Raw genomic sequence first — 115,343 nt, forward strand, 5'->3', positions numbered from 1 at the left:
ATATTTAGCTTAAGCTTTGAACTTAATATTTAATTTAATATTTAAGATTAAGTTATGACTTGATATTTTAAGATTAAGTTGTAGATTAATTGTTGGATTGATATTTTAATTAATATTTAACTTAATGACTCAATATTTTAAGCTCAATATTTAATTTAACATTTTAGCTTAACATAAGGGGCAAATTATGACAACAAACTATTACATCAGTTGTAATGCGTCCAATATTTAGCTTAACTTATGACTTGATGTTTTTAGATTAAGTTTTTAGATTAATATTTAGCTTAAGCTTTGAACTTAATATTTAATTTAATATTTAAGATTAAGTTATGACTTGATATTTTAAGATTAAGTTGTAGATTAATTGTTGGATTGATATTTTAATTAATATTTAACTTAATGACTCAATATTTTAAGCTCAATATTTAATTTAACATTTTAGCTTAACATAAGGGGCAAATTATGACAACAAACTATTACATCAGTTGTAATGCGTCCAATATTTAGCTTAACTTATGACTTGATGTTTTTAGATTAAGTTTTTAGATTAATATTTAGCTTAAGCTTAATATTTAATTTAATATTTTAGATTAAATTATGACTTGATATTTTAAGATTAAGTTGTAGATTAATTGTTGGATTGATATTTTAATTAATATTTAACTTTTAACTTGATATTTTAAGATTAATATTTAACTTTTAACTTGATATTTTAAGATTAGCTTATGACTTAATATTTAATTTAACATTTGAACTTAACATAAGGGAGGCACAATGCTAGAGATAATCACCCTGCAAACCTTTGAGGGTATGGCGATATATTGGTATATCATACTCTTTATCGCAGCGACTTTTGGAGGGCTTGTAGGCTCACTCTCTGGTGGAGCAGGTATGATTACTATGCCCCTTTTATTGCTAAGTGGCATAAACCCTCTATATGCCCTTGCGACAAACAAACTACAAGCTTGTGTAGGCTCTTTCACAGGAGCAGCACATTATTATTCACAAGGCTTGGTTGATATGCGACAAACTAGAGTGCGTATTATCATATCAGTGATAGGTGCGAGTATAGGAGCAATTAGTGTGCAATTTGTGAGAGTAGAGATTCTCTCCAAAATCCTGCCTTTTGTGATGATAGCCATAGGCTTGTATTTCTTACTCTCTCCTAGTATTAGCGACAAAGATAGGGCAAAAAGCCCCAAGCAATGGCTTCTCTTAATCGCTTGTGCTGGGGCTAGCTTTTATGGTGGGCTTTTGGGTGTAGGCATAGGCACGATTATATTATCCTTGCTTGTAGGCATAGGCGGCTATGGCTTAAGCAGGGCTTTGGGAGACTCTCGCTGGATAGTCTTTAGTATCAATGTTGCTTCTACTTTGCTTTTTATCATCGGGGGTAATGTGCTGTGGTTATTAGGGATAACTATGTGTGTGGGGCAAGCGATAGGTGCGAGGTTTGGTGCAAAACTAGCGATAAAGCACGGCGCAAAGATTATTAAACCCATTGTGATATGCCTTTGTTTTATCATTTCTGCACAACTTATTTTTAAAGAATTTTTTTAGGAGCTTTAAGCTTTTTTATAAAAGCCTTCTTATTGCTTAAAATCAAATCTCTACAACTTGTCATTAAAGACTTTTAAATCTATTTTTATGAGAGCTTCCTCATTGCTTAGACTTATTGCTTGAAATTAAATCCATATTCATATTGTTTTTTAAAATACTTTTGCTGAAATTTTAAACTACTAATCTCTTTAATAAAACTAAAAGCATACTTAAAAGCTACCAAAATAACAATGCCAAGCACATGCTCATAAATGCAATCAAGGCTCTTAATTTGAATTTAGATAAGATAGCTTAGATTTAAATAAGATGATTTCAAACAAAGAGCAGTCTCCTCCTAAAATGATAAGGCTTATTACCGCTCATAGCAACACTCCAGCATTCCCAAAACTAATTGGGATAATAGCCTACACAAAATATAGCAAGAGAAAAATAAAGAAAACAAGGGGTTCTGCTTAAATACCCAACTCTTAAAAGAGATTCTAAGCTATCTTATGAGTGTGTGAGATTTAAGCCTTGAGAGGATTAAGCAAAGTATCAAAACACTTGCTTGTACAAAGAGGATATAATACCAAGCAAAATTAAGGCTAAAGGCAGTGATAAACATCACAACAAGATTAACCAAGGGAGAAGTGAGCAAATACGCAAAGTTAATGCTTAGTGGGATTTTGTTTTTGATAAGTGTAGCAAAAAGAGAAATACTGCATAAATAAAAAGGCGTAATAGAACCTAAACATTGCCTTAAGATAACTTAAAAACACTCTACATCTTAAGGTATTTTTATAAAATAGATGAAAATCTAAGGTAGCCCCAGCAAACACATTTAAAAATAAAAACAGCTAAAGCTCTATAAAATAGACCAAAAAGTCTGCAAAACTTTGTTATGTGAAAACTGCATAAACATCCTTTCATATAAAAATTTTAGATACAACCCTACAAAACCAAGTAGCAAGAGATTTAATTAACTCACTTTATGAAATAAAAGTATAGCTCTATAATGTATATTTATAAAATGAGGAAGTATTAAGTAAATCCTATAAAAGAAATTCGTATTATGCCTACAACGCTTATTAAATGCTATTCAACACTACTAAACACTAAATGCAATCATCGTAAAAATGGAGTGGGGCTTAGATGAAAATCCCATAAAGTTAGTGTGTTTGCAAAAGTAGGGGCAGTAAACGTAAGAAATACTTAAGTGAAAACCATAATGATTGTATGCTTGTATTTATTTCTTTTAGTATAGCTTAATTAGCTTCATCATCAGCTAAAGCTCCAAAAAATAAAGTGCTTTTTAGTCAATCTCTCATCTAATTCTTAACTCTTCATTCTTTATCATTCTAAGCCTTTATTCCTCCTCTTTGCTCTTTATTATTCTTGTTTTTTGTAATGATTTGATAGTTTCTCTTGACTGATACTAAAGTATCAAATTGTATAATTTCACTTTGTATCATTTAAATTTATCTTAAAGCTAAGGAAGTAGCAATGGCTTACACGATTATAGAAGTAGCAAAACAAACCAATATTTCGCCATATACCTTGAGATTCTGGGCGAAAAAGGGACTTTTTCCTCTTGTATAAAAGGACAAAAATGGTATGAAATATTTTAGCAAGAAAGGCATAGAATGGGTGATTTGGGTTGATTGTCTAAGGCATACAAGAATGAGTATCAAAGATATAAAGATACCATTCACTCATCAATGAGGGTATTTCTAGCACAAAGGAGAGGCAAGATATGCTCATTAAGCAAAAGCAGGCTCTGAACCAGCAAATAGATACTATCAATCAAGCAATGGCAAAGCTTGAGAAGAAAATCTCAATCTATGATGAGATGATACAAACAAGGAGAGATATGCTTAATCCTTTGAGTAAAGATTATATCCACCCTAAAAATATCAAGAAATAGGAGCTATGGGAATTTGATATACTAAATTATGGAGATAGAGGGTGCTTTATAGCAAAGTATGATTTAAGGAAGCTTTTTATTGCCTATATGTTTTGTGATAATTAGCGTCTTTATGCTTTGATTTCCTTGTGCTTAGATTTCTGCACTTTAATTTATTTATACTTCAATTTCCTTATATTTAGATTTCTTTATGCTTTTAGTTTTTATCTAAGTGCGTTTCTAGCAAATCTCACAAAACATTATGATGGACACAAAAACAGACTTTTAAAATCTTAGTTTTTAATCTTAATTTTAGACGTTTTTAATATGTATTCTATTAAGTGTGGGAGTGGAAGCTATAAATTTGAGATAGCATTTAATGCTTGCAAAAGTTATCCATTTCAAGCTTAAGTCCATAATAAGCCAACACATTCCTACTCTACATCTAGAAAAATCGCCTATCTTTAAGGATTTTTAGATATGCAGAGGTAAAATTTAATCATCTCTAAAGATTCTTCTAGATCGCACACACAAAGCATTCGCTCTTTTTTTGTATGAAGGGATAAAAATGCAAGAATCCTCACATGACTTTCATCATTGATTACTCCTGTGATTTTTAAGAAAGATTTTAAGATTATCCATAAACTATACTTTAGTTTTTGAAATTATAGCACCAATCTCTTTGACTGACATTGTTAAGATATATCTTTAGGGTAGTCATCACTCTTTCTTTTGCTTTTATAGGGAATATCCCATACATCGCTTAAAGGCACTCCTTTTACATTTGCCAATCATTGCTTATTATTAATGGTGTTTTATGATATTTTTGCGCATTTGATATGTCTTTCTTGTTTAAAATGAAAAAGAGATTAAATGCAAGGAATTCAATACAAAATGGATTCTTTGCAATGGATACAATGAAGGAGATTTAATTCAAGAAGATTCAAGTAAAAATTCAACACAAAAAAGAGTTTTTTGCTTATCGCATTCTTTTATTATATCTCTAATCTTTTGCCATATTTTAGAGTGCTTTTTTAAAGATTAATTAAGGGGCTTATCTTAATAAATTATTATTTAATCCCTCTACAAATTTTAATATCCCTTTTAACACCCCCCCCCTAACAATAAGAAATTAATCTGCAACTTAAAGCCCTTATCTTAATAGATTCACATTACCCTCTCCTCCCATTTTTCTCATTATCACCATTTTATAGCCCAACGCTTTTAGCTGCATCGCTATTTGGGGCATAACGCTCACCTACAAGCTTAATGGTTGAGAGCTCTTGATTGATAGCTTTCATTTCATCTTTGCTAAAGTGCAAAGATAAAGCACCTAGATTCTCTATCAAATGTGGCATTTTAGTCGTCTCTGGGATAGGGATAGTAAAAGACTTGTAAGAGAGTATCCACGCTAAAGCTACCTGTGCTATCGTGGCAGGCTTACCCTCAATCTTTTTGCTTTGTGCGATAGAAGCGATAAATCTAATGATACTCTGATTAGCCTCAAGTGCCTCTGGCGTATATCTAGGGAAGTTACTACGCATATCAAGGGTGGGGTGAAAAGTAGTGTTTTTATTCATTTTCCCTGTGAGAAAGCCCCTATCAAGCGGACTATAAGCCACAAAAGCAATGCCCTCTTTCTTGCAAGTATCAAAAATACCATTTTCTTCTGGCTCACGAAACGCCATAGAATATTGGCTTTGAACCGCACTCACAGGACAGACTTTATGAGCTTTTGCAAGTGTTTTAGCACTTGGTTCACTAAGCCCCCACGCCCTAATCTTGCCCTGCTTTATAAGCCCACCCATCAAGTCTGCGACTTCCTCGATAGGCGTGTCTATATCCACTCTGTGTTGGGTGTAAATATCGATATAATCGCTTTGCAATCGCTTTAATGACGCATCGATTGCCCTTAGTATTGATTTAGGTTTAGAATCTTGCATTTGCTTACCAAAAGGGTAGTAAAGCCCAAATTTCGTGCCTAAAATAACCTGCTTTCTATAAGGCTTGAGGGCTTCTCCTAATAATATCTCATTGGTATAGGGTCCATAGATTTCAGCAGTATCAAAGAAATTTATCCCCAAATCAATGGCTTTAGCTATAAGATTTATCATATCTTTCTTATCCCTTGCTGGTCCGTGATTAGCACTCATTCCCATACAGCCCAAGCCCATCGCAGAAACATAGATACCACTTGCACCAAGCTTGCGAGCGGGGAGCTTGGTGGTATTTTTTGTAGTGCTTGTGGGTTGTTTAGGATTATTTGTCTTTATGTTATTAGCTTTTAAATCATTAGCTCTTAGATTATTAGTTAGCAATGGGCTTACTCCAAACGCAGACAAAGCCCCCGCTATCGCACTAGAAGTTTTAATAAATTCTCTCCTTTGCATAATATCCCCTTTTTTGTATTTTTTATTTTTATAGGTTTTTCTTGTGATATGCTTCCTTTGGTATATTTTATTTTTTACATATCTTTTCTTTCTCATTTTTTGTGTTTTTCCCTTATAGAATATTTTGTATAAGACTCACACACTAATTAAAGTCCTACTTACTTCAGGGCTTTAACTAAAAGAATACCTATTTAGATTCTATTTTAGATTCTAAAAGTTTCATTTTAAAATAGGAATTATAAAACTTGATAGTTAGTATTTGTCAAGACTTACAATCTTTTACATATCAGGCTTTACTTTTTTAACAAAATCTTCATATTCTTCATCGCTTAGTTTTTCAAGCCAAGTTACATTTTGTCCATCTTTTTCACCTGTAAGTGCGATATGAGCCCCACTTTGATTCACACCTGCTCCGTGCCAATGCTTAACTTCAGGGGGACAAGTTATGACATCACCTTTTTTAGCAATTTGTGTTATACCATTTTCTGTGCCTGTATAAATAACCCCTTGAGTTACTATGAGTGTTTGTCCTGCTGGATGTTTGTGCCAAGCACTTCTAGCCTTTGGGCTAAATTCTACCAACGCTCCACTAAATGGACGATAAGAATCACTTTTAAAAAGCATTTTAACTTTTACATTACCACTAAAATATTTAGAATCTCCCTTAAACTCTCCTAAACTTCCTTCCTTAATAACCTCTTGAGCTAATAAGGAACTTGCCATAGTTGCTAGCAATGTAGCAGTTTTAAACAATCTTTTTGACATTTTTATCTCCTTTATTTTTAAATAAAAATATATTATAAGTGATAACACTTAGTCTAAGTCAAGATAAAAAATACTAAATTTAACTTAAATATAAGTTTAATAGCTATATAAACCAAATTTTATTTGCTAAACAATTTAAGGATAAAAATGCCTACTAAAAATATTGATGCCACAAAAGAAAACTTAATATCTAGTGATTATGGAATCTTTGGTGATTATTTATATTATCAAAAAGAATGCGAATTATATGCCTATAATTTATCACAGGCAAAAGAGACTTTTAATTTTATAGAAAAAAACAAAAAAAATCTTTTCTTTGTAGGATATATTTATTATGAATTTTATCAATATATTAATAATGCAGCATTAACCAGCAATGAACCTTATTTATTCTTTGCAGGCTTTAAGAAGAAAAAGCCCATTCCAAAAACTACAACTAAACATATACGATTTTATCCAATATTCACAAAAAAGCTTGATAAAAAACTCTATTATAAAAATTTTAAATCCATTAAAAAAGCTATTGCTAAAGGAAAAAGCTATCAAGCAAATTTAACTCAAAAAATTAAATTCCAAACAAATGTTAGCTCTTTTAGACTTTTCCATTTGCTATCCAATAACCAAAATACAAAATTTAAAGCATTTTTACATAATAGATACATTGAAATCCTTTCTTTTTCACCAGAATTGTTTTTTAAAACATACGCTACAAAAGATGGTATAAAAATTACTACACAGCCTATGAAAGGCACTATTAAGAGAGATAAAAATTTAAAAAAAGACAAAAAAAATAAAATTTTTTTAAAAAAAGATAGTAAAAATTTAAGTGAAAATGTAATGATTGTAGATTTATTAAGGAATGATTTATCTCGTATCATTAAACCTCATACATTAAAGACTTCAAAATTATTTAGTATAAAAACATATCCTACATTGCATCAAATGGTTTCTAATGTGAGTGGAATCTTAAAGGAAAAAACTAATTTAATGGATATTTTTATAGCCCTATTCCCTTGTGGCTCTATTACAGGTGTGCCTAAAAAAGAAACTATCAATCTATTATCCATTTTAGAACAAAAAAAGCGTGAAATATATTGTGGAGCAATAGGTGTGATAGATTCTAATAAAAGTATTTTTAGTGTTGGCATTAGGACATTGTGGCGTAAATGTAGTGAAAAATCTTTTAATTATGGGGTTGGAAGTGGGTTAATTTGGGATTCTAACCTAAGAGATGAATTTAGAGAGCTTAAATTAAAAGCAAAGTTTTTAGAATCCAGCAAAATAGAATTATTTGAAACAATGTTTATAAGAGATTTTAAGATTTTATTTTTTAAAGAACATTTAGAGCGTTTGTTAATAAGCGCAAAGAAACTAGGATTTAAAACTAAAAGGGTTAAAAAAGATTTTGAGGGTTTTTTAAATATTAATAGAAACTATGCTGAATTTATAGGAATGAACTTAGAATCTTTAAATAAAAAACTTTTTAGAGAAAAACATAGCTTTTTTGATAATCTAAAATTAAAACACAAAGAGGGCATAGCAAAGCTCATTTTGCATAAAAATGGGGATTATAATTTTTGTTTTACTAAAATTAAACCAATAAAAAATAAGGTTTTAGAGCTTTCATCAAAGCCACTTATAACTGATGATTTAGTATTCCATAAAAGCACAAATAGAGGGGTTTATAAAAAAGAGAGTAAAAAATGGCAAGATAGTTTATGCTATGATATAGCATTTTTTAATGAAAGAGAAGAATTATGTGAGGGTTCAAGGAGTAATTTAATCTTACAATATGGACAAAAGTTTTATACACCACATATTAATTGTGCCATGTTAAATGGAATTTATAGACAATTTTTATTAAATATAAATTTAATTGAAGAAAAAATACTTTTTAGAGATGATTTAAAAAATGCAGATAAAATTTTTACAATTAACTCTGTGCGTGGTTTGCAAGAAGTAAAATTAAAGAAAGCAAAAATCAAAGTAAATAAAATTAAAGAAACTTAAAAAAATAGCATAAAATGAAAATACTAGTAATAGACCATTATGATTCATTTACATATACAATAATCTTATATCTTAAAGAACTTGGGTTAGATGTAGAGGCAATTAAAAGTGATAGCTTTAATGATGCAAAAGATATTGAGAAATATAATTTTACTCATCTTTTGTTATCTCCGGGTCCTAACTCTCCTAGAGACTTTCCTCAAACCCTTAAAGCTTTAGATTTTTTTAAAAAAAATAAAAAAATTTTAGGAATCTGTTTAGGACATCAATGTATTGCTTATTATTTTGGAGGACAAATCTCAAAATTAAAATACCCAAAACATGGCAAAACAACTAGACTATATTTTAAGAAAAATATATTATTTAGAGGTCTAAAACAAGGATTTAAAGTAGGATTATATAACTCGCTATTTGTCTCAAAAATGCCAAAAAAATGTAAAGTTATAGCAAAAAGCAAAGAGGGTATTATAATGGCTTTAAAACATAAAAAATATAATATATATGGCATTCAATTTCACCCAGAATCTATACTTAGTCAATATGGTAAAAAAATTTTACAAAACTTCATAGAAACTTGATTTTATGATTATATAAAAAATTGATTATAAACTGATTACTTAAAATAAAATATCGATTGATATTTTGATATAATCTCAATTTATTTTTCTATATTTCAACTTTCAATTTTCAACAAAGCTTTAAGGATAAAAAATGAATGGTAGATTAAATATTGGAATGAAACTTATTGTTTCTATTGGAATTACAATTATTATTGGAATGATAATTCTTGTTTTTATTATTTCAAATAAAGTTAAAACGAATATGGAGGAAAGCTCCAAAAATATTATTTTAAATGCGGGTAAAATGTATGCCAATTCTATGGAGGGGATATTAAATGAGTCTGTTGTCCTTACTAAAGGAGTTGCATTAACATTAAACGGAATGTATCAAGATGATAGTGAACATAATATAAATGTAAGAAATATTTATAATATTCTTTCTAATGTACTTGATAGTGCTGGATATGCAGCTTATACTTTCATATATTTATTAGACACTCCAGCATCTTTAACTCAAAGCATTAATCCAATTTATCTATCCTCAAATAAAAAGTTTGGAATGATACTTTATGATAAAAATAGCAATAAGCAAGGCGGTATAGGTGTATTACAGTTTAGCGATAATCTTATTAAGCTTCCTGTTATACAAGATATCATTAAAAATGCAAAATTTACAGAAAAAGACAAGGTATATTTTGGTCCTCCTAGTAAATTAAATTATGGAGATGGAGAATTTTTAGGTGTTAATATGGCTATGCCTATTTTTAATAATAAAAAACAATTAGTTGGAATTGTAGGCTACACTATTGATTTTCTTGAAATATCTAAACAAATAACAGACCCTAAACTTAGTATGTTTAAAGGAGATATAAGATCTTTATTGACAGATAAAGGAACTATCACTATCCATGAAAATCCATCATTAATACTTCAAAATATACTAAAAGTTAATGATAAACCGGGTAATGAAAAAACTCTACATGCCATTGAAGGTCATGAAAGTGGGATTTTTGACTATGTAGCAACAAATGGAAAAGATAGCTATGCAAATATCACATCTTTTCAAACTCTAGGTGGAGAAAGCCATTGGGCTATACTTGTAACAGCACCAAAAGATTCTGTCTTAGCACCACTTCATTCTCTACAAATTACTATTATCATCTTATGTATAGCATTTTTGATTATTGTATTATCAATAGTTTATTACTTTATAAAAGTAATTGTTGCTTCTAGGCTTCCTTTGGTGTTAAATACTATTATTTCTTTCTTTAGATTCTTAAATCACGAAGATGTTAAAGTTAAACCCTTAATAATAAGAGCCAATGATGAATTAGGACAAATGGGTATGGCAATTAATGCTAATATTGAAAAAACAAAACAATCTCTAGCTCAAGATTCTCTAGTTGTTAAACAAGTTGTAGAGGTTGTTAAACAAGTTGAAAGTGGAAGCTTTACCTCAAGAATTTCAGAAAATCCAATTAATCCACAGCTTATTGAACTAAGGGATGTTTTAAATAAAATGCTTGAGGTTTTACAAAATAAAATAGGCAGCAATATGAATGAAATAAATAGAGTTTTTAATGCTTATAGAGACCTTGATTTTACGACAGAAATTCCAAATGCCAAAGGTGAAATAGAACTAACGTCTAACATTTTAGGACAAGAAATTAAAACTATGCTTTTAGCCTCTTCTAAATTTGCTAAAAAATTATATGAACAAAGTAATATACTACAAGAATATATGCAGAAGCTTTCAGAAAAAGCTAATAGCCAATCTTCTTCATTAGAAAATACCTCTTTAGCAGTGAATAGCATTGCAAACTCAATGCAAGATATAACAGATAGGACAATAGAGGTAACTAAACAAGCCGAAGACATAAAAAATGTTATTGGAATTATTAGAGATATTGCAGATCAAACCAATCTCTTAGCACTCAATGCTGCTATTGAAGCGGCAAGAGCAGGAGAGCATGGAAGAGGATTTGCGGTAGTGGCAGATGAAGTTAGAAAACTAGCAGAGAGAACTCAAAAATCATTAGGAGAAATTGAAGCAAATGCTAATTTATTAGTTCAAAGTGTCAATGATATATCAGAATCTATAAAAGAACAAACAAAAAATGTTTCACAAATCAATGAATCTGTGGGACAATTAGATGATGATACAAATGAAAATGCGAATATTGCTAAAGAAACTAATGATATTACAAAAATAGTTAATAACATTGCTAATGAAATATTAGAAGATGTAAATAAGAAAAAATTTTAATAAAACAAAAAGATGAAGGCAATAAAACCCTTATCTTTTAACAAAATAATATATAATTACAATACAAAAAATAAGGAGAAAATATGTTATCAAATGAAGTCATAGATTTATTAAATGATCAAGTTGCAAAGGAAATGTTTGCAGCAAATTTATATTTAAGTATGAGTGGATGGTGCTTTAAAAATAGATTTGATGGTGCTGGAGAATTTTTATCTCAACACGCAGAAGAGGAAAGTGGGCACGCAAAAAAACTAATAACTTATTTAAATGAAACGGATTCTCAAGTTATGATCCAAAGTATTGAAAAACCAGAGAGCAATTTTAGTAGCCTTTTAGATGTATTTGAAAAGACTTATAAACACGAAATTTCTGTAACACAATCAATAAATAACCTTGTAGATTTTACATTTAATAAAAAAGATTACTCTACATTTAATTTCTTGCAATGGTATGTATCTGAACAGCATGAAGAAGAATCCCTTTTTAGAGGAATTGTTGATAAGATTAAGCTAATAGGAGACCAAAGCCACGGACTTTACCTAGCAGATCAATACATCAAAACATTAATTAATAAATAATTTTATCTTTTGGGTTTTAAAAAACCCAAAAGATAAGTTTTACTTTCTTAAAATATGCAGATATTCTAATGTAGAATCTTGCTTTTGAATTCTTTTAGAATCGGCTTTGAAACGCTGGTATTTTTGTGTAACAAAAGAATATTTCCCATATTTACTAAATATATTTTCAATCTGCTCTAAACTCAACAACCCCTCATCATTATAGCTTAAAAATATCCATTCAAAATTTGCATTTTGGATAAGAGATTCTAAACTTTTGGCAACTTCATTTTTCTTACAATAAGTGCTTTTTGTATATGCTCGTAAGCCTGTTTTACCTTTGGGTATAAAATCATCATAGAGGGCAATGGTATTAAGTAAATGATAGTTTGCTCCATATTCTCTATTATTATAAGGAGGGTCAAGATAGAGAATATTACCTTTAATTTTTTTAATGAGTATATTAGAATCTTCATTAAAAACTTGATTGGAATGCGTGTTGCAATCAAAAAATGCAGGAGTAAGAATAAGCTTTTTTTGGGCTGATTTTTTAAGATGCTTTAAAAATGCTCCATAGACTGAAGCAGTATTTGCTACCTTATCAGCAGATTCTAAGAGTGATGCAAGAAGATGAAAATAAGCTTGTGGTGAGATTTTATTTTCTCTTTTCCATTGTTCTATTTTTTGGCGAATTGAATCAATTTTTGCCCCGTTATAATCACTAAAATATTGTCTTTTATAGAGATTAGATTTTAAATTATGATTAGAATCTAAAAATCGCTCTACTCCCATACAATAATTCTGATAGATTTTGCCCTCAATTGGAGGTGTTAATTTGTCATCTTGCAATTCTTTAAATAGAGATTCTATCCCTTTAATTTTTCTGTGATTAGCAATATAATTTTGATTTAACACAAAACTATAATATTCTTTGTCATTAGAAATAATTTGTTTTGTTGTGTTTTTAAAGAGCTTCCCTACAACCCCACTTCCTGCAAAAATATCACAAAACACACTCTCTTTCAAAGGTTTTGCCCTAGCATCTTTCAAAGTAGATTCTATATTGGCTTGCAAAAAAGAGGAGAGTTTGAACTTTGAACCAATATAATTCATCAAAATATTTTATTAAAGTTTATGGAATTATTTTGAATTTTAAATTCTACATATATTAATGGCAAAATATTATTTTCTTTATTAAATATTTGCACTTGTTTATAAAAGTCTTGATAGAAAATAGAATCTTTATCAATTTCTCTACAAATTACCATTGGTTGAATGTCTGATGGACGATTTGGAATATAATATTGTTCTAACCAATCAATATATCGTTGAATTTGTTTTAAAATATCAGCATAAACGCATGTTGATTTTAACTCTATGGGGATAATTTTTCTTGGATTTCCACCAATGGATAGCATAATATCAATGCGTTGCATTCCAACACCACAACTTACCTCATTTCCCAACCATTCAATCATCTGATTTTGCAAGATTCCAAATAAATGAGTTTGATAAACAAATTGCAAAATATAAGCTTGTAAATGTGATTCAAATTGATTATTATTTGAATGTTTATAAATTAATCTAGGTAAAATATTTAATTGTTCCTGCCTACCACTATAAATATAATTAGTAAAAATAGGAATAATTTTTTGACTTTTTAAATTAAAGCTAAAATTATCTCCATTGATATTTTGTTTAGAATTTTTATCTCTGATTAGTGCAATGAGCCTTTCGCTCTCATAAATAGTAATCATCGTGTTACCACGATTGCCTTTTAATTTACGATAAATAAGACTCCATAGCATTTGATTAGGAGAATGTATCGCTTTAATTTCATCTAATGCTTCCCATTCGCTAACGCCATTACTATAAACTATTTCTGGCTCAATTAAACATCTAAAAATAAGAGACTTGTTAAGTTCTTGTTTAAGATATTGTTGTTCATCATTATTATCAAAGAAAAATTTATCTTTTACCCTAAACACACCAAAAAATTTTCCCTCTTTAATTTCCAATTTAAGATTCTGTTGCAAGTAAAAAATAATTAAATCTCCAATTTTAACCCTAAAAATCCGCAATCATACCCAAAATAGTATTTTCTGGTTTTAGTCGTGTTACTTTGTTGTTATTAAAATCAACATTCACTTCTTTCATACCTGTTCCAACAAACATATACTCTAAGTGATATTTAAAGATTATAGCATCTACAATAAATACATGTGTCGTCATATTATCTTATTTAAGCCTTTTATCTTAATCTCCTATTTATAATAAAACTATATTTTTAATTTCTATTAAGCTAGTAAATTTAAACCTCCCTACTATCTAAATATTCTTCATAGCTTCCTCTAAAATCAATCATCTTAGCACCATCTTCACTATAAACTAGCTCTATTATTCTATTTGCATAAGCATCAATTAATTCTCTATCGTGGCTAACGCACAAAACATTACCTTTAAAATTATACAAAGCCTCACCAAGTGCAATAATAGCCTCTAAATCAAGGTGATTTGTAGGTTCATCTAAAATTAAGAAGTTCCCACCCTCTAGCATTAATTTTGATAGATACATTCTATGTTTTTCTCCACCGCTTAGATTATCTAAACTTTTTTCTTGCTCCTCTCCACTAAAAAGCATTCTTCCTAGTGCATTTCTAATCTCTGTGCTATCAATCTTTTTATCAAAACCTCTTAACCACTCATAAAGAGTTATATCTCCTTTTATTTCATCTGCAATATTTTGAGGAAAATAACCCTTGAAAATAGTAGCTCCTAGCTTAACGCTACCACTATCTGGGGATATTGTCTCTGTGATGATATTACAAAGCGTGCTTTTACCAACACCATTTGCACCAATAAGTGCAATTTTATCACCGGGTAAAATCTTTAAGCTTATATTCTTAAAAATAAGTTTATCAGCATATTTTTTGCTTAAATTCTCACAATCTAACACTTCATTCCCAATATCTCTTTTTGCTTTAAAAACTATGCTAGGGTCTCTTCTGCTTGAAACTTTGATTTGTTCTATATTTAATTTTTCAAGCTGTTTTTGTCTTGATGTAGCCTGTTTTGCCTTAGATGCGTTAGCTGAAAATCTCCTAATAAATTTTTCTAATTCCTCTTTTTCTTTTAGCTTTTTATTTCGTTCTAATTCTTGCTGTTTTGCAATAATGTTTGAAGCAATATACCAACTATCATAATTTCCACTAAACTCTCTAATAGTGCAAAAGTCTAAATCTAAAATATGAGTGCAAACTTCATTTAAAAAATGCCTATCGTGGCTAATTATAACCATTGTTCCCTCATAATGTTTTAAATTATCTTCAAGCCAAGAAATTGATTTTAAATCAAGATTGTTTGTAGGTTCATCTAAGAATAAAATATCTGGCTTTGGAAATAATACTTGAGCTAGAAGAATTTTAAATTTATCGCCACCTGTAATTGTTTTCATTAAATTATTATGCAATGAGCTATCAAACCCTAGCTCTTCTAAAATCTTTGTAATATTTGTATCATATTCATACATAGGATCTTCTTCAGCACATATTATTTCTAAATTTGCTAGCTCATCATTTATACTCTCATCACTAAGATCAGCATTTTCATAAAGATAATTTTTCCTTTTTACTGCCTCATACAACCTAGCATTACCTGATAAAACAGCATCAAAAAGGCTTAAATCCTCATAGGCATATTGGTCTTGCTTTAAGATTCCAATCTTTAATCCATTTTCAACTACAATTTCGCCGCTACTAGCTTCTAATTCTTTGCTTAAAATCTTTAAAAATGTAGATTTTCCTGCACCGTTTGCACCAATAAGCCCATATCGCTTATTTCTATCTAATTTTAAATTAATATTTTCAAAAAGCTTTTTTGTTGGGTAAGTCATCGTTAAATTGATAGTTTGCAGCAAATTATACTCCTTTTTGCATACTTCGTTTTTGGAATAAAAGTAGTAATAATATTGTAATTACGCCAATACTAATGGTAAGTCCAAATGATTTTAGTGCCAAAATGTTACTAAATGAAAGAAAACCAAACCCAGCAATAGTAGTTAGTGCTGAAAATATTATTGCATGAAGTGTGCGGATATTTTCTCCTTCTTTTTGAACATATATTCCATAATCAATGCTTGAAACAACCACAATTAATAAAGAAAATAAGTGCATAATATTTACTTTTGTAGTTAGAAAATATAAAAATATTATCCCAAGAGGTGCAATAGTATATGAAAAGCTAATTAAAGAGCGGGTAATTAATAACACAATTACAATCATTACAATAATCACTATGCTTAGAACTACTAGCATTGGTTTATAGATTCCATTTGTTATTTCATCGCTCAATTCTTTCACACTGCGAACATCAACAAAATCAAAATTTTTTATAGAATCTACGCTATCTAGGCTAATTTTGGCATAAAATACACCATTTTTTTCTACAATATTAAGATTTCTAATATCAGATTTTATTTGTGCTACTTTTGCAATCTCTATTGCTTTAGTGCTTAAATCTTCTTTAGAATTACCTTTTAATAAAACTTGTTTGCTATCTCCTAACTCTTGCTTGAAAAACTCTTGGTCTGCTATACGCTTCTTATTGTTATAATCTAGTTTTTCTAAATTATAATCTAAATTCATATTTCCTATACTTATTAAAAGAAAAACTACTGATAAAATCAAAATAAGATTATTACCAATCAATGGTTTTCTTAATTTTCTAATATTTTTGTAAAACATAGGTCTTTTAAAGCCTATTATTTGGTATATAAAACCAAATGAAATATAAGATACCAACAAACAAACCATTGCATAAACTGAAAGTTGCGATAAAAGTGGAAATGGAATAAAAAGACAAATAAAAAAACCTATAAATGTAGTAATAAACCCATAAAACACAGATTTATTGAATTTAAAACGATGCATATACATTCTAAAAAAATGATGATGTAGCATATAATCAATAGCTAAATTACCTATTGCCACACCAAAATTAAGAGACATAATATTTACATTATCATAAAATGTAGTAATTACCGAGATTCCAAGTAAATTAGCTGAAATAATAGTAACTATTGTATTTAGAGATAAAAAATGGATTCGTAAAATAAATACATATAAAATAATCAAAAATATAACAGAGCATATCATTATTAAATTAACATCACTAAAGATTGCATTACTATTTTCAACCCTTAAAATATCTGCAGAAAAATACCTTATATCAGGAATTTTATCTACCACTTTAATAAAATCATTATAAAAATCCTCTACACTTACATTTTTTGAAAAAAACAACATGTAAATATTATCTTTTAACTTAACCAAACTATTAACATTTGGTAAAGATTCTAGCTCTTTAACAGAATCCTTGGTATAAAGTAGTAGCTGATTTTGAGCTTCTAGCTCTAGATGAATATCTATTAAATCCCTCTGTTCAACCTTAGGAAATAAATCAAGCACATTTGTGCTTAGCTTCTTACTATCAAATGTTAAAAAAAAGATTCCAACACAAACTAAAAGAATTAAAAAATTGCTATACCTAATTAATATCTGTTTCATAAATATTTATTCACACAGGCTTCCACTTCAAGTGGATTTGATTTTGAAATAAATTCATTAGCATTTAAAGACATTGCCATTTCTTCATTACTACTTCCACTCATTGAAGAATTTACAACAATAGGAATATGCGATGTTTTTGGATTTGCCTTCACTTGCTTTATAACTTCAAAACCTGAAGTTTCTGGCATTTCTAAGTCTGTAATAATCATACCAATATTAGAAATATCCACTTCGCTACTAAATAAATAATCTAGTAATTTTTTGCCATTAATAAAATCATTATGTTCTACACCAAGCTTATCTAAAATAAGTTGCATTGTTTTTAATACCACAGGGCTATCATCTGCCATTAAAATTATTTTTCTAGAGCTTATTTTTTTGATCTTCTTTAACTCTTCTTCTTTTTCTTCATCAATCCAAGGGAAAACATCTACAAGCATTTTTTCAATATCAACTATTTGCACTAACTGCTCATCAAAATATCTTGTTCTTCCAACTAGTTTATTATTATTAGAGCTTCCAACAATACCAGAGCTTTGTTCTATTTCTGTCCATTTTTTATTTAAGATTCTATCTGCCTCGTAGATTCTAACACCAATAGTCCATCTACTAAAATCACAAATCATAACAATATCACCATTATATAAATTATTGTTTTTAATAATATGAGAAGATAAATCCTTGTCTTTATTTCTAGTATCATAATAAAACCATTTCTTCATATCAATTAAAGGAATTGTTAAATCTCTAATTGTTATTAACCCCTCAAGTAAAGAGCTTCTATCATAATTTATTTTGGTAATTTCACCATCATATTTTATAACCTCACGAATCTTAAATACATTAGTAGCATACAAATCACCATCTTTATCCAATCTAAAGCATAATAGCTGAAGTTCATTATTCTTATGTAAGCTTGTTATTTGGTCTATTTTTGCTAAGTTTTCCATATTTCAATCACTTTTTATAATTTAAGATTTTAGAATATGTAATTATACAATACAAACATAAATTTACCAAAAATACAGTATAATCAAACATAACATAAATTGATTTTTTACTAAGGCAAAATGGTATGTTATAAGGAATCATTGTAATTTTATTAATCATGTTAATTATTTTAGTGGGCTTGTTTATTAAAATAAAAATGCAAAATAACTTATTTTTGCAAAAATCCTAAATTTTTAAAAATAATATAGAAGAATTACAGAATCTAAAATATAAATTTTGAAAATATCAAAAAAGCTTGATGCTAAAACTAAAAAATATAACTTATAATTATAGATAAAGAAAGTAATTTTGAAACTGATTTCAAAGAAGACATATCCTTAAAAGAACAAATGCTAGAGAGAAAACCATGTTAACTAAAAATTCATTATTTTGGCTTAATGCTTTAATATTAATTTCTATTGCAATTAATCTAAGAATGCCTATAACTTCACTAGGACCAATTATTGAAGATATAAAATCACATTATGCTATTAGTTCATCATTAGCTGGGTTTTTAACCTCAATACCAATTATATTATTTGGTAGTATATCTTTTATAGTTGGGTATTTTTCTAGCAAAAAAGCAATGCTAATAGCATTATGTTTAATTACTATTGGTATATTAACAAGAAGTTATTTAGGACTAATTGGGTTATTTGCAGGAATGGCGTTACTTGGAAGTGGAATATCCATAGCAAATGTGCTTTTACCTAGCTTTGTAAAAGAAAAATTTCCAAGAAAAACAACCTCTATGATGAGCCTATATTCTTTGACACTAAACATATCATCAATACTTGGAATATGGATTGCACTACCATTAGTAAAAATATTTGGGCTAAAAAATGCTATGGCACTTTGTGTGATTTTTGGTATAATTGCACTAATTTTATATACTCCACAAATTAAAAATCACAGAATCCTTAGGGGAAAAAATAAAGTAAAAACAAATAAAAATCTTTTTCTATCTAGTAGTGCTTGGAAAATAACTATTTTTATGGGGCTTCAAAGCTTTATGGCATATAGCACATTTGCGTGGTATGCAAGCATTATTGCCTCTAAGGGATACTCTCAAGAATATGGTTCTAATATATTGCTTTTATCTCAATTTGTTGCCACTCCTGTATCACTTTTTGGTCCTCTTATTTTTGGATATTTAAGAGAAAAGTATAGAGTTTTTTATATGGCATTTTTATGTATACTATATATACTTGGCTATGGAATATTACTAATAGGAAATAATGAAATAATACTTTATATTAGTGCTATTGCACTTGGAATTCCAATGGGAGGGGTATTTGGAATAGCACTTTTATTTATCACAATTAAGGCACAAACCACACCAATAGCAGCTAAGTTATCATCAATGGCTCAAGGATTTGGCTATCTTATAGCATCTAGCGGACCATTTATTATTGGATTCTGTAATGATTATTTTGGTGAATTTAATGAGGCTATAATTATTATTCTATTTGTTGCTATTATATTAAATATATTTGGGATTCTAGCCTATAAATGCAGTGTTATAAAAGATTAAAAATCATTAATTTTTTAATCTTTACCTTATAATCTAAAGCTATTTTTTTATAAATAAATTGATAAAATCAAAGTTTAAATTTAACTCAATGAGGGTTGCTTATGATAAAAAATAAAATTAAAAAAGTAGTTTTGGCTTATAGTGGTGGGCTTGATACAAGTGTTATTTTAAAATGGCTTGGAGATAGATATAAATGTGAAGTAATTACCTTTACAGCAGATATTGGGCAAGGTGAGGAAGTAGCTCCCGCTAAAGAAAAGGCATTAAAGCTTGGTATAAAAGAAAAAAATATTTTTATCAAAGATTTAAAAGAAGAGTTTATAAAAGACTTTGTATTTCCTATGTTTAGAGCAAATACAATTTATGAGGGCGAATATCTACTTGGCACTAGTATAGCTAGACCATTAATTGCAAAGCATTTAATTGAAATAGCATGCCAAATGGGGGCTGATGCAATATCACACGGAGCCACAGGCAAAGGGAATGATCAAGTGCGATTTGAGTTAGGTGCTTATGCACTAAATCCAAATATAAAGATTATTGCACCTTGGAGAGAGTGGGATTTAAATAGCAGGGAAAAGCTCCTAAAATACGCAGAATCTAATGGAATTTCAATTGAGAGAAAGAAAAATGAATCGCCCTATTCAATGGACGCAAATTTACTACATATAAGTTATGAAGGAAAGATATTAGAAGATCCCAATGTAGCTCCAAATGAAGATATGTGGAGATGGACTAAATCTCCAATAGACGCTCCAAATGAGCCAGAAATTATTACAATAGAATTTAAAAATGGTGATGGAATTGCAATCAACAATAATCCTCTTAGCCCTGCAAATTTTTGGGCAAAATTAAATGAATTGGGTAGCAAGAATGGAATTGGTAGGCTTGATTTAGTAGAAAATAGATATGTTGGTATGAAATCTCGTGGCTGTTATGAAACGCCCGGGGGGACAATATACCTAAAAGCACATCGTGCAATAGAATCTCTAACACTAGATAGAGAAGAAGCACATTTAAAAGATGAGATAATGCCAAAATATGCAAGTCTAATATATAATGGATATTGGTTTAGTAATGAAAGAGAAGCTCTCCAAGCACTTATAGATAAAACGCAAGAAAAAGTAAATGGAATAGTGAAATTACAATTATATAAAGGAAATGTAATAATATTAGGAAGAGAATCTAAAAATTCATTATTTAATGTAGCTTATTCTACATTTGAAGAAGATTCCGTATATAATCAAAATGACGCAGAGGGTTTTATAAAACTAAATGCCTTAAGATTTATAATTGCAGGAAAAGCCAAAAAATAAAATTAATACTAAAAGCTATTAATTATCTACACTCCGTAGTATAACCACATAGCAATCTCCTGCAGCCTCTATACTATGATAGACATTTTCAAAAACAAGCTTAGAATCACTTGGCTTGTCTTTGCAACTTTGAGAGAGAAAGTTTCCATAAGGAGACTTAAGATGCCTTAGAGGGGCATAACTCCAATACCAAGTAGGTGCATTCATCATTATAGGCGGAATGAGCCTCCCAATGCCTCCATATTTCCCTACAAAATGATTAGTAGGCTTAGCTAAGCCAATAGAACCCTCTAGGATAATACTAGCCTTTTTATCCTTTGGGATAATATTTATTAAATCTCGCAATAAGAGTTCAGAGCGAAACATAATGTATTCATTTTGCTTTGTGATAGCATTACCATAAGCAGTGGCAAAGGCTATGAGAGAATAGCTCATAATCACAACTATAATGCAGGATAGATAATGTAAAATGCGAATTTTTAGGGCTTTAAAACTCTCTAAAAGCGAGACACTAGCTATGCAAATAGTCCCTACAAAAACGCCAAAGCCAATAAATGCACGAGGCTCAAATAAGGGCTTTTGTAAAACAAAGTAGATTCCATAAGAGAGGCAAAACCCAAGTGATACAAAAATCACGCAGGCAAAGAATGAGAGGATTTTGTTGCGTCTAGATTTTATTACAAAAGAGCCTATAAAAAATATATCAACAACAAAGGAGAGCTGAAAATAGGGCAGTTTCTTTAAATCATTAAATAATGATACTACATATCTTTTAATATTCTCAAACCCCCCCCCCATAAACAAATCTCTTAGTGTAAGCATAGAATCTGATACATAATTATCCACAGGAATAACAATAAATTTCTTATAAATCACGCTTGCAAGCACAAAGCTTAAGCCAGCATTGAGTAAGAATTTTAAGCTCTGCTTTAGGTCTCTATCCTCTAAAAAATACAGGCTAATTGCAAAATATAGTGATAAAACAATATAGATTCCATTGCTTGCTTGATAAGTCATATACATTAAAAGTAGGCAAATAATGCTAGAGATAAAAAATAAAATTCCCCTCTCTTTAAACAAAAATGGCACTATCGCAAGGAATAGGGACATTCCCATTCCAAGAGAGTCATATTTATAAGATAGATTCTCTAAGAAATGAGGGCTTAACCCTAGTGGAATAGCAGCTAAAATGCCAAGAGTATCAAACCTCTTGCGTATGATATAAAGCAGTATCATTGCGCTCAAAGATATAAAGCAGACACTAAAAATCTGTGTTAGTGGCGACAAATCCGTTGTAGTTTTAAAGACACTTGCTATTTTATTGAGTATTATAGTCATTAAAAAGCGACTAAAATGATCCCAGCTTGTATTACTAATGCTAGAGTTCCAATCATCTATGTAGTAGATATTACCACGAAAGAGAGCAAATAAGGCTATTATATAGATTCCAACGCTAATAAAAAAGAATTTTTTGAAATTTTCTTGCTTAAAAAAGCTATGTAGCACCTCATAAAAGCTAGAATTAATAAATTTTTGATACATTTACCCTCCCTTAAAATCTATATGAAAAATTTAGTTTATAGATATTTTTATTATGAAAATTATTAGAATCTAAAGCCAAACTAATAGATAGATTATACTCTAATTTCTCTGTAATAAAATATCCAAATATATATCCTATAATAGCCCCTGCTAAGACTTGTGCGATAGTATGCTTTTCTGCTATCACCCTTGAAGCTCCAACAAAGGTAGCAAGAATGCTAATAGGAACTCCTACATTAGAACCATATCTCTTCTGTGCGAATCCTGCTGCCACAAAAGCTGATGATGTATGTCCCGAGGGGAAGCCATCATATGCTCCATTATTTGGACGGCGAGAGATTGATGCAGAGTTTTGGTGCTTTTTTGAGATAGCAACAAAGCTATATTTAATAGCAAAAGTTGTAGCAAGAGTGCCACTTGTAGAAATAGCCAAATATCCCAAACCAATATAATCCTCTCTAGCTAGTGAATACACACCAACAAATGCAGGAAGAAACTGAAAAATATCTCCATAAAGCTCAATGGAGTTTTTGAAACTCATCGCATATACATTAATACTAAATATATTAAACAATAATATATTTAGTATATATTTTTTAACCAAATCTATTACCTCAACAATTATATATTAATTTTTTGTCTTTAACTACTCTACTCTAACTAAAATGCCACTTTGCAAAATATTAATTTTATTTTGTATATCTCTTGCAAAAGATATTTTTTCATCATAACTTAGACTTTTATTTTGCCTTATTAAAATTAATTTTTTCTTGTAAAAATTCATTATAAAAATACGCATTTGTTCTTTAAAATCATTCATACTTAAAGATGGTATATCATTATTTATATTAATTCCAATTAATTCATTATGTTTTAAATCCCCTCTTAATAAAGCTAAATATGCTTCTTTTTTATTACTAAAAATACTAGGGTTTAAATATTCTAAGCTTAACTCAAATAGAGAGCTATCATCTAACATAGACTTTATTAAAACCTCTTCTACTATCTCTTTAGAAACTTTGTTTTGTTTTATAACTTTAGGAATATCTTTAATATTTATATCCAGCAGATATGGAGATATTTGAAATGTATTTGAAATAAAACCTCTATATTCATCTCTTAGTAAAGGAGAGAGATTTTTAAAAAATACTAAAACCTCATTTAATGCTTTTTCTTTTTGCAAAGGTATTAATAAATTATATTTATTTGAAATATGTTTAATGATAAATTCAATAAAGGGAATTGGCTTATTTAATAGCTTTAATAAATATGAAATATTACCCTCTTTTACAATATCAGCTGGGTCTTTGCCATCATCAAATATCACCACACCACCATTTTTATTAGCAAGCAAAATTGATGCTCTAAATGCTGCTTCAATTCCTGCTTTATCGCCATCATAGCATAATAAAATATCAATATCTCCTTTGCTAAGAAGTGGTAAGTGCTCTTTTGTAAGGGCTGTGCCAAGTGTTGCAACGCTATTAGAAAAACCTCCTTGAAATAACATAATAACATCAATATAACCTTCTGTTATAATTACTTTCTTTTCTTTAAAAATAGATTCCTTTGCAAGATTATAACCATACAGAAGTTGAGATTTATTAAAAACTTTGCTTTGCTGTGAATTTATATATTTTGCAATATTACCATTTAAGATTCTCCCACCAAAGCCTACTACTTTACCACTTGGTGAATGTATGGGAAACATTATCCTTGAATTAAACTTAGCATAATATCCATTAGTGTTTTTGCCAATTATTCCATACTCAAGGAGTTTATCAAAAGGCATATTTTCCTTAAATAAAAACTCTATAAACTCCTTATTTTCTCCACTATATCCAATGCTAAATTTTTCTACTGAAGAACTATCTATCCCCCTTTGTGAGAGATAGTCTAAAATATCCTTATTTAAATTTCTTTGATAATATTTCATAATCTTTTCTAATAAGTCACTGATATTAAAATCTAACTTTTTTTTAGTATAAGTTAATGTAAAGTTATACATATAAGCTAGCTTTTCTACTGCTTCATAGAATTCTATATGTTCTTTTTCCATTATGAAACTAATACTATCACCACCAATACCACAACCATAACATTTAAAGTAACCTTTTTGTGGACTTACAACAAAACTAGGTGTTTTTTCGTTATGAAATGGGCAACAAGCAGTATAATTTACTCCTGCCCTCCTTAATTCAATATAGCTACTAATAACCTCATATATATCAACAATTTGTTTTAGTCTATCTATGGAATCTTTTTCAATCAATATATTGCTCTAATTATTTTTTATAGTTTTAATAAAGCTTTCATAAATCCTATCTAGCTCTTTTAATTTCTCTTTTTGACTTTCTTCTTCTTTATAGTTTTTATTAAGTTTATACTCCAAAATTTCTATCTTTTTTAATAAATAGTTAAACATCTGTGCATCAATATCAGGGAGCTTATTTATTGCAGAAGAATCTTGGATTCTACCCTTTTGTATGACTTTAGCAGGTATCCCAACGGCAGTAGAATTTGCTGGCACATCTTTAATTACCACAGAATTTGCTCCAACTTTTGCATTCTCGCCAATAGTAATATTTCCTAATATTTTAGCTCCTGCTCCTATGACAACTCCGCTTAAAATAGTTGGATGACGCTTTACTTTATCTAAACTAACTCCTCCTAATGTAACACCTTGATAAATAGTAATATTATCTTCTAAAATTGCTGTCTCACCAATAACTACACCAATTCCGTGATCTATAAAAATACCCCTTCCAATACTACAAGCTGGATGAATATCAATATTTGTTATAAATTGTGTAAATCCCATAATAATTCTAGCTAGAATCCTAAAATTTTTCTTATAAAGCTTATTTGCAATTCTATAATGCACTATTGCAATTAATCCTGGGTAGTTAAAAAAAAGCTCTACATTAGAATTTATAGCTGGGTCTTTTTTTCTAATAGTTTTAAAATCTTCTTTAATTAAAGTAAATAAACTCATTTTATAGACTTTCCTGATATAGTTATAGTTCGTAAATATCCATTTTCACTAAGCATAATATAAAGTTGCCCTAAAACTTCTTTTTTGTATTCATCACTCAAATTTTCTACATCATCTATCCTTTGTTTTAGACGCCTTTCAATATCTTTTGTATCATAGTCTAGATCATCTAAAACATCTAATATATTTTGTGCTTCAAGTAGATTTTCTACTAAATAACCACAATCTTCATCATCATCTAATATAATACTAAATTCTGTTGGATGAGTAAATAAATTATGCTTCATTCCAAGAACTTCTTGATATGCACCAACAAGAAAGAAACCAAGAAAATATTCTTCATTTTTTATATCTATATCGTGTAAAAAAAGTGGTGTATTTTTATTAAAACTTATTTCCCCATCACTATCACAAGTTATATCCCAAAGTGAAGCACTCCTTGTTGGACGAGTATTTAATTTATCAAGAGGCATAACAGGAAAATTCTGTCCTAACCCCCAATAATCTGGCATACTTTGAAAAAAACTACAATTTAATAAATATCGCTCTTGAATTTGTTCTTGAATTTGTAGAATCTCATTATGATTTTTATGCTTTAGAATTCTAATTACTTTTTTTATTATTAAATGAACTAAAATCTCTGTATTACTTCTATCTTGCAAATCAATATAACCAAGATCAAAAAGAGTAAGCAAAGATTCCATATGGTCTAAACTATCGTGCAAGTATTCCATAGCATGCCGTTCATCAATGCTATTATATAAATCAAGTAATTCTTCTATTAATTTTGGATTTTTATCTTTTAATCTTAAAGCTCGTTCATCATACTCTTGTGAAAATAATTCTAATACAGGAGCAACTAATACAGCATGAGAGGCAGCCACAAACCTTCCACTCTCAATAAAAATATCTGGTTCTTTTTCTTTTTTATTCTTAGCAATTTCTTTTAAGCTAAATACAACATCTCCGCTAAATTCATCTAATGTATAATTACGATTATTATACCCTTGGTGCTGTGTATATTCTACTGCTAGACCTCCACCTATATTTACAATATTTAGATTCTCGCAACCCATTTTACGAAGCTCTGCATAAATATTTCCTGCCTCCCTTAGAGCTTTTTTAAGTGGTGAAATATCACTTATTTGGCTTCCTATATGGAAGTGTATCATACTAAATTGAGATATTAAATTAGACTTTTTTAATAGTTTTACAGCTTCAAGTAATTCTGTTGAAGTTAATCCAAACTTAGAATTTATCCCACCACTCTTTGCCCAAACTCCACTACCCATAGAATGAAGACGAATTCTAAGCCCAATATTTGGATATGGTGATCCCATATCTTTTGCTACTTCAATTATTGTTTGAAGTTCATTTAAACCCTCTATTGTAAGTGTTATATTATGTCCCATATTTGATGCAATAAATCCTAAATTTATCATCTCTTTATCTTTAAAACCATTAACAGTTATAGGAGAATTTATATTTGTATAAGCCATTGCAATTATTAATTCTGCCTTACTCCCTGCCTCTAACCCATAATCTCTATCCATAGATGCTTCAACTAATGGCAAAATAAAATTTGGGAATTGATTTACTTTTAGAGGAAAAACTGCTTTAAAATTACCTTTATATTTATATTGCTTGATTGATGTATTAAAAGAATTAAATAATTTATCAATTTGCTTTTGTATTAAGTGTGGGAATCTTATAAGTAAAGGTCCTTTATATCCACTTTCTCTAACCTTACTTACTACATCAATTAAGGCTATTTTTCTATTTGCACCAATTTTTACTTTGCCATCTTCTATAACAAAATCATCTTTTGACCAAAACTTTATTCCATAATCAAACACAAAAATCCTCTTTAAATTTATATTTATAGAATGCTTTATTATAACACTATATGATAGAATCTATAATAATTTTAAAATTAAAAAGGTAATAAGTGATAATTTTTGAAAATCAAACAAATATAATAATCAATAATGATGTTTTAATTTTTTTAGAAAAAATTAAAAATAGTATTTGCAAAAACGATGTAGAACTAATAATTGTAGATAATAACAAAATAAAAGAACTAAACAAAACCTATCTAAATAAAGACTATGCTACTGATGTTTTATCTTTTCCTCTAAACTATAAAGACATTAAATTAGATTCTTCTGAGATGATTTTAGGAAGCATTGTAATTTCTATCGATAAAGCAATAGAAATACAAGATAAATTTAAACACCCATTAAAATATGAATTAGCAATATTATTTACACATGCACTCTTACACTTATTAGGCTATGATCATGAAACCGATAATGGAGAACATAGGCAAAAAGAATCTTTGATTCTAAAAAAATTTGGCATTAAAAATAGTTTAATTGATAGGAGCTTAATATAAATATTTAAATTGATTGTTTTTTAGCTTAAATGTTATTATTCTTTACTTCCTTCTGCAATCAAAACACCCTCAATAATACTATCAATATCACCATCAAGTATAGAATCTACATTACTATAAGCAATATTACTTCTTAAGTCTTTTACTTGTTGATATGGAGCAAGGACATAAGAACGGATTTGATGCCCCCAGCCAATTTCACTTTTTTCATCTATAATATTATTTTGTTTTTTTAATTCTAAATCATAAAGACGTGATTTTAACATTTTAAAAGCTGTGGCTTTATTTTTATGCTGACTTCTATCATTTTGACATTGCACTACAATTCCTGTTGGAATATGAGTAATACGAATTGCAGATTCTGTTTTATTTATATGCTGTCCTCCTGCACCACTAGCTCGATAAGTATCAATGCGAATATCTTTATCCTCAATTACAATATCAATATCATCATCAATTTCTGGAGTTACTTGGACACTTGCAAAACTCGTATGTCGCTTTGCATTAGCATCAAAAGGGGAAATTCTAACAAGTCTATGAATACCATTTTCACTCTTAGCATATCCATAGGCATTCTCACCCTTAATTATAAATGCAACCCCTTTTATTCCTGCCTCTTCTCCATCTTGGTAATCTAAAAGCTCTATTTTAAAACCTCTTCTCTCACACCATCTAAGATACATTCTATATAAAATACTTCCCCAATCTTGAGATTCTGTCCCTCCTGCTCCGGGCTGAATTGTAACTATTGCATTTAAAGAATCATTTTTATCGCTTAACATAACTTCAATTTCTATTTTTTTAATACTATTTTCTAGATCTTCTGCTTCACTAAAAAGACTTTCTAAAATCTCATTATCTTCTTCACTTATTGCTAGATTATATAGCTCATCTGCATCATTTATAGCTTTATTTGCTTGTTTGTAAATTTCTAAAATTCTATTTATTTTGCTTTTTTTCTTACCAATATTTGCTATTTTTTTAGTATCCATCCAAAAAGATTCATCTTTTTCTAAATCTATAATAGAATCTAGCTCTTTTTGAAGCTCGTCAATTTTAATTATTTTTGCAATATTTTGAGCCTTTATTTTTAGATTTTTTAATAATTCGCCATATTCATAAGAATCCAAAATTTGCCTTTATTGTGTAATTTAAGTGCAAAATTATACTATAAAAATATTTTATATATAAATAGGAAATAGAGTAAGTATAAAAAAGATATAATTAATATTTCTAATCTAAATCTAAGAAAATGCGATATAAAAATATTGTTTTTTAATTAACTTTAGTTAGAATCCGCAAATTATTTCACAAAAAGGACAATAATGTTTAGAATAATTTTATCTTTATCTTTTGTTATGATTTTTGCATTTGCTCAAAACTGCGATTTTAGTAACAAAAACCAAGAAGAATGTGAAATAGATATTGATAATCCTCCTATACTATTACATAAATTTGTAGATGATAAAAATAATATTTATATGGAATATACCGCTTGTATATACAATGGTAATGCACAAATTGATGATGAAGAATATTCTGTAATAGATTGCTCTATTATTGAGAATAAAAAAGGATATTTAACTGAAGGAATAGTTTTAAATAATGATTCTAATTTAATTAAAACAAAGCTAGTAAATATAAAACAAAATAATATATTATTAAGAGCGGCTGGCGATGTTATAATAGATAGTGGTATTAGGTTTAATTCAAAAAAACCTAAAAATATTATTTTAGAGATAATTGAGGGGACAAACAATAAAAGCAATTTAATACTTCAAAGAGGTTCTTTATTAAATGTATCAGCTATTATTATGCCTAAAGGAAAATCAAATATTAATTTAAACACTTTTTATGGCGGAATTTATGAAAAAGATTTCATAGATACAATTAATAAAGATGAAGCCATACAAAGGGGGGATATGGAGACTGCTTTAAATGTAGATAATGTATTTTCTATCTCATCTGATGGAGAAGTTACGCCATATAGTGATAATTTAATTTGTGGACCAGAAGTTAATCCACTTGATATAGACAATAAAAAATATTTTTTAAAAAGATTATTTAAAGTTAAAAATACTTCCAAAGATAAGCCAAGTGATACAAATTCAATTTGCAATGTAGATGAAGGAAATTGCTTTGATAATTTAATAGCATTTAGTAATAAAAAAATTGATGAAAAAAGCTATAAAATAGCAATTGCAAGGCAAAACTTAATTCCAAATTATGATATTTTTATTGAGGGTGGGAAAATTAGCTCAAATGATAATAGAAACTTAAAAGAAATATTTCCTGATGCAAAAATAAGTGAACAAAATTATGGAAAATGTAATATTCCAACAACAATTGCATTTAGTGATGAAATAAAAGAAAAATATCTAGCAAAAAATACTAAAACGCAAGAAAATAAAGAAGAACAAAGTCTTTCATTATTAGCTAGTAATGAAAATTCTAAAGAAGATACAATAAAAGATAAAGAATCTGAAGATAATGTTTCTAAGGATTTAGATTCTAATATAGATAAAGATTCTACTAATTCTACTTTAAAAGATGAAATTAAAAATGATGCTAAAGAAAATGATAATTTAAATAATGAACCGCAAAAATCTACAAAAGAAGAAATTACAAAAGATAATACAGAATCTAAAGATGTAAAAGCAGATGATAAAAATTTAGAAAATACAAAACAAATTACAACAAATGATAATTTAAATAAAAATGATGATTTTTTAATAGTAGAAAAAGATGCTTATGATAAATTTAATAAAGAATGTTATGGTGATTTAAAATGTTTATATGATAGTTTATTGCCTTATGATAAAGTCATTTGGACAAAAAAATCATCAAGTAAAAGAATCTATACTATATATATGATAAACCTAAGTAATAATGATTTAAAACTTAATTGTGAAATAAAAGACTATTATGGTAAAAATATAAAAAAATCATATTTTCTTAATACAAATAATATTGTAGGTAAGATTGATATTAGATTCCCAAAATCTAGTAATAAATCACAAATTATTTGTAAAACTGATAATAATACAAAGGTAACAAATACCATTAATGTAACTCCTGCAAAATTTGATATTAAATATAATTTTATAGATGATGAAATAGGAATGTCTCCTAGCATAAAAGCAGGTGATGTAAAGATAGAATTTAAACAATCAAATGCACTTACAATGGAAGGAGATATTGATCATGGTTTTGATGGTGATTTAATTGCAACAAAAGACAATGTTTCATTTATACAAAAAAATAGATGTAGTAATATAAACGATAATGTGTTTATCACAAAAGATATAAATTTAAACTTCAAAAATGGAAAATTACAAAATGAATATATTGAATTGGTAGCAAATACAATAGCACTTGGTAATTTAAATATAGAATTTAATATTAAAGATAATGATAAATTTTGTAAAAATGATGAATTAAGTATAGAGCCACAATGCACTAATATTAAAGTATCTAAAGATTTAAATATAATCCCTGCAAATTTTAGAATAAAAACTGATATTTTATCAGATAATAAAATATCATATTATGGTCAAATTGAAGATAGACTTACATTTAAATATAATCCGATGTTAAATATACAAATTGAAGCATTGAATAATAAAAATGAAGTAATAGATATTAATAAAAATTGTAATTATGGCTCAATACAATTAAGTCTAAAAAATGATAAATTAATAGAATTTAAAAGAAGTGCTAGTGATAGGCTAGATTCAAAAATTAATCTTTATTTAAATGATTTTGATAATGATAAAAATTCAAATATAAAAGTATATTTTGGAATAAATAAAATAGTTGATGAATATAAAAATACTAGAGATATAAAACAAAATGATGTAATTGAACCTCAAGAAATCCTACTTACTGATTTAAAATTCAATTTAAAATTTAAAAATAATGAAAAAACTTATAATTACGATAATTTAGAAATATATGATAGATTAGATAATAAATCCAAACCCATTGGTGTAATTATTGCAAGAGGTAAAATAAAAACAAATGATATAAAAGGAACTACAAATAATCCTGCTTCATTAATACTTAAGTATGCTATTTATTGTAAAACTTGTGATAAAAAAATATTAAGTAAATATTTACAAGCAGAACCAGAAATTCTCTCTCAAAATTGGTATATTAATACAAAGCACCCAAAAGAGTTATATTTACCAAATGAATTTATAAAATTTATATCTGAAGATAAAAAAAATAACTTAATAATTGATAACTCATTAAGAGCATTAGAAGGAAGACAACAAATTAATTTTAGCAATAAAAATATTGGAATCTATCCTGTAAATATAGCACAAAGAGTATCTGAGTTTGCACCATATTTAAATTATAATGAAAACTTTAAAAATATTTATTTGCAAAATTCATTTAATGTAATGATTAATCAAGCAGATAATAAAGAAGAAAATAATAAAATAATTAAAGAAGAAAAACCAAAACAACAAACTCCAAAAGCTAAAAAACCAAGCAACCCAAAAAAAACAAATAGTCCTTCTATAAAACTAGATATAGAATCTTAAAAGATTCTATATCTAAGCTTTTTTAGTTAGTAACTTAAAATTGTTATTTAAATATTTTATATTTATAATAAGTGATATTACTAATTATTCTAAATTCATTTATTATTTATATCAAAGCATTAGTTAAAGAATCTAAAAAGAATTCATTAAAATTATAAAGATTATAAATTTAGGGTAATTAACATTTAAATAAAGATTATTTATATAAATTAATATAAAAAAATAGGAGGAACTAAAATCTTTTAATATTCTATATAAAAAATTAAAAACTAATTTCTAATCTAATAGAGCCATAGCTATGTAAATCATTTTGTGTTTTAAATGCTTTGCTACTTCTAGTATATAAATAACTTAAAGAAATATATTTATAACCAATCATTAAGCCTAATTCATATTCATATAAAAATCTATTTAATTTTAAATTACTCTTTACCCCACCAAATGTATTTCCTTCTATAAAAATATTACGACCAACTATTGAACCATTTATTCCAACTAAAGCATATATTTTTAATCCATCTTCTACTATTATTTGTGAGATTTTAGACTTATACTTTTGAATTCCAAAATCATTTTTAATACCATATCCAATCCTCATTCTAGCACCTGCACTTATAGCAGTATAAGAATTTCCAAGAAAAATATTTGCTTGAGGTAAAATATCAAAGAAATCTTCAATAAAAGTCCATCTATAAATTAAACCATAATTAAGATTTAATAAAAATTCATTTTTAATTTGATAATCCCAACCAAGAGAAGATCTATTATTAGTAATTTTATGAATTCCATTCTGTATTTGCTTCCCCAATGCCCAAGGTCCAACAAACCCAATATCTAAACTAATTTGTTCCATAAGATTTCTAGTTCTATTTATTACTCCAAATGTTACAAAAAATGCAGCTCCATAAAGTGCATCATTTTTTGGAGGAGGAATAGTATATTTTGAGGCGGGTGTATAAATTTCTTGATTTAAAGTTATATTAAACCTAGAGTAATTATTATCATAAAGATAAGAAAGAAGTGCTATTTTATTTAAAAAAATATTTTCATATTCACTACTAACATAACTAATATAATGCCCTGCTGTATAGTATTTATCAGATTTTATAAATGGTTCAAAATAAGCATCATTTTCAGTTAAAATACTAATTATTTGATTTTCATTTTTTTTAAAATTATCAAATTGATTAGATAATAAAAAACAAGGTATTACAAGAAAGTATATTTTAATTTTCAATTCTAATCCTTTAAAATTTTTATATGATTAAAGTGAGTAATTGCAATAGCTATTGCATCAGTTATATCAAGTGGTTTAATTTCTTTAGTAATACCTAAAAGTTTTTTTACCATAAATGCAACTTGATTCTTATCTGCCTTACCATTTCCTGTTATAGATTTTTTTATTTGAAGTGGGGTATATTCATAAAAATTACCTATTTCTTGTATAATTTTAAAGCTAATTGCACCTCTAAATTGTGCTAATTTTATAACACTTTTTGGATTATAAGCAAAGAAAATATCTTCAATTGCAACAGAATCTATAATAAAATTTTTTAATATTAAATTTATTCCTTCATTAAATTCTGCTATTTGATATTGTAATTTAGTCTCTTTTATTTTTATTAATCCTGCCTCAAGCAAAAATAATTTATTTTTTTCACCTTTAATTATTGCATAACCACAATTTTTAGTTCCAGGGTCAATTCCTAATATATTCATAATTAGCCTTATAAATTCAACTAAAAATCACTATAATTTCACAATAATTTCACAATAATTTCAAGTGTAAATCAAAGCTAAAATGGGGTGATTTTATGATATGGAATGATATATTACAAGATTTAAAAAAAGACTTAAGTCAAAATGAATATGAAAAATATATAAAAAATATTAGATTTAATGAAAAAAATTCAGATTCAAATCTAAAAGTTTTAGAAGTAAATAATATATTTTTATTAAATTGGATAAAAAGAAATTATATTAATAAAATTGCATCATTATTTGAAATACATACAGAAATAAAACCAGAAATAAAAATAATTTTAAAAGAACAAAATGAAAAAAGCTCTAAAGATACAAAATATAATTTTAAAATTATTCCAAATGTTTATAAAAGCTCTATTTTAAATCCTTCTTTTACATTCGAAAGCTTTGTAATTGGTGAATCTAATAAATTTTCTTTTAATCTTTCTAAAGAAGTAGCTAAGAATCAAGCAAAAAGTTATAATCCCTTATTTATCAGTGGTGATACGGGACTAGGAAAAACACATTTATTAAATGCCATAGGAAATTACAATATAAATAATAAAAATGTAATTCTAATTACAAGCGAGGAATTTTTAAATGATTATATAACTCATTTAAATAATAAAAGTATGGATAGATTCCGAAATAAATATAGAAATTGCGATTATTTATTAATCGATGATATACAATTTTTTAGTGGAAAGCACACTATACAAGAAGAATTTTTTCATACTTTTAATATATTAAAAGATAATAATAAACAAATAGTTCTAACCTCAGATAAACCAATAAAGGACTTAATAGGAATAGAAGAAAGACTAAAATCAAGATTTGAATCAGGAATAATATCTAAAATTAATCCTCCAGAGCTTGAAACAAAAATTGAGATAATCAAAAAAAAATGCGAGCTTGATTTAATACAATTAAATGATGAAATAATAGAATTTATAGCATTAAATATTAATAATAATATTAGAACAATTGAAGGAATCCTAACTACAATAAATTCATTTTCATCAATTATGAATCAAGAAATAACAATTGATTTAGTAAAAAATACAATTAAAAACTTTAAAAAAAATAATAATGAAAAAATAAACCTAGAAGATATAATAGATTCTGTATCAAAAGTTATGAATATAAAACAATCTGAAATAAAAAGTAAAAAAAGAACAAAAAATATATTATTTGCTAGAAAAATAGTCATATTTTTAGGAAGAAAATTAACTACAAATTCTATGCCTGAATTAGCTAAAATATTAAGTATGAAAGACCACAGCACTATAAGTAAAGCTATGAAAAAAATACAAGAAGAAGTAGAAATTAATAATGAACTTAAAATTAAAATTGAAGAAGTAGAAATTAAAATAAAAGATTTAAAAAATAATAATTAATTAAAGACTTTTATGTGAAAATACCAATATGATTTTTATGATATAAATTTATTCATACTAAGGTATTTTAAAAATATTTCACATATTTCACAATACATACTATTAATAATAATTTTATATTACAGGAGAAAAAATGAAAATAACGATAAATAAAAGCAACATAGAAAATATAATTAGTAATTTTCAATCATTTTTAGAAAAAAGAGATAAAAGCCAAATAACATCTCATATATTAATACAAACAAAAGATGATAATATAATATTAAAAGCAACAGATTATGAAATAGGAATAAAAGCAAAGATTCAAAATGAGAGTATAGAAAATGATGAAATAATAACAGTAGATGGAAAAAAATTCTTAGATTCTTTAAAAAATTTGAAAGATGATAAAATAACTTTACAAAGTAAAGATGATAAATTAGAAATTAAACAGGGGAAATCAACTATAAAACTTCCTAGTTTCGTAGCTGATAATTTCCCAGAATTCCCACAAAATTATGAAAAATCAAAAATAAATATAGATTCAAAAAACTTAATAGAATCTCTTAAAAAATTACTTCCTGTAATAGAAATAAATAATCCAAGAGCAGAATATAGAAATGCATTAATTGATATAAAAGAATATAAATTTAATTTTGTTGCAACAGATACAAAAAGACTTGAGGTTATAAGCTTTAATAATCAATCAGTTGATAAAATAAATTTTATGTTTCCAAAAAAAGCAATATCAGAGATTCAAAAATTCTTTAATGAAGATTCGAATATATATTTTAATGAAAATACAATAATAATTGAAAATGAAAAATATACATTCTGGACTAGAATCCCAAATGGAAATTTTATAGATTATGAAAGAGTAATTCCAAAAGAAATAAAATACAAAATCCAAATAAATAAAGAACAAATGATAGAATCTCTTAAAATAATAAATTCTATTTCAAATCAAGTAAAAATAATATTTAGTAAAAATAAAATAAATTTTGAATCTATAAGTGAAGAAGATTCAAATGCTAATACAGAAATTGAACTTAATGAAGAATTAAATAAAGAATTTATAAATTCAATAAATGAAGATATAATGATTTGTGTAAATTCAAAACATATTTTAGATTTTATTGTAAATATTGATACTCAAAATTTTGAATTTGGTATAAATGAAAAGAAAAATTCAGCTTGTATTTTGAAAAGTGATAATTTTATTTTAACAATGATGCCAATATTAATATAAAAGGCAAAATTTTATGAATAATGCATATAGTTCTAAGAATATAAAAGTTCTAAAAGGTCTTGAAGCGGTAAGAAAAAGACCAGGAATGTATATAGGTGATACTAATATTAATGGACTTCATCATATGGTTTATGAAGTTGTAGATAATTCTATTGATGAAGCAATGGCAGGATTTTGCTCTAATATAAATATAACTTTAAGTGAATATGGAAGTGTAATAGTAGAAGATAATGGTAGAGGAATTCCTGTGGATATTCACGAGGGTGAAAATATACCTGCTGCAACAGTTGTTTTAACAGTTCTCCATGCTGGTGGTAAATTTGATAAAGATACATATAAAGTTTCTGGGGGGCTTCACGGAGTTGGTGTTAGTGTTGTAAATGCACTAAGTAAAAAATTAATTATGACAATTTATAAAAATGGTAATATTTATCAACAAGAGTTTAAAAAAGGAATACCACAAACAGATTTAATAATAATTGGTAATACTAAGAAAAATGGAACTACAATTGAGTTTATTCCTGATGATGAAATTATGGAAATTACAAAATTTGATAGTGAAATTTTAAGAAATCGTTTTAAAGAAATGGCATATCTAAACAAAAATATTGAAATAAATTTTATTGATAAGATTACTAATACAAATGAAAAATTTCATTTTGAAGGGGGGCTTAAACAATTTGTAGAAGATATTAATAAAAATGAACTAATATCACAAATAATTAGTTTTAGTGATAAAGATGGTGAAGTTGAAATTGATATTGCATTAGCATATAATAATTCATATAATGAAAAATTACTTAGTTTTGTGAATAATATTAGAACAGTTGAGGGTGGAACACACGAAAGTGGTTTTAGAATGGGTCTTAGTCGTGCAATTATAAACTATATTGAAAATAATATAAATAGTAGAGAAAAAGATTCTAAAATTCAAGGTGATGATATTAGAGAAGGACTTGTTGCTATTGTTTCTACTAGAGTTATGGACCCACAATTTGAAGGACAAACTAAAGGAAAATTAGGAAATTCATTTGTTAGAAATATTGTCAATAGATTAACTTATGAAAAAATTTCAAAATTTTTTGAAGAGAATCCAAATGATGCAAAAGCAATAATACAAAAAGCACTTTTAGCAGCAAAAGGAAGAGAAGCAGCTAAGAGAGCAAGAGAACTAACTAGAAAAGAAACAAATAGTTTTGGGACACTTCCGGGAAAATTAGCTGATTGTCAAAGTAAAGATCCAAGCATATCTGAAATATTTTTAGTTGAGGGAGATTCTGCTGGTGGTAGTGCAAAAACAGGTAGAGATAGAACATATCAAGCAATACTTCCATTAAGAGGAAAAATTTTAAATGTTGAAAAAAGTAATATTAATAAGATTCTCAAAACTGATGAAATTATAAATATGATTACTGCATTTGGTTGTGGTATCGATGATGAATTTAATTTAGAAAAATTGCGTTATCATAAAATTATTTTAATGACAGATGCAGATGTTGATGGAAGTCATATTCAAACTTTACTTCTTACATTTTTTTATAAATATCTTAGACCATTAATTGATAATGGACATATTTATATTGCACAACCTCCATTATATTTATTTAAAAAGGGTAAAAAAGAAATATATTTAAAAGATGAAAAACATTTAAGTTCATTTTTAATTGAAAATGGTATTGAAAATTTTAGTTTTGATGGTATAGGAAATATTGAATTAATTGATATATTAAAAAATATTTCAAATTATAGAGCTTTACTTAAAAAATTAGAAAAAATATATTTTTCCAATAATATTATTAGATATTTTATTGAAAATGAGAATCTAAAAGATTTAAGTATAGAAAATCTTTGTGAAAATGTAGAATCTTATTTAATACAAAGTAATTGCAATATTTTGAATAAATTTGTTAATGAAAATTATATTATGTTATATGTTCAGACAAAATCAGGACTTCAAGAATTAAAAATTAATTATGATTTATTTAATGATAATTATTTTATTGATGCACAAAAAATTTATAATAAGATAAAAGATAGAGAATTAAGTTTTCTTCAAAATAAAGATTTAATAGAATTTTTAGAAGAGATAGAAAATAGTGCTAAAAAAGGTGCTTCAATACAAAGATATAAAGGTTTAGGTGAGATGAATCCAAATCAACTTTGGGAAACTACAATGACTAAAGAAAATCGCACATTAATAAGAGTAAAAATAGGTGATGAATTTTTAAGTGATGAAAAAATTAGGCTCTTTATGGGAAGTGAAGTTGAACCAAGAAGAGATTTCATACAAAAACACGCAAAAGAAGTTAAGAATCTAGATATTTAAAAAAATGAATTTAAAATATGTCAATGGTGGGATAATGAAAAATAATCAAAATAATTATTTTGATGAATATTTTACAAAACCAGAGATTGCAGTATATTTTTTTAATAAAACAAAAGAAATCATCTCTCAATATGAAAATTTAGAGAAATTCACTTGGCTTGAACCTAGTGTTGGAGATGGTTGTTTTTATAAGCTTTTGCCTCACAATAAAATTGGTATAGATATTCATAAAACTACTTTTGATACTTTACAGATGAATTATCTTCATTATCAATTACCTAAAAAACCTTTAGTTATAATAGGTAATCCACCTTTTGGACATCGTGGAGTTTTAGCTTTAGAATTTATCAATCACTCGCAAAATGCCGACTTTGTTGCTTTTATCTTACCTATATTTTTTCAGAGTTTAGGTAAAGGTTCTATTCGATATAGGGTAAAAAAATTTCATTTATTATATGAAGAAAACCTTCCTCACAATGCTTTTTATTTAAGTAATGGTAAGGAAAAAGATGTAAAAACTTGCTTTCAAATTTGGAGTAAGAAATATAAAAACACAAAGGAAGAATTTAGCTGGTATAAACAAAAGGAAAAACAAGAGCCATTTCATAATATCTTAAAGGTTGTAACGGTTTCTTTAGCAAAAAATAGAGAATGTGGCAAAGAATGGATTTTTGATAAAAAAGCAAATTTCTATCTCTCTAGCACATTTTTTAAAGAAAATGCTGTTGTAAAAGATTTTTCACAGGTTAAATATAAAAGTGGAGTGGCTATTATTTATAATAAAAATGCACCTAAAAGAAAATTAGATAAACTTTTTTTGAATGCTAATTGGAATAAATATAGTTCTTTGGCTACAAATGGTTGTAGGCATATAGGTAAATCACATATATTTCAGCTTTTGCAAGATGAAGGTTTTTGCAATGCTTAAAGAGCTTTTATTAAGGATTATAGAGGAAAAACATCAAGAATTACAACAATATAAACAATTTGGAATTTTTGATAAGATTAAAGACTTTGAGGGAAATGCCATAGGACAGATTGGGGAAAAATTTATAAAAGAGCTTTTTAAAGAAAGCGGTATTTCTTTAGATAATATTGATAAAGAAATAATCCACGATGAATTTGATATTTTATCAAATGGTAAAAAGATAGAAATAAAAACAGCAAGAAAGGGACTTAAAAACAATACTTTTCAATTTAGTGGTATTAATCCAAAATATAATTATGAACATCATTTTATTGGGTTTAACTTATGATGATATATATTATTATATTATAGATAAAAGACAAGACTATATCTATGACCATAAACTTAGAAAAGAATTTATAAAAATTAATAACAAACCAAAGCAACTTGTTGCAATGAATCCTGGTAATTCTGTGAATTTAAAACTTACTTTGAATCTAAAAGAATTAAAAAATGGTGAAACATTAATAGATGAATTAAAATGTTTATTTTAAAAACACGCAAAAGAAGTTAAGAATCTAGATATTTAGATTTTTAATTTTACTTACCATATAAAATTTATATTTCATTTTAAATCCTTAAATACGATATTTTAAAATTTTTTTAATATAGATTTAAATAAAAAAATAAAAGATAGACCAACAATATATTTTACATAAAGTATAGATGGATTAAAAACACAATGCGACAAATCTAATGATGAAATGACCTTGCTTATAAAATAGGAAGAATTAATGTGATTAATTGTAATTTAGATTATGTAGGGATTAATTTTGAAATTTTAACAAAGGCAAATCCTGATATTATTTTTGTTAGAGAAATTGCATTTTATAAAGAATTATTAAATTTTCCATCAAAAAAATGAAAGAATATAAATGAAATTAAAAACAAAAGAATATATAATACTCCTACTTAGTGGCTTATTTGTAAGCCACCTAGCATTATATATATTATAGAAATTCCTTATTCATTTTCTAAAATTTATAGTAATTTATTAAGTCCATTGGAAGCAGAAAAAATAGCAAAAGAATTTTTTAATACATTTTTATTTCCTATAAGTAACGAGTCATATAAAAGAATTAAAGAGTAATTATTAAATATAAAAGTAAATAATAATGGATACAAAAACACTTAAAGAAATATGGGAGAGAAAGGCACAGACATTTCCTAGACTTAGGAATGATTGTAGTGATAGTATAGAAATTTTAGAATTTTTTAAAGAAAATGGTGTTATTTTTAATAATAAGAGTATTATTGATATAGGTTGTGGAAATGGACGCTTTAGCTTTAATCTTGCAAAATTTGCAAAAAAAGTTACTGCTATAGATATTTCAAGCTTAATGCTTAAAAATCTAATAGAGGATTCTAAAATCTTAAATTTAAATAATATTACTTGTATTCAAAGCTCTTGGGAAGATTTTGAGATAAAAGAAAACTTTGATATAGCCTTTGCTTCAATGACTCCAGCATTAAATAATAAAGAGGGTTTTATAAAGGCACTTTCTATTTGTAATGAATATTTTTGTTATATTGGTTGGGGAAGATTTAGAAAATGTGAATTTTTAGAAGAAATTATGAAATTACATAATATAAAATTAGAGCTTCCTGTTGGACTTCCAAATGTATTAATTTGGTTAAATGAATTAGGATATAGTAATATTAAAGTTTGTTATAAAAATAGTGATTTTATATATAAAGAAGATAAAGCAAAAACATTTGATAATATAAAATGGCATATAAATGCACATAATACAATAGCAAATGATGAATTAATTAATTTACATATTCAAAAATATTCAGTTAATGGAGAGATTAGCTATAAACATAGTAGGGAAATTGGAATAGCTTTAATAAAAAAATAATGCAAAATAAGATTTTAATTTTAACTCTATTATTTTATTAATTGCTATTTTTATAGCACTTTGTGTTGGTGAGATAAAGGTTAATTTTTTAGATGTATTAAATTATTCTATACTAATAATAGTATAGAATCCTCTCTAATTAATGATATTATATTCCCGTGAGTTATTACAGCAGTAATTATTTAAGTTTCTTTAGCATTAAGTGTATAATTATATCAAGGGATAATTGGAAATCTATTAGTTTCACCTAGTATTTTAGGGGTTTTAAATGGAGCTAGTTTTGGAGTAGCACTAAGTTTATTAAAATCATAGCTGACCTTTATAATACTTTGCTAAATATAATTTATTGGCTTATGGGTTCTCTTACTAATATTATTTTTACATTGATTATTCTTTGTATTAAATTTGTATTTAGCATAGTTTTATATTTAATTTTATCCTTTTGTATTGATATTTTAAATTTAGATAGTGATTCTGCTAAAAGTCTAAGTAAAAAATCTCTCACTTAATATTAATAAATATCATTCTAAAAAAGGGTATGTAAGAGGTATAGGATATACTGAAATTGAATTTATTATTAGTAAAAAAGGGGAATTAAAAGATTTAGTAATTCTTAATACAAGCGGAAATAAAAAATTAGATTATTTAAGTATAAATACTATTAATAGAGCATCAAAGTCCTTTCCAAAGCCTAAAAAAAGATAGATATCTAAAAATTACTTTAGCTTATAGAAATTAATTATTTTCATAATATTTTTCTAAAATATTTATTAATTCAGTAGCATTACCACGAGTTACATTGCTAAATTGCGTTCTATTAAAAGTAGTTTGCCTTTTTGCAAGGGCTATGGTATTTTTTGTGATTTGTTCTTTTAATTCATCAAGTGATAATTTATTTTCTAAATATAATAAAGTTTCTTTTATGCCAATGGCTCTAAAGGTTAAACTATTTTTAAAATTTTTTTTAAGAAAATTTACTTCATCTATAATGCCATTTTTAAGCATACTATCAACTCTTATTTTAATATCACTTTTTAGAGTCTCTTTTGGCTTAATTAACTCAAAAATATTAATTTTAGTCTGTAATTTTTCTTTTTTGTTTTGTTTAAAAAATTCACTAGGAGATTTGTTTGTTAAAAAGTATATTTCTAGGGCTTTTTTAATTCTATATTTATCATTAGGATTTATTTTTGAGGCATAATTAGAATCTATTTTTGATAATAATTTATGCGCTTCTTGTTTATTTCTAACGATAGAATCTAACTTTAAATCTATTAAATTTGGACTTTTTGGCATAGGAGATAGACCATCCATAATTGATTTTAGATAAAAGCTACTTCCTCCAACTATTAATAATCTATCTTGTGGGGTTTGTTTTAATAAATCAAAAAATAATTTTGCACTACATTTTTCATCAGGATTTAATAAATCTATACCATAATGTTTGATTTGTTTTAAATCATCTTTAGAGGGTTTTGCAGAAGCTATATCAATATATTTATAGATACTTAAGCTATCAATTGAAAAAATATTTAATTTAAATTTTTTTGCTAAATAAATTCCAAGTGAGCTTTTTCCACTTCCACTAGCACCAATAATTGCATTCAAGAAATTCTATGCGCCTTTTTATTAGCTTTGTGAATAGCATCTATAAAAGCACTTCTAATAGCTCTATTTTCTAAAATTTTTAATGCTTCTGCTGTTGTTCCTCCAGGGCTAGTAGTATCTAATTTAATTTGATTTGCTTCACTATTTTCAAATAATTTTGCAAATCCACTAAAAAGCCCACGAACAATCTCTTTTGAAGTATCTAGGTTTATTCCCTCTCTAACACCTGCATCAATCATTGCTTCTGCTACTATTGCAAGATACGCAGTTCCACTACCAGATATTGCTCCTGCCGGATTTATTAAAGATTCTTTATCTACAAAGATACATTTGCCAAGCATACTAAAAATTTCACTAGCTTTTTTATAAGAATCTAAATGTTTTGCATATATTACATTAACACCAGCACCAACAAATGAAGCAATATTTGGCATAACGCGGAAATACTCATTTGCTTGTATTAAACTTTTTATTTTTTCTATTGAGATTCCAGCCATTATGCTATAAAGATTATTTGCTTTATTCTTATATATAAAACTATCAAGTGCATATGGCTTGATTGCTAAAATTACATCTTTACCTTCTAAATCGATAGTATTATTTGCTAAATCATTGTTATTTTCTGAATTAGAATTATGATTTGCTTGATATATGATAGCATTAGAGAGATTATTATCTTTTATAAAAGATTTTAGCTTATATTCATTTCTACCAGCAACCTCAATTGAAAATTTATCATTTAATCCACAGGCTATTGCTTTTGCCATTTTTCCATAGCCTATAATCGTAATTTTTTTCATAATTCATTTCCTTTTATAAAATTTGATATAGGTTCTGCAATATTGTATTGAGGATATTTTGTAATATCTAAGACAACTTGAGCCATAGTATGGTTGTCAAAATTAAATACAAGTGGTGCTATAAAATTTATAGTAGAATCTTTAATTTCTTTATAAACTACCATAATATTTGCAATTAAGATATTTTTACTTTTTTCATTTATATCTAATAAGACTTGAATAGCAGTTGGAATCTCAAAGCTATATTCACATAAAACAAATGGATTTACAAGTGTGAATGCAGGTGAGCTTGAAGAAGAATTTGTTAATTTCATAAAAATATCATCTATCTTTTCTAGTTTCATTTTTGTGATATTTTCAAAGCCTAATATTGGAGATTTTACTTCAAATTCCATTATCTTCATTCCTTATTATTGTAATTTAATATTTTACTTTAAATTATTCTGTATGACAATGATTCAAGCAAATGTTCTTTTTTAATATTTTCAGATTTATTTAAATCTGCTATGCTTCTTGCTACTTTTAATATCTTTTGTCTTCCACGAAAACTTAATCCATATCTTTGCACTGCTAATTCTAAAAGATTTAGATTTTCTTCATTTAAAGCACAAAATTTTTCAATTTCACTATCATTTAATTTTCCATTTAATTTACCTTGATTTCTACTTTTTTGCATACTAAAAGCATCTAAAACCTGTTTAAATAATTCAATTGAGCTAATCCTCTCTTCACTTCTATTTTCTTCCATTTTTATAAAAATATCAATTCTATCTCTTAGTGGTTCAGATAGTTTATTTCTATATTTTCTAATTTCTATTTCATTACATCTACATTCTTTAGAACTACTATATAAGTTTCCGCAAGGACAGGGATTCATAGCTCCAACAAATAAAATACAAGTAGGATAAGTTACCTTAATATTTACACGAGATATGCTTAATTCATTGTTTTCTAAAGGTTCCCTTAAAGATTCTAATATACTTTTATGAAAATTCAATAATTCATCAAAAAATAATATCCCATTATGGCTTAGTGATATTTCACCGGGTTTTGCATCACTTTGAAAAACAGAGCCTAGGATTGCAGATTTTGAACTACTTTGATGAGGATTTCTAAAAGGTCTTAATGCACAATACTCACCATCATTATTGTTTAGTGCATTTATACTAGCACATTCACACATTTCTTCAAATGAAATAGGGGGCATAATGTAGCGCATTCTTTTTGCAATCATACTTTTCCCACAGCCCGGACTTCCTTCAAAAACTATATTATGCATTCCAGCAACTGCGATTAATGCTGCTCTTTTAGCAAAGCTCTGTCCTTTAATATCATAAAAATCAAACAAAAAATTTTCTTCATAATAATATTTTTTAGAATTTATTTCTATACTTTTAAAGCTAAAATCATAGCATTTTGCCATATTTGTAGGATTTTTTAATATTTCTATTGCCTCAAGTAAATTAGAGGCATAATAAATCTGTAAATTTGGAATATTTGAATATAATTTCTCTCCTTCCTTTGGCAATAATACATTACTTTTTTTATGAGTTTTTGAGATTTCTAATAATAGTGGATATATAGAGTTTGTATCTTTTATATATCCATCAAGCCCTAATTCGCCAAATACAAACCAATTTGTTAAATCTAACTCTTGTTTTTGCAGGGCTATTAAAAGTGCTATGGGCAAATCAAAATGACTTCCATTTTTAGATAAGTCTGATGGGGATAGGTTAATTGTTATTTTAAAATTTAGAGATTGAAAATTATTATTTGCTAATGCTCCACTAATTCTCTGCTTAGCTTCTTGTATAGAGTTTCCTGCAAGACCTGTTATTACAAAGCTAGGTAGTCCTTTTGAAAAACTAGATTCTACTTGAATTATTTTTGCACCTATGCCAAATCTAGTGGCACAAAGTAGCTTTTTTACCATTGTTTATCCATTACAAAAAGTTCATTTTTTCTTTTTGTATTCTTTTTCAAATTTTTTTCGCTTTAAAATAGATAGTTTATCTATGAATAATATTCCATTTAAGTGATCTATTTCGTGTTGTAGTGCAACAGCTAGATAATCTTTTGCTTCAATTATCTTTTCTTTTCCTTCTCTATCTTGAAACTGAAGTTTAATATAACTAAATCTTTTTACATATTCATAATAATTAGGAATGCTAAGACAACCCTCTTGAAATAATATCTCTCCGCTAGATTCTATTATATTTGGATTTATTATTTCAAGTAAATCTTCTTTGTATTGAATCCTATCTTCTCTAGGAATATTTACTATTAGCATTCTTTGAAGCTTTCCTATTTGCACACCAGCCAAACCAACACCACCCTTATCCATCATAGTTTCATACATGTTATCTAAAGTTTCTTTTAGCACAGATCCAAATTCTATAACTTCTTTGGAAGTTTCTCTTAGTCTTGAATCTGGATATATTACAATTTCTTCAACCATTTTATCTTCTTTTATGTTTGATTCTCATCTATATCATCTTTATAAATTATATAATTGGTATTGCTTCGTTGAGCATTTCTTAGTGCATTTATTGCAAAATTTAAGCTCTCTTCAGCACTTCTATCTGACTTTAATTTTGAAATTCCTATATTTAAATCAAGATTTATCTCTTTGTTTCCTAGAATCACATTAGTATTTCTTAATAGTTCTATTAATCTCTCACTTGCTTTCTTTGCAGCAAAAACATCAGAGTGTTTTAGAAGCATAGCAAATATCCCATTGCCAATATAGCCTATAATATCACTTCTTCTAGAAGTTTTAAGTAATAATTTTGCAATAGTTTTCATTATTATTAAAGCAGTTGTTTGGTCATTTTTAATATATCTAGTTACTATTAATGGAATGGTCATCATAATAATTGTAGAAGTATGATTAAATTTTTCTACCATTTTTTTCTCATCTTGGACTAAATTTATGAAGTATCTTTTATTGTATGTATCAAACTTTGAATCATACATTGTGTTTGTATTAATATTTTCTAAAATTTTATTACATTTTTGGTATAAAATTTTTAGTTGATTTATTTGTGAATCTATTTGCATTTGTAAAGAGTTTGTCTCTTGTATAAATTTAGTAGAAATTACATTGTTATTGAGCTCGTTTAGACATTTTTTTTCTATATCATTTACAAGCATTAGATTCTTATAAATTGATGATGTGCATTTTAATATATCTCTCGTATTTGCAAATGCTATATGGATAGTTTTTTCAAAGTTTATATTTCTTTCATCATTTCTTGTGTCAGTTTCCATTAGACTATAAATTTTCTTTTGAAATTCAATATTTTTATTATCTAGCATTTGTTCAAAATATGCTTGATAATTAAGTGGTAGTAGAGGCATATTTTTACTTTTTAGAGCACTAATAACTTCTTTTGAGAAGCTATCTAAATTATCACCTTGTTCTAAATTTGTATCAGATTCATCTAAATTTAAATTATCCTCTACATCATCAGTAACATTTGGTATATCATTTAATATATTATCTATATTAGTTTCATTTTCATCTTTTTGAAGTCTTATCATATTTATTTTAAACTCTTATCTAATATATCATCTATTAATCCATATTCTTTGGCTTCTTTTGCACTCATAAAATAATCTCTATCGGTATCTATTGAAATTTTTTTAATACTTTGTTGGGTATTTTTTGCCATTATTTCATTTAGCTTTTGTTTTGTATATAGGATTTCTTTTGCTTGGATTTCAATATCACTTGCTTGTCCTTTTGCACCACCTAAAGGTTGATGAATCATAATTCTAGCATTTGGGAGGGCATATCTTTTGCCTTTTGTTCCACTGCTTAACAAAAATGCACCCATAGATGCTGCTTGCCCTATACACATAGTAGCAATATCTGGTTTTATATAATTCATAGTATCATATATACTAAGTCCGCTTGTTACAACTCCACCTGGAGAATTAATATAAATATAAATATCTTTTTGCGGATCTTCAGCCTCTAGGAATAGTAATTGTGCAATAATAGAGGAAGCTATGCTATCATCTATCTCACCGCTTAGGATTATAACTCTATCTTTTAGTAGTCTTGAATAAATATCATAACTTCGTTCTCCTCGACTCGTTTTTTCTATCACGTAGGGAATGTAGTTCAAACTTACTCCTTATTTTGTAGTTTAGATTCTAGTAAATTATTTAGCACTTTATTTTCTAATATAGTCATTTTTAAAGCAGGAATTACATTATTCTTTTCATAATTTTCTAGTAATTCTTTTGGGTTTGCACCTATCATCATTGCTTCATAATAAAGCATTTGATAAACTTCGTTATCACTAACTGAAATATTATTTTTCTTAGATAAAAAATCTACTATAAAAGTCAATTTCACACTTTTTTGTGCCTCTTCTCTAAATGTTTCTCTTTTTTCTTTAGCTTTGTTTTTATCTTGTTGTAATTCTTTTAGCTCTTCTTCTTTTATTTTTTGAATATTATTTCTAAAGATTATATCCATTTCTTGTTCAATTATATTTTCTGGTATATCAAAGTCTATACTAGATAAAAGATTTTCTACTAATTTTGGTTTATTTTCATTTATTAGTTTGTTTTTTTCTTCATTTTCTAGTTGTATTTTTGCAAATTCTTCCAAATCTTTTAAAGTTGCATTATCATTTTGAATTAGTATTTTTTTTGCAAGTTCATCATCAATTTTTGCAATCTCTCTTTTTTTTACTGCATTTAACTTAACTTTAAATACCACATCTTTACCTGCCAAATGTGCTGTATAATTTTCTGGAAATTTTAGCTCTATATCCTTGCTTTGGTCTTTTTTCATACCAATTAACTTATCTTCAAAACCCTCAATAAAGCTTTTTGAACCAATTTCTAAATCATATCCTTTGGCTTTTCCTCCATCAAAGGCTTCTCCATTTATAAAACCTTCAAAATCAATATTTGCAATATCTCCATTCTCTAAAGTTTTTTCTACCTCTATTAATTTTCCGTTTGATTTTGCAAATTCTTCCATTTTATTATTTATAGAATCTTTACTTATAGATTCTAGCTTTATATCTGGAATAAACTTAGATATATCCTCAATATCCAGTTTTGGGAGTATTCCAAGCTTAACTTCAAAATCTATATTATCATTTATTATTTCATATTTTAGAAATATAGGACTGCCAATGACATTTTTTAATTCTATATTTAGTTTTTTTAAGTGGTCATTTATCTTTTCATTTAGAGCTTCTTGCTGGGAATCTTGTGTAATTTTGTCTTTATATCTGCTTTCAATTACACTTAATGGAACTTTACCTTTTCTAAATCCATCAATCTTGATATTTTTGCTAATATTTTGAGCTATTTTTGCTCTTTTTTTATTGATTAAATCAGAATTTACTTTATCTTTTATGAGGACATTTGCAGTATTTATTAATTCAGCACCCATTTTTTTTCCTTAACTTAAGCTTTAAGGTGATATTTTATCAAAACATATAATTATAAGCAATTATATTTATAATTTCAAAAATAATTTTAATATTTAGGATTCTTGATGTCTTTGGAAAATATAAAAAGTAAATTAAATAGTAAAATGGAGCTTTCACCTCACTTTGGAGAAATCATTAAAATTTATGAAAACACAATAAAAGCCACAGGATTAAGAACCTCCATAGGAGATATAGTTAGTATAAGAGGAGTTGATAATAACATATCAGGCATTGTTAGTGCTATTGAAGTAGATTCTTTTTCAATTATTCCTTTTACTTCTACACAAGGATATAAGATTGGTGATAAGGTTTTTGTTAGTCAAAATGGATTAAAGATAGGAGTTAGTAATGAATTATTAGGAAGAATAGTAGATCCATTTGCAAATCCTATTGATAACTTAGGTGAGATTAAAAAAGATAGTTTTATTCCAATTATAAATACGCCCATAAAGGCTATGAATAGAGGTTTGATTGATGAGGTTTTTAGTGTTGGAATAAAAAGCATAGATGGACTTCTTACCTGTGGAAAAGGGCAAAAAATGGGAATCTTTGCAGGAAGTGGCGTTGGAAAATCTACGCTAATGGGTATGATTGTAAGAGGTAGTAATGCTGATGTAAAAGTTATAGCACTAATTGGAGAGAGAGGAAGAGAAGTGCCAGAATTTGTAGCAAAGAACTTAAGAGGTGATTTAAAAAATACCATAATAGTTGTTGCAACTAGTGACGATTCTGCACTTATGAGGAAATATGGAGCCTTTTCTGCAATGGCAATAGCAGAGTATTTTAAAAATCAAGGTAAAGATGTTTTATTTATAATGGATTCTATTACTCGTTTTGCAATGGCACAAAGGGAAATTGGACTTTCTTTAGGAGAACCCCCCACTTCAAAAGGTTATCCACCATCAGTTTTAAGCTTACTTCCGCAATTAATGGAGAGATCTGGTAAAGAGGAAAATAAAGGTTCTATTACAGCATTTTTTACAATTTTAGTTGAAGGCGATGATTTAAATGACCCTATAGCAGACCAAAGCAGAAGTATATTAGATGGACATATTGTATTAAGTAGGGAACTAAGTGAGTTTGGAATCTACCCACCAATAAATATTCTATCTTCTGCATCAAGGGTTATGAATGATATTGTTGATAAAAAACATAGAGAAAATATCATTAAATTTCGCAAGACTTATTCACTTTTAAAAGAAAATGAAATTTTAATTCGCATTGGTTCATATCAAAAAGGTAGTGATAAAGAATTAGACTTTGCTATAAACAAAAAAGATAAATTAGAGGCATTTTTAGAGCAGGATTCTGAGAGTATTTTGAGTTTTGAAGATATTTACAATAAATTAGATGAAATTTTTAAATAATTTTTAGAATTTAACTAAAATCATTTCTTTGTTTTCTTTTATAAATCTTATTTTTTTATCTTTTATTAGTCTTGTTGTAGCTATTTTGAATGATTTTTTGCTAATTTTAAGAAGTTTATAAATATCTTCACTAGAAGAATTGAAATTTAATTTTAGAAAAGAATTGCTAAAAATATAATCTAGTATATTTTTTTCTATTATTTTGAAATCATTCTTTAAGCCTAAATCAGCTTTGCCATCGTTTCTTATTTTTTTGATGATAGCTTCTATTTCCTCTCCTATATTAACTTCTTTATTTATATCATTATTGTGAATTATTCCAAAATACTTGTTGTTTATTACACAATTAATTCCTATATTAGTTTTCATAAATGGTAAAATCTTTACTTTTTTTAATTTAGAATTTAGGTTTAATTTTAGTAAATAATCTTGCAAATTTTGCTTTGCAATTAACCTTCCTTGTTTGTCCAAAGTTATTTTTATAACTACTTTTTGTCCTACTTTAAATCTAGTAGGGTTTTTGCTTGGCATAAATAAATCTTTTGGAATCCCTAAGTCAAGATAAATTCCATTGCTTGATATGCTTTTTACTTCAAGTGTTAAAATATCTCCCAAAAGTCCCTTTGGCATCGTAGTAATTGCAACTAACCTATCATTGCTATCAGTGTAGATAAAAACCCAAACTAAAGAATCTAGTTTAATATTATCATTTAAATATTTATTTGGAAGCAAAACTTCATTTTTTGTTTCATCAATCAAATATGCACCATTTTTGCTAAATCTAGCAACCTTTAAAAATTGCATTTCTCCTGTTTTTATAATACATCTCCTAAATATTTTATGATTTTATTTACATCATTTATTTTCACTCCAAAAAGTTCAAAATATGTTATAAGAAATGCTGCTAATGGGGTTAAAATAAATATTAAAATACATTTTTCTACGCTACCTCCTGTTTTAAAACGAAGTAACTTTGGTAATATAACAACTTTTTTATTTGAGATTGGGAAAAAATAATGTGGAATACCGCTAATTGTGAGCATATCTCCCAATTGATGCAAGATTATTCCATAACTAAATGCAAACAAGCACAGACTTGTTGTGTAATTATTAGATATTATGCCAATTATTATAAAAATTAAAGGAAATATTAAAAAATGTGTAAATCCTCTATGTGAAAAGCTTAAACTTACTATTTTTGAGATAATAGGAAGTTTTTTCCCAATGAAACTTTTTGGTTCATCAATATCAGGAAATATAGAGCCTAGTAGAATTAGTGGAAGCAATATATTTGTGTATAAGTCTTTTGGTATTTCTAAATATTTTGTTAGTGGAAATATTGCGGTTGCACCAATTAATCCAATTGATAAATGACTTTTAGCTAACATTGTTTAAAAACATCTAATTTTTATGTATTTTATATTTTCACTTTTAAAATTATCAATACTTTTTTCAAGTATATATTTTTCTCCTATATTAAGTTTTAAGTCTTTTAAAACTAATTTATATTCAGGATTAAATGGATAATGTTTATTGATATAAATATTAAGTTCGCATTCATTAATTCTCCTTTTACCTTTGTTTATTAATTCAGCATTTATAAAATAGCTATCTATATATACTAATTTTTTAGAATCAATATTTTTAAATTCTACTTTATTTATATAATTATCAATAAATGTAATGTTAATAAAAGGTAACATTATAAATATTAAAAATGCAAGGATAAATATTAAGATTCTAAATTTATTTTTAATAGCTAGTCCAAGTAAAAATACAATTATAAATATTATAAATAAGCTACCATCTATCAAAATGTCATAAATACTTATTTGCGGCAGCTCCAATACTATATCCTTTATTTCACTACTTTTGTTCTGCTATTTTTTTCGTCTATTCCGCTTGTTCCAAATCGTCTTTTTAATTCATTCATAACTTTATCAGGCGATATATTTTTATAGCTTAATCCAACTAAAATATGATAAATTACATCTGCACATTCATAGATAATATCATTTTCTACATTATCTTTCATTGCAAATGTAAGCTCTCCTGCTTCTTCAATAATTTTTTTACAAATAGAGTTTTGTCCTTTTTGATACAATAATGAGGTATAAGAATTACTGCTCTTAGATAATTTTCTTTCTTGTAGTGTGTGATATAATCTATCAATGATGTTATAGGGAATTTCTACATTATTTGCTAAACTAGAATCTATATTTAAATTTTCTAAATTTATTTTTTTAAAAAAGCAAGAATACTCTCCCATATGGCAGGCTACACCCTTTTGTTCTACTACAAATAATATACAATCACTATCACAATCAATATATATTTCTTTTAGATTCTGTATATTTCCGCTCTCTTCACCCTTTTTCCAAATACGATTTTTAGACCTAGAAAAGTAATGTGCTATACCACTTTTTAGAGTATAAGTAAGAGAATCTTTGCTTGTATAGGCAAGCATTAATACTTTTAAATCATTACTGCTTTGAACAATAGTTGGAATTAACGAGGATTTATCCCAATTAAGGGAGTTTAGTATAGAATCTATATTCATTTCAAACAATCTAACTAAATTTTTGTAGCTATTATTTTTATATTAATCATTGTTGTCCTGCAATGGAACTTCTTTGTTTGTTTTTAGAATCTACCCATATATTTGGCACGGCACCACCAGGTGTTAAGAAAATCTGTGCATCTTTATTTTCTTTTAGAGCATCATTAAATTTACCTTGAGTTTCAATTTGTCTTAAATCTAGTAGTTTATTTGATAGACTATCACTAATTAATCGGTTTGCTTGGCTTTGTGCTTTTGCTTCAATTGCTATTGCATCAGCTGCACCTTGAGCTTTTGTTCTATTTACATCAGCCTCTCCTTTTGCAAGTGTTACTGCTTTTTCAGCCTCCATTTTTGCTTGTTCCACTTCATATCTTTTTCTCTCTGCTTCTTGTCTTGCTACTTGGACTTTTTCTATTTGCTCTTTAATATTTTGAGGTAAAACTATTTCTCTAAGTTGAACAGAGCTTAACGAAACTGGTTGATTTTTGAATTTTGATATTTCTGTTTCTATATTTGTGCTAATTAAATTTGCTATATCATTTCTTTTTATTGGTAATTCTTCTGCAGGATAGCGACCTACAACACCACGCACTACATCTCTTACAACAGGATTGATTATTTTTTGTTCCCACGATAATCCATATTCAGCTATTGTTTGAGGTGCAGTAGCAGAATTTAGTTGATATTGAACTGTTAGTTCTATTGACACAGTCAATCCTCTGCTATCCATAACACTTATTGCATCATTCCTAAAAATCCCTTGATTTTTTCCTACAATACCCATATCTTCAGTTCTTGAGAAGTTAATCGTTCTAACTCTTGTATCTACTATTATTATATTTTGTATGCCTGGAATAAAAAAATGCAATCCAGCTTGTAATGGGGTAAAGTCATATTTACCAGCTGTTGATTTTATGCCAACTTCACCAGAATTTATTATAACAAATGGCTTTGCAATGATAAAGATAAACACTAAAACTACTGCAATGATAACCCCAGTGAGTGTTTTATTTTCAGGCATATTGAATTTTATGTTTGGTTTTAGTGGCGATTTTTTTGGATTATTTTCATTATTATTAGAATCTTTGTTAGAATTTTTTCTTTTTAAATGCTCATTTAAATCAATTGGCATTAATTCTCCTTTAGTCTATGTAAGTTAAATAATTATTATATTTTTTGTTATTTCCTAGAACAATTTCAAAGAAAGAATCTTGTAATTTTTTAGTGATTTCACCTCTAGAACCATTTCCTATTTTTATAAAATCTAACTCTTTTATAGGGGTGATTTCAGCGGCTGTTCCAGTAAAAAATGCTTCATCTGCTATATAAATTTCATCTCTAGTTATTCTTCTTTGATAAATTTCTATATTTAAATCTTTAGCAATTTTTATAACAGTGTCTTGTGTTATAGATTCTAATGAATTATCGTGCGGAGGCGTGATTAGTTTGCCATTCCTAACTATAAATATACACTCTCCACTTCCTTCTGCTACAAATCCACTATCATCAAGCAATAATGCCTCATCAAATCCACATTCCATAGCTTCGTATTTTGCCATTTGTGAATTTAGATAATTCGCAGATGCTTTTGCTTTTCCCATCAATGATTTTGCAGAATTTCTTATAAATGAGCTAGTTTTTACTCTAATACCATTTTGAATGCCATCTTCTCCAAGGTATGCACCCCAATTCCACGCTGCAATCATCATATTTACGGGAGACTTTTTGTGATATAAGCCCATTACTCCATATCCTAGATATATTAATGGACGAATATAAACATTACTTTTAAAGCAGTCTAAATTTTTTTTAATAAGATCTATATGTGCTTGATTTATTTCATCAAAATCATAAGGACAATTCAGATGGAGAATTTTTGCTGAATTTAGCAATCTTTTTGTATGGTCTTGTAGCCTAAAAATTGCAAATCCATTATTAGTTTTATAAGCTCTAGTTCCTTCAAATGCAGCGTTACCATAATGAAGGCTGTGGGTCAGTAAATGTGTTGTTGCATTTTTCCAATCTATAAAATTACCATCTTTCCAAATATACTTTGCTTCTTCCATATCTTTTTAATACTCCCTATTTAAAATGATTTGAATTCTATCCAAATTTTATCTTAATTGCCTATAATTTCTCTCAAACCTTTTGAATTTGGTTGTGATAAGAAACCTTCATTTTCAAGTTGTTCTATTATGCTAGCAGCTTTATTAAACCCCACCCCTAAACTTCTTTGCAAATAGCTTATAGAAGTTTTTTGTGTTTGAAGTATTATTTCTTTTGCCCTTTGCATATAATCACCATCTGAGCTTATTTGTGTGGGTTGTGTAAAATTCTCCTTTTGTTCTAATGAAAAGAATTCATCGTATTCTACTTTTTGTTGAGTTTTTATAAATTCTACTATTTTTTCAATTTCTTTTTCATCATTATATGGTGCGTGTAATCTAACTATGGAATTAGTTTTAGAAAATAACATATCTCCTTTTCCAAGTAATGCTTCTGCTCCTGTTTCATCTAATATAACCTTAGAATCTATTTTGGAGCCAACTCTATAACTTATCTTTGAGGGGAGGTTTCCTTTGATTAAACCTGTTACAACATTTACAGTTGGTCTTTGTGTGGCAATTATTAGGTGGATTCCAGATGCTCTAGCCTTTCCTGCTAAGGAGATTAAGTATTGTTCTGCCTCTCTTCCTCCCATTATCATTAAGTCTGCAAACTCATCAATAATAATTACTATATATGGCAATTTATCAAGCCCATTTTCTAAGGCTAATTCATTATATCCAGTAATTGTTTTCACCTTTGCTTTATCCATCATTTCATATCGTCTATTCATTTCTTCTACAGCTTTGCTTAGAGCAATAATTGCTTTTTTAGGGTCTGTTATTATTGGTGTTAATAAATGAGGAATATCTTTATATAAACCAAATTCTAGAAATTTTGGATCAATCATTATAAATCTTAAATCTTTTGGCGTGTTTTTATAAAGAAGTGATAATATCATCGCATTTAACCCCACGCTCTTTCCACTTCCTGTTGTCCCTGCAATTAATAGGTGAGGTAGTATGGATAAATCCTCTATAACAGGATTTCCTATAACATCCTTTCCTAATGCTATTGCTAGGTTTGCTCTCGAATTTTTAAATTCATTGCTTTCAAAAATTTCTCTTAAATATATAGTTTGGATTCTATTGTTTGGAATTTCAATTCCAACTACATCTTTTCCTGGAATTGGAGCTTGGATTCTAATGCTAGTAGCTTTTAGTGCCATTGATAAATCATCTTGTAAATTTTGGATTCTAGAGACTTTTACATTTGCTGCAGGACGAAATTCAAATGTTGTAACAACAGGTCCGCTATAAGTTTTTACAATATCGCCCTCTATTTTGAAAACCCTAAGTTTGTTAAAAAGATTATGAACTTTTACATCAATTTCACTATCATCAATATCTACTTTTTGTGTTAGAGGAGCATTTAGTAGCTCTATTGGTGGTAATTGAAACTCTTTATTAAAGTTTTCTTGTATTTTATCAGAGCTTTCTGTAATTGTTAAACTTGGGCTAACATTTCCAATTTCATAAGAATTATTCACATTATCTTTATAGGACTTTGATAACACTTGTTGCATAGAATCTAGGTTTTCAGTAATTGAATTATAATTCTTATTATATTGATTTTGATTTTCTATTTCATTAAAAGTTTGCTGTTTTTGTGTATCATAAATATTATCTATATCGCTATTTTTCTTTTTTATTTGTTTAATCCTTTCTTCTAGTTTTTTTTGTGCAATAGCTAGAGATTTATTCATTTCATTTAATACTTCTTCATCAAGAGTATCATCAATAATATTATTATTTCCTATGATATGTTGATATAAAAGGGATTCAGCTCTTTCTTTTGGTATATTAATTTCATAATCATCAATTTTATCTACAATTTCTACTTTATGTTCTATTTCATTAATATCAAATTGATTATCTGTATATATTCCTACAACTTCATTGCTAATTTTTTGGGTTGCAAGCTCGTTTATAAAATCAGTAGTTTTATTCATACTTTCTTGTATTTGATTTTGTAATGTTTGTGTTGTTTTAGTAGGGGTTATTATTTTTGGAATTACTTGTCTTATTTCTTCTATTGGTTTATTTTGTGTATTTATTGGATTTATTTCTTCTATATTTTTGTTGATTGAGTTTGGTAATTCTGCCCTTTTTATATCAACTATTTTTTTATTTGGTTGTGTGATATTTGGCTTACTATCTTTTAAGTCATAAAAATTTCTAGTTTGCGGATTTTTTGTTACTTGTATATAATCAAGTCCAACATTTATGTCTTTGGAGACATTTAGAGTTTTTAGTGCTTCTTTAGATTCTATTAATTTAGTTTCATCTTTGTTAATTCTAGAGCGAATCTCATCTGCTTGTTCTTTAAACTCAAGCTCAATTAATTCATCATCACTTAATTTTTGCATTTGTTTTGTTTTTTCTTCAGCTTCTTTTAGACGCTTTATAAGAGGGCTATTTATTCCTATTGGCTTTTTTTTTGGTAAATTGTTTTGTATATTATTTTCTGGTATATCTATTTTTTTTTCATTGTTTGTATTCTTAATAAGTTTAATTTTATAATTATCCATAAGAATTTTACACCTAAAAAGAGAATTTTTATCCACAATTATACCATATTGAAAATTTATAGATTTTAAAAACAAATTATTAAAGGTATTCAAAATATGATAAAATTAGAGTTCTATTAAAATTAAAATTGTGGGTTTTAATATGGAAGAAATAGATTTGCAAGATTTTCTAAAGGGAAAGTCTCCACAAAACAATATAACCAAAACAACTATAATTAAATCAAATAATGAAGAGTATGCTATATTTGTCAATAATGAATCTGATTTATTAAATTTAATAGTTCCTCATAGACAAAATATGGATTCTGTAAAAGATCAGTAATGCACGGAAGAATAGTTCAATATTCACATGCAACAGGAATTGGTATAATAATAAATGCACATAAAAAATTATTTGACTTTAAGGTGTTTAATTGGCATGACAAAACAAGAATCCCAGAAATAAATTTATTAGTTGAGTTTAGAGTAGATGATGAAAATAATAATAATGTAATTTATGTAAGAAGCTCTAAATATCAAGAATTTGATAAAGATAGCATTATAAGGGAGAGAGATTTTTGGAAAACTGTAACAGATGAAGAGTTAGAAAAGTTAGAACAAAATGTATTTGAGGATTTAATTGCTAAGACCTGTAAAGAAACTGATTATTTAATAGTAAATAACATAAAAACTAGTATTTCTATTGATAAATTTATTCAATATCATTTTGAGAGCGAGACTAAAATAATTAAACATTCTTTAAAACTACCTGTTGATGGTTATGAACTACTTGATTATAGAATTGTTACTAGATTTTTAACTAGAACATTAGATTCTTTAGTATATACAGAAAAAAGAATAACAAAGGATACATTTTCTTCATATTTACAAATTTATAGCAAACTTCAATACCTAATTACGCCATTTTATAAATCACAGCAGGAAACAAAAAAAGTTTTTAATGAAGTATTTTTATCACAACAGCTATATTTTGTCTCTGCAAAGAGGAAGTTAGTCAATGTAAAAGATGACTTACTTAAAGTGGATAATAAGATTAGAACTTTAAAAAGTCAAATTTATCATATAAATATTAAACTCTCAGCCCCACAAGGTAAAAATGAACAAGAGATAAGAGATAAGCTAGATAAAATAAATAATCAATATAAAGAAATGTGTGAAACACAAATTCATTTAAATAAATTAAAGGAGCGTATCGAAAAAATGTTAGCCTTATTTATCCAAACTTATGAAAAAGATTTTTTTATTAAGTTTGATAAAGCAAGGGAACAGATATTTGAGCATATTAAGAATGCACTAAATACTGTTATAACTTCGCTTGACAATAAAATGTGGCAGCTTGGTATGGCAAGTGAACCAATAAAAAATCATTTTTTTAAACTTCAGTCAAGCTATCCATTTTGTATATTAGCCTTTATTCAGCAATATATAAAAACACTTGATGTAAATAAATTAAGTGATAATGATAGATTGCTAAATATTTATATTACTCGTTATAAAGAAAGAAATACAAAAAAAGTTTTAATTGTATCAAGTAAAGATAGATTAAAAAGCCACCTAAAAATCCAATTGTTAAGTATGTATAAAGATTTTATAGTAACCTCCATTGATAAAAAAATGGAATATGAAATTGTAGTAACAAATCAAAAGTTTGATTATATTATCATTGATATGGAGCTTAATAATGATCCAATAGAGATGGTAAGCTTTGGCAAAAACAATAAATATAATAAATTTTCTAAATTTATATTGTATCAGACTATGTAGAGCTTTTAATATCAGTAATTAGTAATTGTAAATTTTTAAATTTATCTCTTTGAATAAAATATTCTATGTTGATATTTTTATTTAAGAAATTCTTTTTATTGTTAAATATTATTGAGTTAATAACACAAGCTTTATTTTTAAATTTTAAAACTTGATGATTATTTCCAACTATCATAGAATCTATTACTTTTAAATTATTACTTTTAAATTTAAGCATTTCATTGCCATTTCCATAGGGCTCATAAGATTCTAAAAGCTCTAAAAGCTCCATACTAATATCATCTATATCAATTTCTAATTCACTATCTTTGCTAGTGTTAGAATCTAAAATAATATTTTCATCTAATATTTTTATAAAACTATATAGATTTTTTAACTCTAAGCTTAATCCAACTGCCCCACTATGCCCACCAAAATTCAGCAAAAGATTTGAACATTTCTGAACTGAGGCTATTAAATTTATACCACCTTTTTGGCGCCCAGAGCCTTTTAATATACCATCCTTTAGGCTAAAACAAAAAGAGCTTATATTAAATTCATCTGTTAACTTTGCAGCTACAATGCCTAAAACTCCTTCATTCCAGCCCTCACCATATGATACTACTATATTTTTGCATTTTATAAAACTATTTTTAGCACTTAAAAAAACATCATTTTGAATAGTTTTTCTTTCATTATTTATATTAATTAAGTTTAAAAATAACTCTTTTGATTTTTTTTTATTTGTTTCTTTTAAAAAATCAAGAGCAAGTTTTGCGTCCTTTAATCTTCCTGCACTATTCAAAATAGGAGTTATATAAAAGCCTATTTTTTGAGAATCTATTTTTCCAAATTGTTCTTTTAGTGTGTCAAATGGAGTTGATTTTGAGTTATTTATTCTAATAATTCCCATTTTATAAATACTTCTATTTAGCGATACAAGTGGCATTACATCAGAAATTATTGCAAGGGTTATAAAAGGGCTAAACTCTCTCATGTCTAAATCTAGTCCCATTTCTTTTTTTATCCCTCCACAAAGAATCCAAGTTACAACCGCACCACAGACTTCTTTTTGTAAAAACTCACACTCTTTTTGATTTGGATTTATGATTACATCTGCATTTGGCAGAATCTCTTGTTCATCTTTAATTATCGGTTTATGGTGGTCTGTAATTATCAGAATCTTGTTTTTTTCTTTGCAGTAAGTGGCTGCTTCAAAAGCACTTATGCCATTATCAAGTGTTATGTAAATGTCTGCATTTAATAAATCTATTATATTTTTGTTTATACCATATCCATCACTAAATCTATTTGGGATTTTTAAAGTGTAGTTTTGGAAGCCAATTTTTTTTAAAAATAAGTCAAATATACAAGTTGAGCTAACTCCATCTACATCATAGTCTCCTACAATGGCTAATTTTTTATTATTTTTTATGCCATTTGCTATTATTTTGCTTGCTTGTTGGACTCCAAGCATACTATAAGGCATAGGAAAATCTTTAGAATTTATTTCATTTAGATTTCTGTCTTCAAATATTTTCCTAACTTTTTTTAAAATACTCATTTTGTTTTTTTGCTTGTTTGATAAACTCTAGGATTATTGGATTTGGATTTTGTAATTTTGATGTAAATTCTGGGTGAAATTGCACTCCTACAAACCAAGGGTGGTTTTTTAGTTCTATTGTTTCAATAAGTGAATTAGATTCTCCACTAATTATCATACCATTTTCTTCTAAAAGCCCTCTATAATTTATATTTGCTTCATATCTATGGCGATGTCTTTCTTTTATAGGGGTAGTTTTATAGGCATTAAAAATTTTAGTATTTTTTTTAAGATTGCAGATATATTCTCCTAGCCTCATTGTTCCGCCCATAGGAGAGTTGTGAGTTCTAAATTGTTGCTTACCTTGATTGTCTATAAAGTCTTCTATTAAATAAATTACAGGATTTTTTGTATCTTTGCTAAATTCTGTGCTATTTGCATCTTTTATTTCAAGCACATTTCGTGCAAATTCAATTATAGCTAACTGCATTCCAAGACAGATGCCAAGAAATGGAATATTATTTTCTCTAGCATATTTTGTGGCAAGTATCTTTCCCTCAACTCCTCTTTTCCCAAATCCACCAGGTATTAAAATTCCATCTATATCATTTAATTCGTTATCTATATTGTTAGAATCTAACAAAGAGCTATCAATCCATTTAATATTTATCTTTGTGTCCGTATGTGCTCCGCTGTGAGTTAAAGCTTCAATCAACGACTTGTAAGATTCTTTCAAATTTAAATATTTTCCTACAAATGCAATTTTTACACTACTGTTTGGAGAAATAATCTTTTTTACCAATAAATCCCATTCTTGCATTTTTGGTATTATTGGGGGCATATTAAAGTATCTTGCAATAGGAGTTAAAATGTTTTCTCTAGCTAGATTTATAGGCACTTTATAAATACTATCAGAATCTTCTACTACAATTACGCAATCATCATCTACATCGCAACTTAATGATAGTTTTTGTTTTAGTTCTTTAGGGGGTGTTTTTTCGCATCTTGCTAGAATTATTTGTGGGCTTATGCCTATGCGACGAAGTTCTTGAACTGAATGTTGGGTAGGTTTTGTTTTAAGCTCACCAGCTGCCTTTACTAGAGGAATCAATGTAACATGAATGCTAATTACCCTAGATGTCCCAAGTTCATGTTTTAATTGCCTCATTGCTTCTAAATAGGGCATTCCTTCTATATCACCAATAGTTCCTCCTAGTTCAACTATTAAAAAATCACTATTCCCCCCAGCTTCTTTTATGCGATGTTTTATTTCATCTACTATATGTGGAACTATTTGTATAGTTTTACCAAGATAAAAACCAGCTCTTTCTTTTTCAATAACAGAAAGATATATTTGTCCAGTAGTAAAATTATGTTTTGATGAAAGATTTATATCTAAAAATCTCTCATAATGTCCTAAATCAAGATCAGTTTCAGCTCCATCATAAGTAACAAAAACTTCTCCGTGTTCTAATGGGCTCATTGTGCCGGGATCTACATTAATATAGGGATCTATTTTTAGGATAGATACTTTATAGTTTGCGTGTTTTATTAAAGTTGCAATAGATGAGGAAGATATACCTTTACCAAGAGAGCTTAAAACTCCCCCGGTTACAAAAATATATTTTGATTGCATTACTTGTTTTTATTTTTTTTATACTCTAAAATTATCATATAAGCTTCATCTTTTAATTTTAGCTTCTTTTTTTTCATTGTTTCTAACTCAAATTCTCCTACATATTCTCCACCACCACTTTCAACCTCTTTTATTTTATCATCTAAGTCATTATGTTCTTCAAAGATTTTTGCAAAATGTGGGTTTTTAGCTTTTAATTCATTAATTTCTTCTCTGTATTCGTGTAGCATAAATTTCTCCTAAATTAAAATTTTGAAATTATACTTTTATGTAGCAAATTTAGTGCTTAAAGATAATACACAAATAAATAATTTATTAAATTTACTACATTTTTGGTTTATTTATATTAGTATCAACTAGCCAAAAATATCCTACATTATTATTTTTATTGTATAGTTCTACATCAACAACTATATATCCATACTCTTGACGCACTTTTTTTACTTTTCCTACCGGAATTCCCTCAAAAAAGATTCCATCAAGCCCATTTGTATAAATTTCATCTCCCTCTTTAATTTCATTCCACGCATTTATATATTCTACTACTATATCTCCACTTATATCAGTTTTTAATATGCCAATAGATTTATTTTCTCCTATATAAACCCCATAACTAGCCTTTGGATCTCCATTTAAGATCCCAATTAAGTAATCTCCTTTAAATAATGCTATACCTGCTGTAAAGCCATTCTTAATAAGTCCAAAAATCATATCTTGGCTTTTATCCTCAAAGCTATTATTTTTTAGCCAAACTTGAGAGTATTTACCCATATTCATATAAGAATAGGCTTCTACTAGAAAAATATTTGAAATATTTGGTTTTTGGTTTATATCTAGTAGTGTTTTTATTTTGTCTAGTTCATATTTTAGGTTTGATATTAAAATATCATTTTTTTCTTTTTCTTTTTCTATTTCTTTTAGTCTGCTTATTTCATTTGCTTGATTTGTATATTTATCAATAGTTTTAGTTATGTAGTTTTTTATATCAAAAATATTGATTCTTACTGCATTTCCAATCGTATTTGCATAATAAAATATGCCTTTTTGTAATTCTAAAGCAAATAACGCAAATACTACTATTATTAGTATCCAAAGTATTTTATTTTGCTTGTTTAGAATTATCCATTTAGGCTTATTCCTCATATACTAATTGCTCTAGTATTTCATCTTCATCTATAACTTTTCCTGTTCCCTTTGCAACAGATAGTAGTGGCTCATCTGCCACATATACAGGTAATTTTACTATATCTGATAAGTATTTATCAATACCTCTTATTAAAGCTCCACCACCTGTTAGAACTACGCCATTTTCTACAATATCACCTGATAGGTCTGGTGGCATAACTTCTAACACGCTTTTTAATACATCAACAATATCTCTTAAAGGCTCTTTAATGGCTTCTCTTACATCTTCACTTGTAAGTTCAATGGTGTTTAAAAGTCCGCTTACTTGGTCTCTTCCTTTTACTTGCATAGTTAATATTTCTTCTAATGGATAAGCACAGCCTATTTTTAACTTTATTTCTTCCCCCGTTCTTTCACCAATTAATAGATTGTATTTTTTTCTTACATAATCAACAATAGATTCATCCATTTTATCACCTGCTACACGGATAGATTTGCTAATTACAAGTCCTCCTAATGATACAACACCTATCTCTGTTGTTCCACCTCCAATATCAACAACAAGGCTTCCTTGAGGGTCTTTAATGGGAAGACCAGCTCCAATAGCTGCTGCCATTGGTTCTTCAATTAAAAATACTTCTCTAGCACCTGCACTTGTGGCAGATTCCTTAACAGCTTTTCTTTCTACACCTGTTAATCCATAAGGAACACATACTACGATTCTAGGACGAATTAATTTCTTTCTATTGTGAGTTTTTTCTATAAAATATCTAATCATCCTTTCAGTCATATCAAAATCTGCTATAACACCATTTCTCATAGGTCTTATAGCCTCTATACCATCAGGAGTTTTCCCCATCATCTCTTTTGCTTCTCTGCCAACTGCTAAAACCTTGCTTCTACCATATTTATTGCTCTGCACTGCTACAATGCTTGGTTCATTTATTACTATTCCTTGTCCTTTTACTAAAACAACCGTATTTGCAGTTCCTAAATCTATTGCAATATCTTGTGAAAACATACCAATAATACTATCTAAAATCATAACTTTCCTTTCATATAATTTTTTTCTTATTTTTCTTTTTTATTAGCATAGGAGCAGATTTACCCTCTACAAAATCGCTTGTAACAACTAGCTTTGAATTTACATAATCTTTTATATCAAACATTAAATCAACCATTAAACCTTCCATAATGGCTCTTAAAGCTCTAGCTCCAGTTTTTCTATCTATGGCTTTTTGTGCTATTAATTTTAACGCTTTTTCTTCAAATTCTAATTCTACATTATCTAGTCTAAATATTTTTTGGTATTGCTTTATTAGAGAATTTTTTGGTTTTAATAAAATATTTAACATTGCATCTTGATTGATTTCATCTAGTGTGGCTATTATATGAAGTCTTCCTATTAATTCAGGAATTATTCCATAATTCATTAAGTCAGAAGAATCCACTAAATGAAGATAGTTTTTTTTATCATCAATCTCCTTTTTTTTGCTATTAAATCCAAGTGTATTTCTTCCAAGTCTTCTTTTAATAATATCACTTAATCCATCAAATGCACCTCCGCAGATAAATAAAATATCCTGTGTGTCAATTTGGATAAATTCTTGATGTGGGTGCTTTCTACCTCCTTGCGGTGAAATATTTACAATACTCCCTTCTATTATCTTTAGCAGTGCCTGTTGAACTCCCTCACCAGAAACATCTCTTGTTATGGAGCGATTTTCAGAAACTCTTGCTATTTTATCTATCTCATCAATAAATATTATTCCTTTTTGTGTGCGATTTATATCACAATCTGCAGCTTGATAAAGCCTAGTAATAATATTTTCTACATCTTCTCCAACATATCCTGCTTGAGTTAAGCTAGTTGCATCAGATATGGCGATAGGAACATCTAAGAATCTAGCAAAAGTTTGTGCCATAAGAGTTTTACCACTTCCTGTTGGTCCTAGAAGGAGTATGTTTGACTTTGCAATTTCTACATCATCATTATCATCTAATATATCTTTTTGTGAGATTCTTTTATAGTGGTTATAAACAGCAACAGATAATAATTTTTTAGCATTATCTTGCCCTATTACATAGTCATCAAGAGCTGCTTTTAAATCCTTTGGAGATATATTATTAAAGTTGGTTATGCTATCTTCATTTTGAACATCAAAAATGTCATTATTCATAAAAATATTTTCTATTTCCTTATTGGAATAACAATTTTGGCATATAAAATATCCTTTTTTTATATATATTGGATTAGATTTAGAATCCTGACAATGGCATATAAAACATTCTTTTTTACTCATTAATTTCACCTCTCTTGTATGGGATTCCACGTTTAGAATTTATTATAAAATGGCATATTCTTTTTATATTATCAGATTTTGAATTATCTAATATTTCTTGCGCTAATTCTTTAATTGGTGCTTTGCCAGAAAGTAGTATTTTGTAAATATGGCTTATTTCATCAATTTCTTCTCTTTTATATAATTTTCTTAATCTATGTCTATTTAAACCTCTTATTATAGCTCTATTTCCTTCAGCAATGCAATATGGAGGAATATCTTGTGATAATGCAGAAGCTCCAGCCAACATAACTCCATCGCCAATTTTCACAAACTGATGCACCGCACTTAATCCACCAATATTTACATTATTACCAATTTGTATATGTCCGCCTAGTGTGGCACAATTTGCTAATATGCAGTTATTTCCAATTATACAGTCATGAGCTATATGGACGTATGCCATAAAAAGATTGTTATCACCTATTGTTGTTGCACCGTTTTCACCAGTGCCAGGACTAAACATAGTAAATTCTCTAATTAGATTATTTTTACCAATTATCAGCTTAGTTTTTTCCCCTATATATTTTAAATCTTGAGGTTGATTTCCAAGTGCTGCATAAGAGAATATAGTAGTATTATCTCCTATGCTTGTATATCCATTTATGGTTACATTATTATAAATTTTGCAGTTTTTCCCAATTTTGACATTTTCACCTATTACACAAAATTCTCCAATATCTGTTCCTTTTCCTATATCATTTGTTTTGATTATTGATGTAGTCATTAATCGCCTAACATTGCTTTTAATTCAGCTTCTGCAACTAATTTATCATCAACAAAAGACTTTCCTTGCAGAACCCAAACCTTTCCTTTATGTTTTAAAACCTCTAGCTTGTATACTAATTTATCGCCGGGTTTAACCATAGAACGGAATTTTGCTTTATCTATACTCATAAAATATACTAATTTATTGTCCATATTTGTTGCATCTTCACCAAATGAACTTTTATAAGCTAGAATTCCACCCGTTTGTGCCATACCTTCTATAATCATTACTCCGGGGTAAATTGGTTTTGTTGGGAAATGTCCTAAAAATATTTGCTCATTTATAGTTATATTCTTATAACCCTCTACTGATTTATTTAGCTCTAGTGAAGTAATCCTATCAACTAGTAAAATAGGATATCTATGTGGCAATATCTTTGAAATCTCTTCTATATCTATCATAAAATTACCTGTAAAATGGATTTTTAAAGCACCTATTTTACTATCATTATTTATAATTAAAGCTTAATAAGTTCAAAAATGTCTATATTTTGAAATACAGAATCTATATTTAGCAAAACATTATTTTCTATTTTTTCATTTAAAACTATAAATGGTTTTATACTCTCTTTTCCTAAAATTTTCATTCTAAAATTTAATTCATCATCATATTTTGGTGGATTGTATAGCATTTGCGTTGTATTTTGATAATTTGTTAAGAAAATTTTATTAATAGATTCTATATCAATAAAATTAGCATTATCGTTAAAACCAATTAGAATCTTAGTATTATCATAAGAGACTTTATGCCATTTGATTTCTTTTATCTTTAATTTTTTTACTGCTTTTGAATGTGTAAAAATATAAGATGGAATGATTGCGTTATTATGACTTATTTTTGAGTTCAGATTTCTATATGTAGTAATTGAATTTTTTTGTAATATAAACTCTTTTTTATTTTTTTCTAGCTCCCAAAGTTGTAAAAAAATATCTATTGTATATTTTGGACTTCCATATAAAGCTCTATTCCCAATTTCACTAAATAATTCTAGTGTGATAGCATTTTTTCTCTCTCTTTGTTTTTTTAGGGCAAATTGACAACCACAATAATTTTGTCTATAAAGATTAGAATCTTTTACCATTTTACTTTGCTTTTGTGTTCCCCCATTACTCCTTGTGTCAAGTTTGATAAATTCTAAGCTATACTTATTTGCAATTTTTTCACCTAGTGCAAATAATTCATTTTGAGATTTCATAGGGCTTGTTAAAAGCGTAGTGCTTATTTTATTTTCACCTATTTCTAATGCAAGCATTGCAGTTTTTAATAATCTAACATCAAAGCAAACAGAACATCTATCACCCTTTTCTTCCTCATCTTCTAAGCCTACTACTTCATCTAACCAAGATATGAAATTATAATCTCCAACAAGTAGAGGGATTTGTAGTTTTTCACAACTTCTTTTTACATCAAGCAATCTTAAATTATATTCTTCTTCAGGGTGAATATTAGGATTATAAAAAAAGCCAATTAAATTTTCATTTGGATATAATTGATGTAATTCTTGTAAGAAATAATGACTATCAACAGAACAGCATATATGAACTAACATTTTAAAACCACCATTTATCATTTTTTATAAGCATAGATTAAAAATGAGATTAATCCTGCCAAAAACACAATGCTTAAAAATATGAATAAAAGATAATCTAATAACATAGCATTCCTTTTATGTTTCATGTGAAACTATTTTTATGTTTTAATTTTTCTTTCTTATACTTTAGCTGACCACAAGCCGCATCGATATCTATACCTTTAGATTCTCTAATTGTTGCAAGTTGCCCTTTTGAAATCAAAAAGTCAACAAATTTTTTAGCAGTCTCTATATCTGGTCTTTGGAATTTACTATTTTCATATGGATTAAAAAGTATAATATTTATTTTTACATTTATTCCATTTATAAGCTTTAGTAAGTCTTTTGCATTTTTTAAATCATCATTAATATTTTTTATCATTAAGTATTCAAACATTACTCTTTTTCTAGCATCAATAGGAAAGTTTCTAACACTCTCAATTATACTTTCTATATTATATGTTTTATTAATTGGCATTAATTTATTTCTAGTTTCATTATTTACAGCATGAAGTGATATAGCAAGTCCAACTCCTATATTTAGCTCACCTAATGCGTTTATCATAGGCGAGATGCCACTTGTTGAGATTGTTTGACGACGCGTAGAGATAGATAGTCCATCAATATGAGATATGATTTTAATTGCTTTAATTAGGTTGTCAAAATTGTCAAGTGGCTCACCCATACCCATATATACAATATTTACTCGCTTTTGTGGTAGAATATTATTATCTTTCTTGATAGCGACAACTTGCTCTACTATCTCACCAGCACTAAGATTGCGTTTAAATCCATCTTCTGCAGTCCTGCAGAATCTACAACCAATTTTACATCCAATTTGAGAAGAAACACAAATGGTATATTTTTCAGAACTAATAATATTGCCTTTATCATCATTTTGTTTATCACGCATTTTAATAAGCACTGATTCAAAGGTTTGATTATCAAATGTTTCAAATAAATATTTTTTAGTTCCATCAGAACTAACTTGAATATCTTTAATTTCTAAATTTTTCGCATTAAATTTTGTATTTAATTTTATTCTCATATCTTTTGGAATATTTATCATCATGTTAAAATCATTTTCATATTTTGCATATAGCCAATGCCATATTTGTTTTGCTCTAAAAGATGGCGTTAATAGCTCTTTTATTTCATCAAGGTTATAATCAAAAATATTTTCCATGTTGTATCTTAATATAATTTTCTATCTTTTCTTTTGCTTTTTTATGGTTTTTTATAAAATCACTGTGAGCATTTCTATCACAATAATTTGTTATACAAAAGATTCCAAGAGTAGGAATCTTAAAATAATTTGCTACTTTTAAAATACTATAAAACTCCATATTTTCTAGTAATATGCCAGCATTTTGAAATTTTTTAGCATTGGTTTCATTAATATTTATATAATTACTACTATTTATAATAATGTTTTTATCTTTATTTTGACTAAATTTATCAATATCATTATTAGATGTTTCATATGAAACAATTTCTATTTTATTTTCTATTGGGGTATATGAGTCTGCATTGATAAAAGAAGATTCTATTTGTGTGGCGGTATTGCTAATGAAAATATCAAACATATTAATATCTTTACTATAACTTCCAGCACTACCTATAAATATAAGTTCTTTTGGAGATTCTTTTATTATTAATGAAGTTAGTTCTATTGCACTATCAATTAAACCAACACCAATTTCTTTTGCAAAGCTAAAATTTTCACCTCTAGCACATATATACATAACAATCACCTTAAGAGTGTAATTTAGATTCTAACAGGAATATTTTGGTTTAATAAGTATTCCTTTAGTTTCATTATATCTATTTCTTTATAATGAAATATGCTTGCAGCTAGAGCAGCATCCGCACCATTAATATAAGCATCTTTAATATGTTCCATAGTTCCAGCACCACCACTTGCAATTAATGGAAGTTTAATGTTTTCAGCACTCCAAGATAGAAGTTCATTGTCATAGCCATTCTTTGTACCATCATTATCCATACTTGTTAGTAGGATTTCTCCAGCTCCCCTGCTCTCAACCTCTTTAACCCATTGCTTATATTGTATTTTTGTATCTACTCTACCACCATTTATGAAAACATTCCAATTTGATTGTTTTAAATTATGGTTTCTTTTTACATCTATTGCTACTATTATACATTGGGAGCCAAATCTTTTTGCTCCTTCTTCTATTAAGCTTGGATTCTTAATAGCTGAAGAATTTATACTAACTTTATCACAACCTGCATTTAAAAGATTGTAAATATCATTAAGATTTCTTATTCCTCCACCAACTGCAAAAGGAATGAAAATTTCCTTTGATACAATTTTTACCATATCAATTGTAGTATTTCTATTTTCATTGCTTGCAGTAATATCAAGAAAAATAATTTCATCTGCACCTTCATCATTATATTTTTTTGCAATTTCCACAGGAGAACCAATATTTGCTAAATCTATGAAGTTTATTCCCTTTACAACTTGCCCATTTTTAACATCAAGGCAGGGGATAATACGAAATGTCAAATTATTTTTAAATCCCATATAAATTTCCATCTTAGCCTTATCTTGTAGTTATTGATATTTTATCTAAAAAAAGATAGAATCTACAAATATCTTATGAAATTATATTCAAGTGTAATTAAATTAGGAGCGTTCTTATAGAGGCTTTTAGAGCAAAGAAGAAGTTTGGGCAAAATTTCTTAAAAGATGAATTTTATTTAAATAAGATCATCGAATCTATGTCCATTCTCAAAAAAGAAATAGAAGCAGAATCTAATATAGAATTAGATGTTGTTGAAATTGGACCTGGATTGGGTGATTTAAGTATAAAGATATTAGATTGTTTTAGTTTAATAGCCTATGAGATAGATAGTGAATTATATTTATATTTAAAAGATAGATTTCCTAGGCTTAAGTTATACAATAAAGATGTTTTATCAATACCATTTAATAACAATGGTTGGTTGCATAATAAAGAATATATTTTGGTATCAAATCTACCATATTATATAGCTACCAAGATTATTTTAAATGTATTAAGAGATAAATTATGTAGAGGAATGATAGTAATGACACAAAGAGAGGTTGCTGATAAGTTTTGTGCCAAATTTAATGATAGCAGTTTTTGTGCTATTAGCATTATTACTGAAAGCATAAGCAAAAGTGTTAGCAAGATAGCTTTAGTTCCACCAAATGCCTTTAGCCCTATACCAAAGGTAGAATCTACAATTTTTGCTATAAGTAAAAATAATAATTATATAGATAATGAATTTGAGTCTATGATAAAAAAGGCTTTTTGTTCACCTAGAAAAAAAGTAATTAAGAATTTATCTCATATACAAAATTTAGATGAAATATTAAATAAATTAAATATATCTAATAATGCTAGAGCACATCAAATAAATACACTTCAATATCACCAAATTTTTAATATTATAAAGGAGGAAAAATGGAAGGAGATAATATAGATAAAACCAAAGTAGAAAATAATATAGAAAATATAGATAGAGTAAAAGAAAAAAAATATTTTAAAAAATGGAAACCTAAAATTAAAAAAGAAATTTTTAATGAAAATAAAGCTGAAAGTAATAGCTTTGAAGATGGAGTAAGCAATGTTGATACAGGATTAAATGAGAAGTCTAATTTAGGACTTCATAAGGATTTAAAAAAGGTAGTTGAATTAAATAATAAAAATCATAAAAATACTCTAAACCCTCATTATAAATTAGATTTAAACACAAAAGCTAAGATTCGCATAACTCCTCTTGGAGGGCTTGGTGAAATTGGTGGCAATATAACTATAATTGAGAGTCAAAATTCTGCAATAATAATTGATGCTGGAATGAGCTTTCCAGAGGCTGACATGCACGGAGTTGATATTTTAGTGCCAGATTTTAGCTACCTTTATGCAATAAAAGACAAAATAGTAGGGCTTATTATTACTCACGCACATGAAGATCACATAGGAGCAGTTCCTCATTTGTATAAACAGCTTCAATTTCCTATATATGGCACACCTCTTCCACTTGGAATGATAGGTAATAAATTTGATGAATGTGGGCTTAAAAAATATCGCTCTTTATTTAGAATTGTAGAAAAAAGAAAGCCAATTAGAATAGGTGATTTTGAAATAGAGTGGATTCATATTACACACTCTGTAATAGATGCTTCAGCTCTTGCTATTAAAACATCTGCAGGATTAATTTTCCATACAGGTGATTTTAAAATAGACCATACTCCTGTTGATAACTTTCCAACAGACTTACATCGTCTAGCATATTATGGTGAGCAAGGGGTTATGCTCTTGCTTAGTGATTCTACTAATTCTCATCGTCAAGGATATACACCAAGTGAATCTAGCGTTGGACCATCTTTCGAAAATGTTTTTAAAAATACAAATGATAGAATTATTATGAGCACTTTTAGCTCAAATATTCATCGCGTTTATCAAGCTATAAGCTATGGTATAAAATTTAATAGAAAAATTTGCGTTATTGGACGTTCAATGGAGAAGAATCTAGAAATTGCACGACAATTAGGCTATATTCATATTCCTCAAAATGTTTTTATAGAAGCACACGAAGTTGAAAAATATGCTGATAATGAAGTGTTAATCGTAACTACTGGTTCTCAAGGTGAGACTATGAGTGCATTGTATAGAATGGCGACAGATGAACATAGACATATTAAAATTAAATCAACAGATACAATTATACTTTCTGCAAAGCCAATTCCTGGTAATGAGGGTAATGTATCAAAAGTTATTAATTTTTTAATGAAATCTGGAGCAAAGGTGGCTTATCAAGATTTTAGTGAGATTCACGTAAGTGGGCATGCAGCACAAGAAGAGCAAAAGTTAATGCTAAGATTAATCAAACCAAAATTTTTCTTACCAGTTCACGGAGAATATAATCACTTAGCTAAACATAAAGATACAGCTATAAAATGTGGAGTTTTAGAAAAAAATATTATTTTAATGGAAGATGGCGATCAAATTGAAGTATGCCCAACATATATGAAAAAAATTAAGAGTGTAAAAACAGGTAAATTGTTTATAGATAATCACGCAGATAAAATCATTGATAATTTAACTGTTTTAGATAGACAAAAGTTAGCAAATGATGGGCTTATAGTGATAGCAATGCAGCTTTATAAAGATACTTTGAAGTTTGATTTAAAAATGCAAATTTTAGGGTTAGATGATAAATACTTTACAAAAGAATTAGAAAATGCAATCAGTCTTTATATATCAACAGCAAAGCCAGAAACTATAAGTAAGAATTTAGAAGGAAACTTAAAACTTCATTTACGAAAACTAGCATTTAAGAAATTTAAGCGATATCCAACGATTATTATAAATATTTATTTTATATAGGTTAGGTGAAATGGATTTTAGAGCAATAGCAAAGGAAGTTTTAGAGGTTGAAGCAAAAGAGTTGCTAAATGCTTGTAATAATCTAGATTCTAAATCTTTTAGAGATATTATAGAATTAATTTATTCTTCAGATTCTAGACTTATTATTATTGGGGTTGGAAAAAGTGGATTAATTGGTGCAAAGATGGCAGCCACCTTTGCTAGCACAGGAACTCCTAGTTTTTTTATCCACCCAACAGATGCTATGCACGGTGATTTAGGAATGATATGTAAAGATGATATAGCCCTTGTAATAAGTTATAGTGGTGAGAGTGAAGAGATTATAAATATAATGCCTCATTTAAAAAGGCTTTGTAAAAAAATTATTACTATGACAAAAAATAAAAATAGCACAATCTCAAAAATGGGTGATTATTTTATAGACATTAGTGTTAGTAAAGAAGCCTGTCCTTTGAATGTTGCCCCTACCTCATCTACAACGTTAACTTTGGTGCTTGGAGATGCACTAGCTATATGTCTTATGAAGAGAAGAGGTTTTAAGGAAGATGATTTTGCTTTATTTCACCCAGGCGGGAGTTTAGGAAAGAGACTTTTTGTAAAAATTAAAGATTTAATGCAAACTTCAAATATCCCTATTATTTCTAAAGATACAACAATGAAAGATGCAATTATAGTAATGACTAATGGAAAATTAGGAAGTGTGTTAATAGCAGAATCCAATAAATTAGTTGGAATATTAAGTGATGGTGATTTAAGACGAGCAATTATAAGAGATGATTTTAGTTTAGAGCAAAAGGCTATTAATTTTGCAACACTAAACCCTAAAGTATGTAATGATGAAAATATATTAGCTTATGATGTATTAAGATTTATAGAAGATAATAAGATTCAAGCTTTAGTAATAACAGATAAAGACAATTCAATTAGAGGTTTAATTCATATTCATAAATTAGTAGAAGCAGGTATTAAATAATAGAAGCTTAATAGCTTAATAGATAAAATATTTAAGTTTTTAGACAAAGACTCATTTCTTGTATTTTACAAAATGATATTTTTATGAAAGTTATGGTAGGCTTTTAAACTTAACTCAAATTTTGGATATGCTATGTTTGATAAGATAAATGCTATAATAAAAGATATTGAAGACTGCGAAGAGGAAATTAGGATTTTACTTTCTATGCATAAAATTAGCTTTTTAGATTATGTAATGATTAAACGAGGCAGTATGGATTATCCAGAACATATAGAGATTTGGAAGTTAGAGCAAATTGATTCTTATGTAAATAAGCTAAAAGCTAAAATTGATGAATTGGTTAAAGTAAAAAAAGAATACTTAGTGTTTTAATGCCAATGTATAAGACAATAAGACCTTATCTTTTTAAATTTGATCCTGAAAATATGCATACAGTAGCGGAGAAATTGCTTATGTTAGCACAAGCAATGCCTTTAGTATTAGAGAATATGGTAAATAGATTTTGCTTTTTTGATGAGAGGCTAAGACAAAATATACTTGGGCTTAATTTTTATAATCCAACTGGACTTGCTGCCGGTTTTGATAAAAATGCTACTATGATAAAAGGGCTTTCATCTCTTGGCTTTGGCTTTATTGAAATAGGAACTATTACGCCAAAACCACAAGATGGCAATCCAAAACCTAGAATTTTTCGATTTGTAGAAGAAAATAGCATACAAAATGCAATGGGCTTTAACAATGATGGTGCAAAAGTAATATCAAGGCGATTTGCTAGGATATATCCTTTTATATTGCCTCTTGGCGTAAATATTGGTAAAAATAAAATTACAGAACAAGAAAAAGTATTGTTTGATTATAAAAAATTAGTTAGTAGTTTTAGGGGTTTAGGAGATTATTTTACAATAAATCTTTCATCACCAAATACTCCTAACTTACGAGACTTACAAAATGAAGAGTTTGTAAAAGTTTTAATGCAAGAGTTGAGAAAACAAACAGATAAGCCTATTTTTTTAAAGATTTCTCCTGATATGAGCATAGATTATATGTTAGATGTTTGTGAGTGTGCAATAAATAATGGTGCTAACGGAATTATTGCTACAAATACTACTATTGATTACTCTCTTCTTAAGAATGCAAAAGATTTTGGTGGTATTAGTGGAGAAGCATTAAAGAAAAAATCAAGAGAGATTTTTCAAATCTTAAGTGAAAATTTATTTGGTAAGACTATTTTAATATCAGTTGGTGGTATTAATGATGGTGATGAAGCTTATGAACGCATTAAATTAGGTGCATCTCTAGTTCAAGTGTATTCAGGTATGATTTTTGAAGGACCAAGCATAATTAAAGATATAAATCAAATAATATTAAATAGATTAGAAGAAGATGGATTTAAATCCATTTCTGAAGCTATTGGAAAGGGATTGCGTTGAGATTAAAGTTTATATTTTTTGGAGTAATTTTTATGAGTAGTTATGTTTTAAGTAGTTCTTTATATAAATATGATGAGATAAATTTAGACAATGGGCTTAAGGTGGTAGTAATTCCTATGAAAAATGATAGTAAAGTAGTTGATGTAAATATTTTTTATAAAGTTGGAAGTAGGAATGAAATATTAGGTAAAAGTGGTATAGCACATATGTTAGAACATATGAATTTTAAAAGCACAAAGAAATTGAAAAGTGGTGAATTTGATAATATAGTTAAGCGATTTGGTGGTAACACAAATGCTTCAACAGGTTTTGACTATACTAGATATTTTGTAAAGTCAAATGTTTCTAACTTAGATAAAATATTAGAACTTTTTTCTGAAATGATGCAAAACCTCTCACTCAAAGATTCTGAGTTTCAAACAGAGCGAAATGTTGTAAGCGAAGAAAGATTATGGAGGACTGATAATAATCCTATGGGTTATCTTTATTTTAGGCTTTTTAATACAGCATATATTTATCATCCATATCATTGGACGCCAATAGGATTTATGGAGGATATAAAATCTTGGAATATAGAAGATATAAGGGATTTTTATAATACATATTATCAGCCACAAAATGCAATTATAGTCGTAGCTGGTGATGTGGAATCTAAAGTAGTTTTTGATAGTGCAAAAAAATATTTTAATAAAATTAAAAATAAATCAAAAATTCCTAGTTTTCATACAATAGAGCCAAAACAAAATGATAAAAGATTTATAGAAATTAAAAGAGAAAATCAAGAATTAGAATTATATGCCCTAGCTTTTAAGATTCCAAATTTTGAGCATAAAGATCAAATTACTCTTTCTATTTTAAGCAATATTTTAAGTAATGGTAAAAGTTCAATTCTAGTAGAAAATATGATAAATAAAGAAAAAATTGCACAGAGTGTATATGCCTATAACATGGAACTAAAAGATGATGGATTATTTATATTTATGGCAAGTGGAAATGAGAATATCAAAGCAGAAACCTTACAAGAATCTATGCTTAAGCAAATAGAAAGTATTAAAAATGGTAATATTAGTGAAAAAGAGTTACTAAAAGCGAAGATTAATATAAAGGCAGATTTTATATATGGATTAGAGAATAGCTCTCAAGTAGCATCTTTATATGGAGAATATTTTGCAATGGGAAATATTCAACCATTATTAGAATATGAATACAATTTTGATAAAATAACAAAAGATGATGTGGTAAAAGTTGCTAATAAGTATTTTACAAGTGAAACTTCAACTACTATATTTTTAAGGAAATAACTAGGACTTAGTATGAAAGAAGAAATTATTGGTGCTATGAGTGCGTTAATTACTCCATTTAAAAATGATAAGATTGATTTTGTAAGTTATGAAAAGATTATAAAGAGACAAATTAAATATAAAATGGATGCTTGCGTTCCTACTGGCACAACAGGAGAATCTACTACTTTAAGCCATAAAGAACATATGGATTGTATTAAAGTAGCAGTTGATGTATGTAAAAATACAGGAACAAAGGTTTTAGCAGGAGCTGGAAGTAATTCTACAAGAGAGGCAATAGAATTAGCACAATTTGCACAAAAATCTGGAGCTGATGGTATTTTATGTGTAACCCCATATTATAATAAGCCAACACAAGAAGGCTTATATCAGCATTTTATATCAATAGCAAATTCTATTGATATACCAGTTTTGCTTTATAATATACCTTCTCGCACAGGAGTTAGTATAGAAGTTAGCACAATGAAAAGGCTAAATGAAGTAAATAAAAATATATATGGTGTTAAAGAGGCTAGTGGTGATATTGAAAGAGTGGTTGAAATAAAATCAAAAATCAAAGATTTTAAGGTTTTAAGTGGAGAAGATTCTATTAATCAACCAATTTTATCAAGTGGTGGTTGCGGCGTAATATCTGTAACAGGAAACTTGTTGCCAGATAGAATTGTAAATTTAGTAAAATATGCAAATGAAAATAAACAAAATGAATGTCTAAAGGAAAGTATAGAACTTTTTGAGATTAATAAGGTTTTATTTTGTGAAACTAACCCAATACCTATTAAAACTGCAATGTTTTTATGTGGATTGATTGATAGTCTAGAGTTTAGACTTCCATTAAGCCCTATGAAGAAGGAAAATATAGCTTTGCTTGAAAATATATTACAAAAATATGAGGTGAAAGAATGAATTTAAGTAATACAAGAGAATATATGAAGGGTAAAACATTAGTTATTAGTGGTGCTACTAGGGGAATAGGAAAGGCAATTTTGTATAAGTTTGCACAAAATGGTGTTAATATAGCTTTTACTTATAATAAAAATGAGGAAGAGGCTAATAAAATAATTGCAGATATAGAGAGTAAGTATCAAATAAAAGCAAAAGCATATCCCTTAAATGTTCTTGAGGTAGAGCAATATGTTGAATTATTTAAAAAAATTGATGAAGATTTTAATAGCATTAATTTTTTTATATCAAATGCAATCATTTATGGTAAGAGTGTTGCAGGAGGGTTTGCACCATTTATGAGATTAAAACCAAAAGGATTGAATAATATTTATACAGCAACAGTTTTAGCATTTGTAGTGGGAGCTCAAGAGGCAGCAAAAAGAATGAAAGAAAATGGTGGTGGGACAATAATAAGCTTAAGCTCAACAGGCAATCTAGTATATATGCCAAACTATGCAGGGCACGGGAACTCTAAGAATGCTGTTGAAACAATGGTAAAATATGCAGCACAGGAGTTAGGTGAGTTTAAGATTCGAGTTAATGCAGTTAGCGGTGGTCCTATTGATACAGATGCTCTTAGAGCATTTCCTGATTATGATATTGTAAAACAAAAAGTAGAAGAACAATCTCCGCTAAATAGAATGGGAACTCCAGAGGATTTAGCAGGTGCAGCATTTTTCTTATGTGATGAAACACAAAGCTCTTGGATCACAGGGCAAACAATAGTTATTGATGGTGGAACTACATTTAAATAATGGCTTTATCCTTTACTAGAAATTTACCAAATATTTTAACCATAGTTAGAATAATCCTAGCTATAATTATGCTTATAATAATTATACATGGAGTAGATTTAAAACCTTTTTGGTTAGATTGTTCTTGGATAAATTATGCAGCATCACTTATATTTTGCATAGCTAGTTTAACTGATTTTTTTGATGGATATATTGCAAGGCATTATAATGTAAAGACAAGGTTTGGGGAAGTTTTTGACCCTCTAGCGGATAAAATGCTTGTTCTTGGTGGTTTTATTGGTCTTCTCATTTTAGATAGGGCTAATCCTTGGGCTGTATTTCTAATATTAAGTAGAGAATTTTTTATTACAGGACTAAGGGTAATGGCGGCAAGTAATGGCAAAAATGTAGCAGCTAGAAATCTTGGTAAATATAAAGTAGGGTTTCAAATTGCGGCAATAGCATTTTTATTGGCAGATTTGTTTCCGGGTGGAATGTTTTTATTGTGGTGTGCAGTTTTTGTTACCTTGTATTCTGGGTATGATTATATAAGAGCATATTATAAAGAGTAGATTATGTGGTTATTAATATCAATTTTAGTTTTATCATTTTTAATTTTTTTTCACGAATTAGGACATTTTTTAATAGCAAGATTATTTGGTGTTAGAGTTGAGGTATTTAGCATAGGTTTTGGTAAAAAGCTTATAAAAAAAACGATAGGTAATACGGAGTATGCTATATCAGCAATTCCTCTTGGTGGCTATGTAAAAATGAAAGGACAGGATGATTTAAATCCAACTTTACAAAATAGAGATGATGATAGTTTCAATACAAAAGCTCCTTGGAAAAAAATATGTATTTTGTTTGCTGGAAGTGGAGCAAATATTATGTTAGCATTTTTATTATATATAGTTATTGGAGTATTAGGAATAAACTCACTTCTCCCTGTTATAGGGGAAACTATGCAAGATTCTCCTGCTATGTCCGCAGGATTTACAAAGGATGATAAAATCCTAAAAATTGATGATAAAGATATTAAAATTTGGCGAGATATTTCTGATTATGTGAGTAATAAAAATAAACCACTATTGATTACTTTTGAACGTAATAGAGAAATTTTACAAGTTACACTAACTCCTAAGATAAAAGATAGTAAAAATATATTTGGTGAGGATATTAAGCAAAGTTTTATTGGCATAAAAGCTAAAGGTGAAATTGGTAAAGTTACATATAAAGTTAGCGAGTTAATTCCATTTGCATTTAATGAAACTATTTATTCAGGGAAAATGATATTATTAAGTATTCAAAAGTTAATCATAGGAATCTTGCCCACAAGTGAGCTTGGTGGACCAATAGCAATAGTTCAAATTATTTCTCAAGCCACAGATAGCGGTATTATAGCACTTTTTGGTATTACTGCATTAATTTCAATTAATCTTGGAGTTTTAAATTTATTCCCTATTCCAGCACTTGATGGAGGGCATATAATTTTTTGTATTTATGAGTGGATTGTAAAAAAGCCTTTGAATGAAAATGTGTTATATAGATTAACTATTTTTGGGTGGGTTTTATTACTATGTTTAATGGCACTTGGAATATATAATGATATTTCAAGAATTGCAACTAAAACACCTTAAATTTAAGCAGGGGTTATTATGGAAGAATCTTTAAAAAATAATCTAACAAAATTGATTGAAAGTATAGAAATAGAGCGTCTAAAATACTCATCTCATCAAATAATAAAGTTAATTGCTGTATCAAAATATGCTTCATTAGAGCAAATAATAGCTTTATATAATGTAGGACATAGGGCATTTGGTGAAAATAAAGTCCAAGATTTAAAGACTAAAAGCACTCAAGTTAATAATTTACCAATAGAGTGGCATATGATAGGCACTTTACAAGAAAATAAAATAAATCATCTCTTAGAGATAAAACCATTTTTATTTCAAGCCCTAGATTCAATAAAATTAGCCACTGCCTTACAAAAAAGATTAGAAAATAATAATCAATTCTTAAATTGTTTATTGCAATTAAATAGTTCCAAAGAGGATAGTAAAAGTGGTTTTGATATTGAAATTGCAGTAGAATCTTATAAGGAGATTGTAGAATCTTGTCCAAATATAAAGTTAAAAGGGGTGATGAGTATAGGGGCAAATACTGCTGATACTAAGCTAATAGATTCTTGTTTTAAAAAGGTAAGAGATATTTTTGATAATTTACAATCTTGTGGTGCAGAGATTATGTCTTGTGGAATGAGTAATGATTATAAAATTGCTATTGCAAATGGTGCAAATATGCTTCGTATAGGAAGTAATATATTTAACGGTTAAGCTTTCTAAATAGATATTTTAGTTCAATGTTAAGATTTTATACATAAAAAATATGCCAATAATTTACATATATTGATATATAATTTTATCCAAAATATTACAAGGAAAGATAAGGATTGAGATGATGAAATTATTATATTTATTAATTATTCCATTTTTGGCTATTGCATTTAATTTTGAAGAAGCACCAAGTATTACAAAAAGGCAGAATCCAAGCGGTGTAAATGGTGTAATACATTCATATAATGAAGCTATTAGTGAAGTAAAACAGAGTGTTGTTAATATATCTACACAAAAAAAAGTTTCAAATAGCATTGTAAATAACCCTATGTTTAATGACCCATTTTTCCAGCAATTTTTTGGGGATTTATATAAAAATATGCCAAAAGATAGAGTTGAACGCAGTTTAGGTAGCGGAGTTATTATTTCAAAAGATGGATATATTGTTACAAATAATCATGTAATTGATGGTGCAGATAAGATTTTAGTATCTTTACCCAATAATTCTAAAAAAGAGTATGAAGCAAAGATTATAGGTAAAGATCCAAGAAGTGATATTGCAGTTATTAAAATTAATCAAACAAATTTACCTTATGCAAAGATAGGTAATAGTAATGAATTAATGGTTGGTGATATAGTGTTTGCCATAGGAAATCCTTTTGGTGTAGGTGAAAGTGTAACTCAAGGAATTATATCTGCGTTAGATAAAAGTGATGTTGGAATAAATGATTATGAGAATTTTATTCAAACTGATGCAAGCATTAATCCCGGAAATTCTGGTGGTGCTTTAGTAGATAGTAGAGGTGCTTTAATAGGCATTAATACAGCGATATTATCACGCACAGGCGGTAATCACGGTATAGGTTTTGCAATACCTTCTGATATGGTTCAAAAAATAACAAAAACTCTAATTGAAAAGGGAAGTATTGAGAGAGGATTTTTAGGAGTTGGAATCCAAGATGTAACTGATAATCTTTCAAATCTTTATAATGGTAAAATTGGTGCTGTTTTAGTTAGCCTTGATAGTAATTCGGCAGCAGCTAAAGCTGGTTTAAAAGTATGGGACTTAATTATAGCAGTAAATAATAAACCGATATCTTCTGCATCGGATTTAAAAAACACAATAGGACAATTTAGTCCAAATGATGTAGTAGAGGTTCGATATATACGTGATAAGAAGGAATATACTACTAAAGTTAAGTTAGATAAATCAAAAGATAATTTGAAATATGGTAGCAATAATAAAGCAAATAATGATGCTAAAACATCTCAAAATAGTGGCATTGTAGTTGAAAATTTGACAAATCAGATTCGACAAATGTATAGAATCCCAAATAATTTTAGTGGAGTAATAGTAAGTAGTGTAGCAGAAAATAGTAGTGCCGCTAAAGCAGGTTTTGAAGAGGGCGATATAATATCACAGATTGAAGATATAAAGATTAATAATGTAAATGATTTTAATAATGCTATGAAAAAATACAAGAATGTTAATAAAAGAGTGCTTGTTTATCAAAGCAGCGGAGTAAATACTCTAGTTTTAAAATAAACTATGCTCTAGTAGTTAGAATCAAAACATATTTTAAAAATGATGAAAAATATTAGATTTATTTAAGTATAGAGTTTTTTAAGTTTATTATTAACCTTGATAGAAAGATGTTATATAAAACTACTTTTAAAGATTTAGTTTTGCTTAGTGATAGTAATAGCCTAGTTGGGCTTTATTTTTATTCTCATTTTAGTAGGCTTTTTCATGATGTTGTTTTTAAAGAAGAATCTAATATTTACATTTTTAAGCAAGCTAAAGATTGGCTTAATATCTATTTTAGAGGTAAGATTCCAGATTTTACTCCAAAGATTTCATTAGATTCTACTCCTTTTAGACTTTCTGTTTGGGAGGTTTTAAAAGAAATTCCTTATGGAAAGACTATAAGCTATAAAGAGGTTGCAAATATTATTGCCAAGAAAAGAAATATTGATAAAATGTCATCACAAGCAGTGGGGAATGCAGTTAGTAAGAATCCAATATCAATTATAATTCCTTGTCATAGAGTTATAGGCAGTGATGGTTCTCTAGTTGGATATGCAGGTGGATTGGAAAATAAATTAAAGCTTTTAAATATAGAGAATGCTACTAAAAGTATATGATTTATATAAAGTTTTGCAAAATATATTTACTTAAATATTATTGCCTAAAAATTATTATATTTTTAAGTGCATTTTTGTAGAATGCTTAACCTTAATTTAGGAATATTAAAGAAGTTTAAATGATTGATATAAGAGATAAGTTTTTAAAATATTTTCAGAATAATGAACATTATATTTATGATAGTATGCCTCTTGTGCCAGATGACCCTACATTATTATTTACAAATGCAGGAATGGTGCAATTCAAGGATATTTTTACAGGTAAAATACCACCTCCTACCAATACTAAGGCGGCTAGTTCACAGCTTTGTATTCGTGCAGGAGGTAAGCATAATGATTTAGAAAATGTTGGATACACAGCAAGACATCATACCCTTTTTGAAATGTTAGGCAATTTTTCATTTGGAGATTATTTTAAAGAAGAGGCTATAAAGTATGCTTGGGATTTTGTCATAAAAGAGCTTGGGTTTCCTAAGAGTAAGATTTATATAAGTATTCACACAAGTGATGATGAAGCATTAAGTATATGGAAAAAATTTATTGATGAATCTAGAATTAAAATGTTAGGAGATAAGGATAACTTTTGGCAAATGGGAGATATTGGACCCTGTGGTCCTTGCAGTGAGATTTATATTGACCAAGGAAACAAATATTTTAATTCTAATGAAGATTATTTTGGTGGTGATGGTGATAGATTTTTAGAGATTTGGAATCTAGTTTTTATGCAATATGAAAGAGATGAAAGTGGTAATTTAAAACCTCTGCCAAAACCTAGCATTGATACGGGTATGGGATTAGAGAGAGTAGTTGCTTTATTAGAGGGTAAGCGAAATAACTTTGATACTAGTATTTTTATGCCTCTTATTAATGAGTGTGTAAATATAACAAATAAACCTTATAATGATGAATTTAAAGCATCTCATAGAGTAATCGCAGATCATATTAGAAGTATAGTTTTTCTCTTAGCACAAGGGGTAAATTTTGACAAAGAAGGAAGAGGCTATGTTCTTCGTAGAATCTTGCGTAGAGCTATGAGACATGGATATTTACTTGGCTTAAAAGAGGCATTTTTGTATAAATTAATTCCTGCTGTATGTGATAATTTATCCCATCATTATACATATTTAAATGATAAAAGAGGAGCCATTATTGAACAATGTCGTTTAGAAGAAGATAGGTTTTTGCTTACAATAGAATCTGGGATGGATATTTTTCAAAAAGAATTCGTAAGGTCAAGTAGTGTTTTTAGTGGTGAAGTAGCATTTAAGCTATATGATACTTATGGTTTCCCACTTGATTTAACACAGGATATGTTAAAAGATAAGAATATTCAAGTTGATTTAAAAACTTTTAATGCTTGTATGCAGCAGCAAAAAGAGCGTGCAAAAAGAGCGTGGAAAGGCAGTGGAGATGATATAAAATCTGGAGATTTCTCTAGCCTTTTAGAAGAATTTGGTGAAAATAAATTTATAGGCTATGATAATGATAAATCAAAAAGTAAGATTTTAGCATTACTTGATATTAATTATAAAAGGGTAGATAGGCTTGATGGAGATGGCTATGTATTTTTAGACTCTACTCCTTTTTATGCTGAAGGAGGTGGTCCTGTTGGTGATAGTGGAGAGATTTTTATAAATAATAAAAAAGTTGCTAGTGTTATTTATACAAAGAAGTATTTTGGTTTAAATATTAGTGAGGTTAGCACAAATACTCCTTTAAAAGTTGGAAATGTTATTGACGCGGTAGTTGATAAAAATAGAGTAGAAATTGCAAAGCACCATAGTGCCACACATTTGCTCCATTCAAGCTTAAGGAAAATTTTAGGTTCACACATTTCTCAAGCAGGGAGTTTAGTAGAATCTAATCGTCTCAGGTTTGATATTACACACCCAAAACAAATAACTAAAGATGAGTTAGACTTAATTGAGCTTGAAGTTAATAAGATGATATTATCGCAGTTGCCTATAAAGATAGAATTTCTCCCATTAGATAAGGCGAAAAGTCGTGGTGCTATGGCTCTTTTTGGTGAAAAGTATGGAGATATTGTTAGGGTTATTAGCTTTGGAGATGTAAGTTGTGAATTATGTGGTGGAATTCATATTAGCAATACAGCTTTTATTGGTAATTTTTATATTACAAAAGAATCTGGGATTTCAAGTGGTGTAAGAAGGATTGAGGCAGTTTGTGGGAAGGCTGGATATGAATATACTAGAGATAATTTACATTTAAATTACTCTTTAAAAGAGACACTAAAAACACAAGATATTTTAAGTGGTGTTCAAAAGTTAAAAGATTCTATACAAAAATTAAAAGATTTAAAAAGTAAGACTGATGAAGGAAATGGATTAAAGAGTTTAAATTTTGAAATAATTGGAGATATTAAACTTTTGATTGCAGAGACCTCGCCATTAGTTAATATTAAAACAACCATTGATGAGGTAAAAAAAGACAATCAAAAGGTTGCTATTTTACTAATTACTAATGATAATGGAAAGATTAATATTGGTGCTGGAGTGAAGGGAATTTCAAGTTTAAAAGCAGATAACTGGATAAAAAAAGTTTGTGAAATTATAGGAGGAGGAGGTGGTGGTAGAGATGACTTTGCCACAGCTGGCGGAAAATACGCAGATAAGGTTGAAGATTCTTTAAAGCTAGCTAGAGAATACGCCCTATCATTTATAAAGGAAACTTAATGAATGATGGAATGGTTGCTATAATGCTTGGTGTATCTATTCTAATAGGCTTACTTGGGCTAATTGCATTTATTTGGGGACTTAGAAGTGGTCAATTTGATGATGAAAAGAAATTTACACATGGTCTTTTAATTGATGATGTAGATGAATTAAATGATGCTTATAAAAATGATTTAAAAAAGGAGAAAAATGAAAATTTATAATATTGCTATTGTAGGCGGAGGTCCAGGTGGTATAGCAGCAGCTGTTGAGAGTGTGATATTAAAGATTGATGATGTAATTTTATTTGAAAAAGGCGAGAATCATTCAACTACAATTAGAAAATTTTATAAAGATAATAAGAGAGTTGATAAAGACTATAAGGGGCAAAAAATTGACTTAAATGGAAATATTTATTTTATGGACGGGACAAAAGAAAGCACCCTTGATTTATTTGATAAAATTTTAGCAACAAATAATATTGATGTTAGGTTTAAAATAGAAATTGATAATATTTCAAAAGATGGAGATATTTTTACACTTCGCACAACAGGAGGGGATGAGGTAAAAGCTAAATTTGTAGTTATATCAATAGGTAAAATGGGTGTTCCCAATAAGCCGAGTTATCCAATTCCTCTTGAGATTCGCAATAAAGTATTTTTTAATGCAAATTCAATTAATCAAAATGAAAAGGTTTTAATCGTAGGTGGTGGAAATTCAGCAGTTGAATATGCCTACTTCTTAGCAGAGAAAAATAATGTTATGTTAAATTATCGTAAAGCAGAATTTAGCAGAATTAACCAAATAAATAAGGAATTACTTGATAAAAGTATAGAATCTGGTAAGTTAAAAACAAAATTAGCAATTGATATAGAGAGTTTAGACTCTAGCAATGGAAAGCCAAAGGTAAATTTTAAAGATGGTAGTAGCGAAATATTTGATAAGATAGTTTATGCCATAGGTGGAGTAGCTCCTGTTGATTTTCTTAAGAAATGTAATTTAGAGCTAGATTCTACAGGTGTGCCTATCGTTAATGCTTCTTGTGAAAGTTCTGTGAAAAATATTTTTGTGGCAGGAGATTTGCTCTTTAAGTCTGGGGGTTCTATTGCATCTGCACTAAATAATGGTTTTGATATAATAACAGAGATAAATAATAGAATAAAACAATAATTTTTATTATTAACAATAAGTTAAAATTAAAGCTTTTTATAATATTAGCTTTTGTAGAATCCTGCGTTCTCTTTAAATTTTAAAATGGAGAAATTAATATAATAAATATTTAGGAGATTATGATGTTAGTTACAAAACAAGCACCAAATTTCGTTGCAGAGGCATTAAAAGCAGATGGAACATTTGATGATAACTTTGAATTATATAAAAATATTGGTAAAAATGGGGCAGTTTTATTCTTTTGGCCAAAGGATTTTACTTTTGTATGTCCATCAGAAATAATTGCATTTCATAATAGGATTAAAGAATTTAATGATAGAGGAATTAATCTTATTGGTATTTCTATTGATTCTAAGGAAGTTCACTTTGCGTGGACAAAAACTCCTGTAAATCAGGGTGGTATAGGTGAGGTTGGATTTGCTATTGTATCAGATATTACAAAGTCAATTTCAAGAGATTATGATGTTTTATTTAATGGTGCAGTTGCATTAAGGGGAACTTTTTTGATTGATAGAAATAAAGTTATTCGTCATTCTACAATTAATGATTTGCCACTTGGAAGAAATGTAGATGAAACTTTAAGAATGGTTGATGCACTTCTTTTCTTTGAAGAAAATGGAGAAGTTTGTCCTGCTGGCTGGAATAAAGGCGATAAGGGTATGAAAGCAGATGCAAAAGGTGTAGCTGAATACTTATCACAAAATGCAAGTAAATTATAGTTTTTTATTAGATTCTAAAAGAATCTAATAAATTTCCGTATAATTAAAAATTATAAACATAACTAAATAACAATGTATCTGATTTAAACTTATATCCTATTGTTTGATTTTGTAATACCCCATTTATATTTTTTGTAGCAGAATCTTTATAAATTGAAGCAAATATATATGGATACCTAAATGAGAATTCAAAACTATGACTTCTATATATAAATCTAACTAATCCTATATTTACCCATCCTATTGGGCTTAAAGGAACTTTTCCATTATTTTTTAGCTCATCATCTGCAAACATTGCTATATGCATTCCGCCTCCTAATCCAAGAAAAAGTCCTAAGCTCCACTTTCTACTTTGATAATAATTTATTAATAAATCTATATTTAAACCCATTGTTAAAATATGAAATTTTGGAATTTTTATATATGAGCCTTCAGCATAGAATCTCCCACCTAGATATTTTTCTTCACTCAATATCCCTCCCTTAAAACCAAAGCTAGCTGAAGCTGATCTAGTTGTTTTTAAAGTAGATGTGTTTAAGTTCTCATAAGAGTATTTTAATGCAGATATATCTATTCCAAAATTACCACCAATAAAAAATTTAATAGATTCCTCATTTTGTTTATATATATTTGATATGGTGATATTTCTATAACCTATATTGTTTTTGTTTGTAGTTAATACACTTTTTCGTCTATCTTTACTTGATATATTTCTTCTATTTATCCTTTTTGTAGTAGTTTTTTTATTTGTTGTTTGCTCTTTTTGTTGTAGTTTTTTTGTGGGTTGCTCTTTTGTAATCCTTTTTGCTCTAGTATCTTCATTTTCTGCATATATAGAAGAAAATATAAGAATAAATATTAATATAATTTTATTCATAAATTTACATCCATTGTAAAATCTTAGTTACATCGGATACTTCAAAGATTTTTAAGCCATAATTATTTTTTGTTTTTTTAGGGATTATTGCATTATTAAATCCATAAGAGGCTAACTCTTTTAGTCTTAAGTCAATATTGCTAATTTCTCTAATATCACCAATTAAGCTTACTTCTCCTATAAATGCACTTTTATTATTTAATGGGCGATTACGATATGAAGATATTATTGCAGCAATTATTGCTAAATCCACAGCTGTTTCATTGACTTTCATTCCACCAACTATATTAATAAATACATCATATCTAGCAAAAGGAAAATCTAATTTACGTTCTAATAAAGCTAAGAGCATATTTAATCTATTTATTTCAAAGCCTGTGGCAGAGCGTTTAGGAAAATTACTCTCACTGACTAAAGCTTGAACTTCAAGTATAATGGGTCTGCTCCCTTCTAAGACCACACTAATCGCACTTCCTGCCATAGAATCTCTTTGGTTAAAAAACATTTTTGAAGTATTTTTTGCACTTATTAATCCATTTTGTCCCATTTCAAATATACCTACTTCATTTGTTGCTCCAAAGCGATTCTTAAAGCTACGTAATATCCTAAGCTCCTTTGATGGATCTCCCTCAAAATACAATACACAATCTACCATATGTTCTAAGATTCTAGGACCAGCAATAGAACCTTCTTTGGTAATATGCCCAATTATAAAAATACTAATTTGTAATTCCTTTGCAAGCCTAAGCAACAAAAATGTGCATTCTCTTACTTGAGATACGCTTCCAGGTGCAGAACTAATTGCATTGCTAAACATAGTTTGAATACTATCTATAACACATATTTGATATTTCTGTGTTTTTAAACTCTCTTCAATATCTTCTAATTCTATTGAATTAAGCAAAAATAGATTATTTTCAATTTTTCCTAATCTTTCTGCTCTTAAGCGAATTTGAGTAGGGTTTTCTTCACCACTTACATAAAGAATGGATTTTTCTTTTGCTAAGTTTAGCGAAGTTTTTAATAAAAGAGTAGATTTTCCAACACCCGGACTACCTCCTATTAAATACAATCCACCCAAGACTATCCCACCGCCTAAAACTATATCAAATTCTATTTCTTTTGAGCTAAAGTATTCTATTTTAGAAACTTCTACTTCATTCAAAGCTAGGGCTTTATTATTTGTGGTATATTTTGGATTTATTGATACTAAATTCTTTAGTTTAATTTCAATAAAGCTATCCCAAGAGTTACAATTAGGGCATTTACCAATCCATTTTGTATTTTGTGTGCCACAATGTTGGCATTCAAATATAGTTTGTTTTTTTGCCACAAATTACCTTAAAATTATTAGAATATATAATCAATGAGATTTTTTAAATACCAATCAATATCAAATGGTATAAAGTCATCTTCACCTTCTCCAATGCCAATATACAATATAGGTAATCTCAATTCATATATTATGCTAATTAAGCTTCCACCTTTGCTTGTACCATCAAGTTTTGTTATTACTATACCATCAATATCTATTGCTTCATTAAATATTCTTGCTTGATTTATAGCTTGTGCTCCTTGTGTTCCATCAAGCACTAGAATCTTATAAAAATCAGTTCCATTTAGTGCCTTTTTGCAAGTATTAGAAATTTTTATTAACTCATTTTTTAGATTTATTTTATTATCAAGCCTACCTGCTGTATCAATTATAGCTATATCCAAGTTTCTACTTTTTGCCGCATTTATTGTATCAAACGCTACTGAAGCAGGGTCTGCTCCAAATTTTGAGCTAATAGTAGGAATTTCAAGTTTCTTTCCCCAAGCACATATTTGTTCTACGGCAGCAGCTCTAAATGTATCTCCAGCACCAAAGATTACTTTTTTACTATTTTGTTTATATATTTTTCCTATCTTAGCTATTGTGGTAGTTTTCCCTGCCCCATTAACTCCAACTATTAAAAAAACTAGAGGTTTATTATTAATTTCTCTTAGCTCTAATTTATCATAGTAACTCTCTTTTTTTAAAAATCTAATGAGATTTGCTTCTAATTCACTTTTACTAACCTTAGAGCCAACTGCCTCTAAAATCTTTTCTATAATGCTATATTCTATATCACATTCAAGTAGTTTTTCTTCTAAAATATCTTTTGTTATAACATTTTGAGATGATTTTATGGTTTTAAAAAAAGAAAACATTTTAGTGCCTCTATATAACTTTTTTTATATCAAAACTTATCATTTCTTCAGGTGTCAATCCATCATAGCTCATTACTAAATTCCCAAATTTATCATATAAAAGCATAAATGGGAATGTAGTAATTTTATAAGAATCTACTAGCTTTGCTATATCACCTTTATAATACCACTCAAACTTTGTATTTGACTTTTCTATAAAATCTTTTAGTTTTGTTAATTCCTCATCTTTATCAATAAATATTCCATATATATTAACTTTATCTCCAAACTCTTCATTGATGTTTGCTATATGTTGGGCTTGCCCTAAGCAGTAATCACACCAAGTGCTTAGGAATACTAAAAGATATGGTTTATTATAATTTGTAGATAAAACTTCTTCTCTTTTATTAAATGTTATTTTTTTAGATTCTATGCTTATTAATGAATATGTATCTTTTTTTATTTGGGTTTGATTATCATTACACGCAATAAACAATAAAATAAATATTAATAAAATTCTTTTCATAACTATACTCTTTGCTTATTTATCATAAACCACATAATAGCATAACCAAGCGATGATGTTATATTTGGTTTTGCTAAAATGCTTTTTATATTTTCTAACTTAATTTCTACAATTTCAATAAATTCATCATCTATTCCACCTCCAAGTGAAACTTTATCATTATTTTTTACTTCAGTAAAAAATATACTTTGTTTATTTCCACTTGTTCCTACTGATGAATAAAATTCTGCAATTTTTTCTAAATTTTCTACTTTATACCCACATTCTTCATATACTTCTTCTATTGCGATTTGTTCTTTGCTCTTACCTTCTTTATCAACTATTCCAGCACATAGCTCATACATATATCCATCATTATTTCTCAAGAAAACTGCTGGACGAAATTGTTTTACAAATATAAGAGAGTTATTATCAATATTATAAATTAAAACCAACACCGCATCGTGTAGATGGACTATATCCCAAATTTTTTCTTTATTATTCTCTATATAAGACATTTGATATATCTGTATATATTTAGAATTTTTACAACTAGATAGTTTAATACTTGATAAATCAATCATTAATTAGATGCAAAATAGTTTGGAGTATATCCACTAAAATTATCCATAATAGCAATTTTTAGTTTTTCTTCATATCCTTTTGCTATTTTTAGAAACTCTTCTTTTTGTGCTTTTGCTAATACACTTGTTGTAGATTTAATATTTGATAGTGGATTGATTGGTTTATTATTTTTATATAGCCCAAAATGCAAGTGTGCTCCAGTGCTCATACCTGTGTTTCCTACTTGTGCTATGGTCTGCCCGGTTTTTACTTTTTGTCCTTTTTTGACTTTATAGCTACTTAAATGTGCATATAGTGTTTTTAATCCATTACTGTGCTGAATTTCAACTACATTACCATATCCATTTTTTATTCCAGCAAAAACAACTATTCCATTTGATGCTGCATTAACGGGAGTTCCTTTTGGTGCAGCATAATCTACGCCATAATGTGGTCTTTTTACCTTTAGTATAGGATGCATTCTATTTAATGAAAACTTAGATGAGATTCTAACACTTTTTATTTTTATAGGGGTTTTGAGGCTTAATCCCATCACTTCATCACCTCTTTCATTATAGTATTTTCCATCATTGTAAGCAAATAAGAAGTTTGGACTTCTATTTGTCTCAATCAAAGACGCTTTTATTTCTGGATTTCCAAATGGACGCCCTAGTCTGTATTTGTAATCATAAATTAGAGCAAGTTTATCTTCTTTTAAAACTTTAGTATTGAAGTCAATAGCATTTTTGTAAATATTTACAAATTCATTTGCTAAATTAATATCATCAGTAAGCTCTATTAAGTCTTGGTAGGGAGATTTTTGAACAGATATAGCAATAGAGGCATTTGATTTAAAATATTTTATGGGTATAAAATCAACTTTATAAGAATCTCCATCTTTAAAAATATGTATTTGTGTTTCATCATTTAGTGGAATTAGAGCCTGTATTAAAACATTATCATCCACTAATGTATAATATCTAACTCCAGCATATATTTCTGCAGTTAGCTCTTTATCTTCAGCATACATATTCCAATATACGCTAAGCGGAATATTATATGCTTCTAAGAATTTTAAAAATGTATATCCTTTATCCCAAATCTGATTACTGCTAGTGGCACAAAATGCTAATGTATTTAGCATTAATAGCAAAACTATACTTCTAAAGAATGGCTTCATAAAAATCCCTTATGTTTATAAGCTATTAATTTTATCCTTGTTTAAAGATATAAAATTATTTCAAAAACTTTAATTATACCCTAAAAATAATTTTAATATAATTTTTAATATATTTTGTTTGGAGCTTTAGTAATGAAAGATTGGCTTTTTCCTTCTTTTGCATTTATAATTTTTTTATATGGAATGTCTTTTGTTATTTATGTTTATAGTAATTATAGTCCAAATATAGGAATTTTCTCGCATTCTACAAAAGATGTTAAATATAATGATATTAGTAGTTTTTTAAGAGATGTTTCAGAATCCTTTAAATAATTTTAAAAGATTGCTTAAATAAAAATATCTTATTGTCGATTATTAAGTTATTACAATTAATTAAAAATTTTAATTATACAATTGATATTCTTAAAGCTTTAAAGGAGAAACTAAATTATGATAGTTAGAAATAGCCCATTTCCAACATCAATGAATTCACAACAAAGTCAAAAAATAGATAGTGTTGATAATAAAGTAGAGGAAGTTACACAGCAATCACAAAAGATGCCAGAAATAGATTATGTAGAAGCACAAAATGAACAAAAAGTTCAAAATATTAAAAAAGAAATTGATAATGGCACTTATAAAATTGATATAAACAAAAGTGCTGATAAAATGGCACAAGATTTGCTTGTAGATTTAAAGGTATATAAATAATTCTATAAGGACAAATATGTTACATCAATCTTTAAATAATGCAGTTTGCAATCTAAAATCATTAATTGAGCTTAACTTGCTTGATATAGATGACATAAAAGAAGCAAGACACGAACAAATTTTTAATAGACTAGAGACTAAAAATAACCTTATAGATTCTTTTAAGAAAAATAAAAGTTTAGCTGATAGTGAAATGAGAAAGCTTGTTAATAGATTTCCAAATAAAAAGATTGAAGAACTTTTAGATGATAATGCAATGAAGTTAATAGATGATATGAGGGTGAATCTAAAAACACTAAAAGAATTAAATAAAAATTATGCAAAAAGCGTATTAGCAGTATATGAATTTTATAATTCACTTATAGAATCTATAATTCCTAGCCAAAAAGTTGGATATTTAGATAAGGTGCATTCCAAAGCTGACTTAATGAGTATAGAGGCTTAAAGAGTTATTATGGGTGGTATCCTCTCTTCACTAAATACCTCTACCACAGGGCTTAATGCTCATCAATTAATGGTTGATGTTACGGGTAATAATATTGCAAATGCTAGCGATGAATTTTATTCAAGGCAAAGGGTTTTAGTCTCACCAGAAAAGCCACTTTATTTTCAAAACTATAACCTTGGTCGTGGTGTAGATATAGAGACTATACAAAGAGTTCATGATGAATTTACATTCTCAAGGTATAGAAAAGCTGCTAGTGATGCACAGTTTTATGATACAGAATTTACTAGTTTGCGTGAAGCCTCTGCATTTTTCCCAGAAGTAGATGGTGTTGGAATTTATAATGATATAGAGCAGTATTTTAATGCTTGGAAAGACATAGAGAAGAATCCAGCAGATTCTGCACAAAAACAAGTTTTAGCACAAAAAACTCAAACACTTATTACAAATATTAAGGATACTAGAAATAGGCTTTTTGATTTGCAACTTAAAAGTAGTGAAGAATTAAAAGTTACTATTCAAGAGATTAATTCATTAGGAAAACAGATTGCAGAGATAAATAAGAAGCTTGGCGAAATGGAAGATAGCAGAGAATTAAAACAAGCAAATGAGCTTAGAGATAGACGTGATGAATTAGAATTTAACATGTCAAAGCTTATTAATACTAATATCTTTAAAGATAAATTAAAAAGCAATTCAAAGCTTAATACAGAGAGTGCAGACTTTGATTATGGCTATACATTAAATATAGCAGGTGGATTTAATATCGTAGATGGTGAGATTCACCACCCTATAATAATTGACAATAGCGATAATGAAAATGGGCTTTATACAGTCTATTTTCAAGGCTATGATTTTAAGAGAGTTGATATTACAGATAAAATTTCTGGTGGTAAAAGTGGAGCATTGATTGATTTAGTAGCTTATGGTAAAAATGGTGGCAAAATTGGGAAATTACAAGAATATATTAATAATCTTGATACATTTACTCAAGGATTTATTGAGGCTACAAATTCTGTGTATGCACAAAGTGCTACAAATGAGCTTAGAGGTGAAGTGCTTGAAATTAGCAATGATGAGGTTTTATCAAGCTCAAAATATAATATTAAAAATGGTAGTTTTGATGTTATCATTTATGATGCTAAAGGCAATGAAATGCTAAGAAAAAGTGTTAAAATTGATGGTATTACTACAATGGAAGATATAGTTGATTATCTAAATAAAAGCACAGATGATAATAATGATAACAACCCACTAAATGATTTTGATGATTATTTTATAGCTTATTATGATAATGACGCTAAGCAATTTCAGATTCTTGCAAAGAATCCTTCACTTGGACTTAGTGTAAGTATAGAGGATAATGGTAGTAATTTTGCTGGTGCTATTGGTGTTAATCGTTTTTTAGATGGTAATAATGCTAATGATATATCACTAAATCCTATGTATGTTAAAGACCCAACTTTGATTCGTCAATGGAAAGCTCCTGTAAATGGAAATTTTGATATTGCAACAATGATGCTTTCTTTGCAGTATAAAGAAAGTGAGTTTTACCCAATTAGAGGTAAAAAGCAAAAAATGAGTATCCCAGAGTATTTTCAGTTTGTTACCAATAAAGTTGCAAGTGATACAAATGAGATTCAAGTGCTTGGAGATACAAAGCAATCTGTTTTAGCAGCAGTTAAAAAAGAGTTTTTAGCAATTAATCAAGTAAGTATTGATGAAGAAATGGTAAATTTAATTAAGTTCCAAAGTGGATATGCTGCAAATGCTAAGGTAATAACTACAATTGATAGAATGATAGATACATTACTTACAATAAAACAATAAAACACTTCTTTTAATAAACAAATAATTTAAACCCATATAATAATTAGATTGTTACTATTTTTCTATATCTTTTAGTTTAAATTAATTTAATTTTGTAAATAATCTTAAAAATATCTAAATTTAAGCTTACTTTAATGGGGGGGGGGTAGAATTCAATTTTTAAAAATAAAATAGGAGAAATTGAATTGAAAAGATTAGTAATTTTAATGCTTATTTGTTTTGGGTTAAGTGCAGATGATTATAATGAAATTAATAATAATACAAGAGAGAAAAATGGTATTTTTATAGGATTTGAAATTGGAAATGGAGAGACGATGTTTAAGCAAGATTTTGCAAGTGTAGGTAATACCTATTATTATGGTATAGATATGAAAATATCATCTAATCTCTATGGTGGAAAAGTTGGATATAAGTATTTTTTTAATGATTATGTTGGAATAAGAGGATATTTTAATTTAGATTATCAAGGAGCATTATATAAGCTAAAAGGGAGTGTAGGAAGTAATTCTCAAAGCTCAAATGTATATACAGATTTATTAAATTTTGGAATAAATGCTGATGTTTTAGTGAATTTCTACAATACTAATTTTTTAAATGTAGGCTTATTTGCTGGGCTTGGAATTGGTGGAGTAAAGTCTGAAGTCCAAATTGACGCTAATAAAGATGATATGATAGCTTTTGATACTAACTTTAAAGTTGGCTTAAGGCTTAATATAGAGCAAAATCACGGGGTAGAATTTGTAGCAAAAATACCTATGATTGAAAGCAAAAGAAAGGCTGATATGCTAGGATTAGGAGTAGAGACAACACAGAAAGTTAAGCAAGTATATTCACTAGGCTTAAGTTATTTATATACTTTTTAATGCTTTTATTTAGAATCTCAATAGTTTTCTATTGAGATTCTATTTATTATTTTATTATGTTGCTTAAAAAATCAATATAATATTTTAGAGAAGCACTAGGGTCGCCACCTAGATAATTTCTTATGTCTTCATCGCGATATTTATTTTCATAACCTCCCTTAAAATGTCTATAATCATTTTTATTGATTTTATAAAGTGGGCTAGAAATATTATTTATTTCTAAATAAAGAGCTTTTAGAGCTTTTAGAGTCTCTAAAGAAGAATCTATTTTATAAATGTCAAAGCTTTTTGCGATATTTGATGGCTCTAGCTCATCTTTAATAAACTCTGCTAATAGCTTTAGATAACTTGCTTGGGTTTTTGGAGTTAATTTTCTATTTGTTGTTTTAGAGACTACATTTGATAAAAATTTTTTAAAATCCTCTTTTTTAGAAGATTCTGTTAGTTTAATTATAAAAATTTTCTCACCAAATTTAAGATTAATAGATTTTTCTTTCACGCTATTAATGTTATTTTTAGCCTCCTCTTTTATTTTTTCATTAATGTTATTTTTTAAATCCCTAAGGTCAAATTTCTTTTTCATTATATTTCCTTTTAAAGCTTTATGTCTTTTTTATTAAAAAGTGAAAATATAGCTTAGGTTTAAAATATAAGTTGGTTTAACCCTAAGCTCTTGTTTGTCTGTATATGTTACTCCACCTATTGTAGCACTTGTTGTTTCTTCATTTACTTTTCCATTTACTATTGGAATTGTTGCTCCAAACTCTATTCCGTGATTTTGCTCTATATTAAGCCTTAAGCCAACCTTAGCATTAGCATTAAATCTTAAATCAGTGTCATTACCAGCAACCGAATTTACAAAAATACTTGTTCCTCCAATTCCAAGTCCAGCAAATAAGCCTACATTTAAAAAATTAGTATTGTAAAAATTTACTAAAATATCAGCATTTATTCCATAGTTTAATAATCCCAACCTAGTGTTATTTAAACCTTTAACTGAAACTGCCATTTCTTGATAATCTAAACTTAAATATTCTCTTATTCCAATATAATCACTAAAGAAATATTTATGTCCAATTAATTTTATACCATAGGAATTTACATTAAATGTAGTTTTTATATTACCTGAAAATGTGCTTCTTACATCACTAGCTACCTCACCATTACCTAAATCAAATCCAATAAAAAACCCTTTATTTTCCATTGCATTTACATTTAAACTAAAAATAATAAATACCAATCCTATTATTTTCTTCAATTTTATTCTCCTTGTTAGTTTTATTTTTAAAAATTGAATTCTACCCCCCCCCATTAAAGTAAGCTTAAATTTAGATATTTTTAAGATTATTTACAAAATAAATTTATATAATTTCAACTCTAAATTCTAAAAATTCAAACACATTAATTCTTAATTTAGTGGGAGTGATTTTAGTAAGTGCTAATTTTGCTTTTTAAAATGAATGTGTTAGTTTAAACTAAATATTTAAGGAGAAATTATGGTTACAATGAAAGATTTACTTGAGTGTGGAGTTCATTTCGGTCATCAGACTAGAAAGTGGAATCCAAAGATGAAGAAATTTATATTTTGTTCTAGGAAAAATATCCATATAATCGATTTACAAAAGACAATTAGATATTTTAGATATGTTTATAGTATTGTTAAAGAAGCTTCAAGTGAGGGTAAAACAATTATGTTTGTTGGCACAAAAAAGCAAGCAGGAGAAACTATTAAGCAATTTGCACAAAGCATAAATGTTCCATATGTTGATTATAGATGGCTTGGCGGTATGCTTACAAACTTTGGCACAATAAGAAAATCAATTAGAAGATTAGAATTAATTGAGGAAATGGAATCTAACGGACAAATTGAGCTTCTAACTAAGAAAGAAAAATTAACTTTACTTCGTAAGAAAGAAAAATTAGAGAGATATTTAGGTGGAGTTAGAAATATGAAAAAACTCCCTGATATGATGTTTATAATAGATGTTGTAAAAGAACATATTGCAGTTGAAGAAGCTAGAGGACTTGGGATTAAGGTTATAGCTCCGCTTGATACAAACTGCGACCCCGATAAGGTTGATTACCCAATTCCGGGAAATGATGATGCAATACGTTCCATTCAGCTTTTTTGCAAGGAAATTACAGAAGCAATAATTGAGGGAAGAGAAAGTAATAAAGATGAGTTAGAAGAGGTAGAAGAGAGATTTTCACAAGATGAAGAACAAAAGATTCAAAACAAAGACAAAGACATTGAAGAGAGTTTTGAAAACATTACAGATGAGAAGAAAGAAGAGGTGGAATAATGGAAATTTCAGCTTCTTTAGTAAAACAGCTTAGAGAGATGACAGATGCGGGTATGATGGATTGCAAAAAAGCATTAGTTGAGGTTAATGGAGATATACAAAAAGCCGTAGAATACTTAAGAGAAAAGGGCTTAAGTAAGGCTGCAAAAAAGGCAGATAGGGTTGCTGCTGAAGGTGCTATTGCTCTTAGGGTTGATAGTGGTAGGGCAATTATGATTGAGATAAATAGTGAAACCGATTTTGTTGCTAAAAATGATAGTTTTAAAGAGTTGTGTAGCACTGCTATTGAGCTAGTATCTAAAAATAATATTAAAAGTATTGATGAATTAAGTAAAGTTATCGTTGATAACACTTCATTTGATGATTATCTTAAAGGTAAAATTGCAAAAATTGGTGAAAATATTGTAGTAAGAAGAATAGCATTATTAGATTCTACTAATAATAGTTTAGTTAGTGGGTATTTACACTCAAATAATAGAATAGGAACTATTGTAGAGATAAGCTATAAAAAAGAATCTTCTAAAGAAAAACTATTAGAATTAGGCAATAGCCTTTGTATGCACGCAGCAGCTATGAAGCCTCAAATAATCAGCTATGATGAATTTAGCAATGATTTTATAAGTAAAGAAAAATCCGCATTAATTGCAGAAATAGAAAAAGAAAATGAAGAGTTAAAGAGACTTGGTAAAACCACAAAAACTATTCCTGAATTTATAAGTAAAAAAGAGATTACTGCTAGTGTTTTAGAAAAGCAAGAAAAAAAATTTAAAGAAATGTTAAAAGAGCAAAAAAAACCAGAAAATATTTGGGATAGGATTTTGCCCGGACTAATGGATAGATTTATTGCTGATAATACATTGCTAGACCAAAGGTTAAGCTTTTTGGGACAATTTTTTGTGTTAGATGATAAAAAGACTATTGCCCAAGTTTTAGAATCAAAAGGAAAAGAATTAGATGATGAAATAACTATATCTAAATATATTAGATTTGAGCTTGGAGAAGGCATAGAAAAGATAGAAGAAGATTTTGCAAAAGAAGTTGCTAATCAAATGAAATAATGGATTCTACATATTTAATAAAAGCACAGAATCTATCTCATAGTTTTGAACATACACTCTATGATGGAATCAATTTAGAGGTTGAAAGTGGAGAGAGTGTTGCTATACTTGGAGTTAGTGGTAGTGGAAAATCCACACTAATAAACAATCTCTCTACACTTCTAGCACCAAAAAAAGGTAAAGTTAGCCTAAATAATAAAGATGACATATACTCTCTTAGTAGTAATGAGCTCCTAAAAATCAGACAAAGTGAAATTGGTATTATCTTTCAATTCCATTATTTATTTCGTGGATTTAGTGCTTTAGAAAATTTACAAGTATCATCTATTATCTCAAAACAGTCTATTGATATAGAATTATTAGAATCTTTTGAAATTGCACATATACTAAACCAGCAAATTGGCGAACTTAGTGGGGGACAACAGCAGAGATTATCTATTGCAAGGGTGCTTACAAAGAAACCAAAGATAATTTTTGCAGATGAGCCAACAGGTAATCTCGATAAAGATACTACTTTAAAGGTAATGCAAGTAGTGTTTGATTATATTGCTAAAAATAATTCTTGTATGTTTATTGCAACACATAATATAGAGCTAGCAAAAATGTGTAATAGATGTTTTTATCTAAAAGATTCTAAATTAGAGAGAGTAATATAAATTTCCAAGTTATAAATTTAAGGTTTAGTTAATGGAATTATTAAGCTATCTTAATGATGGTAATGTAGCAAATTTTTTACTCCTACTTCTACGATTTAGTGGGATTATAGCATTCTTTCCATTTTTTGATTCCAAACTTATTCCTATGTCTGTTAAAGGAGCTATGATATTTTTCCTTGCATTATTATTCTTTAAAATCTTACCACCTTTTAATACAAATATAAGTCTAGTAGAGCTGATGATTGCAGGAACTAGCGAGATATTATTTGGCTTTTTAGCAGCATTTTTATTGCAGATTGTCTTTAGTGCTATTATTTATGCGGGTGAGCTTTTAGGCTTTAGCATAGGTATGAGCGTATCTAGCACATATGACCCTGTTAGTGGTTCGCAGAATCTAATCATAGCTCAAGTTTTAAGCTTGGTTGCAATGCTAGTTTTTTTAAGCCTTGATTTTCATCACCTTATTTTTTCATTCATTGCAAATAGTTTATATAATATTCCTTTAGGGGGTTTTATTTTTAGTCAAAACTTAGCTTTATACGCGATTAAAGCTGCAGGTAGCATATTTATAATAGGCTTTACTATTGCATTTCCAATAGTTGGCATTATTATTCTTTCAGAAATTATTTTTGGTATGATTACTAGAACGCACCCACAATTTAACCTTCTTATTATAGGCTTACCTCTTAAAGTGATAGTTGCATTTATAGTATTTATCATAGCATTGCCTGCTATGATGTTTCATTTTAAATCAGAGATTTTTCAAGCATTTAAAATCATTGCTAAAATGGTAGGAGGATAGATTTAAAAAGGTTTACAACCTTTAAGCATTTTTTCAAAATAATTATTTGCTTGGTTTATGTAGTCTTTATTTCTACTAATTACCATTAATTCATAGTTTAATTCAAATGCTGCTTTAGACCAATTTGCCGAGCCAAAAATTATTGTTTCATCATCAATAATTGCAAGTTTATTGTGCATTATGCCATTGTATTTATCATTATAAGAGCGTTTTCCTTGTAATGTGCAAGTTTGTATATTTTTTAGTTTTGCTAAATAGCCAATTTGTGAGGTGCTTTCATTTATATTACTTTTATAGTCAAATATTATTTGATATTTTACACCATTTTTTGCACTATCCCTAATAGCTTTGCTAATTTCTCTGTTTGTAAAGCTATATATTGAAATTTTTACATTATTTTTTGCCCCTTTTATTTCTTTAATTAGTGAATTTATGGCATTTTTAGCATCATAAGGCATAAAATATATAGAATCTGCAAGTAAAATTTGAGTAAAAATTACTAAGGCTATTATCTTTTTCATTTAGCTCCTTTTTTGACATTAATTCTTTGACATTATACTTAAATACTAACTGCTATCCATATATAAAAAGATTAATTTTGCTTAAAAATTTAATGTGAGGATAATTCTAATTTTGCTAGAATTGAAAATCTTTAATTTTAAAATGGAGAGATGATGGTATTTTTGCTTGTTAATACAAACCCAGCAGTAAGAAAGATTTTTGATATTACTGCAAAAAAGGCGGCTATAAAGCTTGATGTAGTAAATAGCATATCTCAGATTCCACTTAATGAAGATTATAGTTGTATATTTGTTGATGATGGAGTTTTAAATACAGGAAGTGTAGAAAGTTTTAGAAATAAAATGATAACTACCAAATTTTGCCTTATAGTATCTAAAGATAGTCAATTGGTCAGCGGATTTGATAGCTATATAAGAAAACCTTTTTTGCCAACAGATATTTATGAAGTATTAAATAAAGAAAAACATAGTGATATAAATCTCTCAACAAACACTTATGAGGATATAGAGCCTAGCCCTGTTGATGATAATTTAGCTAACAGCATTAGTTTAGATGATATAAATAATAATGATATAGATTTATCTGAGTTTAACGATAATAATGACGAATTTTTAAGTGGAGTAAAAGATATTAATAATATAAATTTAGATTCTTTTGAAAATTCACAAAATATTGTTTTTGAAGATGATTTGATATCATCTAAAATACAAGGTCAAGTAGATACACAGGATTTAGTAGATAATAATTTAGAGCAAACTAAACCTATTGAAGAGATTCCAATTGATGAAGTTTCAAATACCCCTATTTCTAAAAATCAAGCTTTCTTAGAGTCTCAAGCAGAAACTGAAATAGTAGATAATGCAGAATCTTTTTCAGATTTTAATGATAATATTCAATCTAGTGATGATATAGATTTTAGCTCTATTTTTGAATTGCAAAATGAATTTTTACAAGAAGAAGAAAAGGGCAAAAAAAAGCCTTTAATTGGAGGAGATGGCTATAAAAAGAAAGAACCTCCAAAAGAGCTTTCTAAAGAACCTGGAATACCACAAGCAAATCAAGGAAGTATAGAAAGTGAAATTCAAAATATGGAAGATGTTAATTTTCCCATGGGAGATTCTACACAAGATTTATATGAAGAAGATATTACATTACAGCCACAAGAAGTAAATGAACAAAATATAGAATCTAATAATTTTGATTATAATGATAATAATGACAACATAAGCTTTGATATAGGTGATGAATTTAATAATATGAGTGATGAGGTTATAGGTGATAATAATATACAGCATTCAGCAGATATTATAGATAATATTAGCAACATTAATGAGCAAGACAATATGGATTTTCATACAGATATAAATCCATCTAATATTTCTAATAATCAAAAATACAATATGCTAGGTCTTCCAATAAATGATAGTGGAGATATTGTCGATATTAATGATTTAAGCGAAGAAGAGCTAGAAAAATTAGATGATGAGACTTTGTTAATGCTACAAGAAAAGTCTTTAGATAATCTAAATGCTGAGAATACATTTACAACACCATCACATAATATAGAGCCAAAAGTATTAAATAAACAAGATATAAATGAATTAACAAATATATTAGAAGATACCCAATCAAATAATTTTTCAATACAAAATAATGAGTTTGGTTCTCTTACACAAGAAGCTTTAAGTGAAGTTTTGGGTGAAAGTAATGCAAAAAGTTTTGAATTGAATGATAATTTCCCTAATTCTAATTTAGATGCTATAGAGACTGTGGATTCTAGTAATACGAATACCAATTTATCATCTAATCAATCTGTTAATTCAGATAGTGTTCAAAATACACAAAATCAAATACAAAGTAATATAAATGACTTAACAGAGATTATAAAAACTTTTCCAATTGATAAGTTAAGAGAGCTTTTAAGTGGTGTGCAAATAACAATTAATATAACATTTCCAACTAAAAAATAAATGCAAAATCAAGATATAATAATCATCTCAGGACCAAGTGGAGCAGGTAAGTCTAGCCTTTGCAAAGAAGCTTTTAAATATATAAATAATCTTTATTTCTCTATCTCATCAACAACAAGAAAGATTCGTGATGGTGAAATAGATGGTGTGCATTATAATTTTATTTCAGAAGATGCTTTTTTAGAAGGTATTAAAAATAATGATTTTTTAGAATGGGCAGAAGTTCATAATAACTATTATGGAACTAGCAAATCTCAAGTTATAAAGGCACTAGCAAATAATAAAATTGTTTTATTTGATATAGATATACAAGGTCAGAGAGCAGTTAAAAAACAATATCCACATTCAACTTCAATTTTTATTACTACACCAAATAAAAATGTTTTAGAATCTCGGCTTAAAGCTAGAGATTTAGATAGTATAGAAGTTATAGAAAGTAGGTTAAAACACGCATATAATGAAATGCAAAGCATAGAATCTTTTGATTATTTAATAATTAATGATGATTTTGATAGCTCACTAGATGCTTTTTTAAGTATAATAAAATCATTGCAATTTAAAAATAATAAACTTAAATCTAAAAAAATTTACCAAAATTGGCGTTAATATTTTCTTTAAGAAAATTATTAATGTTTTAAATACCATAAAATAAGCATATTTAGGGTCAAGTTTAGACTTAATTGTTTATAAATATAAATATTTAATTTATTTTATAATATAATTTAAGCAAATTTATACTCTAAAGGATTTGATATGGCAATGTCTAGTGTTCCACAATTGTTAATTATTTTGGCAATTGTAGTTTTATTGTTTGGTGCTAAAAAGATTCCAGATTTAGCAAAAGGACTTGGTGCAGGAATTAAAAACTTTAAAAACGCTGTTAAAGATGATGAAAATGATGCTTCACAAAATATAGCAAATCAAGAGCTTGAGAATAAACAAAATATAAAAAATGCAGATTTAAGTAGTGAAAACACTAAAGATGAAAGTATTAAAAAAGTATAAATGTATCATAGTATAAAAGATATATTAGATTCTGCATTAAATCAAAATGTCTTACTAGAAATTCCAAAAGATTCTAAAAGAGGACATTTTGCTACTCCTATTGCCTTTATTCTTTCTAAAGTTTATAAAAGACCACCAAAAGAAATAGCAAGAGAATTAATAGAAAAACTATCTAATATTAAAGAATTTAGTGATATTGAAGAGGTAAATGGTTTTATAAATATTACTTTAAGTGATGATTTTTTAGTAAAGAAAACAAAAGAGATTTTAGAAAATAAAGATTTGTTTATTAAGCAAGATAAAGACAAAAAAAACATTTTATTAGAATTTGTAAGTGCTAATCCAACAGGACCTCTTCATGTAGGGCACGCAAGAGGAGCTGTATTTGGTGATACTTTAGCTAGGATTGGTAGGGCTTTAGGGCATAGAATTATTACAGAATATTATATAAATGATGCAGGAAGCCAAATAGATATGCTGGGATTATCTATTTTTATTGTAGGTAGAAAAATATTAAATGAAAAAATTGAAGATAGAGAAGCACTAAATACTAGAGATAATTTAAAGCTTGAATATCAAGATAATTATTATAAGGGTGAGTATATAGTTGATTTGGCAAAAGAAGCCATCGAAAAATTTGGTTTAGATATTTTTATAGATTCTAAAAATATTGCTATTTTGTCTAGTTTTGGTGTTAAGAGAATGCTGGATTTAATTAAGTTAAATCTTAAAAATTCAAATATAGAATTTGATAATTTTGTTAGTGAAAAAGCTATAAGTAAGGATTTATCTAATGTATTAGAAATATTACAAAATAATAATGCTTTGTATGAGGAAGACTGCAAGATTTGGTTAAAATCTTCTCAAAAAGGTGATGAAAAAGATAGAGTTGTGGTTAGGGATTCTAAAGAACCTACATATTTAGCAGGCGATATTGTTTATCATTATGATAAATTTAAAAGAAATTTTGATACTTATATTAACATTTGGGGTGCAGACCATCACGGATATATAGCTAGAATAAAGGCTAGTATAGATTTTTTAGGTTATGATAGTTCTAAATTAGAAGTTTTATTGTCTCAAATGGTGAGTTTATTGAAAGCAGGCAAGCCATACAAAATGAGCAAAAGAGCAGGAAATTTTATCTTAATGCAAGATGTTATTGATGAAATAGGAAGTGATGTTATGAGATTTATTTTTATTACAAAAAAAGCTGATACACATTTAGAATTTGATGTGGATATGTTAAAAGATGAAAATAACCCAATTTATTATATCAATTATGCAAATGCTAGAATCCACACTATTCTTTCAAAAAGCAACTTAATAAATAAGCAAAGTTATAATTTTAGTAACCTAGATTCTATGTGGAAAGGTTTACTAGTATATGCTATGCTTTTACCTAAAGTTTTAGAAAGTGCATTTAATGAGAGAGCATTACAAAAATTACCAGAATATCTTAAGAGCTTATCTTCAAAATTTCATTTTTGCTATAACTCTTCTAAGATTATTGGAAATGAGTTAGAATGTGAAATAATAGCAATTCTAAAAATAGTTTCATTGTCTATTACAAAAGGACTAGAATTTATGGGAGTTATTGCAAAAACAAAAATGTGATATTAATTTATTTAAGGGCATATTTATATGGAAAAAGTTGATATAGCAGTTATAGGCGGTGGAGCTTGGGGTAGGGCATTAGCCTGTGCGTTTAGTAAAAAAAATGATGTAGGTATAGTATCAAGAAGAGAATTAAAATATTTGCGTAGTTATCACTCTCACAAGGTAATACAAATACCTATGGAAGAGGCAATAAAATGTAAATACATAATTATTGCTGTTAAAAGTGAGGCTATTCGTGAGTTACTCTCAAAAACAAAATTTAATAAAAGTAGTATTATTTTAGTTGCTTCAAAGGGTATAGAATTAGATAGTGGAGCCTTTATAAGTGATATTTTTGATAGATTGTGTGATAACAAAAATGTAGGTTATCTTATGGGACCTTCATTTGCTTCTGAAGTTTTAGAGGGAATGCCGGGTGCTTTAAATATACACACTAATAAAGAGGATAAAATAAAGCATATTTCCAATATTTTTCCAAACTTTATTAAGGTTTACTTTGATAATGATGTTATAGGTGGTGAAATAGCAGGTGCTTATAAAAATATTATAGCTATTGGTGCAGGAATTTCTGATGGATTGCAGTTAGGCAACAATGCAAAAGCATCATTATTATCAAGAGGTCTAGTTGAGATGGCTAGATTTGGAAAGTTTTTTGGAGCAAATAGCGATACTTTTTTGGGTTTAAGTGGAGCTGGAGATTTATTTTTAACTGCAAATTCTAACTTATCAAGGAATTATCGTGTTGGAAATGCTTTGTCTAAAAATAAGCCAATAAATAGTATCTTAGATGAACTAGGTGAAGTTGCAGAGGGAGTATATAGCACAAAAGCAGTAATAAAACTAGCAAATAAGCATAATATTTATATTCCAATAGCAAAACAAATATATGATATATTAGAGGGCAAGTGTCCTAAAAAAAGTGTAGGAGAGTTATTGTTAAGAGAAAATTGTGATTCAATAGGAAGTCTAGATTTTTTTAAGCTTTAAGAAAAGTTATATTAAAATATAGGTCTTTATAAGTATTGTAAAAGGAGAAAATATGAAAATAATAAGTAAATTGCTTATAGTAGGTGCTTTATTTATTAGTATCTTGGTTGCAAAAGATTATAATGTAGATGTAGCACATTCTCAAGTAGAGTTTAAAGTTAAGCACTTAAGCGTTAGTAATGTAAAAGGTAGTTTTGGGACTTTTAGTGGAACTATTAGCTTAGATAACGGCAAGTTGAGTGCATTAAATGGTGAAGTTGATGTAAATTCTATTAATACAAACAATGAGAGTAGGGATTCTCATATTAAAGAAAAAGATTACTTTAATACTGCTGAATTTCCAAAAGCTACTTTAAAGCTAGTTAAACTAGAAGGAGAGAATGGAATTTTTGATTTAACTATTAAAGGCATTACAAAACAAATTCAATTTACAGTTGAGGTATTTGGAACTTCTAAGAATAAGAGCAATAAAGAAGTAGTAGGTTTAAATATAAGTGGTAAAATAGATAGAAAAGATTTTGATATTGCTAAATCAACATCAAATATTGCACTTGGAGATGAGGTGAATATCTCTATTGATATTGAAGGATTAGAAAAATAACTTTTTTGGAATCTTTAAGATTCCAAGTTTATATTAAAAATATTTTTTAAAGATTTAAATGATATTTTTAGGTTTATATCTTTAAGAAATTGTTAAAGTATGAAAAAGGATTTTTATGGGAATAAGCTTGGGTGTTGATTTGGGTTCTACAACAGCTAAAGTTATTCTCTTAAGAGATAATGAAATACTTTTTCAAAAATATGATAGGCATTTCTCAAAGGTTAGAGAAAAAATTATTGAAATATTAAAAGAGCTAAAAGAAGAGATAAAAAATCAACGCTTTAGTATTGCTATATCAGGTAGTGCAGGTTTTAGAATCTCAAAAATAACAAATATTGATTTTATACAAGAGGTTTTTGCTACTGCGGAGGCTATTAAGAAATTAGAGCCAAATAGTGATGCTGTAATTGAACTAGGTGGAGAAGATGCAAAAATTATATTCTTAAGCAATGGATTAGAAGAGAGAATGAATGGTTCTTGTGCTGGTGGGACTGGTTCGTTTATCGATCAAATGATTACATTATTAAATATAACTCCAAATGAATTTGATAGACTATCTCTAAATTATACAAAGATTTATCCAATAGCCTCTCGTTGTGGAGTCTTTGCAAAGACTGATGTCCAACCACTGCTAAATCAGGGTATTAAAAAAGAAGATATTTCTGCTTCAATTTTTCAAGCAGTAGTTGAGCAAACTATTTCAGGTCTTGCACAGGGTAGAAAGATAGAAGGAAAGGTTGTTTTTTTAGGAGGACCTTTGTTTTATTATAAAGGATTGCAGCAAAGATTTAAGGAAAGTTTAAAATTAAGTGATGAAAATGCTATATTTCCGGATTTTGCTCAATATGCAGTAGCACTAGGAGTGGCAATTTATGCTAGCAGTTTAAATACTGACTATTCTTGTGATGAGATTATAAATCTATTTGAAAATGCTAAAAATACAAAAAGTAGTAATAGATATTTAGAACCGCTTTTTAGCTCAAAGCAAGATTTAGAATCTTTTTTAAATCGCCATAATAACGCATATACAAAAGAGATTGATATAAAATCATATAGTGGTGATGCGTATCTTGGTATCGATTGTGGTAGCACAACTACAAAATTGGTTTTAATTAACAAAGATGGTGAGATTTTATATACGTATTATGGTAGTAATCAAGGTAATCCTGTAAATGTTCTTTTAGATGAGCTAAAAAATATTTATAACTTAATTGGAAGTAGGATTAATATTAAAGGAAGTTGCGTTACAGGATATGGTGAGGAATTAATAAAAAGTGCTTTTAAAATTGATATTGGTCTAGTTGAAACAATGGCACATTTAAATGCAGCGAGATTTTTTAACCCAAATGTTGATTTTATAATTGATATTGGCGGACAGGATATGAAGTGTTTTTATATTAAAAATAACTCTATTGATAGCATAATGTTAAATGAGGCTTGTTCATCTGGGTGTGGAAGTTTTATTGAAACTTTTGCAAAATCTATGGGTTATGATGTGGAGAGTTTTTCTAAAATGGGTTTGGAGGCTGCTCGCCCTGTAGAACTCGGCAGTAGATGCACAGTATTTATGAATAGCTCTGTAAAAGAGGCACAAAAAGAGGGTGCTGATATTAAAGATATTAGTGCAGGACTTTCTATAAGTGTAGTAAAAAATGCAATTTATAAGGTTATTCGTGCAAAAGACGCTGATGATTTAGGGAAAAATATTGTAGTTCAAGGGGGAACATTCTTAAATAATGCAATACTTAGGAGTTTTGAGAAAGAATTGAATAGAAATGTAATTCGTCCAAAAATTTCGGGTCTTATGGGTGCTTATGGCTCAGCACTTTTTGCTAGAGAATGTAAAGATTCTACCCTTATTAGTAAAGATGAATTAATCTCTTTTAAACATATATCTTCCCCTAGCGTATGTAGCATTTGTGGTAATAAATGTCAGCTTACAATAAATCGCTTTGATGATGGCAGGAAATTTATATCTGGGAATAGATGTGGTAAGCCACTTGGTATTAAGAAAAATATGCTATTTTTGCCAAATTTGTATGAGTATAAATTAAATAAGATTAAAAATATAAATATTAAACTGCAACATGATAATTTTATTAAGCATTATAAAGGTAAAGTAGGGATTCCTCTTGGATTGAATATGTATGAGAATATCGTTTTTTGGTATGAGGTTTTTGATAATTTGGGTTATGAAGTTATTTTATCTGATATTTCATCTCGTAAGACATATGCTATTGGGCAATATAGCATACCAAGTGATACTGTATGTTACCCTGCAAAGTTACTTCACGGACATATTGAAAATTTACTATCAAAAGGTGTTGATACTGTATTTTATCCTTGCATACCTTATAATTTTGATGATGAGGAAAAAAGCACATCAAATTATAATTGCCCTGTGGTTGCATATTATCCAGAGTTATTGAATGCAAATATTGATAAACTAAAAAATATTAGATTCTTATATCCATATTTTGGTATTCATAGAAAAAATGATTTTTTAAAGAAAGCCTATCCTTTCTTTAAAAAGGAATTCAATGCAGATAAAAAAAGTTTCAAAAAAGCACTCTTAAGTGCATTTGAAAAAAGAGAGATGTATATAAAAGATATTATTTCTCAAGGAAAAAAGGCACTAGATTTTGCATTAGAAAATAACCTTAAATGTATTATTCTATGTGGTCGTCCATATCATATAGACCCAGAAATTAATCATGGTATAGATAAATTAATAAATTCTTTAGGGGTTGTTGTGCTTTCTGAAGATAGTGTAATTGGTGATATAGGAAAGTTAGATGTATTAAATCAATGGAGTTATCATTCTAGACTTTATAGTGCAGCTAATTTTGCAAGTAAATATAATAATATAGAGCTAGTTCAGCTTGTTAGTTTTGGCTGTGGAATAGATTCTATTACTACTGATGAGGTTAGAAGAATCTTAGAATCTAATAATAAATTTTATACACAAATTAAAATTGATGAGATAAATAACCTTGGAGCCGTGAAAATTAGAATAAGATCTCTTCTTAGTGCTATAACAATGAGAGACAAAGAAAAGATGGATAAAGAAAAAGAATTTAATGAAAACAATTTAAATATTGTGGAGTTAATATGACAAAAGCAATTCAAAATGAAGCTAAAAAAGAGATTCTAAGTATTAATAATTGGAGTGACAAAAAAGAAGAAGAATATATAAAATTTACACAAGATATGAAACAAACTCATACAATTTTAGTCCCAACAATGCTTCCTATACATTTTAGATTTATGGTAAATATTTTAAAAAGCTATGGATACAAGGCTGAATTGATAGATAATCATAGCAATACAATTATACAAGAGGGATTAAGAAATGTTCATAATGATACTTGTTATCCTGCATTGCTTGTAATAGGACAGCTAATTGATGCTTTGAGGAGTTCCAAATATGATTTATCTAAAGTAGCTTTACTTATCACTCAAACAGGCGGTGGGTGTAGAGCTTCTAATTATATCTATTTGCTTAGAAAGGCACTAAAAAATAGTGGTTTTGGACAAGTTCCTGTTATATCTTTAAATTTTAGCGGATTTGAAGAAGACCAAGCTTTTAAAATTACACTTCCTATGATAAGAAAGATTGTAAATGCCATAATAGTTAGCGATGTTTTAATGTGTGTTTCAAATCAAACTAAAGCTTATGAGATAAATAATGGCGATACTGATGAGTTGATTGATAAGTGGATTAATAGAATCTCTGATAATAATCAAAGTAGAGCATTAGTTAATTTTAATGCCCTAAAAAAAGATGTCAAATTAATCCTAGAAGACTTTGCTAAAATTTATAGATCAAATGAGCCAAAGATTAAGGTTGGTATTGTGGGTGAAATTTACATTAAATATTCGCCTGTTGGAAATAATAATTTAGAGGATTTTTTATTAAATGAGAATTGTGAAGTGGTTATACCTGCATTCTTAGATTTTTGTTTGTATTGTTTAAATGATGCTTTAATTGAAAATAAGCTTTATGGTGGAAGCTTTATTAAAAAAATAATTTATAAAATGCTGTATTATAATTTTACAAAAAAGCAAAAAATTATAATTAATTTATTCAAAAAACAAGGAATCTTTAATGCTCCATCTTCATTTTGCTATACTAAAAAACTAATTAATGGTTATGTTAATGAGGGAATGAATATGGGAGAGGGTTGGTTGCTTACTGCTGAAATGCTTGAGTTAATCAATAGTGGAGTTAATAATATCATTTGCACACAGCCTTTTGGATGCTTGCCAAATCATATAGTAGGTCGTGGTATGATGAAAATCATTAAAGAAAAAAATCCACAAAGCAATATAGTATCAATTGATTATGACCCTGGTGCTACAAAAGTTAATCAGGAAAATAGAATAAAACTAATGTTGGCAAATGCAAAAATCTAATAATACTTTAATTGATAGCTTTGGAAGAAAAATAGATTATATAAGGATTAGTGTAACTAAGAATTGTAATTTTAGATGCAAGTATTGTATGCCAAATACACCAGAAATAATAGAAGAAGACTTAATACCTCTTCCAAAAATGTTAGAGTTTTTAAAAATATCTATGGATTTTGGAGTAAAAAAGATTCGCATAACAGGTGGTGAACCACTTTTAAGAAAAGATTTGCCAACCTTTATTAAAGGTATCTATAATTACAAAAATGATGTTGAAGTTTCACTTACTACAAATGCTTTTTTATTAAAAAAATATGCAAAAGAATTAAAAGATGCAGGTTTAAAGAGAATTAATGTTTCGCTGGATAGTCTAGATTCTAAAAAGATTATAATAATTTCTAAAAAAGATGCCTTGCAAAATGTGCTAGATTCTATAAAAGAGGCAAAAAGTGTCGGGCTTGGTATAAAATTAAATATGGTGCCTTTAAAAAACATTAATGATAATGAGATTATCTCTTTACTTGAGTTTGCTTTGCAAAATGGATTTTTAATAAGGTATATTGAATATATGAATAATATCTTTGCAAGCTCTCAAATACAAGGACTTAGAGGTGAAGAGATTTTAAAAATTATATCTCAAAAATATAATTTTAAAATGCTCCAAAAAGAAAATTTTGGTCCTGCAAAATTATATGAAATAAACTCTATTAAAGAAGGGCTTTTGTCTAATGCCACAAATAATTTAGATGTTAAAAAATTTACTTTTGGGATAATTGCTCCTCATAATGATGATTTTTGCACTTCTTGCAATAGAATTAGATTGACTAGCGATGGAATAATTTGCCCTTGTTTGTATTTTGAAGATGCAGTAGATATAAGTCAAGCAATAAGAAATGGTGATAGAGAGGAAATGATTA

General features: G+C 27.7%; 107 protein-coding genes and 2 pseudogenes (1 of these 109 running past the window's edge). 57 read left to right on the forward strand and 52 right to left on the reverse strand.

Features of this window, described 5'->3' with window-relative positions; genetic code table 11:
• Positions 1 to 774 precede the first annotated feature (774 nt).
• Together CQA44_RS01430 and CQA44_RS01435 are read left to right on the forward strand one after the other, a co-directional pair.
• A complete protein-coding gene (locus CQA44_RS01430; RefSeq protein ID WP_258864866.1) occupies positions 775 to 1,560 on the forward strand; it encodes a TSUP family transporter in 786 nt (261 codons plus the stop codon).
• 1,482 nt (positions 1,561 to 3,042) lie between these two features.
• Positions 3,043 to 3,463: pseudogene (locus tag CQA44_RS01435) on the forward strand (MerR family transcriptional regulator).
• 1,187 nt (positions 3,464 to 4,650) lie between these two features.
• Here the strand turns inward: CQA44_RS01435 and CQA44_RS01440 are convergent.
• Positions 4,651 to 5,832: an aldo/keto reductase gene (locus tag CQA44_RS01440; protein WP_115545736.1), complete on the reverse strand. Its 1,182-nt coding sequence runs from the start codon at positions 5,830 to 5,832 to the stop codon at positions 4,651 to 4,653.
• 279 nt (positions 5,833 to 6,111) lie between these two features.
• Complete coding sequence (locus CQA44_RS01445) at positions 6,112 to 6,555, reverse strand: cupin domain-containing protein (protein ID WP_115545737.1); 444 nt, start codon at positions 6,553 to 6,555, stop codon at positions 6,112 to 6,114.
• A gap of 189 nt (positions 6,556 to 6,744) precedes the next feature.
• Between CQA44_RS01445 and CQA44_RS01450 the strand changes: the two genes are divergently transcribed.
• The 4 genes from CQA44_RS01450 (at position 6,745) to CQA44_RS01465 (ending at position 12,011) form a co-directional block, all read left to right on the forward strand.
• Positions 6,745 to 8,607, forward strand: a complete 1,863-nt coding sequence (locus CQA44_RS01450; RefSeq protein ID WP_258864867.1) for a chorismate-binding protein — start codon at positions 6,745 to 6,747, stop codon at positions 8,605 to 8,607.
• Between the two features lie 14 nt (positions 8,608 to 8,621).
• Positions 8,622 to 9,185: an aminodeoxychorismate/anthranilate synthase component II gene (locus CQA44_RS01455; protein ID WP_115545504.1), complete on the forward strand. Its 564-nt coding sequence runs from the start codon at positions 8,622 to 8,624 to the stop codon at positions 9,183 to 9,185.
• Between the two features lie 133 nt (positions 9,186 to 9,318).
• A complete protein-coding gene (locus tag CQA44_RS13410) occupies positions 9,319 to 11,433 on the forward strand; it encodes a methyl-accepting chemotaxis protein (protein WP_115545505.1) in 2,115 nt (704 codons plus the stop codon).
• A gap of 83 nt (positions 11,434 to 11,516) precedes the next feature.
• Entirely contained in the window at positions 11,517 to 12,011 is a 495-nt protein-coding gene (locus CQA44_RS01465; RefSeq protein ID WP_115545506.1) for a ferritin, read from the forward strand.
• Between the two features lie 39 nt (positions 12,012 to 12,050).
• Here CQA44_RS01465 and CQA44_RS01470 read toward each other — a convergent pair whose 3' ends face one another.
• From CQA44_RS01470 to CQA44_RS01490, 6 genes are all read right to left on the reverse strand, one after another.
• The gene (locus CQA44_RS01470) at positions 12,051 to 13,103 is read right to left on the reverse strand and encodes a DNA adenine methylase (RefSeq protein ID WP_115545507.1); all 1,053 of its coding nucleotides are present in this window, start codon (positions 13,101 to 13,103) and stop codon (positions 12,051 to 12,053) included.
• Positions 13,103 to 14,008 carry a DUF91 domain-containing protein gene (locus tag CQA44_RS01475; protein WP_258864868.1) on the reverse strand — a complete coding sequence of 302 codons (906 nt, stop codon included), beginning with the start codon at positions 14,006 to 14,008 and terminating at the stop codon, positions 13,103 to 13,105. Before CQA44_RS01475 ends, CQA44_RS01470 begins: the two co-directional genes overlap by 1 nt.
• Positions 14,009 to 14,057: 49 nt before the next feature.
• Positions 14,058 to 14,222, reverse strand: coding sequence for a hypothetical protein (locus CQA44_RS13120; RefSeq protein ID WP_258864869.1), 165 nt, complete (start codon positions 14,220 to 14,222; stop codon positions 14,058 to 14,060).
• Between the two features lie 79 nt (positions 14,223 to 14,301).
• A complete protein-coding gene (locus CQA44_RS01480) occupies positions 14,302 to 15,906 on the reverse strand; it encodes an ABC-F family ATP-binding cassette domain-containing protein (protein ID WP_115545508.1) in 1,605 nt (534 codons plus the stop codon).
• Between the two features lies 1 nt (position 15,907).
• A complete protein-coding gene (locus CQA44_RS01485; protein WP_115545509.1) occupies positions 15,908 to 17,554 on the reverse strand; it encodes a hypothetical protein in 1,647 nt (548 codons plus the stop codon).
• A complete protein-coding gene (locus CQA44_RS01490; protein WP_115545510.1) occupies positions 17,551 to 18,507 on the reverse strand; it encodes a chemotaxis protein in 957 nt (318 codons plus the stop codon). The genes CQA44_RS01485 and CQA44_RS01490 overlap by 4 nt, the downstream gene beginning before the upstream one ends.
• A gap of 407 nt (positions 18,508 to 18,914) precedes the next feature.
• Here CQA44_RS01490 and CQA44_RS01495 point away from each other — a divergent pair, with 407 nt between their 5' ends.
• Both CQA44_RS01495 and CQA44_RS01500 read left to right on the forward strand, forming a co-directional pair.
• Positions 18,915 to 20,081 carry an MFS transporter gene (locus CQA44_RS01495; protein ID WP_115545511.1) on the forward strand — a complete coding sequence of 389 codons (1,167 nt, stop codon included), beginning with the start codon at positions 18,915 to 18,917 and terminating at the stop codon, positions 20,079 to 20,081.
• A gap of 104 nt (positions 20,082 to 20,185) precedes the next feature.
• Positions 20,186 to 21,397, forward strand: coding sequence for an argininosuccinate synthase (locus tag CQA44_RS01500; protein WP_181881751.1), 1,212 nt, complete (start codon positions 20,186 to 20,188; stop codon positions 21,395 to 21,397).
• Between the two features lie 18 nt (positions 21,398 to 21,415).
• Here CQA44_RS01500 and CQA44_RS01505 read toward each other — a convergent pair whose 3' ends face one another.
• From CQA44_RS01505 to speA, 5 genes are read right to left on the reverse strand one after another with little or no spacing between them, the layout of a single operon-like run.
• The gene (locus CQA44_RS01505; protein WP_115545513.1) at positions 21,416 to 22,939 is read right to left on the reverse strand and encodes a glucosyltransferase domain-containing protein; all 1,524 of its coding nucleotides are present in this window, start codon (positions 22,937 to 22,939) and stop codon (positions 21,416 to 21,418) included.
• 10 nt (positions 22,940 to 22,949) lie between these two features.
• A complete protein-coding gene (locus CQA44_RS01510; RefSeq protein ID WP_115545514.1) occupies positions 22,950 to 23,543 on the reverse strand; it encodes a phosphatase PAP2 family protein in 594 nt (197 codons plus the stop codon).
• A 42-nt stretch (positions 23,544 to 23,585) separates the two neighbouring features.
• Positions 23,586 to 25,211, reverse strand: coding sequence for a DNA primase (gene dnaG, locus CQA44_RS01515; protein WP_115545515.1), 1,626 nt, complete (start codon positions 25,209 to 25,211; stop codon positions 23,586 to 23,588).
• Positions 25,212 to 25,220: 9 nt separating this feature from the next.
• Complete coding sequence (cysE, locus tag CQA44_RS01520) at positions 25,221 to 25,934, reverse strand: serine O-acetyltransferase (protein ID WP_115545516.1); 714 nt, start codon at positions 25,932 to 25,934, stop codon at positions 25,221 to 25,223.
• Positions 25,931 to 27,790 carry an arginine decarboxylase gene (gene speA, locus CQA44_RS01525; RefSeq protein WP_115545517.1) on the reverse strand — a complete coding sequence of 620 codons (1,860 nt, stop codon included), beginning with the start codon at positions 27,788 to 27,790 and terminating at the stop codon, positions 25,931 to 25,933. Before speA ends, cysE begins: the two co-directional genes overlap by 4 nt.
• A 92-nt stretch (positions 27,791 to 27,882) precedes the next feature.
• Here speA and ybeY point away from each other — a divergent pair, with 92 nt between their 5' ends.
• Positions 27,883 to 28,329, forward strand: coding sequence for an rRNA maturation RNase YbeY (gene ybeY / locus CQA44_RS01530; RefSeq protein ID WP_115545518.1), 447 nt, complete (start codon positions 27,883 to 27,885; stop codon positions 28,327 to 28,329).
• A 35-nt stretch (positions 28,330 to 28,364) separates the two neighbouring features.
• Here ybeY and prfB read toward each other — a convergent pair whose 3' ends face one another.
• The gene (prfB, locus tag CQA44_RS01535) at positions 28,365 to 29,459 is read right to left on the reverse strand and encodes a peptide chain release factor 2 (protein WP_115545519.1); all 1,095 of its coding nucleotides are present in this window, start codon (positions 29,457 to 29,459) and stop codon (positions 28,365 to 28,367) included.
• A gap of 195 nt (positions 29,460 to 29,654) precedes the next feature.
• Between prfB and CQA44_RS01540 the strand changes: the two genes are divergently transcribed.
• Positions 29,655 to 32,879, forward strand: coding sequence for a hypothetical protein (locus CQA44_RS01540; RefSeq protein ID WP_115545520.1), 3,225 nt, complete (start codon positions 29,655 to 29,657; stop codon positions 32,877 to 32,879).
• A gap of 262 nt (positions 32,880 to 33,141) precedes the next feature.
• Here CQA44_RS01540 and CQA44_RS01545 read toward each other — a convergent pair whose 3' ends face one another.
• The gene (locus CQA44_RS01545) at positions 33,142 to 34,116 is read right to left on the reverse strand and encodes a lipid A deacylase LpxR family protein (protein WP_115545521.1); all 975 of its coding nucleotides are present in this window, start codon (positions 34,114 to 34,116) and stop codon (positions 33,142 to 33,144) included.
• 2 nt (positions 34,117 to 34,118) lie between these two features.
• Positions 34,119 to 34,598, reverse strand: coding sequence for a crossover junction endodeoxyribonuclease RuvC (gene ruvC, locus CQA44_RS01550; RefSeq protein WP_181881736.1), 480 nt, complete (start codon positions 34,596 to 34,598; stop codon positions 34,119 to 34,121).
• A gap of 95 nt (positions 34,599 to 34,693) precedes the next feature.
• On the opposite strand from ruvC, the gene dnaA reads away from it, so the two are divergent.
• From dnaA to CQA44_RS13470, 9 genes and pseudogenes are all read left to right on the forward strand, one after another.
• Entirely contained in the window at positions 34,694 to 36,019 is a 1,326-nt protein-coding gene (gene dnaA / locus CQA44_RS01555; RefSeq protein ID WP_115545523.1) for a chromosomal replication initiator protein DnaA, read from the forward strand.
• A 133-nt stretch (positions 36,020 to 36,152) separates the two neighbouring features.
• Positions 36,153 to 37,247, forward strand: coding sequence for a DNA polymerase III subunit beta (gene dnaN, locus CQA44_RS01560; protein WP_115545524.1), 1,095 nt, complete (start codon positions 36,153 to 36,155; stop codon positions 37,245 to 37,247).
• Positions 37,248 to 37,260: 13 nt separating this feature from the next.
• On the forward strand, positions 37,261 to 39,573 hold the full coding sequence (gyrB, locus tag CQA44_RS01565) for a DNA topoisomerase (ATP-hydrolyzing) subunit B (RefSeq protein ID WP_115545525.1): 2,313 nt from the start codon (positions 37,261 to 37,263) through the stop codon (positions 39,571 to 39,573).
• Positions 39,574 to 39,577: 4 nt separating this feature from the next.
• On the forward strand, positions 39,578 to 40,501 hold the full coding sequence (locus CQA44_RS01570; protein ID WP_115545526.1) for an SAM-dependent methyltransferase: 924 nt from the start codon (positions 39,578 to 39,580) through the stop codon (positions 40,499 to 40,501).
• Positions 40,494 to 41,034 (forward strand): annotated as a pseudogene (locus CQA44_RS01575) (restriction endonuclease). The gene CQA44_RS01570 and the pseudogene CQA44_RS01575 overlap by 8 nt, the downstream one beginning before the upstream one ends.
• Positions 41,035 to 41,276: 242 nt before the next feature.
• A complete protein-coding gene (locus CQA44_RS13125; protein WP_258864870.1) occupies positions 41,277 to 41,405 on the forward strand; it encodes a hypothetical protein in 129 nt (42 codons plus the stop codon).
• Between the two features lie 250 nt (positions 41,406 to 41,655).
• Positions 41,656 to 42,402, forward strand: a complete 747-nt coding sequence (locus tag CQA44_RS01580; RefSeq protein ID WP_115545527.1) for a bifunctional 2-polyprenyl-6-hydroxyphenol methylase/3-demethylubiquinol 3-O-methyltransferase UbiG — start codon at positions 41,656 to 41,658, stop codon at positions 42,400 to 42,402.
• Positions 42,403 to 42,731: 329 nt separating this feature from the next.
• Positions 42,732 to 42,911 (forward strand): hypothetical protein, encoded by a 180-nt coding sequence (locus tag CQA44_RS13465; protein WP_220272135.1) that lies wholly within the window; start codon positions 42,732 to 42,734, stop codon positions 42,909 to 42,911.
• 40 nt (positions 42,912 to 42,951) lie between these two features.
• Positions 42,952 to 43,107, forward strand: a complete 156-nt coding sequence (locus CQA44_RS13470; RefSeq protein ID WP_408941370.1) for an energy transducer TonB — start codon at positions 42,952 to 42,954, stop codon at positions 43,105 to 43,107.
• Positions 43,108 to 43,137: 30 nt separating this feature from the next.
• Here CQA44_RS13470 and miaA read toward each other — a convergent pair whose 3' ends face one another.
• From miaA to tig, 8 genes are read right to left on the reverse strand one after another with little or no spacing between them, the layout of a single operon-like run.
• Positions 43,138 to 44,010 (reverse strand): tRNA (adenosine(37)-N6)-dimethylallyltransferase MiaA, encoded by an 873-nt coding sequence (miaA, locus tag CQA44_RS01590; protein WP_115545528.1) that lies wholly within the window; start codon positions 44,008 to 44,010, stop codon positions 43,138 to 43,140.
• Complete coding sequence (proC, locus tag CQA44_RS01595; protein ID WP_115545529.1) at positions 44,007 to 44,810, reverse strand: pyrroline-5-carboxylate reductase; 804 nt, start codon at positions 44,808 to 44,810, stop codon at positions 44,007 to 44,009. Before proC ends, miaA begins: the two co-directional genes overlap by 4 nt.
• Positions 44,807 to 45,205, reverse strand: a complete 399-nt coding sequence (fliW, locus tag CQA44_RS01600; protein WP_115545530.1) for a flagellar assembly protein FliW — start codon at positions 45,203 to 45,205, stop codon at positions 44,807 to 44,809. Before fliW ends, proC begins: the two co-directional genes overlap by 4 nt.
• Positions 45,206 to 45,243: 38 nt before the next feature.
• Positions 45,244 to 46,743: a YifB family Mg chelatase-like AAA ATPase gene (locus CQA44_RS01605; protein WP_115545531.1), complete on the reverse strand. Its 1,500-nt coding sequence runs from the start codon at positions 46,741 to 46,743 to the stop codon at positions 45,244 to 45,246.
• 21 nt (positions 46,744 to 46,764) lie between these two features.
• Positions 46,765 to 47,268, reverse strand: a complete 504-nt coding sequence (gene def, locus CQA44_RS01610; RefSeq protein WP_115545532.1) for a peptide deformylase — start codon at positions 47,266 to 47,268, stop codon at positions 46,765 to 46,767.
• An 11-nt stretch (positions 47,269 to 47,279) separates the two neighbouring features.
• Complete coding sequence (locus CQA44_RS01615) at positions 47,280 to 48,353, reverse strand: diguanylate cyclase domain-containing protein (RefSeq protein WP_115545533.1); 1,074 nt, start codon at positions 48,351 to 48,353, stop codon at positions 47,280 to 47,282.
• A 2-nt stretch (positions 48,354 to 48,355) separates the two neighbouring features.
• Positions 48,356 to 48,943 (reverse strand): ATP-dependent Clp endopeptidase proteolytic subunit ClpP, encoded by a 588-nt coding sequence (clpP, locus tag CQA44_RS01620; RefSeq protein ID WP_115545534.1) that lies wholly within the window; start codon positions 48,941 to 48,943, stop codon positions 48,356 to 48,358.
• Between the two features lie 2 nt (positions 48,944 to 48,945).
• Positions 48,946 to 50,232 carry a trigger factor gene (gene tig / locus CQA44_RS01625; protein ID WP_115545535.1) on the reverse strand — a complete coding sequence of 429 codons (1,287 nt, stop codon included), beginning with the start codon at positions 50,230 to 50,232 and terminating at the stop codon, positions 48,946 to 48,948.
• 105 nt (positions 50,233 to 50,337) lie between these two features.
• Here tig and fliI point away from each other — a divergent pair, with 105 nt between their 5' ends.
• Positions 50,338 to 51,639 (forward strand): flagellar protein export ATPase FliI, encoded by a 1,302-nt coding sequence (fliI, locus tag CQA44_RS01630; RefSeq protein ID WP_115545536.1) that lies wholly within the window; start codon positions 50,338 to 50,340, stop codon positions 51,637 to 51,639.
• A gap of 3 nt (positions 51,640 to 51,642) precedes the next feature.
• Here the strand turns inward: fliI and CQA44_RS01635 are convergent, their stop codons facing one another.
• From CQA44_RS01635 to CQA44_RS01665, 7 genes are read right to left on the reverse strand one after another with little or no spacing between them, the layout of a single operon-like run.
• A complete protein-coding gene (locus CQA44_RS01635; RefSeq protein WP_115545537.1) occupies positions 51,643 to 52,443 on the reverse strand; it encodes a S1-like domain-containing RNA-binding protein in 801 nt (266 codons plus the stop codon).
• Positions 52,444 to 52,454: 11 nt separating this feature from the next.
• The gene (locus CQA44_RS01640; RefSeq protein WP_115545538.1) at positions 52,455 to 53,027 is read right to left on the reverse strand and encodes a metal-dependent hydrolase; all 573 of its coding nucleotides are present in this window, start codon (positions 53,025 to 53,027) and stop codon (positions 52,455 to 52,457) included.
• Positions 53,028 to 53,030: 3 nt separating this feature from the next.
• The gene (locus CQA44_RS01645; protein ID WP_181881737.1) at positions 53,031 to 53,486 is read right to left on the reverse strand and encodes a DUF2393 family protein; all 456 of its coding nucleotides are present in this window, start codon (positions 53,484 to 53,486) and stop codon (positions 53,031 to 53,033) included.
• An 11-nt stretch (positions 53,487 to 53,497) separates the two neighbouring features.
• On the reverse strand, positions 53,498 to 54,199 hold the full coding sequence (gene hisIE / locus CQA44_RS01650) for a bifunctional phosphoribosyl-AMP cyclohydrolase/phosphoribosyl-ATP diphosphatase HisIE (RefSeq protein ID WP_115545540.1): 702 nt from the start codon (positions 54,197 to 54,199) through the stop codon (positions 53,498 to 53,500).
• A gap of 46 nt (positions 54,200 to 54,245) precedes the next feature.
• Positions 54,246 to 55,334, reverse strand: a complete 1,089-nt coding sequence (locus CQA44_RS01655) for a prohibitin family protein (RefSeq protein ID WP_115545541.1) — start codon at positions 55,332 to 55,334, stop codon at positions 54,246 to 54,248.
• A 10-nt stretch (positions 55,335 to 55,344) separates the two neighbouring features.
• Complete coding sequence (locus tag CQA44_RS01660) at positions 55,345 to 56,268, reverse strand: branched-chain amino acid transaminase (protein ID WP_115545542.1); 924 nt, start codon at positions 56,266 to 56,268, stop codon at positions 55,345 to 55,347.
• Between the two features lie 53 nt (positions 56,269 to 56,321).
• Entirely contained in the window at positions 56,322 to 58,838 is a 2,517-nt protein-coding gene (locus CQA44_RS01665) for a DNA translocase FtsK (RefSeq protein ID WP_115545740.1), read from the reverse strand.
• A 142-nt stretch (positions 58,839 to 58,980) separates the two neighbouring features.
• Here CQA44_RS01665 and CQA44_RS01670 point away from each other — a divergent pair, with 142 nt between their 5' ends.
• Together CQA44_RS01670 and CQA44_RS01675 are read left to right on the forward strand one after the other, a co-directional pair.
• Positions 58,981 to 59,160: a hypothetical protein gene (locus CQA44_RS01670; protein WP_115545543.1), complete on the forward strand. Its 180-nt coding sequence runs from the start codon at positions 58,981 to 58,983 to the stop codon at positions 59,158 to 59,160.
• The gene (locus tag CQA44_RS01675; RefSeq protein WP_115545544.1) at positions 59,160 to 60,602 is read left to right on the forward strand and encodes a hypothetical protein; all 1,443 of its coding nucleotides are present in this window, start codon (positions 59,160 to 59,162) and stop codon (positions 60,600 to 60,602) included. Before CQA44_RS01670 ends, CQA44_RS01675 begins: the two co-directional genes overlap by 1 nt.
• Here CQA44_RS01675 and recJ read toward each other — a convergent pair.
• The 12 genes from recJ to hisF form a co-directional block, all read right to left on the reverse strand.
• On the reverse strand, positions 60,595 to 62,145 hold the full coding sequence (gene recJ, locus CQA44_RS01680) for a single-stranded-DNA-specific exonuclease RecJ (protein WP_115545545.1): 1,551 nt from the start codon (positions 62,143 to 62,145) through the stop codon (positions 60,595 to 60,597). The two genes, CQA44_RS01675 and recJ, sit on opposite strands and share 8 nt — an antisense overlap.
• Positions 62,123 to 63,760 carry a CTP synthase gene (locus tag CQA44_RS01685; RefSeq protein WP_115545546.1) on the reverse strand — a complete coding sequence of 546 codons (1,638 nt, stop codon included), beginning with the start codon at positions 63,758 to 63,760 and terminating at the stop codon, positions 62,123 to 62,125. Before CQA44_RS01685 ends, recJ begins: the two co-directional genes overlap by 23 nt.
• Positions 63,760 to 63,990, reverse strand: coding sequence for a YdcH family protein (locus CQA44_RS01690; RefSeq protein ID WP_115545547.1), 231 nt, complete (start codon positions 63,988 to 63,990; stop codon positions 63,760 to 63,762). Before CQA44_RS01690 ends, CQA44_RS01685 begins: the two co-directional genes overlap by 1 nt.
• A gap of 94 nt (positions 63,991 to 64,084) precedes the next feature.
• Positions 64,085 to 64,903 carry a rod shape-determining protein MreC gene (gene mreC / locus CQA44_RS01695; protein ID WP_115545548.1) on the reverse strand — a complete coding sequence of 273 codons (819 nt, stop codon included), beginning with the start codon at positions 64,901 to 64,903 and terminating at the stop codon, positions 64,085 to 64,087.
• A complete protein-coding gene (locus CQA44_RS01700; RefSeq protein WP_115545549.1) occupies positions 64,893 to 65,930 on the reverse strand; it encodes a rod shape-determining protein in 1,038 nt (345 codons plus the stop codon). Before CQA44_RS01700 ends, mreC begins: the two co-directional genes overlap by 11 nt.
• Before the next feature lie 10 nt (positions 65,931 to 65,940).
• Complete coding sequence (gene clpX / locus CQA44_RS01705) at positions 65,941 to 67,188, reverse strand: ATP-dependent Clp protease ATP-binding subunit ClpX (RefSeq protein WP_115545550.1); 1,248 nt, start codon at positions 67,186 to 67,188, stop codon at positions 65,941 to 65,943.
• On the reverse strand, positions 67,181 to 67,954 hold the full coding sequence (gene lpxA, locus CQA44_RS01710; RefSeq protein WP_115545551.1) for an acyl-ACP--UDP-N-acetylglucosamine O-acyltransferase: 774 nt from the start codon (positions 67,952 to 67,954) through the stop codon (positions 67,181 to 67,183). Before lpxA ends, clpX begins: the two co-directional genes overlap by 8 nt.
• The gene (gene fabZ, locus CQA44_RS01715; RefSeq protein WP_115545552.1) at positions 67,954 to 68,397 is read right to left on the reverse strand and encodes a 3-hydroxyacyl-ACP dehydratase FabZ; all 444 of its coding nucleotides are present in this window, start codon (positions 68,395 to 68,397) and stop codon (positions 67,954 to 67,956) included. Before fabZ ends, lpxA begins: the two co-directional genes overlap by 1 nt.
• A 56-nt stretch (positions 68,398 to 68,453) precedes the next feature.
• Positions 68,454 to 69,545 (reverse strand): epoxyqueuosine reductase QueH, encoded by a 1,092-nt coding sequence (locus CQA44_RS01720; protein ID WP_115545741.1) that lies wholly within the window; start codon positions 69,543 to 69,545, stop codon positions 68,454 to 68,456.
• Between the two features lie 124 nt (positions 69,546 to 69,669).
• On the reverse strand, positions 69,670 to 70,752 hold the full coding sequence (gene rlmN / locus CQA44_RS01725; protein WP_115545553.1) for a 23S rRNA (adenine(2503)-C(2))-methyltransferase RlmN: 1,083 nt from the start codon (positions 70,750 to 70,752) through the stop codon (positions 69,670 to 69,672).
• The gene (locus CQA44_RS01730) at positions 70,736 to 71,311 is read right to left on the reverse strand and encodes a purine-nucleoside phosphorylase (protein ID WP_115545554.1); all 576 of its coding nucleotides are present in this window, start codon (positions 71,309 to 71,311) and stop codon (positions 70,736 to 70,738) included. The genes rlmN and CQA44_RS01730 overlap by 17 nt, the downstream gene beginning before the upstream one ends.
• A 23-nt stretch (positions 71,312 to 71,334) precedes the next feature.
• Positions 71,335 to 72,114, reverse strand: coding sequence for an imidazole glycerol phosphate synthase subunit HisF (hisF, locus tag CQA44_RS01735; RefSeq protein ID WP_258864871.1), 780 nt, complete (start codon positions 72,112 to 72,114; stop codon positions 71,335 to 71,337).
• A 116-nt stretch (positions 72,115 to 72,230) separates the two neighbouring features.
• Between hisF and rsmA the strand changes: the two genes are divergently transcribed.
• The 17 genes from rsmA to CQA44_RS01820 all read left to right on the forward strand — a co-directional run bounded on the left by rsmA (position 72,231) and on the right by CQA44_RS01820 (position 89,366).
• On the forward strand, positions 72,231 to 73,040 hold the full coding sequence (rsmA, locus tag CQA44_RS01740) for a 16S rRNA (adenine(1518)-N(6)/adenine(1519)-N(6))-dimethyltransferase RsmA (RefSeq protein ID WP_115545556.1): 810 nt from the start codon (positions 72,231 to 72,233) through the stop codon (positions 73,038 to 73,040).
• A complete protein-coding gene (locus CQA44_RS01745) occupies positions 73,022 to 74,947 on the forward strand; it encodes a ribonuclease J (RefSeq protein WP_115545557.1) in 1,926 nt (641 codons plus the stop codon). The genes rsmA and CQA44_RS01745 overlap by 19 nt, the downstream gene beginning before the upstream one ends.
• Positions 74,948 to 74,957: 10 nt before the next feature.
• Entirely contained in the window at positions 74,958 to 75,920 is a 963-nt protein-coding gene (locus CQA44_RS01750) for a KpsF/GutQ family sugar-phosphate isomerase (RefSeq protein WP_115545558.1), read from the forward strand.
• Positions 75,921 to 76,052: 132 nt separating this feature from the next.
• Positions 76,053 to 76,292, forward strand: a complete 240-nt coding sequence (locus CQA44_RS01755) for a DUF2443 family protein (protein WP_115545559.1) — start codon at positions 76,053 to 76,055, stop codon at positions 76,290 to 76,292.
• On the forward strand, positions 76,292 to 77,350 hold the full coding sequence (locus tag CQA44_RS01760; protein ID WP_115545560.1) for a quinone-dependent dihydroorotate dehydrogenase: 1,059 nt from the start codon (positions 76,292 to 76,294) through the stop codon (positions 77,348 to 77,350). Before CQA44_RS01755 ends, CQA44_RS01760 begins: the two co-directional genes overlap by 1 nt.
• Positions 77,351 to 77,382: 32 nt before the next feature.
• The gene (locus CQA44_RS01765; RefSeq protein WP_115545742.1) at positions 77,383 to 78,651 is read left to right on the forward strand and encodes a pitrilysin family protein; all 1,269 of its coding nucleotides are present in this window, start codon (positions 77,383 to 77,385) and stop codon (positions 78,649 to 78,651) included.
• 12 nt (positions 78,652 to 78,663) lie between these two features.
• Positions 78,664 to 79,554, forward strand: a complete 891-nt coding sequence (dapA, locus tag CQA44_RS01770; RefSeq protein ID WP_115545561.1) for a 4-hydroxy-tetrahydrodipicolinate synthase — start codon at positions 78,664 to 78,666, stop codon at positions 79,552 to 79,554.
• Between the two features lie 23 nt (positions 79,555 to 79,577).
• Entirely contained in the window at positions 79,578 to 80,348 is a 771-nt protein-coding gene (locus CQA44_RS01775) for an enoyl-ACP reductase (protein WP_408941371.1), read from the forward strand.
• A complete protein-coding gene (gene pgsA, locus CQA44_RS01780) occupies positions 80,348 to 80,899 on the forward strand; it encodes a CDP-diacylglycerol--glycerol-3-phosphate 3-phosphatidyltransferase (protein WP_115545563.1) in 552 nt (183 codons plus the stop codon). Before CQA44_RS01775 ends, pgsA begins: the two co-directional genes overlap by 1 nt.
• A gap of 3 nt (positions 80,900 to 80,902) precedes the next feature.
• The gene (rseP, locus tag CQA44_RS01785) at positions 80,903 to 81,964 is read left to right on the forward strand and encodes an RIP metalloprotease RseP (RefSeq protein WP_115545564.1); all 1,062 of its coding nucleotides are present in this window, start codon (positions 80,903 to 80,905) and stop codon (positions 81,962 to 81,964) included.
• A gap of 18 nt (positions 81,965 to 81,982) precedes the next feature.
• The gene (locus tag CQA44_RS01790) at positions 81,983 to 82,660 is read left to right on the forward strand and encodes a YggS family pyridoxal phosphate-dependent enzyme (RefSeq protein WP_115545565.1); all 678 of its coding nucleotides are present in this window, start codon (positions 81,983 to 81,985) and stop codon (positions 82,658 to 82,660) included.
• Positions 82,661 to 82,784: 124 nt separating this feature from the next.
• The gene (locus CQA44_RS01795; RefSeq protein ID WP_147289744.1) at positions 82,785 to 84,206 is read left to right on the forward strand and encodes a Do family serine endopeptidase; all 1,422 of its coding nucleotides are present in this window, start codon (positions 82,785 to 82,787) and stop codon (positions 84,204 to 84,206) included.
• Positions 84,207 to 84,313: 107 nt separating this feature from the next.
• Positions 84,314 to 84,805, forward strand: a complete 492-nt coding sequence (locus CQA44_RS01800) for a methylated-DNA--[protein]-cysteine S-methyltransferase (protein WP_115545567.1) — start codon at positions 84,314 to 84,316, stop codon at positions 84,803 to 84,805.
• Between the two features lie 119 nt (positions 84,806 to 84,924).
• Positions 84,925 to 87,498: an alanine--tRNA ligase gene (alaS, locus tag CQA44_RS01805; protein ID WP_115545568.1), complete on the forward strand. Its 2,574-nt coding sequence runs from the start codon at positions 84,925 to 84,927 to the stop codon at positions 87,496 to 87,498.
• A complete protein-coding gene (ccoS, locus tag CQA44_RS01810) occupies positions 87,498 to 87,701 on the forward strand; it encodes a cbb3-type cytochrome oxidase assembly protein CcoS (RefSeq protein ID WP_115545569.1) in 204 nt (67 codons plus the stop codon). The genes alaS and ccoS overlap by 1 nt, the downstream gene beginning before the upstream one ends.
• Entirely contained in the window at positions 87,688 to 88,647 is a 960-nt protein-coding gene (locus tag CQA44_RS01815) for an NAD(P)-binding domain-containing protein (protein WP_115545570.1), read from the forward strand. Before ccoS ends, CQA44_RS01815 begins: the two co-directional genes overlap by 14 nt.
• Before the next feature lie 122 nt (positions 88,648 to 88,769).
• Complete coding sequence (locus CQA44_RS01820; protein WP_115545571.1) at positions 88,770 to 89,366, forward strand: peroxiredoxin; 597 nt, start codon at positions 88,770 to 88,772, stop codon at positions 89,364 to 89,366.
• A 43-nt stretch (positions 89,367 to 89,409) separates the two neighbouring features.
• Here CQA44_RS01820 and CQA44_RS01825 read toward each other — a convergent pair whose 3' ends face one another.
• Genes CQA44_RS01825 through CQA44_RS01850 form a run of 6 tightly spaced genes read right to left on the reverse strand, consistent with a single transcriptional unit; the run spans position 89,410 to position 94,664 of the window.
• Entirely contained in the window at positions 89,410 to 90,243 is an 834-nt protein-coding gene (locus tag CQA44_RS01825; protein ID WP_115545572.1) for an outer membrane beta-barrel protein, read from the reverse strand.
• A 4-nt stretch (positions 90,244 to 90,247) separates the two neighbouring features.
• Positions 90,248 to 91,576: a DNA repair protein RadA gene (gene radA, locus CQA44_RS01830; protein ID WP_115545573.1), complete on the reverse strand. Its 1,329-nt coding sequence runs from the start codon at positions 91,574 to 91,576 to the stop codon at positions 90,248 to 90,250.
• Positions 91,577 to 91,593: 17 nt separating this feature from the next.
• Positions 91,594 to 92,436 (reverse strand): signal recognition particle-docking protein FtsY, encoded by an 843-nt coding sequence (ftsY, locus tag CQA44_RS01835; RefSeq protein ID WP_115545574.1) that lies wholly within the window; start codon positions 92,434 to 92,436, stop codon positions 91,594 to 91,596.
• 10 nt (positions 92,437 to 92,446) lie between these two features.
• The gene (locus CQA44_RS01840; protein ID WP_115545575.1) at positions 92,447 to 92,941 is read right to left on the reverse strand and encodes a thioredoxin-like domain-containing protein; all 495 of its coding nucleotides are present in this window, start codon (positions 92,939 to 92,941) and stop codon (positions 92,447 to 92,449) included.
• Positions 92,942 to 92,943: 2 nt separating this feature from the next.
• Positions 92,944 to 93,504 carry an NUDIX hydrolase gene (locus tag CQA44_RS01845; protein WP_115545576.1) on the reverse strand — a complete coding sequence of 187 codons (561 nt, stop codon included), beginning with the start codon at positions 93,502 to 93,504 and terminating at the stop codon, positions 92,944 to 92,946.
• Positions 93,504 to 94,664 (reverse strand): peptidoglycan DD-metalloendopeptidase family protein, encoded by a 1,161-nt coding sequence (locus tag CQA44_RS01850; RefSeq protein WP_115545577.1) that lies wholly within the window; start codon positions 94,662 to 94,664, stop codon positions 93,504 to 93,506. The genes CQA44_RS01845 and CQA44_RS01850 overlap by 1 nt, the downstream gene beginning before the upstream one ends.
• A gap of 132 nt (positions 94,665 to 94,796) precedes the next feature.
• On the opposite strand from CQA44_RS01850, the gene CQA44_RS01855 reads away from it, so the two are divergent.
• The 5 genes from CQA44_RS01855 (at position 94,797) to CQA44_RS01875 (ending at position 98,492) form a co-directional block, all read left to right on the forward strand.
• On the forward strand, positions 94,797 to 94,976 hold the full coding sequence (locus CQA44_RS01855) for a hypothetical protein (RefSeq protein WP_115545578.1): 180 nt from the start codon (positions 94,797 to 94,799) through the stop codon (positions 94,974 to 94,976).
• 117 nt (positions 94,977 to 95,093) lie between these two features.
• The gene (locus CQA44_RS01860) at positions 95,094 to 95,354 is read left to right on the forward strand and encodes a flagellar biosynthesis anti-sigma factor FlgM (protein WP_115545579.1); all 261 of its coding nucleotides are present in this window, start codon (positions 95,094 to 95,096) and stop codon (positions 95,352 to 95,354) included.
• 16 nt (positions 95,355 to 95,370) lie between these two features.
• A complete protein-coding gene (locus tag CQA44_RS01865) occupies positions 95,371 to 95,799 on the forward strand; it encodes a hypothetical protein (RefSeq protein ID WP_115545580.1) in 429 nt (142 codons plus the stop codon).
• A 9-nt stretch (positions 95,800 to 95,808) separates the two neighbouring features.
• Positions 95,809 to 97,629 carry a flagellar hook-associated protein FlgK gene (flgK, locus tag CQA44_RS01870; protein ID WP_115545581.1) on the forward strand — a complete coding sequence of 607 codons (1,821 nt, stop codon included), beginning with the start codon at positions 95,809 to 95,811 and terminating at the stop codon, positions 97,627 to 97,629.
• A gap of 185 nt (positions 97,630 to 97,814) precedes the next feature.
• Positions 97,815 to 98,492 carry an outer membrane beta-barrel protein gene (locus CQA44_RS01875; RefSeq protein WP_115545582.1) on the forward strand — a complete coding sequence of 226 codons (678 nt, stop codon included), beginning with the start codon at positions 97,815 to 97,817 and terminating at the stop codon, positions 98,490 to 98,492.
• A gap of 46 nt (positions 98,493 to 98,538) precedes the next feature.
• On the opposite strand, the gene CQA44_RS01880 is transcribed toward CQA44_RS01875, so the two are convergent.
• Complete coding sequence (locus tag CQA44_RS01880) at positions 98,539 to 99,075, reverse strand: hypothetical protein (protein WP_115545583.1); 537 nt, start codon at positions 99,073 to 99,075, stop codon at positions 98,539 to 98,541.
• Positions 99,076 to 99,108: 33 nt separating this feature from the next.
• Positions 99,109 to 99,750, reverse strand: a complete 642-nt coding sequence (locus CQA44_RS01885; protein WP_181881738.1) for an outer membrane beta-barrel protein — start codon at positions 99,748 to 99,750, stop codon at positions 99,109 to 99,111.
• A gap of 238 nt (positions 99,751 to 99,988) precedes the next feature.
• Between CQA44_RS01885 and rpsB the strand changes: the two genes are divergently transcribed.
• The 4 genes from rpsB to fliR are packed head-to-tail and all read left to right on the forward strand — an operon-like array spanning position 99,989 to position 103,311.
• Positions 99,989 to 100,795: a 30S ribosomal protein S2 gene (gene rpsB / locus CQA44_RS01890; protein ID WP_115545585.1), complete on the forward strand. Its 807-nt coding sequence runs from the start codon at positions 99,989 to 99,991 to the stop codon at positions 100,793 to 100,795.
• On the forward strand, positions 100,792 to 101,853 hold the full coding sequence (gene tsf, locus CQA44_RS01895; protein ID WP_115545586.1) for a translation elongation factor Ts: 1,062 nt from the start codon (positions 100,792 to 100,794) through the stop codon (positions 101,851 to 101,853). The genes rpsB and tsf overlap by 4 nt, the downstream gene beginning before the upstream one ends.
• Positions 101,853 to 102,509, forward strand: coding sequence for an ABC transporter ATP-binding protein (locus CQA44_RS01900; protein WP_115545587.1), 657 nt, complete (start codon positions 101,853 to 101,855; stop codon positions 102,507 to 102,509). Before tsf ends, CQA44_RS01900 begins: the two co-directional genes overlap by 1 nt.
• A 31-nt stretch (positions 102,510 to 102,540) precedes the next feature.
• Positions 102,541 to 103,311 carry a flagellar biosynthetic protein FliR gene (fliR, locus tag CQA44_RS01905; RefSeq protein WP_115545588.1) on the forward strand — a complete coding sequence of 257 codons (771 nt, stop codon included), beginning with the start codon at positions 102,541 to 102,543 and terminating at the stop codon, positions 103,309 to 103,311.
• Between the two features lie 2 nt (positions 103,312 to 103,313).
• Here the strand turns inward: fliR and CQA44_RS01910 are convergent, their stop codons facing one another.
• Complete coding sequence (locus CQA44_RS01910) at positions 103,314 to 103,832, reverse strand: phospholipase D-like domain-containing protein (protein ID WP_115545589.1); 519 nt, start codon at positions 103,830 to 103,832, stop codon at positions 103,314 to 103,316.
• Between the two features lie 153 nt (positions 103,833 to 103,985).
• Between CQA44_RS01910 and CQA44_RS01915 the strand changes: the two genes are divergently transcribed.
• From CQA44_RS01915 to moaA, 9 genes are all read left to right on the forward strand, one after another.
• On the forward strand, positions 103,986 to 105,803 hold the full coding sequence (locus tag CQA44_RS01915; protein ID WP_115545590.1) for a hypothetical protein: 1,818 nt from the start codon (positions 103,986 to 103,988) through the stop codon (positions 105,801 to 105,803).
• Complete coding sequence (gene gmk / locus CQA44_RS01920; RefSeq protein WP_115545591.1) at positions 105,804 to 106,409, forward strand: guanylate kinase; 606 nt, start codon at positions 105,804 to 105,806, stop codon at positions 106,407 to 106,409.
• Between the two features lie 147 nt (positions 106,410 to 106,556).
• Positions 106,557 to 106,808 (forward strand): twin-arginine translocase TatA/TatE family subunit, encoded by a 252-nt coding sequence (locus CQA44_RS01925; RefSeq protein ID WP_115545592.1) that lies wholly within the window; start codon positions 106,557 to 106,559, stop codon positions 106,806 to 106,808.
• A complete protein-coding gene (gene argS, locus CQA44_RS01930; RefSeq protein WP_115545593.1) occupies positions 106,809 to 108,425 on the forward strand; it encodes an arginine--tRNA ligase in 1,617 nt (538 codons plus the stop codon).
• A 27-nt stretch (positions 108,426 to 108,452) separates the two neighbouring features.
• Positions 108,453 to 109,415 carry an NAD(P)H-dependent glycerol-3-phosphate dehydrogenase gene (locus CQA44_RS01935; RefSeq protein ID WP_115545594.1) on the forward strand — a complete coding sequence of 321 codons (963 nt, stop codon included), beginning with the start codon at positions 108,453 to 108,455 and terminating at the stop codon, positions 109,413 to 109,415.
• Between the two features lie 52 nt (positions 109,416 to 109,467).
• Positions 109,468 to 110,016: a YceI family protein gene (locus CQA44_RS01940; RefSeq protein ID WP_115545595.1), complete on the forward strand. Its 549-nt coding sequence runs from the start codon at positions 109,468 to 109,470 to the stop codon at positions 110,014 to 110,016.
• A 115-nt stretch (positions 110,017 to 110,131) separates the two neighbouring features.
• The gene (locus tag CQA44_RS01945) at positions 110,132 to 113,131 is read left to right on the forward strand and encodes an acyl-CoA dehydratase activase (RefSeq protein ID WP_115545596.1); all 3,000 of its coding nucleotides are present in this window, start codon (positions 110,132 to 110,134) and stop codon (positions 113,129 to 113,131) included.
• On the forward strand, positions 113,128 to 114,432 hold the full coding sequence (locus CQA44_RS01950; RefSeq protein ID WP_115545597.1) for a 2-hydroxyacyl-CoA dehydratase: 1,305 nt from the start codon (positions 113,128 to 113,130) through the stop codon (positions 114,430 to 114,432). The genes CQA44_RS01945 and CQA44_RS01950 overlap by 4 nt, the downstream gene beginning before the upstream one ends.
• Positions 114,419 to 115,343, forward strand: partial view of a GTP 3',8-cyclase MoaA gene (gene moaA, locus CQA44_RS01955; RefSeq protein ID WP_115545598.1) — the 5' portion only. It continues 95 nt past the right edge of the window; only the first 925 of its 1,020 coding nucleotides appear in the window; the start codon lies at positions 114,419 to 114,421; its stop codon lies beyond the right edge, outside the window. The genes CQA44_RS01950 and moaA overlap by 14 nt, the downstream gene beginning before the upstream one ends.

The sequence above is a fragment of the Helicobacter sp. MIT 14-3879 genome, assembly GCF_003364125.1.

Coding starts and splice junctions, on each gene's coding strand:
- CQA44_RS01430 (WP_258864866.1), top strand. CDS start 775: ATGCTAGAGATAATCACCCTGCAAACCTTTGAGGGTATGGCGATATAT.
- CQA44_RS01440 (WP_115545736.1), bottom strand. CDS start 5,832: ATGCAAAGGAGAGAATTTATTAAAACTTCTAGTGCGATAGCGGGGGCT.
- CQA44_RS01445 (WP_115545737.1), bottom strand. CDS start 6,555: ATGGCAAGTTCCTTATTAGCTCAAGAGGTTATTAAGGAAGGAAGTTTA.
- CQA44_RS01450 (WP_258864867.1), top strand. CDS start 6,745: ATGCCTACTAAAAATATTGATGCCACAAAAGAAAACTTAATATCTAGT.
- CQA44_RS01455 (WP_115545504.1), top strand. CDS start 8,622: ATGAAAATACTAGTAATAGACCATTATGATTCATTTACATATACAATA.
- CQA44_RS13410 (WP_115545505.1), top strand. CDS start 9,319: ATGAATGGTAGATTAAATATTGGAATGAAACTTATTGTTTCTATTGGA.
- CQA44_RS01465 (WP_115545506.1), top strand. CDS start 11,517: ATGTTATCAAATGAAGTCATAGATTTATTAAATGATCAAGTTGCAAAG.
- CQA44_RS01470 (WP_115545507.1), bottom strand. CDS start 13,103: ATGAATTATATTGGTTCAAAGTTCAAACTCTCCTCTTTTTTGCAAGCC.
- CQA44_RS13120 (WP_258864869.1), bottom strand. CDS start 14,222: ATGACGACACATGTATTTATTGTAGATGCTATAATCTTTAAATATCAC.
- CQA44_RS01485 (WP_115545509.1), bottom strand. CDS start 17,554: ATGAAACAGATATTAATTAGGTATAGCAATTTTTTAATTCTTTTAGTT.
- CQA44_RS01490 (WP_115545510.1), bottom strand. CDS start 18,507: ATGGAAAACTTAGCAAAAATAGACCAAATAACAAGCTTACATAAGAAT.
- CQA44_RS01495 (WP_115545511.1), top strand. CDS start 18,915: ATGTTAACTAAAAATTCATTATTTTGGCTTAATGCTTTAATATTAATT.
- CQA44_RS01505 (WP_115545513.1), bottom strand. CDS start 22,939: ATGTATCAAAAATTTATTAATTCTAGCTTTTATGAGGTGCTACATAGC.
- cysE (WP_115545516.1), bottom strand. CDS start 25,934: ATGAGTTTATTTACTTTAATTAAAGAAGATTTTAAAACTATTAGAAAA.
- CQA44_RS01540 (WP_115545520.1), top strand. CDS start 29,655: ATGTTTAGAATAATTTTATCTTTATCTTTTGTTATGATTTTTGCATTT.
- ruvC (WP_181881736.1), bottom strand. CDS start 34,598: ATGAATATATTAGGAATTGACCCTGGAACTAAAAATTGTGGTTATGCA.
- dnaA (WP_115545523.1), top strand. CDS start 34,694: ATGATATGGAATGATATATTACAAGATTTAAAAAAAGACTTAAGTCAA.
- dnaN (WP_115545524.1), top strand. CDS start 36,153: ATGAAAATAACGATAAATAAAAGCAACATAGAAAATATAATTAGTAAT.
- gyrB (WP_115545525.1), top strand. CDS start 37,261: ATGAATAATGCATATAGTTCTAAGAATATAAAAGTTCTAAAAGGTCTT.
- CQA44_RS01570 (WP_115545526.1), top strand. CDS start 39,578: ATGAATTTAAAATATGTCAATGGTGGGATAATGAAAAATAATCAAAAT.
- CQA44_RS01580 (WP_115545527.1), top strand. CDS start 41,656: ATGGATACAAAAACACTTAAAGAAATATGGGAGAGAAAGGCACAGACA.
- proC (WP_115545529.1), bottom strand. CDS start 44,810: ATGAAAAAAATTACGATTATAGGCTATGGAAAAATGGCAAAAGCAATA.
- fliW (WP_115545530.1), bottom strand. CDS start 45,205: ATGGAATTTGAAGTAAAATCTCCAATATTAGGCTTTGAAAATATCACA.
- CQA44_RS01605 (WP_115545531.1), bottom strand. CDS start 46,743: ATGGTAAAAAAGCTACTTTGTGCCACTAGATTTGGCATAGGTGCAAAA.
- def (WP_115545532.1), bottom strand. CDS start 47,268: ATGGTTGAAGAAATTGTAATATATCCAGATTCAAGACTAAGAGAAACT.
- CQA44_RS01615 (WP_115545533.1), bottom strand. CDS start 48,353: ATGATAAGACTTCAAAAAGATGAAAATGAAACTAATATAGATAATATA.
- tig (WP_115545535.1), bottom strand. CDS start 50,232: ATGGGTGCTGAATTAATAAATACTGCAAATGTCCTCATAAAAGATAAA.
- fliI (WP_115545536.1), top strand. CDS start 50,338: ATGTCTTTGGAAAATATAAAAAGTAAATTAAATAGTAAAATGGAGCTT.
- CQA44_RS01635 (WP_115545537.1), bottom strand. CDS start 52,443: ATGCAATTTTTAAAGGTTGCTAGATTTAGCAAAAATGGTGCATATTTG.
- CQA44_RS01640 (WP_115545538.1), bottom strand. CDS start 53,027: ATGTTAGCTAAAAGTCATTTATCAATTGGATTAATTGGTGCAACCGCA.
- hisIE (WP_115545540.1), bottom strand. CDS start 54,199: ATGAATATAGATTCTATACTAAACTCCCTTAATTGGGATAAATCCTCG.
- CQA44_RS01655 (WP_115545541.1), bottom strand. CDS start 55,334: ATGCCAATTGATTTAAATGAGCATTTAAAAAGAAAAAATTCTAACAAA.
- CQA44_RS01660 (WP_115545542.1), bottom strand. CDS start 56,268: ATGGAAGAAGCAAAGTATATTTGGAAAGATGGTAATTTTATAGATTGG.
- CQA44_RS01665 (WP_115545740.1), bottom strand. CDS start 58,838: ATGGATAATTATAAAATTAAACTTATTAAGAATACAAACAATGAAAAA.
- CQA44_RS01670 (WP_115545543.1), top strand. CDS start 58,981: ATGGAAGAAATAGATTTGCAAGATTTTCTAAAGGGAAAGTCTCCACAA.
- CQA44_RS01675 (WP_115545544.1), top strand. CDS start 59,160: ATGCACGGAAGAATAGTTCAATATTCACATGCAACAGGAATTGGTATA.
- recJ (WP_115545545.1), bottom strand. CDS start 62,145: ATGAGTATTTTAAAAAAAGTTAGGAAAATATTTGAAGACAGAAATCTA.
- CQA44_RS01685 (WP_115545546.1), bottom strand. CDS start 63,760: ATGCAATCAAAATATATTTTTGTAACCGGGGGAGTTTTAAGCTCTCTT.
- CQA44_RS01690 (WP_115545547.1), bottom strand. CDS start 63,990: ATGCTACACGAATACAGAGAAGAAATTAATGAATTAAAAGCTAAAAAC.
- mreC (WP_115545548.1), bottom strand. CDS start 64,903: ATGAGGAATAAGCCTAAATGGATAATTCTAAACAAGCAAAATAAAATA.
- CQA44_RS01700 (WP_115545549.1), bottom strand. CDS start 65,930: ATGATTTTAGATAGTATTATTGGTATGTTTTCACAAGATATTGCAATA.
- clpX (WP_115545550.1), bottom strand. CDS start 67,188: ATGAGTAAAAAAGAATGTTTTATATGCCATTGTCAGGATTCTAAATCT.
- lpxA (WP_115545551.1), bottom strand. CDS start 67,954: ATGACTACATCAATAATCAAAACAAATGATATAGGAAAAGGAACAGAT.
- fabZ (WP_115545552.1), bottom strand. CDS start 68,397: ATGATAGATATAGAAGAGATTTCAAAGATATTGCCACATAGATATCCT.
- CQA44_RS01720 (WP_115545741.1), bottom strand. CDS start 69,545: ATGTTAGTTCATATATGCTGTTCTGTTGATAGTCATTATTTCTTACAA.
- rlmN (WP_115545553.1), bottom strand. CDS start 70,752: ATGGAAAATATTTTTGATTATAACCTTGATGAAATAAAAGAGCTATTA.
- CQA44_RS01730 (WP_115545554.1), bottom strand. CDS start 71,311: ATGTATATATGTGCTAGAGGTGAAAATTTTAGCTTTGCAAAAGAAATT.
- hisF (WP_258864871.1), bottom strand. CDS start 72,114: ATGGGATTTAAAAATAATTTGACATTTCGTATTATCCCCTGCCTTGAT.
- CQA44_RS01745 (WP_115545557.1), top strand. CDS start 73,022: ATGGAAGGAGATAATATAGATAAAACCAAAGTAGAAAATAATATAGAA.
- CQA44_RS01750 (WP_115545558.1), top strand. CDS start 74,958: ATGGATTTTAGAGCAATAGCAAAGGAAGTTTTAGAGGTTGAAGCAAAA.
- CQA44_RS01755 (WP_115545559.1), top strand. CDS start 76,053: ATGTTTGATAAGATAAATGCTATAATAAAAGATATTGAAGACTGCGAA.
- CQA44_RS01760 (WP_115545560.1), top strand. CDS start 76,292: ATGCCAATGTATAAGACAATAAGACCTTATCTTTTTAAATTTGATCCT.
- CQA44_RS01765 (WP_115545742.1), top strand. CDS start 77,383: ATGAGTAGTTATGTTTTAAGTAGTTCTTTATATAAATATGATGAGATA.
- dapA (WP_115545561.1), top strand. CDS start 78,664: ATGAAAGAAGAAATTATTGGTGCTATGAGTGCGTTAATTACTCCATTT.
- CQA44_RS01775 (WP_408941371.1), top strand. CDS start 79,578: ATGAAGGGTAAAACATTAGTTATTAGTGGTGCTACTAGGGGAATAGGA.
- pgsA (WP_115545563.1), top strand. CDS start 80,348: ATGGCTTTATCCTTTACTAGAAATTTACCAAATATTTTAACCATAGTT.
- rseP (WP_115545564.1), top strand. CDS start 80,903: ATGTGGTTATTAATATCAATTTTAGTTTTATCATTTTTAATTTTTTTT.
- CQA44_RS01790 (WP_115545565.1), top strand. CDS start 81,983: ATGGAAGAATCTTTAAAAAATAATCTAACAAAATTGATTGAAAGTATA.
- CQA44_RS01795 (WP_147289744.1), top strand. CDS start 82,785: ATGAAATTATTATATTTATTAATTATTCCATTTTTGGCTATTGCATTT.
- CQA44_RS01800 (WP_115545567.1), top strand. CDS start 84,314: ATGTTATATAAAACTACTTTTAAAGATTTAGTTTTGCTTAGTGATAGT.
- alaS (WP_115545568.1), top strand. CDS start 84,925: ATGATTGATATAAGAGATAAGTTTTTAAAATATTTTCAGAATAATGAA.
- ccoS (WP_115545569.1), top strand. CDS start 87,498: ATGAATGATGGAATGGTTGCTATAATGCTTGGTGTATCTATTCTAATA.
- CQA44_RS01815 (WP_115545570.1), top strand. CDS start 87,688: ATGAAAATTTATAATATTGCTATTGTAGGCGGAGGTCCAGGTGGTATA.
- CQA44_RS01820 (WP_115545571.1), top strand. CDS start 88,770: ATGTTAGTTACAAAACAAGCACCAAATTTCGTTGCAGAGGCATTAAAA.
- CQA44_RS01825 (WP_115545572.1), bottom strand. CDS start 90,243: ATGAATAAAATTATATTAATATTTATTCTTATATTTTCTTCTATATAT.
- ftsY (WP_115545574.1), bottom strand. CDS start 92,436: ATGTTTTCTTTTTTTAAAACCATAAAATCATCTCAAAATGTTATAACA.
- CQA44_RS01840 (WP_115545575.1), bottom strand. CDS start 92,941: ATGAAAAGAATTTTATTAATATTTATTTTATTGTTTATTGCGTGTAAT.
- CQA44_RS01845 (WP_115545576.1), bottom strand. CDS start 93,504: ATGATTGATTTATCAAGTATTAAACTATCTAGTTGTAAAAATTCTAAA.
- CQA44_RS01850 (WP_115545577.1), bottom strand. CDS start 94,664: ATGAAGCCATTCTTTAGAAGTATAGTTTTGCTATTAATGCTAAATACA.
- CQA44_RS01855 (WP_115545578.1), top strand. CDS start 94,797: ATGAAAGATTGGCTTTTTCCTTCTTTTGCATTTATAATTTTTTTATAT.
- CQA44_RS01860 (WP_115545579.1), top strand. CDS start 95,094: ATGATAGTTAGAAATAGCCCATTTCCAACATCAATGAATTCACAACAA.
- CQA44_RS01865 (WP_115545580.1), top strand. CDS start 95,371: ATGTTACATCAATCTTTAAATAATGCAGTTTGCAATCTAAAATCATTA.
- flgK (WP_115545581.1), top strand. CDS start 95,809: ATGGGTGGTATCCTCTCTTCACTAAATACCTCTACCACAGGGCTTAAT.
- CQA44_RS01880 (WP_115545583.1), bottom strand. CDS start 99,075: ATGAAAAAGAAATTTGACCTTAGGGATTTAAAAAATAACATTAATGAA.
- rpsB (WP_115545585.1), top strand. CDS start 99,989: ATGGTTACAATGAAAGATTTACTTGAGTGTGGAGTTCATTTCGGTCAT.
- CQA44_RS01900 (WP_115545587.1), top strand. CDS start 101,853: ATGGATTCTACATATTTAATAAAAGCACAGAATCTATCTCATAGTTTT.
- fliR (WP_115545588.1), top strand. CDS start 102,541: ATGGAATTATTAAGCTATCTTAATGATGGTAATGTAGCAAATTTTTTA.
- CQA44_RS01910 (WP_115545589.1), bottom strand. CDS start 103,832: ATGAAAAAGATAATAGCCTTAGTAATTTTTACTCAAATTTTACTTGCA.
- CQA44_RS01915 (WP_115545590.1), top strand. CDS start 103,986: ATGGTATTTTTGCTTGTTAATACAAACCCAGCAGTAAGAAAGATTTTT.
- gmk (WP_115545591.1), top strand. CDS start 105,804: ATGCAAAATCAAGATATAATAATCATCTCAGGACCAAGTGGAGCAGGT.
- CQA44_RS01925 (WP_115545592.1), top strand. CDS start 106,557: ATGGCAATGTCTAGTGTTCCACAATTGTTAATTATTTTGGCAATTGTA.
- argS (WP_115545593.1), top strand. CDS start 106,809: ATGTATCATAGTATAAAAGATATATTAGATTCTGCATTAAATCAAAAT.
- CQA44_RS01935 (WP_115545594.1), top strand. CDS start 108,453: ATGGAAAAAGTTGATATAGCAGTTATAGGCGGTGGAGCTTGGGGTAGG.
- CQA44_RS01940 (WP_115545595.1), top strand. CDS start 109,468: ATGAAAATAATAAGTAAATTGCTTATAGTAGGTGCTTTATTTATTAGT.
- CQA44_RS01945 (WP_115545596.1), top strand. CDS start 110,132: ATGGGAATAAGCTTGGGTGTTGATTTGGGTTCTACAACAGCTAAAGTT.
- CQA44_RS01950 (WP_115545597.1), top strand. CDS start 113,128: ATGACAAAAGCAATTCAAAATGAAGCTAAAAAAGAGATTCTAAGTATT.